Below are 115,343 nucleotides of genomic sequence, written 5' to 3'. Positions count from 1 at the left end.
CATGCGCCCCGATCCGAACAGCGTGCCATTGAGGAACACCATCGGAACGGCCATGACCTGCCGCTCCTCGACTTCCTTCTGGAACAGTCCGCCGTCGATGGTGACGACCTTGACGCGCGGATTGAGCACCGCCATCAGGTTGAGCGCCTGCACGACGTCGGGGCAGTTGTGGCACGTCAGCGACATGAAGACTTCGAAGTCGAAGTCGCCTTCCAGTGCCTTGATCTGCGCCACCGTCTCGTCCGACACCCGCGGTGGATGTCCGCCCGCCCACAGCAGCGCCAGCACCAGGGAAGTGAACTCGTGGCCCAGCGGAATCGCCGCGAAGCGCATCGAGAGCTCGCCGCCCTTCCGGTTGATCGTGAACGAGGGACTGCGCACACCGGCCGAGACGGACTCTCCGACCGTGATCTTGTCGGACAGGCCGGCGATGTCCGACAGGAGCGCACGCAGGTCGCCCGAGGCGGCGCTGCCGTCCAGCGTTGCCGTCAGCTCGATCGGAACCTGCAGCTTTTCGAGATAGGCCTGCAGTTGGGCCTTGAGACTGTCATCCAGCACGATGGGGTTCCACGTTCCAGTGAGTTCAGAAAATGGCTTGCAGCGCCGCCGGCCAAGCTCGCGAGGCCTGGCCGAACCGGGCGCGGCGCCCCTGCCGGATCTTCCCGGCCGGGGTTCGCCGCGCCCCTCGGACAGCGTCAGATCTTGCCGACGAGGTCCAGGGACGGCGTCAGCGTCTTGGCGCCTTCCTTCCACTTGGCCGGGCAGACCTGGCCGGGGTTGTTGGCGACGAACTGGGCGGCCTTCAGCTTGCGCAGCGTCTCGCTCACGTCACGGGCGATCGCGTTGTCGTGAATCTCCGCCGTCTTGATCACGCCTTCCGGATTGATGATGAACGTGCCACGCAGCGCCAGACCTTCTTCGTCGATGTGCACGTCGAATGCGCGTGTGAGCTGGTGAGTCGGGTCTCCGACCAGGGGAAACTTCGCCTTGCCCACGGCAGGGGACGTCTCGTGCCACACCTTGTGCGAGAACTGGGTGTCGGTCGTGACGATGTAGACCTCGGCACCGGCTTTCTGGAATTCGGCGTAGCTCTCTGCCGCGTCTTCGACTTCGGTGGGGCAGTTGAACGTGAAGGCAGCCGGCATGAAGATCAGCACGGACCACTTGCCCTTCAGGTCCTCGTCGCTGACGGTGATGAACTTGCCATTGTGGAAGGCGTTGGCTTTGAACGGCTGAACGGTGGTGTTGATGATCGACATCTATCGGTCCTTTGGCGTTTGAAAAGAAAAAATCATCCTGCACTCAATGCATTGGCGCAATGTTTAGACTTGCTCTAAGTATTGTCGCACTGCATCACGAGGAGGGCAAGCCCCGCGTGCATTTCAGCGGGTCGAACGGTCTGGGTCCGGGGAAGGAGATGCCCGAGTCAGGGCAGAGCCGCCGCCCGCTGCAGGAATTGGGGCTGCATTTCAGGATGACAACCCGGGCGCCGGCCGGAGGCGGCGGACACGGGGTCTGCAGAGGCCGCCAGCCCTCGTTCCGCCGGGAATCCGGCTAGCGGCCGCGATGCAGCATCGATCGGATGAATCCCACGAGCGTCCAGCGCTGCTCGTCGGTCAGGGCGTCCCCCCAGGCCGGCATGATGTTCATGCCGTTGATGCGCCCTTTCGATATCGTCTCGAAGAGCTCGGCAGCGGTCAGATCCTTGCGGCCTTGCAGCGACGGCGCACCGCTTTCGCCGCCTATCCCTTCTTCCCCATGGCAATAGCTGCAGGATTCGCTGAAGAGCGTCCTGCCTTTCTCCACTCGTTCAGGCGCCAGAAGGTCGGGCGGTTCCTCGGCAACGCCCGCAGCCGCCCACCCCGCGAGCCAAAGGGCCAGCAGTCCGTGCCGTCTCGCCTTCATTCCACGGTGAAGGCGATCATCGCCGCGCCGCCGTTCACCTTGCCAAGTTCGGGGAACCACTGCGGACCGGAGATGGCGGCATAACCACCGAAACCGCTGGGAACGAGGATGTACTGCTTGCCGCCGGCCGAGTAACTCACGATACCGCCCCGCGAGCCGGAGCCCGTGCGGAAGTCCCACAGCACGCTGCCGGTCTCGGCATCGTGTGCACGGACGATCCCCTCGCCGTCCTGATTGAAGATCAGGTCTCCGGCCGTGGCCAGCACCCCCGCGTAGGCCGGAACCTTGTACGGGACGCTCCACTTCACCGCGCCGGTGATGGGATCGCGGGCATCCAACCGTGCACTGGGAGCCTCGCCCGGCGGCGGCACCCGCTTGACGTCCTTGATGGACGAGTAATTCTGCGCGAGCGGAAGCTTGCCCGGATCGGCGATCTTCGTGGTCGTCCACGAGATGCACGACTCCATGCCGTTCACGTACCACAGTTGCGTCTTCGGGCTGAAGGCGCCCGCATTCCACTGACGTGCGCCGCTCGTGGCCGGACACTGCACGAAGTTCTCGCCAGGACGGTGCTCGTGGCGCCCGATCAGTTCGCCCGTCTTTGGGATGGATGTCGTCCACCCAGGTGATGTGCCGGGCGAATCGCCACACGTTCTCCAGCGCCCCGTCGTGCTTGTCCATCACGAACACGAACCCGCCCTTGTTCATGTGGACCAGATAGTCGCGGCCGTCGCGCTGAATGAGCACGGCCTCGTAAGCGGCATCGAAATCCCAGGCGTCGTGCGGAATCTCCTGCCGGTGCCACTTGAGCGTCCCGTTCTTCGGATCGAGACTGATGACGCTGGCCGTGTAGAGGTTGTCGCCGGGACGGTCCTCGGGCGCCCAAGGTGCGGCGTTGCCCGTGCCGTAGATCACGCTGTCGGTCGTGGGATCGTAGGTGCCCGGCATCCACGCGCCGCCGCCGCCGAACTTGCCGGTTTCGCCCGGCCAGCTACCCGGATCGTCCTTGATGGTGTCGAAGGTCCAGGCGAGTTCTCCCGTGGCCGCCTTCACGCCGTAGATCTGACCGCGCGTCGCGAGATCCCCGCCGGTGGGGCCGAAGGTGAGAATGTCTCCGGCCACCACGGGTGGCGAAGTGAAGTTGCAGCCGTGGCATCCCTTGAAGGGGGTGAGCTGGACCGACCAGAGTTCCTGCCCGGTCTTCTGATCCAGGGCGATCCCCCGGCCGTCCACCGTGCCCATGTAGACGCGCCCGTGCGCGATGGCGATGCCGCGGTTCCAGGCAGGGAACACCGCCTGAGTGACGGCCGAATCGAGCTTGGGCTTGTACTTCCAGATCTGCCGGCCCGTGGCGCCCTCGACGGCGTGCGCCACGTTGAAGGCGGATGTGTAGTACACGATGCCATCGAGAACGATCGGAGTGGCCTGGATGCCGTGCGTGATGTCGCCAGGCTGGTGGATCCACGCCACCTTGAGCCGGCCGACGTTCTGACGATTGATGCGGTCCAGCGGACTGTAGCGCCACGCGTTGTAGGTGCGGTGGTACTGGGGCCAGTCGTCCGGCTGTTCGTATCCTGGCGACTGGGCCTGGCTAGAGACGGCCCAGGCCGCGATCAGCGCGCCCCCGATTCCTATCGACAGTACGCGTAGGCCGAAACCGCTCATGCTCCCTCCCCAGGTTCTCGTGATCAGGTCCGGGATGTTACGGCAAGGGCAGCGTTCCCGGCTCGCCCTTCCCATTGTTCTCGAGATCCGCACCGAACAAGGGTCCACCAAATCGTTGCCGCCCTGTGCCACCCTCTCGTCGAACCATCGGGCGGATCGACGAGAGGGCGAGGGCGGTTCGGCGACCGTCAGCGCCCGTAGAGTCCGACGCCTCGGTATCCAGCCCTCCATCGGCGGTCATCTCATGGCCACTGACCTCCCCCGCGAAGATTGGAGAACCGCCCGGTACCGCTGCCCTCGATGAAGGACCACACGCCGGTGCAGCGGATCAGGTCGTTGCCACCGCTCCGCCCCGTGGAATAGCAGCGACCCAGCCATTCGACGCGGTAGTCGTCTCCGCCCTTGCTCGCCGCAGTGATTCCGCGCGTCTCGCCCCGACCCTGGGTGAGGTCGGTGAATCCCGTGGCCGCCGAACGCACGTCATTGAACAGGCCAGATCCTACCGATTCCCTGTAGTTGCAGGCAGCCGTGGACAGATAGGCCAGCCGCCCGGTGGTGTCGTTCTTGTACAAGGGCTCGAAGCGTTCGACCTTTCTCACGCACTTGACGGTGAGCGGTTGCGGTTCTGCCAAGACTTCGCCCGCACCGATGACACCGGAAACGGCGATGCACGCCAGGTGGATCCTCGAAGCTTGAAGTTTCATGTTCTGCCTCCCTCGATCGTTTCGGAATGGGACACGGAACATCCGTATCCGCTCGAAACATCGCCCGGCAGGCGCTTCGGATCCGTTACGGATTACGAGGGAGGTGCGGACATCTCATCGGCGTGGGATTTCGGGACCGCGAGGTATCGCACCGCCAGATTCCGCAGCCGGATGCGGGCCTCTTCGGCCCAGGGCATGTCGATGCCGGGCAACCGCTCGCCCCCGTAAAGGCGTCGGACCCGCTCGCCCTGCCCGCGCCCGCCCGCTTCCTGCAAGGCGGCGACGTCGGCCACAGCGCCGGGTTCAGACGGACCATGCCGTCGCGCACTTCCACGGCATCGTCGTCCTGCAACCAGTCCCGCAACCGGCTCATGGCGGTCCGGGCATTGCCGAGCGCCAGATCGCCGTCCGAATCCGGCCACAGCAGATCCGCAATCCTTGTCGTGGCGAGCCCCTTCTCTCCGGCCACGGCCAGCAGGCCCAGCAATGCGACGAGCCGCCGGGACACCTTCCGCTTCTCGGGCGGTGCACTGCCCTGGATCTGCAGCCGGAAACCTCCCCCAGTTCCACGGTCACGGGCCAGGGCCACTCCGTGGTCCGGCGTCCACCGGAGGCCTGATCGCCCATTCCCGGACCAGCTTGCGAACCACCTCCGGTTCGATTCCCTCGGACCGCGCGCGGCGTCGGCAACAGCGCCCGCGCCCAGCTGAGCGCAGCCGCCCTCTTGCGATTGCGGGACATCGTAAGCGCGGCCGTCAGATGCGAGGATGCGCCCGCGATGTCGCCCCGTTGCAGGCAGTGATGGCTGCGAAGAATGAGCAGCATCGGATCCAGGTAGTTGCACAGGGTGCCGGCCAGACCGCGTTCGACGAAGCAGACGAGGTCCATCGCCTCGTCCGTTCGTCCGGCAGCGACGAGGTAGAGCGCCTGGAGGGCCGTCCACGCATACTCCGCGATGAGAAAGCCGTTGTCGCGCCACCTTTGCAGACACTCCGCTCCTGCCTCGATGGCCGCCTCGTATCGTCCGTCGAAATACAGATTGATCCCGGTGACGGCGCGGAAGTACGCGCGCGGATACAGCCCGCCCGCCTCGATCTCCCGGCGGATCGATTCGATCTCCTGCAGTGCTTCCGCCGCGCGTCCGAGGTTGCCCAGCGACTGCAGCCGGTAGCAAGACATGATCTGGCTCACGTTCGAAAGCCCGCTGTTGCGCGCGAGATCGCGCGCCACGGTCGCCCACTCGAGCGACGTCTGGTAGCGCGCATCGAAGAAGTGATACACCGCGATCCAGACGGAACCCCACACTCTCGAGAACACCGCGAGATGTTCGGAGTCGAGCAGCCGGCGCAGTTCCGGAAGCGCGCGGGCGGCAAGCGGCTCGTCGCTCGAGAAATGCGCGTACGCCAGCAATCCCGTTGCGGCCTGGATCGCCTGCGCCGAGGGCAGCGTTCCGGAAAACAGGGCGTGCTCCAGCTTCTGCCGCGCCGATCCCAGCAGTCGATGGTCCGGACGCCGGTAGAGGCACATGTAGAGGAATCCGTACCACGCCCGGACCGCACGCGCCGGATTCTCCGGCGGACGGGACTCGAGCAAGGCTTCCATGGTCTCGATCCAGCGATCCCACTCCTTGAACGTCTCGCTGATGACCAGCATCACCTCCATGACGGAGAACGCCGCGGCGAACTGGCCTTGGCATCCCCCGTTCGCCACGAATGCCTCGTAGGCCTGCTCGCAACAAACCCTCGCCCGGACCGGATCCGTGAGTCCTGCGGCGATGCCCTGGAAAAGCAGCAGCCACGGGTCCTCCCGGATGCGTTCCGGGCTCAGCCAGGACAACCAGCGGTCCAGCGTCTGCAGTCGTCCTGCGTCGACGAGCCCCTGGGCGCGTTCCCGGACCAGCCTGCCGATCGATGCCTCGTCGCCTGCCTGCCGGTAGATCTCGAGTGCGTCGCCGGACTGCCCCGCCGCTTCGAGCGCACGGGCGGCGACGATGCGCAAATCGTGGAGATCCCGCGCCTCGGTCGTCTTTTCCAGATGTTCGAGGAGAAAGGCCCGGAACAGGTCGTGGTAGGCGTAGACGGGAGATTCCCCTTCACGGCGGCTCGTGAACGCATGGCGCCGATGCAGCCTTTCGAGTTCCCTCGCGGCGTCGGGATTTCCGGTGACGGCGCGGGCCAGTTCCGGCGTCATGATCGGCAGCACCGCCGTCCGGAGAAGGAAGTCTCCGGCCCTGGCCCGGCGTGCCGCCAGGATCTCGCCGGCAAAGTAGTCGAACAACGCCTCCCGGGTCGACAGGTCCAGAAGTTCGTCAGCAGTTCCCGGTACGCCCTCGCGATGGAGCAAGAGGACGACACCCGCCACCCAGCCGTCGCACGTGTGCTGCAGTGCGTCGACCGATTGCCTGCTGCCCGCCGCGTCGGCCAGCGCGCGTGTCTCGGACAGATCGAGCCGCAGGTCTTCTGCAGAAACAAGCCCGATGTGCCGATTGAGCCGAAGCTTTGCGAAACCGGCCGGCACATGGTGCCGGCTGGCGAGGATCACCTGCTTGCCTGGGGGTATCTCCTCGCAGGCAACGCGTATCAGGGTGTGAAAGCCGTCACTTTCCGCACGATGGCAGTTATCCAGCACCAGCACCGACCCCGCGGGAAGACGCCGGAAGAACTCACGAAAGAACCGCCTGCCGAATCCCTGGAGATCTGCCAGGTGATCGGGGGTGAGATAGCCGAAACCCGACTGCTCGTCGTGCGGCGACGCCGAGAGCTGCAGCAGGTAGGCGATGAAAGAAGACGGATCACGGTCGGCCTCATCCACGTGATACCAGAACGACGGCGCGCCCCGCCGGCCTATGGCTTCGGCCACCACCGTCGTCTTGCCCGCGCCGGCCGGACCTTCCACCCACACCGCGGCACGATCGGCGAACGCATTCAAGACGTCGCACGGGCGGGGGCGTGGAACCGCATCGAGCACCCTCGGGGCGGAGAGCTTGGACAGCGTACCGCCCGCGAAGGCCCGATGGTCGGTAGCGCTGTTCATGAAGCCACCCGGACGCACGTTTCCTTCACACGCTCGCACCCCGGAAGCACGGTGCATCCCGAACGACCCAAGTCGCTGCGAACACCCTGACGACCCCCTGCCCCGTTGCACGTTTTACCCATGGCTGTAAGGGAAATCCGAATGCGTTGGACGAGACGAAGGGTAGTCGATAGCGCTCGGCTTGAGGAGGTGGAGGATCGTCGGTTGATGCCGCCAGACCGGCGTCGCATCCAATGAAGCCTTTCCAAACTTCCGATATTGCGTCGCAGCGCGCTCTTCCTTGTCTGCGCGCGGCACGATTGCGCTCCTCAGCCACGAGGCTCGGTCAAAGAGGCTTAGTGGCGGGGAAAAGATGCGGCGGGTGCCTTCCTCCCTCCTCTTCGGCTTGCACAGAATTGTGGCCTCCGGTCACGGATCTCCTCACTCCGTCGCTCCACGACACTCGTCCTCGGAATTGGGAACAGCGTTCCCTGTCCCGTTCCGCGGACGAGAAACGGGTAGAAAAGCGCATGCGCTCGTCAGTAACTCAACCCCACGCTGACGGTCCAGCCGTGCACGTTCTGGCCGAAGAGATAGCTGACGCCGATGCGCAGCCGCTTGGAGGCATCGGAGCCGGCCGCGAGCGGCGCCTGCATGCCGATTCCCACCTCGGAAACGGTACTGAAACCGAGGATCGAGCGCCGCGGTCCCATGAAGCCGGAGTACCCCCCGTAAAGGGCCCATTCGATCTGGCGGTCGAACAGGGTCATGGTGGTGGGCAACGCGTGGTCAGCCCGGAGGGAATAGACGGCCGAGTTCTCGCGAAACGACCTTGCGGGATCGGATTCCCCATACGTCTCGATGCGCGACCACGCCGTGTGTGCGTGGACCGTGATCCGGCGGCCCGGGATGTCGGGCACCCAGTCGATGCCCAGATGGGGCGTCACGATCCAGGCGTCCGAATCCCAGTTGAAGACCGTGCCGTCGAACAGCGGTTGGAACGCGACCGCCGCACCGGAGTAGCCGGTACGGTTGCTCAGGCGAGTGACGCCTGCGTCGAAGGCGGGAACCAGCGTGACACCGTGACCGATGTCGAACTTGACCGCAAGTCCGCCCGAGAGACCGTAGGCGGTCCACCGGGTGGACACGTTGCCGGTGCCGGGGACCGACACGGGGAGCGAGGTCGTCATTCGCAGGTACCCGCCGGTGAAACGCCCGAGCAGTTGCGCGTGGTCTCCGACGGTGCCGAGCACGCTCTCGGCCCCCAGCCTCGTCATGTCCAGGTCGATGCGCTGCCCTGCGTCGTTGACGCGGTAGTGCGCCGTGCTGAGGTCGGGCAGAAGCGTGAGCGTCAGCATCTGCGCGTAGGCAGGCGCGAGCCTCGCGTTCAGCTCCGCCAGATCGGCAGACTGCGCCCATGCCGCCAAAGGGAGTGCGAGCGACCCCGCACACAGGGCGATCCGCCGAAGGATCGCGTTGTTCATCGTCCGGCGCGGCAAAAAGGGATTCGGGCGCGGCACTCGTGCATCGTGTTCTCCCCTCACCAGATCCGGACCCGTCTCGCGGGCGGAAGGTAATCGGCATCCCGCGGCGTGATGCCGAAGGCGTCGTACCAGGCGTCGACGTTTCGAAACGGGGCTCGGGCTCGCACGATGCCCGGCGAATGGGTGTCCGTCGTCAACGACTGCCGCAGTGCAGGTTCACGGGTGATGCTGCGCCAGACCTGCGCCCAGCCATAGAACAGACGCTGCTCCGCCGTCACGCCGTCCAGTACCGGCGCGGGCTTTCCGGCGAGCGACAGGCGGTAGGCATCGACCGCAAGCAGCACCCCGCCGAGGTCCGCGATATTCTCTCCGAGCGTCTGGTCCCCGTTCACATGCGCACCCGGCAGCACTTCGATGGCGGAGTACTGGGCGGCGAGCGCCTTCGCCCGGGCATCGAACTCCATGGCGTCCTGCGGCGACCACCAATCCTGCAGGACGCCATCCCCGTCCGCCTTGCGCCCCTGGTCGTCGAAGCCGTGCGTGATCTCGTGTCCGATCACCGCGCCGATGGCACCGAAGTTCACGGCCATGTCGGCGTTCGGATCGAAGAACGGGGGCTGCAGAATGGCCGCGGGAAAGACGATCTCGTTGCGCACCGGGTGGTAGTACGCGTTGACCTGCTGCGGATTCATCTCCCAGGCGTCGCGGTCAACGGGTCCTTCCAGCCGCGAAATGCTCCACGCCCGGTTGAACCGGCTTGCCGCGAGCACGTTGCCGTACAGATCGTCTGCGGAGAGGCGAAGCCCGGAGTAGTCGCGCCAACGGTCGGGGTAGCCGATCTTGACCACGAACTTGCGCATCTTCTCCAGCGCCTTGCGTTTCGTCTCCGGCGTCATCCAGTCCACGTTGGCGATCCGCGCACGCATGGCCGTGCGAAGTTCCGCCACCAGCTCTTGCATCATGGTCTTGGACGACTGGGGAAAGTACCTGGCGACGTACAGCCGGCCGAGTGGATCCCCCAGGTTCTGGTCAACCAGTTGCGCCCCTCTCAGCTTTCTCGGCTTGTTGCTCGCCAGGCCCTGAAAGAGCTTTCCCCGGAAATCGAAATGCCGGTCGACGAAGCGCCGGGAGAGGTAGGGCGAGGCCTGATCCGTCAGCTGCGCGGCCTGCCAGGCCTTCAGCGTCTCGACCGGCGTCTCGGCAAAGATGGCCGCGAGCTTCGGAAAGGCGTCCCTTCTCCATCACGACCACGCGCGGGACCCCGGCCACCCCTGCGCCCTCGGCCCATTCCCGCCAGGGAAACCCAGGGCATACGCTTCCAGTTCCGCGATCGTCATCGGGTTGTACGTGCGCTCCCGCTGGCGGCGTTCGGTGCGGGTCCAGTGAACCCGGGCGATCCGCAGTTCCAGTTCCCATACCTCCGCCGCCGCCTGCCGGGCGGCGGGCCATCTGATGGAAGTCAGCAAGGCCTCGAGATAGCTGCGATACGCCGAGCGCACCGGCTCGAACGGCTCCGCCAGATAGAAGTCCCGGTCGGGCATGCCCAGACCCGCCGCCGCGACATACAGGGCGTTGCGCGACGGTTCCTTCATGTCGCCCATCACCTCGTTCACGAAGAAGCTCCCGCCCATCCCGCCGTGCGCGTCACCCATCAGCCGCGCCTGGAGTTCGCGCGTGGAGGCCGCGCGGATGCGTTCGATGCCGGCGCGAAGCGGCGAATCGTCGAGCGCCTCGATCCGGGACTCGTCCATGAAGCTGCGGTAGAGGGTACCGACCAGGGCATCGTCGCCCTCGGGGCGGGTCAGTGCTGCTTCCTCCTCCACAATCGCCAGGACCTGCTTCTCGGCCTGCTCGATCAGCGTCATGAATCCGCCGATGGCGATCTTGTCGTCGGGGATGGGGGTGTTGCGGTAGTAGGAACCGCTTGCGTGCAGGTTGAAGTCCTGGCCGGGCGACACGCTCAGGTCGCGGCCGGCAAGGTCGAAACCCCACGGCTGTATCCGGGGGAGCGCCGGCGCCCCCTCCGTCGCCCGGACCGGAACCGTCGGCTCTTCGGCCGCAACGCAAAGAGGACACAACAGCGGAAGGACAAGCAGCAATCTGGACGGGTTCAATTGAAAGGTCTCTCCTGCATGGATGTACGTAGGCCGATCGTTCCGGGTTCCCTACCCGCCCGGCGGAAGCGGGTCCAGCGTGAATTCCGCGACCGTTCCCACCCGCGCGCACTGCGCAGGCGGACGTCGCCGCCGTGGTGATCGACAATGCGCCGCACGACGCTCAGTCCCACCCCGGTACCCTCGAATTCCCGGGAAGAGTGCATGCGCTGGAACGGCAGGAACAGACTCTGCGCCTGGCTCATGTCGAAACCCGCTCCGTTGTCGGTGATGCGGTACCAAGTACCGCGCGCATCGGCATGGCTGTCCACCTTGACCATGGGCTGCTGGACCTTCGCGCTGTACTTGGCGGCATTTCCGAGCAGGTTCTGCCAGATCTGCGCGACGAGTTCCGGGTCGGCCAGGGTCCGCGGGAGCGGTTCCAGCCTGAAGGCCACCTGTCGTCCGGGGTTCGCGGCACTCAGCATGTCCCACACATCGGATGCCTGCGCTTCCATATCGAGGACCTGCCGATTGAGCGGCGCACGCGAGATCTGCGCAAGCTGCCTCAGCGCATTGATCATCGCCGTCATGCGCCGTGCGGCCGCGTCGATGCGGTCTGCGAATCCCATGGCTTCGTCCACCCGGCCGGATTGCAGGCGCGTGCGCAGAAGTCCCGAGTATCCCTGGACCGCGTTGAGCGGCGACCTGAGATCGTGGGACACCATCCGGGTGAACTCCTGCAGGGCCCCTTCTGCTTCCGCCTGTGCCGCACGCGCCGCCCGGCTCTCTTCCCGGGCGTGCTCCAGCTCGGACGCGAGCTGGTCGTAACCGGCCCGCAGTACCCGGTCCGCGGAGAGCTGATCCGTGATGTCGCGAACGATGCAGAACACATGCGGCCGTCCGTCGATGTCGAACCGGTCCGCGCTGACGAGGCAATCTCTCGGGTCGCCGTCCGCTCGACGCAACCGGACCGGCGTGCCGTCCAGTGACCCGTCGGCAGCGAGCGTCGAGACCAGTTCCTCGACCACGTCCGCTTCGACGTGCCGGCCCATCTCCCGGATCGGTCTCCCGATGAGGCGATCGGCCGGGAGGTCCAGGAGCCGCAGGAGCGAGGCATTGGCATCGCGGACGATGCCGGAACCGGATTCGACCAGGAGCATCGGATCGGGATGCTGTTCGAAAGACTGATCCAGCAGCGCATTGGCCCGGCTCAGGGCGCTTTCGGCCTCCTGCCGTTGCGAACGCTCGAACGCCACGCGCCGGTTGCGACGCCAAAGCGCGCTCCCCAGCAAGAGGGTCGCTGCGCCCGTGGCTCCCCAGGCAACGAACGTCTTCGATCGCTGCAGAACGAGACCCTGTTCGAGCCGATCGTGCTCGGCGATATCGCGGTGGCTGCTCAGCCAGCGGACCCGCAGTGCTTCCAGCCGGCCATCGCCTTCGAGAACATCCAGTCCGGTCTGCAACCGCGCCGCCAGCTCGGTGCGTTCTGGCGCCACCGCGAATGCGTAGCTCTGGAGGGGAACTCAGGTGCGAGGCCCTGAGACCCTCTGCCTGGTGAAGGAGCGGAGCATCGCCGAAGGCGCGCAGCAGAAGCGCCACGTCCGCGCGGCCGTCGCGAACAGCCTGGAGCACGCCGGCGGAATCTGCCGCCGGCACCCGGGTGATGTCAGGCACACCCTGAAGCCAACTGTGGACCGTATCCCGCATCGGATCGTTGTCGAGCATTGCGATGCGCAGGCCTGCCAGCTCCGGAAGTCCTTGCGGATCGGGCCGGTCCGCCGGATGGTAGATGGCCATCAACGGCGAGGCATGCGCGCGGACGAACCGGGCCCAGGCACGTCGGGGCGCTGTTTCCACCATGGCCACCACGTCGAGTTTTCCCGCCCGGAAGTCCGCTTCGGTCCGGGACCAGGGTCCGAGCTGGACCTCGAACCCGATGCCCAGGACCTTGCTCAGTTCGGCAAGGAGATCGATCTGGAAGCCGGCAGGCCGGTCACGTTCGTCGAGCGATTCGAAAGGTGCAAAAGCGGCATCGCCGCCATAGCGAAGCGAGAGTCGCCCGGACCCGGCTGGCGGCCAGTACCCGGCGAGCACAGAGGCGCAAAGCAGCGTTCTTCTTCTGTTCATCTGAACCTGGGCAAGACCATGGACGGGCGACCCCCCGCCTCGGCTTGTCGACTCGTTGTTCGAATCCCTCGCAGGGCGTGATTCCGGCCCGGCTCCTGGCAACACCGGTCGGTAGTCTAACTGGAGTCACGTCCACGATTCCCGCGGGCCTCTCAGCCGCCGCAGGCCTGCCGCTCGAGGGCCGCGCCCCGTTCTCGAGAATCTTTCCCGGAATCGCCTTGAATCGGCCGGCATAGCCGAGGCCAATCCCATTGCATGGAACCCCCCCGATGGCCCGACTCCGGCATCGAGCCAAGCGCATGGGCCGCCGGGATGCCAGAGTTCCGGTAGGTGGTGTCTCGCAGGCAATGGGGGCCTCGATGCAGTCCTCGGTGTTCCTTGCCGGAGCGGCGGCAGTCACGGCTTCCCGCTCGTCCGTCACCTTCGGCTTGGCCAACCCTCCCGCATATCCCGCAGCCGCAATCGAAGCTGCTTCTCGATCTCGACGATCGCGAACAGTGCCACACCCGTCCCGACGATCAGAAGTCCATCCAGGAAAGGCACCGGCGCGGTACCGAACACGGCCTGGAACAGAGGAACGTAGGTGATCGCGAACTGGGCGCCAGTGACAGTGGCGACGGTGAGCCACACGACCTTCGTGCCGCGCGCGAGCTTCCAGGTGAGCGAAGTGCCGTGGATGTTGCGGATGAAGAAGAGGTGGAAGATCTCCATGACCACGATCGTGTTGACGGCCATGGTCCGCGCCAGCTCGATCGAATAGCCGCGATCGTCCGCGTACGCCAGGATGCCGAACACGCCGGCCACGAACAGCATTGAGACCAGCACGATGTGCCATGCCAGCTCTCCGCCGAGGAGCGGCTCGTCCCGCCGCCGGGGCGGCCGGCGCATCGTGTTGTCTTCGCTGGGCTCGAACGCCAGGGCGATGCCCAGCGTGATGGCCGTGATCAGATTGATCCAGAGGATCTGCACGGCGGTCACCGGCAGCGTCATGCCCAGGAGCAGCGCCACGACGATGGTCATCGATTCACCGGCGTTGGTCGGGAGTGTCCAGCTGATGACTTTCTTGATGTTGTCGTAGACCGTCCGGCCTTCCCGGACGGCGGCGACGATGGACGCGAAATTGTCGTCGGCGAGCACCACTTCGGCGGCCTCCTTCGCCGCCTCGGTGCCTTTCCTGCCCATGGCGATTCCCACCTAGGCCCGCTTCAATGCGGGCGCATCGTTGACGCCGTCGCCCGTCATGGCAATGCTGATTCCGTGCGACTGCAGCGCCGTGACCAGACGCAGCTTGTGCTCCGGGCTCGTGCGCGCGAAGACGTCGGTGTTCATCACGGCACCGGCGAGCCGGGCATCGTCCATCGCGTCCAGCTCGATGCCCGTCAGCACGCTGTCCGGATTCTGCAGGCCAATCTGCCGCGCGATCGCGCTCGCCGTTCCTGCGTGGTCGCCCGTGATCATCTTCACGCGGATGCCTGCGGCGCGGCATTCGGCCACCGCGGCTGCCGCCTCCGGCCGGGGAGGATCCATCAGACCCACCAGGCCCAGCATCGTCAGCGATCCTTCCACGTCCGAGAACGCCAGAACCGTGTGCTCGGGCGGCACGGCCCGGAAGGCGAAGGCCAGCACGCGTTGTCCGCGGTGGGCGATCCGCTCGGCCGCGTCGCGCCAGAATGCCGGATTCAAGGGCTGTTCCGTGCCGCCGGAATCGAGCTGCGCCCGGCACATCGCGCCGATCCGCTCCGGCGCGCCCTTGACGAAGACGAAGGCATTCCCCTCGTGATCGTGGTGCAGAGTGGCCATGAACCGGTGCCCGGAATCGAACGGGATGGCATCGGTGCGCGTACTCCCCGCGCGCGCCTGCCGCCAATCGACGCCCGCCTTGCCCGCGTAGGCCAGCAGTGCGCCCTCCATGGGGTCTCCTTCGACCGTCCAGTCCCCCTGGTTGTCCCGCAGGCTCGCGTCGTTGCACAACGTGCCCGCGCGAGCGATGCCGGCCAGCACCCGGTGCTCGGAGGGCCTCACGGCCGCCCCTGCCAGAGCGATCCCGCCTTCAGGCGCGTACCCCGAGTCCTCCACCTCGTACGTGCCCTCCACGCCTGCGACGGACACCACCGACATCTCGTTTCGCGTAAGTGTCCCGGTCTTGTCGGTGCAGATCACCGATACCGAACCCAGGGTCTCGATGGCCGGAAGCCTTCTCACGATGGCATTGCGGCGAGCCATGGCATGCACGCCGATCGCGAGCGTGATCGTCAGAACCGCGGGCAAGCCTTCTGGAATGGCGGCCACGGAAAGGCCCACCACGACCATGAACATGTCGGTGAAGGCGAAGTGACGAACGAAATAGCCGAATGCCAGCAGCAGAGCCGCAAACACGAGAATGAGGGCCGTCAGCCAGCGGGAGAACGCATCCATCTGGTTGACCAGGGGTGTGGTGAGCGATTCGACGGAGGACAGCATGCCGCTGATGCGGCCGATCTCCGTGTTTGGTCCCGTGCTCACGACCACGCCCCGGCACTGCCCCGCGGTGACCAAGGTGCCGCTGAACGCCATGCAGGTGCGATCCCCCAGGGCGGCCAGCTCGTCGACCGGCTTCACGTCCTTTTCCACCGGCAACGACTCGCCCGTCAGGATCGCCTCCTGGATCCGCGAGCCACGAGTCTCGATCAGTCTGAGGTCCGCCGGGACCTTGTCGCCCGCTTCCAGGAGGACGATGTCGCCCGGGACGAGGTCGGCGCCATCCACGGTATGGCGTTCCCCGCCACGCATTACGGCCGCTCGCGGCGCGAGCATCTGCCGGATGGCCTCCATGGCCTGCTCTGCCCTGCCTTCCTGTGCGAATCCGATCACTGCGTTCACGATCACCACCGCCAGAATCACGGCTGTGTCCGCGACGTGATTCAACGCGAACGTGATGACCGCCGACGCCAGGAGAACGTAGATGAAGATGTTGTGGAATTGCAGAAGAAAGCGCTTCAGCGCACTGCGCTTCGGTGGTTCCGGCAGCCGGTTGGGGCCCGACGTTTCCAGACGCCGCGAGGCCTCTTGCCGGGTCAGGCCCGACGTCGTCGTCCGGAACACCTCGAGCACCGACTCGAACGTTCTGCCATGCCAGCTTCCCGGCTCGAATGCCACGGGCAATCTCTCCCTTCCAGTCTCTTCTGGGGCCCGCCGGGGTTTCTGCGACCGATGGGCGATGACCGTGCAGGGCCTGCGATCTCCGCCGATCGAACCGGCCTACACCATCGCGATCGGCCGAGCCGGTGAGCCCGACGCCCCCTTGAACTTCACCGGTAGCAGGATGAAGCAGAACTCCGCGATGTCCGCGTCGACCAGCGGCTGCAACTGAAGGTTCTCGATCAGGTAGACACCCGACTCCACCAGGCAGTGCTGGTGGACCGGCATCTTGATCTCCGGGTCCTTCTCTCCCGGGAGAACCTCGACCGCCATGTTGTCGCAGCCGATGGCAGTGACCCCTTGCCGCGTGAGCCACCGGGCCGCTGCCAGATTGATTCCCGGCTCCCCCGACAGGTACCGCGCGTTGTCTTTCATGTAGAAGCGGCCCCAGCCGGTGTGGATCAGCAGGATGTCACCCTTCCTGATCTCCAGCTTGCGTTCCGTCAGGTTCTTCTCGATTTCGTCCGGCCCGATCGCGCGCCCGCCTTCGAGGAACGCACCGCCGTCCAGACCGGACAGGTCCACCATCAGCCCGCGGGACACGATCGCCGGCGCGTTCTCGATCCCCAGCTTCAGCAGGCCGAAATCGGTCATTACTTCGTGGGCATCGTTGCCGCCGTACATCTCGGAACCGATGGTGAAGTGTCCCAGCGCATCGATGTGCGTGCCGACATGCGTCGTCATCTCGATGCGCTCGAGGTTCGCGCCGGCATCGTTGGTGGCGCCCGCCTGCCGTCTGCGTCGAATGCCGCCTTGCCAGTTCGGTGCGCCCAACAGCAGGTAGGGTGTCTGTACCGGCTCGAAGCGCGGCGCGCCCATCTCGGTGACGTGACTGAGGTCGTAAAGGTCGCCCCGGCGAACCAGCGCAAGCGCTTCGAGGCGCTTTTCGGGGGTGAGGAAGTTGCCCGCGCCGAGCTGATCGCCGGCGGGCCAATGGCTGTGGTCGTGAATCGTCTGGGGCATGAGCGCTGTTCTTGTTGGCTGTCCGTCGAGATCCGCTGGCGGATCGTTCCGGCGTGGATGGCAATGGCGTGCGGGGTGCACAGGCGATATTACCGCCGGCAGGCTGCCAGGTCGGGAGGCCGGGGATCGGCCGGTATCGTCGCGAATGAAAGGCCCGTCCGCACCCCGCCTTCGGCATCGACGAGGCTCGCCGACACCGGGAAGGCGGGATGCGAAGGGCGGCCCGCCCCCGTGAGCGGGCGCGCCCTGCTCACGGGGTTCCGTTCACTGATACAGATACTTCGGCAGCCACATCCCGATGGCGGGGAAGATCACCAGCAGGACCATCGCGCCGATCTGCAGCAGCATGAAGGGCACCATCCCGCGGAAGATCTCGCCCAGAGTGACATGGGGCGGCGCGACGCCCTTCAGGTAGTACGCCGCCATCGCCATCGGCGGCGACAGGAAGGCCGTCTGCAGATTGAGGGCCGTGAGGAGCCCGAAGAACAGCGGGTCGATACCGAAGTGGGGCAGCATGGGCAGGAAGATCGGCACGAAGATGATGATGATCACCGTCCAGTCGAGCGGCCAGCCGAGCAGGAAGATCAGCAGTTGCGACAGCAGCAGGAACCCTCCCGGGGACATGTCGAGCGACAGGACCCACTGCTCCAGGATGCGCTGCCCGCCCAACACCGCGAACGTGGACGAAAACACCCACGAGCCCACGAGCAGCCAGCACACCATCGCGGTGGTCCGGCTGGTGAGATACACCGAGTCCTTGAACCGTTCCCACGGTAGCCGCCGGTAGGCCAGGGCGAGGATGATCGCACCCAGCGCACCCAGCGCTGCCGCCTCGCTCGCTGTGGCCCAGCCCGCGATGATGCTGCCCAGCACCGCGCCGATCAGCAGGAACAGCGGCAGGAACGACGACGCGAGCATGCGGAGGATCTGCCCCGCCGGTACGTTTCGCTCCTCGGCCGGCAACGGCGGCGCCATCTTGGGATTGAGCTTGGCGCGGATCATCACGTAGCCGATGTACATGAGCGCGAGCAGGATGCCCGGACCGAACGCCCCCGCGTAGAGCTGGACCACCGACACGCCGGCGGTCGCCCCGTACAGGATGAGCATCACCGAAGGCGGAATCAGGATGCCGAGGCAGCCCCCCGCCGCGATGGCGCCAGACGCCATACGAACGTCGTACCCTGCCTTGAGCATCGGTTGCAGCACCAGCAGCCCCATCAGCGTGACGACCGCGCCGACGATGCCCGTGGCCGCCGCGAACACCGCGCAGGTCGCGATCGTCGCGACCGCCAGGGCGCCCGGCACCCGTGCCATCGACAGTTCCAGGCTCTTGAACAGCCGATCGATGATCCCGGACCGCTCGACGATGTACCCCATGAAGATGAACAGGGGCACGGAGATGATGATGTCGTTGGTCATCACTCCGTAGGTACGCAGCACCATCGAATCGAAGACCGGATTCTCGGTGAAGGGCACGCCAGGCCGCCACATCGCCGCGAAGCCGAACAGGATGCCCAGGCCCATCAGCGTGAACGCGATGGGAAAGCCCAGCAGGATCGCAACGATGATGAGGCCCAGCATCACCAGACCGAGATGCGGGTTGTAGAAGCGCGACGGCGGCGGAAGGAACAGGATGTAGAGGACGATGAGCAGAGCCAGAAAGCCGAAGCCGACATTCCTGGTGTTGAGGCGAAGCTTCATTGCGTCACCCCCTTCACCTCGGCCGTGTGCACGATCGACTTGAGCTGCTCGACGTCTGCCTCTTCCACGTCGTGAAGACGCTCGGGCCAGTGGCCCGTGCGGATGCACACGAGAGCGCGGACAATCTCCGCGAAGGCTTGCAGGAGCAGGAGCGCGCCGGCGATCGGGATGAACATCTTCACCGGATACACGGGCAGACCGCTGCCGGTGACGCTCGAGGCCTCACGGATCGACAGTGACTTGCCCGCGAATTCCCAGCCTGCGTAGACGAGTGCCGCGATGCCGGGCAGAAAGAACGCGAAGTAGAGCACGAGGTCCAGTGCTGCCTGGGTCTGGGGGGCAAGCGTGCGGTACAGCAGGTCGGCCCGCACGTGCCCGTTGCGCGAAAGGGTGTAGGCGCCGGCCATCATGAACAGCACGGCGTACACCATGAGCGAGAGGTCGAAGGCCCAGTGCGTGGGGGCCCCGAGCTTGCGCACGACCACGTCGTAAGCGACGATGGCCGTGAGCAGCACGATGAGCCACGCGAAGACCTTCCCCGCGACCGCGCTGATGCGGTCGATCGTGAGCAGGAGACCGTTCATGGGTCAGGCCTTCCCGTAGAAGTGTTCGAACGCGAGCCGGGGATCGTTGTTGAACTTGACCTGATAACCCACGGTGCGCTTGAGGAACGCCTTCTGCGACTTGAGCACCTTGTCGAAGAACGGATTGTCCTTCGCCTTCTGCGTGATGACCTTGTCCCAGGCCTCGAGCTGCGCCTTGAGGAGGTCGTCGGGCGTTTCCACGAACTTCACGCCGCGCTTGTCGCGCATTTCCTCGTAGGCTTGAGAGTAGCGGTCGAGCGTGCGCCAGCTCATCTCCGCGCACGCGGCCTTCGCGGCATAGTGCAGCACGTTGCGATACGCCTCGGGCAAGCCGTTGAACACACGCTTGCTCACGAGCAACTCCAGGATCTCGCCGGGCTGGTGGTAGCTCTTCACCATGCAGACCTTGGCGACGTCCGGGAAGCCCAGCGCGGCATCGCTCTCGGGGTTGTTGTATTCGGCTGCATCGATGACGCCCCGCTCGAGAGCGGGGATGATTTCGCCGCCGGGCATGGCGACCACAGAGGCGCCCATCTCCGTGAACAGGTCGATCGACAGACCCACGGTGCGGTACTTGAGACCGCGGATGTCCTCGCGCGTCTTGAGTTCGCGCTTGAACCAGCCGAACGGCTGGGTGGTCATCGGCCCCCAGAGGAAGCCCACGACATCGAGCTTGAGGACATCCTGATAGAGCTCGTCGTATAGAGCCTTGCCGCCGCCATAGGCCATCCACGCGAGCAGCGTGTTCGCATCCTGGCCCAGCGCCGGCCCGGTACCGAACAGGGACAGCGCATTGTCCTTGCCATACCAGAACGCGGGAACGGCCATGCATCCGTCGAGGATGCCCTTGTGCACAGCATCAGCCATGTCGAATGCACCGACCACGGCACCGGCGGGGAGCAGTTCGATCTTGAACTGACCACCCGTGAGATCCGAGACGGTCTTCATGAACATCTGCGAGAGGTCGAAGAACGGGTCTTTCTGGGAGAACCCCGCCTGGAACTTGAGGTTGACTGCCTGGCCGGCACCGGTTCCTCCGACTCCCATGGCACCGCCCTGCTGTTCGGGCCCGCTCCCGAGGCCGCAACCTGCCGTGGTGGCAATGGCCGCGGCACCGCTTGCCGCGGCTACGCCCAGCAGGCGCCGCCGATCCTTCTGCTTGGAATTCATGCCGAACCCTCCCGTTATGTTCTTGAGCGTGGACAACCAGCGATTGGTCCACGCCGGACCATGAGGGTTCCGGAAAAATTTGGCAAGTCTGGGGGAGTTGCCGGTTTGCGATTTCAACGCCGATGGAGGGTCGGCGATGCGATTGACCGGAGGCACGATCGGGCGCATGTTCCCGGGCGTCGCACCGGGTGTACCGGCGAGGAGGTTTTCCGCACCGTCGACGCTGTGCAATGCAGCACGAACGGGAATGTCACCGAGCGAGGGTCACGCGCTGGTGGCAGGCACCGGACTGCCGTGACCGTGATCATCCATCGTTCAGAAGAATGCAGACATGAATGTTCGAGAACCTGACCTGAGACGCACCTGGCTCTTCGGCCCGGGAGCGGACGTCGCTGCCCACGAACGAATGCTGGCAAGCAGCGCCGATGTGGTGATCGTGGACTTCGAGGATTCCACGCCCCAGGCACGCCGCGACGAGGCTCGCGGCCTCATCGGCGCGTTGCGGGGACGAATCCGAGACGTCGGCGCCCTTGCGGCGGTGCGCATCAATTCGCTGGAAACCGAGGGGCCCACGGACCTCGGCGCGGCGATGCCCGCCCATCCGGAGGTGATCGCCTATCCCATGGCCAGGAGTGCCGAAGAGATGCGCGCGCTCCATCGCTTGCTGGATGAATGGGAAGGCCGCACGGGCACACCGAGCGGGAGCACGGAGATTCTTCCCGTCTGTGAAACGGCACTGGGCGTGGCGGACGTCCGGGCCATTGCCGCAGGCAGTCCGCGGATCCGATGCGCTCTGCTCGGCACGGAGGATCTCGCCGCGGATCTCTGCGCCGAAAGGCGGCCGGACGCCGATGAACTCGACTACGCCCGCCGCCGGTTCGTTCTCGAATGCAGAGCCGCGGGAATCGAACCGATCGATGCGCCCTACACCTTCGGCGACACCGAGGGTGCCGTTCGCGAAGCGCGCTTCGCGCGACGCCTGGGCTACCGCTGCAAGTCGGTGGTGCAGCCCGAACATGTGCAGGCGATCAATGCTGCGCTCACGCCCAGCGAGGAGGAAGTCCGCCATGCGCTGTCCATGATCGAAGCCTTCGAGGCCGCGCGCGCTCGCGGGGAAGATCGCGCCCTGGTGGACGGCCTGTGGGTCGAGGTACCTACTTATCGGGGCGCACGGCGGCTGGTGGAGCGGGCTCGGCGATTGGGCGGGCGATGAGCAGGCGTGGCGGCTCACGCCATTCCCCCGCCCCGCCCGGTTCGAGATCGAGCGCCACACCGGTTGGTTCCATTTCGCGCCGACCGTATCCCAGGACATCATGAAAGAAAGACGACGGGTCGTCGCAGCGCTTTTCTGTCTCGCGTCGATCGCGCACTGCCACGCCCAAGGGACGGCAAAGACACCGGGTCAAGACGCGTCGTGGGCCGACTTTCAGGCCCGCTGGCAGGCGGCCATGAAATCAGGCAATCCGTCCTCGATCGCGTCCTTGACCCGTCTGCCGTTCCTGCTCGAAGGCAGGAAGCTCGACCGTGCTGCCTTCGAGCGCGCCGCGCCAGGCTTGTTCACTCCCCGGGTTCGCACCTGCCTGGCAAGAGCCCGTGCGAGGACCGAGCCGGGCGATCCCGGTGACCGCGTCATGTTCTGTGCGCCCTATAACTTCTACTTCGATGCGGGCGATGGGACATGGAAGCTGCGGGAGTTCGGGGTGGATGAGCCATAGCGTTTCACGCCTCCTTGACCGGCTCTCGAACACGCGCGCCTTTCCGGCAACCGGCGCCCGTCGGAGAACGGGTCACTCGGACGCGGCCGCCACACCCTCGGATCTGGAAGTCAACGCATACCAGTCGACCTTTCTGGTGACCAACATCACCGCCGCAAGCAACGCGAACAGCAGCAGAGATCCGAGAACGAGGGCGTTATCCTCTGACTGGAGCAGTCCGTAGAGCGCCGCGTACATCGCGGCAAGCTGGCTTCCGAACGACAACGCCCGCTTCCAGCCACGAAGCACGTGGGCAACGTAGTACGTCACCAGGGATACGCAGGCCACGGCACCCAGGGTATAGGCCAGGGCGAACGGCAGGTGTTCCGACAGGCTCACCAGTAGAAGGAAGAAGACGGTCAATGCCAACCCTACGAAGCCATACTGGAGCGGATGGATGCGCAACGACTTCAACAACTCGAACAGCAGGAACGCCGCGAACGTGAGCCCGATGAACAACACTCCGTACTTCACGGCCCTTTCCGACTGCAGGTAGGCGTCGACCGGCTGAATGAAGGCAACGCCGAAGGTGTCCGCCGGCCTCGCTGGAGTTCCAGCCGTGGCCGACAGTGCCGACTCGGCGTTGGTCGACAGATGCGAGACGGACCATCTGGCGGGAAAGTACGATTCCAAATCGCTCTTGGCCTGTGGCAGGAAGCGGCCGATCGACGAAGGATGGGGCCATGCGGAATCGAGGCTGACCGTCGTGGTCCGGCCTACAGGGGCGACGGAAAGACTGTTCATTCCCAGCACTTCGAGGCTGACCGTCACTTCGTGCTCGTGAGTCTGTTCCAGCGCCAGCATGCCCACATCCCAGCGCACGCCGGACGGCAGCGACGCGAGCCCCGTGCCCTGCTCCGGCGGCACGTCGGTGCCGTCCCATCGCAACGTCGGTGGACTTACCAGGCCTCGAACGTCCGATAGTCCCGCTGCCAGGTAGGCTCGACGCGGGGTGATGTCACGCGCCGTCAAGTCGATGCCCAGATGCGCCGGCACACGAATACGGACTGCTGCCCGCCCTTTCAGGGTGTAAAGCAGCGCCTGGTAGATGCCACGCCGCCGTGGTGTGACGTCCACCTGCCCCGTCACGTCGAGCGTCTCCGGCACGAAGACCGCCTGACGCTCGACGACGCGCTTCACCGTACGCAGTTTGCCTTGGCCGTCGGGTTCGGCTTCGGTAATCCGCTCCGTATACGGCACGACCAGGACCGGTCCGGTGAGAACCTGTGGCCCGGCCGCCGTCTCGGCGATATTGGCCTCGACCGCCGATTGGCGCGCCTGCCGTTCTTCGATCACTCCTCTGATCATGGCGAGGGCCACGAGCAATACCAGGCCGAGAAGACCGACCGCCAGCAATTTCAGGAAGAAGGCACGCATGGGATGGACCCTTTCGATGACGGCCCTGGATCGTGCGCCGGCATCGAGAAGTCACGATGCGTCCTGTGTGAAATCCCCGTGAAGTGGCCCGCGTCAGGAACGGAGCCCCAGCACCAGATGGGCTTCGCATCCTCCTGCGGGAACGTTGACGAGTTCCAGACGTCCGCCGTGGAGGCGGGCGATCTCCCGCACGAACGGCAGTCCCAGGCCCGTGCCTCGAGAGCCGTCCGGACGGGGCAAGGAATAGAAGCGTTCGAACACCCGCGCCACCGCATAGTCGGGAATACCCGGACCCCGATCCCGTATGGTCACCGTCAGACTTTCGCCGCCGCGCGTTGCCTGAACATCGATCGATGCGCCCGCCGGGCTGAATGCAAGCGCATTCTCCAGAAGATTGGCGAGTGCCCGCCCCACGAGGAATGCGTCCCCGACGATACTTCCCGCTTCGCCGATCGAAACGTCGAAGCGCACGTCCGCGGACCCAGCGCGAGGGTCGAGCGTGGCGATTTCACGGCGGATCACGGACTCCATGTCCATCGGACCGGTTCCCGCCAGATGGGGAGTCGTTTCCACGTGCGCGAGGTCCAGGAGGTGATCGACGATGTCGGACAGCCGCCCGGTCTGCTCCGTGATGTGTCCGAGGAAACGCTGCATTTCGTCGGGTGTCGCGCGAACGTCCGAAAGTATTTCGGCGGCCGCACGCAAACCGGCGATGGGGCTCTTCAGTTCATGAGTCAAGCTCTGGACATAGCCTTCGACATAGGCCCGCCCATCCAGTTTCTCCCGCATCGTGTGGACGGCGGCCTCCAGCTCGCCCAACTCGTTACGGCCAAGACGGGGAGGACGGGGCCGCCCGCCCCGGCCACGTCCCGGGCGAAATCGCGCAGCGTCCGGATGGAGTGAGTCAGCCAGACGGTGAAGAACGCACCGATCATCAACGAGGCACCGAGAAGCAACAGGCCTGCATTCAAGACACGCCTCTCCGCCCGGTCGGCAAAGGGCACCACGGATCGAGTCGGCTTGGCGACGCTCAGCACGCCAAGCAGCGGGCGGCTGCCTCCAGCATCGGGCGTGTCGAGAATCGCGGCGGCCACGTGCAACTCCAGAGAAGTGTCGTCCTGGGGGTCCAGCCTCGTCGCGCGCGCACCATAGCTGCCCTTCAACGTGCGGGAGATGTCGCGCCACGTGGAGAAGTCGCGCCCGACGTCCTCGCCATGCGAGTCGAACAGCACCATGCCCTTCGGATCGGTTACGTGGACCCGCAGATCGGAAGAACGTTTCGAGAGGCTGTAGATGAGCGCGTTGGGATCTCGCCGCCTGTAGGCCATCACCGCATCGGCGAATCGGCCCGAGCCGATCCGTCCCTCCCGCAAGTCCTCCGCCGCCAGTTCCGCCAGCACGTTGGCGGCATCCACCATGGTCTCCTCCATGGCCTGCTTCACCCCGGGCTTCACTTCTGTCACGAAAGTGTTGAAGACGAGGTATCCCGTCAGGCCGACAATCAGGAAGTAACCCAGCGCGATTCGTAGGGAAATACGCAATGCGGAGGCGTCCGTTCAGCCGGTCGGGTCGATCGAGTACCCGAGGCCGCGATGCGTGACGATCGGTTCGTGGTCCAGGGTCACTGCCCGCAGCTTGGCCCGCAGCATCTTCACGTGAGCATCCACGGTGCGGTCACCCGTCTCCAGCGCATCGGCCCAGACCCGCTCCATCAGTTGCGCTCGGGAACAGATGCGCTCCGGATCGGCCAGCAGCGTTCGCAACAGCAGGTATTCGTAGCGAGTGAGGTCCAGCCCATGGCCGCAGTACTCGATACTCATGCTCCCCTCGTCCATTTGAAACAGGGAGGCCCCTGCAGGGCGAGAGGCAGGGCCGCCGCGCTGCGCCCGGGCCTTCGAAAGGCGGCGAAGTATGGCCCGCACTCTCGCCACGACCTCCCGCAGGCTGAACGGCTTGACGATGTAGTCGTCCGCTCCCAGTTCGAGCCCCAGCACACGGTCGATTTCGTCGTTGCGCGCGGTGAGGAACACAATCGGAAGATCAGAGGTGGCGAGCCACTCACGGCACAGATCGAATCCACTTCCGTCCTGAAGTCCCACGTCCAGGACGACCAGGTCCGGCTTTTCTTGCCCCACGAGCCGCCTCGCTTCCGCAGCCAGCCGCGCATGCACGCAGCGAAATCCCTCTCGCGCCAGCGCCACAGCGAGTGCATCGGCAATGGCCGACTCGTCCTCGGCAATGAGGATCGTGGCACGAGGCAGGGCGGGAACATCGGTGGTCATGGCATGGTCGATCCCGGGTCCTGGTCCATTCATCGAGACGCGGCACGCGCAGCTTCGACGATGGGAGATACACGTGTCGCGCCCACCTTTCCGCGTCGATTCGCGGCCCATGGCTGCAACGACTTGGTGCCGTCACACTCGATGAAGCAGTGGCCCACAGTGTACGCGCGAGACAAATTTCCGCGTCGGGGTGCGCGCGCGCGTGGTCGCAGCAACACGATCCGGCATCCAAGACAAGCCAGCCCAGTCACGGACCGAACGGCAAGACGTCGCGAGCCCGCCAGGACCGGCCCTCCCGCCCGACTCCGGAGACCGACCTCCATCATCGTGGGCTTCCGGGCGCCGCGCACCGGCGATCACTCGAACGGCCGGCGGGCAGGTATCTCCCGCATCGTGCAGAACTGCCCGTGCGATTCGATCCGCCGGGCAAACGCCTCCTTCTCCGCATCGTCCAGATCGACCGGATACTTCGAGTCGCTCCGTCGCCAGCGCGCGAGCCATTCCTGGCCGAGCCAGGAGACCGCGGCCTCCCCCATTCCTGAACGCCCCGCCGGCGCTCCGGCACGTGTGAACGCCATGGTCGTCGTCGCCTTCGGTCCCGTCCCCACACCCTCCCCCACCCAGAATCCAGCCCACAGCAGCGCTGCTCTCACCGCGGTCGAAGCAGAGTAGGTATAGAGGCTCATGGGCTTGGTTCCGCCGTGCGCCGCCAATCGCGCGAACACGCTCCGATGCCAGAGCCCCGAGTCCGTCCTGGGCGAGAACGGGTCGTAGAAGACCACGTCCGGTGCGCGTGTCCACTCGAACTGCTCGAGGAAGTCCCCCTCGATGAGCTCCCAGGTCATCAACCCCGAGGCATGCACCCATCTCCCCGTACTCAGCAGGCGGCTCGGTGCGGCGTGCTGCAGGTGCGGAAAGAACGCGGACTTCTTTGTCGCGAGGATGAGCGGATCGAGATCCCGCTCGAAGCTGATCAGCCGCACCGGCCGCAATTCGGCCGACTCGTGCCGCGCGACCGACTGCTCGAAGCAGATGACGGCCGCCATGGCATTGGACGCCGCGCCGAGGCCGACGTCCCAGATCACGAGCTCCGGATCCGAGGAGGTCGTCAGCTGAGCTACACCCTCCCTGCCGGCGCCCTGCATCGCGCCGGATGCCTCCGGATCCCGGGACGGTGAGCGGCGGAGTATTCGCTCCGCGAGCCTCGATTGCACGATGTAGAGCGCGTTCGCTTCCTCGCTCGGCCGATTCACCGAATGCATGACTTCGCCGGAACTGATCTGGCGCACACTGTGGGCACCCGACGGGCCCCTGACAATTTCGTAGTCTCCCCTGCGAGGAGCCGCCTTGACCCGGGGCTGTCGTGGCGGATGCCCAGGATGATCGTCGTCGGAGCGCGCCAATGCGTGGCGCTGCATCTCGTAGAAGTCCGCGAACTCGTCGCGCAGGATGGCCTCGCGCATCTCCCGCATGAGCCGGTGATAGAACGCGAGGTTGTGCGTGGTCAGCAGCTGCGCCCCGAGCGCCTCGCCCGTCCGCACCAGATGACAGAGATAGGCACGGGAGTATTCCCGGCAGGTCTGGCAGTCGCACGCCGCATCGAGCGGAGCTTCGGACAGGCTGTAGACGGTCCGCCGACAATGGATCCTGCCATGGGAGGTGTACGCGGTGCCACGCTGCCCGACCTGCGAGGGAATGATGCAGTCGAACATGTCCACGCCCCGGTGCACCGCTTCGAGGATGTCGATGGGCGTGCCCACGCCCATGAGATAGCGCGGCAGGTGTTCGGGCAGGCAGTCCGTCACCAGGCCGGTGAACTCGTAGCGCTGGGCGTGAGTCTCGCCGACCGCCAGTCCGCCGATGGCCAGGCCGTCGAACGGCAACGCTGAAAGGAAGGCGGCGCTGCGTTCGCGAAGATCCCGATGACACGCACCCTGGACGATGCCGAACAGGGCCTGCGGCGAATCGCCCCGCGCATCCAGAGATCGCAGCGCCCACCGGTGCGTGAGTTCCATCGCCGCTTCGGCTTCCGGATACTCCGCGGTCGCCGGAACGCACTGGTCCAGCACCATCATGATGTCGCTGCCGATGGCTTTCTGCATCCCGATGCTCGTCTCGGGCGAGAGCAGGTGCACCCTGCCATCGACGTAACTGCGAAAGCGCGCGCCGTCCTCGTTCATCACCCGGGCGGCGGGCAGCGAGAAGATCTGGAACCCTCCCGAGTCCGTCAGAACCGGGCCTTGCCAGTTCATGAATCGGTGGATGCCGCCGAATTTCCGGAAGACTTCCGGCCCTGGACGAAGCAGCAGGTGGTAGGTGTTCGCCAGCAGGACGCTCGAACCGGTGGCCTTCAAGGCGTCGACGGGGACGCCTCTGACTGTCGCCTGAGTACCGACTGGCATGAAGACGGGTGTCCGTACCTCGCCATGTAGTGTCTTGAACCTGCCTGCGCGCGCCTTGGAGTTCGTGGCCTGGCGGTCTATCTTGAAGTCGAGTCGGGTCATGGGAAACGGCAACGGAAGTTTGCGGCAGCCTGCGAGCTCGTGGTGTCAGTCCAGACGCAGCAGCGCGTCGTGACGTCCGCTCGCAAGTTCGCCGTCGATCGACGTGGCCAGCCGCCGCAGTGCTGCTTCGCACGAGGCGGGGGCCGTGCTGGTCCGGGTTTCCTCCGGCCAGACCGACACGCGACTGTCGCCCGGATCGAGGCTGTCCTTCCCGAAGGCACGGACCTGCAGCGTGCAATCCGCCAGCGTTGCCGTTGCGCCTGCACCCCACGGTTGATCGGCATCGATGACCTTGGCGCCCAGCTGCACCGAGAGCACCGACTTCAGTACCTGTACGAACTTATCGGCGATGCGCGGTACGTCCATCTGCCAGACGCCCGGACGGGTCTCGCGAAGCCGCGCCCGCCAGGGCCACGGCCGGAAGTCGTTGCGTGCTTGCAGAACCTCCTGGCCCGCCGTGTTGCGGGCCCAGGAGAAATGGTGGTGGACCCAGGCAGAATCGATGTCGTCGGGCTCGGCGAAGCGCATGCGTTTGCGATCCACGCGGATCTCGCTGGCCGTCCCCCGTTCGATGTCGACCACCAGCAGGCCGTACGCCTGACGGCCATCGGCCGAGCTGTAGTCGATACCGGACGCCGCCAGAACGTATTTGCCGCGCCCCGGAGAAAACGCCCGCACGTCGTCTCCCTCACGCGAGAGGTGGGTATCGGGCTGTCCGGGCGCCACCGGCACCCAGGGTTCCACGGGGTAGAACCTGAGCGACGCGACATCCATCACGCTGCGCGAACCGAACCGTAGCCAACGCCCGCCTTGCAGCAACGTGCCCGACTGCAGATCGGTCACGGCCTCGATGCCGAACGACCGCGCGGCTCCCGGTTGTCCATCGCGCTCGTCCAGCCACTGGACCTCCGCCAGCGATGCGCTTTCGCTCCTGACCGGTTGCAACCTGAGCGTTCCGCCCGCCTCCTCCGTGGCAAGGACGAAGCCCTGAGTCACGAGGAGCAACGCGGGCCGCGGTGCGGCCGGCAGCCGAAGAACCCGCCAGAAACTGCGGTTGCCGTTCACCGTGACGGACTGTCCCTTCCAGCGAACCTCGAACTCGCTCACCTTGCGCCGTGCGAAAGGGTTGCCGCCTTGATTGGGAAACGTGCCGGTGGATACGGAACGGATCCCGGCCTGGATCTGGAAAGGCCCGTGATCCACGGTGCCCTTGACCGGCATTGCGGCTGCGGCATGCGGAATCGACAGCATTGCCGACGTGATGAGCGCCAGACACCGCCAGAGAAACGGTAGGGCCAATGCGGCTGCAGTGCCGATACGTCCCCCGCACGCGGATCCGATCTTGCCGGTGAAAACACCAACTGGCGGCTGTGGCGAGGGCACGACGGCTTCAAGCAGGCGCTTCTGCCGGATCGCTCCGATGCATGTAGTCCGCAATCAGTCTGTCTTCCTTCGCCGTGTGGTGCGTGAACCATTCGACCAGATACGAGACGACGTCCTTCTTGCGCTGCTCCGTATGGTCCAGCATCAGCCGCGCCTGCTTGGCATTGAGCTGGTCGAGCAATTCCCGGTGGTGCAGCTTGTGCCCCGCCAGCTCCGGGTATCCGATGCGGAACATCAGGTTCTCTTCGCTGATGAAGTGGAAGCGAGCGTACGCAATGAGTTCCGCCACCAGCATGCGCTGATACTCGATATTGTCCTGACCCCAAAGCTCGACGATGAACTTGTTGATGAGGCCGACGAAGTGATGGTGCTGATCGTCGATCTCGCGGATGCCGAGGTCGAACTCCGGTTTCCAGGGAAAGTGGTCGTTGTGCATGCGGCAGGCTCTTCGCCTCGAGGGGCTGAAGTATAGTGGCAAGAGTCCTCCGTCAGGCGTCGCGCAACGACATGGTTGCCGCGTGGCGTGTCCGGTGGCATTCCAACAAGCTTCAGAACCGGAGACTGCAGGTGTTCTTCGTCATCGTCGTCGTTCGGTGGCGTGCCGCCATTGCCGCCACGTCGTTGTTGCTCGCGTCCCTGCCCGCCGCCGCTCTGGAGCCCGCCTGGCTCCGACGAGATGCCTTCCATCGAGCGCGTGCTGGCCGATACGGTCGGCGAGGATCCTCTCGATACCAAAGCGTTGCAGGCGGCAGCGTTCGCCCACCTTCGCAAGGCCATCGAAGATCTGGGCGACAGACGCAGGGTCACCGGTTATCTCCCCGACGAGAAGCGACTCATGGAGACCTATGGCGGTCAGTACTTCCAGATTCAGGAAGAAGCCAAGGCACTCACGGGCCCTCCGGACGGCACCAGCGATTCGCCCTGGGCCAGGTGGCTGGCGCAGCAGGGGCGCTACGAGCGGGACCACGCCGTCCGGGCGGAGATCCTCACTCGCTATCTGTCGCCCGACACGCGCGCCAGGCTCAACGTGACCATTGCCGAATCGGATGCGCGCGTGCGCCAGTCAAAACGCGAAATGATGCGCGGTCTGGGTCACGAGGTTTCGTTCTGGGACGAGATGGAGCCACAGGAACAACAACAGGCCCTGGGGTTCGCGACCGTGATGCTGGCGCTGTTCGGCCTGCTGATGATCCGCGAGTTGCGCACCTTCGGACTGGTGCCCGCCGACCCGATGACGCTGCGGGCCGGATTCGGCCGCTACGCACTGCACGTCGCGACCGGTATCGTGGAGAACTACAGCAAGTGGGTCGACACGACGAAAACCACCACCGTCACCCGGCACGAATCCGGTCAGACCTCGACTTCCGTGAGTTACCGGAGTGTCACCCACGAAGCCTTCACGTTGCGATGGAACGGCGGAGAACATTCCGTGCACGTGCTCGACGCCGATCTCGACGTGACAGACGGCAGCCTGGTGACCGCGGTGTGGGGAGTGCGCCGGCGCAAGGACTCCGGCGACTACTTCATCTTCTTCGACCGGAGCACGAACCGGCGGCTGCCGATCATCCGTGCGCTGCAGAGCGCTTTGGCCCCCACGCGCTGGCTGATGCTGCCGACGCTGCTCGCGGCGATGGTCGTGTCGGCAGCCACGCCGCTTTGGCTGGGGCTCCTGCCGAGGACGAACCCCACCCTGCGGGCGTTTCTCGGACTGTTCGCCGGCTGGGTGCTGATGTTGCTGGTCCTGGGGCTCGTCGCCCGTTACCGCGCCAAGCGTTTCGCGCGCCGGGATGGCCCGCGGCTGCTGGCCGCCATCGAGGCGCGAGAGACCCGATGATGCAGGTGAACTCGACATTTCCTTCGATGCCATGACCAGGATCACCGTCCACCACATCCCCGTCTGCCCGTTCTGCCAGCGCCTCGAGATCCTGCTCACGCTCAAGGGCTGCCGCGACAGCGTGGAGTTCCGCGTCGTCGACGTCACCCGCCCCCGGCCGGACTGGCTGCTGGCCAAGACCCGCGGCACGACCGCCCTGCCCATCCTCGAGACTGCCGACGGCCGCGTATTGAAGGAAAGCCTCGTGCTCATGCGCTATCTCGACGAGGTGTTTCCCGGCCGCTCCTTGGCACAGGCGGACCCTTACCGGCGTGCGGTGGAAGGCATGATGACCCGCCTGGAAGGTGAGCTCACCGTGCAGGGGTACACCTGGGTCATGAACCAGGATCCGGCGCGACGCGATGCGTTCCACACCGCCATGCTGGGTCAGTACGCCCGCCTGAACGCATTCCTGATCGAGCACTCGCCCGACGGCACTTTCCTGTTCGAGGAATTCGGTTGGGCCGAAGCCGTCTTCACGCCCCTGTTCATGCGTTTCTGGTTCCTGGAGTACTACGAGGGCTTCGCCCTGCCCGACGACGCGGCGTACGCGCGCGTGCGGCACTGGGTGGCGGCGTGCCTTTCCCATCCGGCTGCCCAACAGGTGACCCAGGAAGAAATCGTGAAGCTGTACTACGACTACGCGAAGGGCGCGGGCAACGGCGCGTTGTTGCCGGGGCGGCAGCGGTCGTCCTTCAGCTTCGAACCCCACTGGCGGTCGCGACCCTGGCCGCCGCGCGACAAGTACGGACACAGCGCGACGGACGCGGAGTTGGGACTCTGACGCGTCCCGTGCATCGCCTCGCTTCCCTCACAGGAGCCCCGCATGAATCCTGAAACGCTCGAACGCCGCGTGCGACGGCTGGAAGATCTGGAGGCGATCCGCGACCTGAAGGCACGCTATGCGGCGGCGTGCGACAGCGGCTACGACGCTGACACACTCGCGGCCATGTTCACGGAAGACGCTGTGTGGGATGGCGGCATGCTGGGCCGCCACGAGGGACGCGAGGCGATCCGCGCGTTCTTCCAGGGCTCCAGCAGCCGGATCTCGTTCGCCCGGCACCACATGCTGAACCCGCTGATCGACGTCGACGGGGACACCGCGACCGGCACGTGGTACCTCCTCCAGGCCTGCACGTATATCCGTGACAACCAGGCCGTGTGGGGTACCGGGACGTATCACGACCGCTACGTGCGCACCACCGAAGGCTGGCGCTTCGCTCACGTGCGCCTGGAATCCCATTTCTGGACGCCCTACGAGGCGGGCTGGGCGCAGGTTCCCTTCATTCAGCGGCGCTGAGGCGGCTGCCTTCGATCTCCCGGCCAGAGGCCGCTGCGCCGCGCCCGGATCGTCCGACCCGGCGCTTCGCTGCCGTGTGCAGGCACGGCGCGGCGCACCGTCACGCCCGGCGGCGCCGCCACGCCAGCAGCGTCACAAGACCGCCGAGCATGAGGCCGGTGGTGGCCGGCTCGGGAACCGGTTGATAGACGATCTGCAGCTCCGACCTCCCGCCCGCGTGCTCGAGCTGCAGCGAGAATTTTCCATCCGTGTCGTTCTCGAACGCGCTCGTGTCCAGCCGCAGTTCCTTCGGATCGAAACCATCGATGGCGTCCGCCCGCAACACGGTCCAGGCGAAACTGCGATGCTTGTCGAAGTTCGCCGCGGGACCTGCCGCGAAGGCCGCGTCCATCGAGATGAGCGAGACCACGAACTGGCTGTTGAACGTGGTACCTGCGTTGATGTCGAGTGTGCCGGCAATGTCCCACAGGTCGAAGCCTGTGCCCGGCGCGCCGAGCGCATCCGCGACCTCGACCTCGTATTCGCCGCCCGCGTTGAAGACGACCGGTCCCAGCGTCGACGCAGTCCCGGGTGAGTTGCCGGGCGCGAAGGTTCCGCCGCGGTTCACCGTCACACTGCCGAAGGTGCCCCCGCCCATCGCAAGACTGCCGAAGTCCAGCGTCAGCGGCGCCGAGACGGTGCCATTGTTGACGAGAAGCGCGCCTCTCATCGTGAGCGCAGCCCCCTCGAGTGCGGCCCCCTGTGAAACCAGCACTTGCGACCCTCCGCCCGATACCATCGGGCTCGACAGTTCAAGCCCCGCGCCGGTCCGAAGGTCGAGAACGCCATTGTTCTCGACGTCCGCGAACGTCGCGCCGCTGCCCAGCACGAGGCTTCCGCCGGATGTGATCATCACGTTGTCGAGCGTGAGGCCAGCCCTGGCATCGAGCATGCCCGACAGCGACGCGTTCGACCACGCGACCCCACGGTGGGCAGTGAAGCGGCTGTTCGCGGCGAGCGATGTCCCGTCGAAGGACACAGCCTGGTGGGCCACCTCATGCCCGATGCCGCGCAGCGTTCCGCCGATGAGTTGGAGCCCGTCGTATCGGATCACGCCCGTGGCGTCCGTGCGGAAGCTCCGGCTGGACACATCCCAGAGCGTTCCGGACAGTGGTGCGGTCAGATCCAGCGTGCCGCCATTGAGAGCGATGAATTCGCGCGACGCGATCGGTCCTCGAATCTCGAGCGCGACTCCGGAACCGTCGACGATGGTCCGACCCGTGTAATTCAACTGGCCCGAGAACACGGCCCGAAAGCCGCTGCCGGCGAAGGCGACGCTGCCCGGCCCCGATGGTCCGTCCTCGAAGTGGCCGCGATAGACGAAGTCAGGTGTGTAACCCGGCCGTCCTGGCGCCGTGGTCACCGTCCATGCCGCCGGACGCGTGAGACTGGTCTGACCGACGGTCGCGACCGGATCGGAGATGGAGAAGATCTGCTGCGTATCGACCAGGAAAACCGGGCCGGTCTCGACCGAACCCCGATCCACGGCAAAGGAGACATCGCGTCCGCCCACCCTCATACCTTGAATGGCGACCAGTTTCGCGCCATTTTCCACGCGAACAGAGGCAGAACCTTGAGATTGAACGCGCACGTCCTGCGTGATCAGGCGCGTGTCGGGTCCTGAAAGCAGCAGGAACGCATTGCGGTCCGGTTTGGAAAGCACGTGGGTGCTCCCCATCGAATCATCGAAACGCGCGCCGCCGCTTAGCGTCAGGCGGGCATCACCGACTAGGTTATCAATCCGGATGACTCCGTTTCCCGGCAAGAGCTCATATTCGCCGCCCCGAAACTCCAGAGTGCCGCCCTCCACCGCGACTGACGTGAAGCGGGCACCTCCCGTCAGCACCTGCTTGTTTTCGCCGGTCTTCAACAGCATGGCGCCGAGGTTCAAGGCACCCGCGAATGTCGCATCCCGTAGGAGAGTCGAACCCAGATTCAGCCCCGTTTGAGGCAGCGAGAAACGCCCGCTGCCCGAAGCGCACCCATCAGCACCATGTCACCGAGCGTGCTGGAGTACACCAACCCGTCGTCCCGGTTGATCTCCACCGTCGCTCCCTCCAACGCAGTCCGATCCTCCACACGGAACACGCCTTCGTCGATGATCAGCCGGCCCGATATGTGGGGGTTCGCGATGATTTCATCCGATCCGATCTTGCGTATGGACCCCGGTCCCAGGGCACCGTCCGAAATGGAACCCCGGAAGCGGGTCGAGGTGCCCGGCGCCGCGCCGGGGGTGCCAAGGGTCAGCGCGGGCGTCCCCGACGGCCCGTCGGAGAGCTCGATGACGGAGGGTCTCAGGGGATCGTGCACCACGGAATCGAGTCTATGAATGAACGCGGTTCCACCGGAGACGATGAGGGTGCCCCCGTAACCTTCGAACGAAAGGAGGTCGAGGAAGAGTTGACCCCCGCCCGCCACGGACACTTCGGCGCTGGTGGGACCACGCGATAGGCCCAGACGAAGATCGGAGGCCGTGACGCTTCCTCCGGCAGACATGGCAAGACTTCCCAAGCCGTCCTGGCCGACAGAAAGGGAGGAACGTCCCGTGGCGGAATCAGGTTGAACGTCGAGCCGGCTGCCCGTGCCGGTGACGAAGAACAGACCCCCTCCATGCACACGGACGCCGCTGCCTGCACGTACTTGTGCACCATCGACAATCCCCAGCACCGCATTCGCCCCGGAGACATCCAGCGGCGCAGTCGCGACGGGCGTTGATGCCGTGTCGGTGAAGGAAAAGAATCCACCGCCCAGACGCACCGCCCCGGTACTGACCGACAGAAAGGGTGCCGTGAAGGGGCTCGCCTCCGTTCCCCCTGTGAACCGCTGCACGCCGGGCCCGCTGGTCCGCGCCAGGCCCACCGTACCCGAAGTGAAGCGGCCGCTCCAGCGAGCCTCGTGCAGGCCGGCGCCGAATTCGAGGGTGAGGTTCTGTTGTTCGAGATCGAATTCGCCTTCCAGGGCACCGATGCGAAGGGGATTGGCGGGTGACGCCCCGGAGACCGTCAATCGGGCCCCCGGCAACATGGTCAGCACGGCGTTCGCGAGCGTGCCCGGGTTGACTCGCAACGTGCCGGAATCGACCTGCACGGTGCCCAGATAGTTGGTCACCCCGGAGAGGAAGAACTCCCCCGCGCCGACCTTTCGCACAGTCCCTTCAGCCCCGGTCAGGGTCCCGCCGAAGCTAGAATCGCTGGTGCCGAGCGGCGATGCGAAGGATGTGTCGCCGACGATCAGGGTTCCCCCGGCCATCTCCACCGTGCCCAGGCCGGTACCACCGTCGTCGAGGCGATTGAAGCGGCCGGTTCCCCCCGGATTCAGCAGGAATCTGGAGGACCCTGTGGCGAAGCTGAGCACGGGCGACTCGATCGTGCCGCCAGAACCTGCGACGAGCACACCCGTGCCGGCATCCCGCGCCGCCGTCCTCCCCAGAACGATCCGATCGGCAGAGGAGGCGCGCGACTGGGTTCCGCTGACGCGCACACCGGCCGGTCCGCCTCCCGTGCCGACCGCCAGCGTGGCCGGGAGATCCTGTCGTGTCGCATCCCGGATCACCGACAGGACGGAACCGCCCCAGACCGAGAGGTCAGCGCCGCCCACGCTGGCGGTGGAGGTGACGGTCAGACTGGCGCCGGCAGACAGTTCGAGAGTGCCGCCGGAGTCCAGTTGCAGCGCACCCAGTTCGTCCGGTGTCGTACTGAGCGCAGCCGTGAGGCTCACCGTGGTGCCCACGAGGGAGGTGCTGCCTCGCGAGATCCGGAGGTATCCGAAGCTCGATTCCGGAGCGGCTCCGGATGCGCCGCCGATGACCAGCGCCGCCTCCGCGAGGGTGCCCACGACGACTCCGCTCGAGCGGTTGCCGTTGACGCCGGCCTCGAAGTGCGACGTCGCCCCCAGTGAACCGGACCCGGTGAGCGAAATTGCCGACGAGCCGAGCTCCAGCGGGGTCTGGTGAGTGTCGAGCCCTGCCAGCGCCACCGTCCGCAATGGAGTCGCATCGAACCGTGCATTGGCTCCGGTGACCTTCACGAAGGTCGAGGCGAGCGCGCCCGATGTGCCGGCCTGGAGCGTCCCATTCCGCACATCCACCTCCACGTCGAGGGAAACGGGGGGCGACAGGATCAGGGTTCCGCCCTGTGAAGGTCAACGAGGGATGCCCCGTGAGCGAGACGACTTCGAGGGGCGAAGACAGGCGCGAGGTTGCGCCCTCGGCCACTTCCACCGCGGCAGCGGTGAAGTCCGATACCAGTCGCAGGTTGCCGCCCTGGAGAACGTAGCCGTCCGACAGAAAACGCAGACCTCCCGCCGTCTGCGTGCCGGTCATGTTCACCGTTCCCCCCGTGCCGCCGAACGTCGCCACGGACAAGGCGCCGTCCGGCCACGATGCCCCGTTGTGGATCCCCAACGGGGGAAACAGGAACCCGATGCCGCTTGGCGAAGTGGACCAATTGGCTTGCACGTCGTCCCAGAACCCGCTGCCGCCGATGCCGGGGTTGGCGAGGTTGGGATCCCAATAGACGTCAATGGCGTTCGCGGATGGGGCGATTCCCGCCAGCGCCAAGGCGGCCAGGAGAAGCGCGGGACGGAACGGGTGTGCAAGACGGGCACGACGATGCAGCCGGGCGGGTGCGGACATGGGCGGTCTCCTCTGGCGGGGGCGCCATGCCGGACATCCGGCGTGCTGTTGTCACCTGATTCTGATTCTGCGCTCCCCGGGGCGGACGAAAGAATACTCGTCCAGCCCAAAACTGGCATCTGCCGAACTGCAGATTCTTGCCATCCCCGTTGCTGCGTCCTGACGACTCCTGGGAGCCAGCGCACCAACGCGCGCCCTGCAATCGAGCGTGAGTGACGCGTGCCGGAGTGCGACCGTGGGGCGCGGGATCGCCGGAACGCTACGGCCTGTTCCCGGCCAATTCCATGCACCGGACCGCGACTTCCCGGGCGATGTCCCGGTCGCCCTCCGCCGCGTAGCGTTGGCTCAAGCGCTGGGCGGCCTCACGGTAGCCCGGTTCTTGGAGCACGCGCTTCACCGCCGCCACGCCTTTCTGGCGCGCCTCGGCCTCGGTCAGCACCAGCCCGGCCCCCGTTTCCGCCACCCGCCTGGCGAACAGCAACTGTTCGGCGTGCATGGGCAGCATCACGACCGGGAGGCCGGCGCGAAGAACCGTGCAAACGGTCCCCGATCCGGCGTTGCACAGCACCGCGTCGGCTTCGGCGCAGACGCGCTCCATGTTCACCGGGCCAGAGGACAGCGCGAGTCGATTGGAGGCATGGCGCCGGGCGAGTTCCGGCGACAGGCCGGGAATGAATGCGCAGGTGCGCCATAGCGCCTTCGACAAAGCGGCGACCAAGGGTTCGATCGCGCCGTAGTCGCCCTTGAGATAGGCGAACACCCGGGGGCTTTCTCCCGAGGGCCATGGCGGATCGACGCCGTGAACGGCCGTCGGCAGCGGCCCCCAGTAGCGAACCGACGGGTCCGCCGAGCGGGACGCGAAGTGGTCCACTTCGCGCCACGTGAGCAGAAAGTTCTCGTCGACGGCGAGAAGGTCACCGAGCCGGTCGAGGGCGGGTGCGCCGAGGGCGGCGAGCACTGCGTTCGCAGTGCCGAGTGCGCGCGCCTCGGACTGCGCCACCCGTGCCGGTTCGATCGGATCCCAGACCCGGAACGAGGGGATCGGGGAGACCGCGGGAGGCTGGAAGAACCCCGTGCCGATCGTGGCCCGGCGCACGTCCAGCCCCCGGCTCGCCAGCAGCAGTGTCGGCGCGTGATCGGCCAGGATCAGATCCGGCCGAAGGGCCTCCAGCAGCGAACGCCACCCCGTCGCCACGCCGTGCAATCGCCGGGCGTCGAGAAAGCCGGCGCGGAACAGCAGTTCCGCATACGTCGCGGATTCCGGCAGCCCTCTGAGGACGGACAGCCAGACAGGGGCCTGCCACAGGGTCAGCCGGGGATGCGCCAGCAGGTCGCCGAAAGCGGCCCCGGCCGTGGACAGATCCCGCAGGACCGCGTGGACGGCGTGATCGCCGCCCAGAAGATGGCGGGCGATCTGGGACAACGGCACGGAGTGGCCCAGGCCACCGCCCAGTTCCCAGGCAAGCATGAAGGTGGACATGGCGAAGCAGCAGGTATCTCTTGTGTGCGGGTCGGTAGGCTTACTAAACTTCACGAACCAATACGTTTCACCACAAGCAGGAGACCTCATGAGATTCCCCCGCAGTGCAGTGGCGGCCGCGGTCGCCGCCGCCTGGTTCGGCGCGCCGGCGTACGGCCAGACCGTCGACACCCAGTTTACCGGTGCGATCGTCGACAACAACTCCGTGGTGGCGGAAGCCTCCACGCCTGTCGACGGCAACCCGATCTCGGGCTCCGCCTACACCGGCGGCCTGTTCTTCAGCCAGTCGACCTTCTACGGCGACCTCACCACCGGCACGTCCGCGGTCCGCGTGCTGGCAGGCAAGAACCGGGACGTGCTGACCGAACTCGTCTACGAAGCGGTCGTGACCAACGATACCGACACCGCCATGGCGCTGGACTTCCGGTTCTTCATCGGCCGCGGCCGAGTCGGCATCGACCACATGACCTCCGGCGACTCCTTCAGCGGTGCCGCCGCGCTCGACGCCACCATCACCTGGGGCGACACCCCGCTCTGGCGGGTGTATTTGGGCCTGACCGGATCAGGCGCGCCCGGTGAATTCGGCGACACGGTGTCCTACACGCCGACCATCGAGCTCTCCACTTCGGCTCAGGACTTCAACGTTCACGACTTGGGTTCCAGCCTCTACTACGACCCGTACGCCGGCCAGCTGGGCCTGGGCATTCTGGGCGCGCACGAATCCAAGGTCCTGTCCTACCGGGTCGCCGGCTCCGGCTACTACACCTCGAACACCGAGATGGACATGTACGGCTACGGCGGCCAGGCGGTGGTGGGCAACACCGACCCGTTCGATTTCGAGGGCCGCCCGGTCGATGAACTCGGCAATCCCCTGCCCGGCGGGATCCAGCCCGTGCCGGAGCCCGAAACGTACGCCATGGTCTCCGTGGGACTCGTGGCGCTGGCCCTGGCGGCCAGGCGCCGACGGCGCACGCAAGGGAGCGGGACCGCCTGACCTCCGACGGGCGCTGTTTCACGAAAGGCCCCCATGCGGGGCCTTTTTCGTTTCGGCGGCTCCCTCGGGGTCAGGGAACCACGGCGATCGCCTCGATCTCGATCCTGGCGTCGGGCACCACCAGGGCCGAGACGCCGATCATCGTGCTCGCGGGCGGCCTTGCCGGATCGATGAAACGGTTACGGACCTCCGAAATCGCCGCCCGATCGTCGGGCTCCAGGTCGACCACGTAAATGGTGAACTTGATCACGTCGCGGAATCCCGCGTCCGCCGCCGCCAGCGGCTTGCCCAGGTTCTGGAATACGCGCTCCGACTGAGCGCGCAGATCGCCGGCACCCACGAGGCGGGCCTCCTCGTCCCAGGCGAGCTGACCGCTGATGTGGATCGTCCGCCCGCCGCTTGCCACGGCGACCTGGGAGAACGTGCCCAGGTTCGCCAGGCCGGGGGGATTGAGAAACGTGATGTCGGGCGTGTCTCGGGTCGTCATGCGGGGCCTCCGTCGGTCGCAGGGAAGAACAGTCGTTCGAATGGCCGGAAACCGGGTGGGCGGCCGAAGGGCGGTGTTGCCTCGCCGATGATCGCTGAATCCGCTGCCCGAATTCCCGACCCAATAACCATGACACAGATCAAGTTGATTGTGATCTCGTGTCCCTATCATCGCCCACCGCTGTCCGTATGGAGTGTTGGATGCCACAGGAGGCGCCCGTGCAGGAATCCCCGCACCCGCCGCAGACAGGACGCGCCGCCCCATCGCGCGCTTCGCTGTCCATGTTCGAATCCGCCTGGATCTGGCTTGCCGTGGCCGCGCTCGTTCTTGCCTGGCTCCCGCTGCTGGCCGCGATCCGCGTCTTCGACCGCGATCCGGTGCGCTACCGCACGGGTCGATGGTTCCGCCGCCTGGGCGCGACCATCACCCGCGTCAATCCGGCCTGGGATCTGCAAATCCAGGGGGCCCAGCAGATCACCGACCCGCGCCGCCCGTACGTGATCGTGAGCAATCATCAATCGATGGCCGACATCCCGCTGCTCTCGCATCTGCCGTGGGAAATGAAATGGGTGGCCAAGCTCGAGTTGTTCAAGCTGCCCGTGGTGGGGTGGATGATGCGGATGGCCGGCGACATTCCGGTGAACCGCACCAATGCGCGCAGCGGCGCGCGCGCGATGATCACGGCCGCGCACTATCTGGATCAGCACTGCTCGGTCATGTTCTTCCCCGAAGGCACACGCAGCCGTGACGGCCGGATCGGCGCCTTCAACGACGGCGCCTTTCATCTTGCTGCGCGACAGGGCGTCCTCATCCTGCCGATCGCGGTCGACGGATCGCACGGCTGTCTCCCCAAGAAGAGCTGGCGCTTCGGCGGCCGCTCCGAAATACGCGTCAAAGTGCTCCCCCCCATTCAGCCCGGCGCTCCGGGCAAGACAGAAGCCACGAGGCTTCGTGACGAAGCGCGCGCCTCCATCGTGCAGCAGCTGGCCCAGTGGCGCGGGGTTCCGGCGGCAGACGTGGACGCACTCGCTTCCCCACAGGAGATTCGCCCTTGAACGGCCCATTGCCCATGCCTGTTTTGACCCGACTCGTCATCAAAGGACGCACGCTGTTGCCCATCGTTCAAGGCGGCATGGGAGTCGGCGTATCCGCCCATCGCCTGGCCGGAACGGTGGCCAGCCACGGGGCCGTCGGCACCATCGCCAGCGTGGACCTGCGCCGGCTGCATCCGGACCTCATGGCCGAGACCGGGCGTTCGCGCGACGAGGACAAGATCAATTCGGCCAACCTGGTTGCGCTCGACCGCGAGGTGAAGGCGGCATTGAAGATCGCCGATGGCAGGGGACTCATCGCCGTCAACGTGATGCGCGCGGTGTCCCAGTACGCCGACTACGTGCGCCAGGCCTGCGAGAGCGGCTGCGGCGCCATCGTCATGGGCGCCGGACTTCCGCTGGATCTTCCCGACCTGACCGCCGGTCACCCGGATGTGGCCCTGATTCCCATCTTGTCCGATGTCCGGGGAGTGAACCTGCTGGTGCGCAAGTGGATGCGCAAGCAGCGCCTGCCGGACGCCATCATCATCGAGCACCCCCGCTACGCCGGCGGGCATCTGGGTGCCGCGGACGAGGCCGACGTGATGAGCGCGCGGTTCGACTTCGAAACCGTGATCCCGGGCGTGATCGCCACCTTGCGTGACCTCGGCGTCGAGCCGATTCCGATCATCGCGGCCGGAGGCGTGAACTCCCACGAGAAGGTGCGCCAGATGATCAACCTGGGCGCGTCCGCGGTCCAGCTCGGGACGGCCTTTGCGGTGACGCAGGAAGGCGATGCTCACCCCGTGTTCAAGAAGGTGCTCGCCGAGGCGATGCCCGAGGACATCGTGACGTTCATGAGCGTCGCGGGCCTGCCTGCGCGCGCCGTGCGCACGCCCTGGCTCGAGCGCTACCTGAAGCGCGAGGCCCGGATGAAGGGCAAGGCGAAGGACCGGGGGACGTGCACGCTGGCCTGGAACTGCCTGCTCTCCTGCGGGCTGCGGGACGGGCTGACGCGTGCCGGACAGTTCTGCATCGACAATCAGCTGGCCGCCGCGGTGGCCGGAGATCTCGAACATGGCCTGTTCTTCCGCGGTTCGGAGAGCCTGCCCTTCGGATCGCTGATCGCGAGCGTGGAGGACCTGCTGCGCTACCTGGTGAACGGCGAGTACGTGCACGCGCAGGCATCGGTCTGACGATGGGCCTGCTGCAAGGCAAGCGCATTCTCATCACGGGATTGATCGGCGCCCGTTCGATCGCCTACGGCATCGCACGAGCCTGCCGGGGCCAGGGAGCGGAACTCGCCTTCACCTACCAGAACGAACGCGTCCGCGAGCGCGTGGCCGATCTCGCGAAGGAATTCGACGCCGACATCGTCCTGCCATGCGACGTGGGGGAGGATGCCCAGATCGAGGCGCTGTTCGGAGCCCTGGGCGAACGATGGGACGCTTTCGACGGCCTGGTCCACTCGATCGCCTTCGCCCCGCGGGAGGCGCTCATGGGCGATTTCCTCGACGGGCTCACCCGCGAGGCCTTCCATCAGTCCCAGGACATCTCGGCGTACAGCTTTCCCGCACTGGCGCGGGGCGCACGGCCGTTCATGAGAGGACGCGATTCGGCCATGCTGACGCTTTCCTATCTCGGCGCCGAGCGAGTGGTGCCGAACTACAACGCGATGGGGCTGGCCAAAGCATCGCTGGAAGCGTCCGTGCGGTACATGGCGGCGCACCTCGGGGGTGACGCCATCCGCGTGAACGGAATTTCCGCCGGGCCCATCAAGACACTTGCCGCCGCAGGCATCGGCAACTTCGGGCGGATCTTCAAGTACGTCGAGGAGAACGCGCCGATCCGCCGCAACGTCTCGATCGACGATGTGGGCAAGGCCGCCGCCTTCCTCCTCTCGGACTTCGCCTCGGGGGTCACCGGCGAGATCCTCCACGTCGACGGCGGATTCAGCACGGTGATGGCCGGGATCCGCGGCGACAACGGCGAGAGCGAATGATGCCCGTGGCCGTCTGCAGGAGTCCGGCGATGGCAACTTCCCCGCTCGGGGTGAACAGCCCGGCCCGGTGCGCACCCGAGAAATATCAAGATTGCTCCGGACAGGCGTTGGTGAGGACAGGGCATCCGGCGTAACCTTGGAATGCGATAGCGCGCTCCTCAAGGCGCAGACGGGTGTCGCGCTCGAGAATCACGTGTGTTGCCATGGGCGGTCGCTTCGAGGGACCAGTCAGACCCCTCCGGCGGTACCGTCCAAACAGAGCTCGCGCCGGCGGAATCGCCGGCAGTTCAGCCGAACCAGGGAGATCGTCATGTACATCAAGTCTTTCGCGGCAGCCGTTGTCCTGGCATGTGCTTCGTCCGGGGCGCACGCCAACCTCCTCGTCAATCCGGGATTCGAGTCTGGCCTGACCGGCTGGCAGACGACCGGCAATGTCGAACTCCGCACCGCCGTGAGCGAGCCGGACCCGTACGAAGGCGTGAATTACATCTTCGGCCTCAATACGCCCTCGTTTTCCGTGCGGCAAGACATCGACGTCCTGACCAGCGGATTCTCGGCCGATGCCGTGGACAGCGGGACGCTCGAGGTCCTGTTCGGCGGCTGGCAGGCCGGCTATCAAACGCAGACCGACGAAGGGCAGATCACGGTATCGATGCTCGACGCGCAGTTGGCGGAACTCGGCCACCTTTCCCTGGAAAGCATCTACTCGAACAGTACCTGGGTGGAACAGTCCGGGGTCACACCTTTGCTGGAAGGCACGCGTTACCTGCGTTACTCGTTCGTGGGGACTCGGCATTCCGGTTCCAACACCGATGCCTATCTCGATGCGGCCTACCTCGAAGTTCGTGCAGTGCCCGAACCGGAGACCTATGCGCTGATGCTGGCCGGGCTCGCCTTGACCGTGGTTGCAGGCAGCGCAGAACGAAGAAGGGTTGACCGCTTCTCCGTGCCAACGGGTTGCCACGAACGAGCAGGCGGCGAGAATCGAACCTGCCTGCTCGCTCTCGTCTTCTCACCCACGGCGTCGACGTGCGAGCGTGGTGCCATTCGCCAGGATCTCGGTCGCAGAACGTCTCAAGGCACAGCCAGTGCATTGAGATCGATGAACTGGGGGACTCCTACAACGTTGTGAACCTTCGCCGCGTCACGCCGCCTGGTCGAGTAGACTCCGGTCCTCCTTCAGAAAGGATTACTCCAACGTGACCATTTCCCTGATCCGCCGTCTTGCAGTGTTCGTGTTCTCGGCCTTCGCGCTGACCGCCATGGTGGTGGTCGATGCCGAAGCCCGTCGTCTGGGCGGCGGGCGCTCCATGGGACGCCAGTCGGACAACGTGAGCCAACGTCAGGCCACCCCCACCTCAGAACGCTCCCGGCCAGAATCAGGCGTCTCGCAACGATGCCGGACCGCAGCAGGGCGGTGCCACGCAGCCGCCCCGCAATCGCTGGCTGGGCCCGATCGCCGGCCTGGCCGCCGGGCTGGGCATCGCCGCCCTCTTCTCCCACTTCGGCATGGGAGGCGCACTCGCCGAGATGATGGGCTCCCTCCTGCTCGTCGGATTGCTGGTGATGGCGGGCCTGTTCATCTGGCGGATGTTGCGGAGAAACGCGATGGCCACCGGCGCTCCTGCCCACGCCGGGGCTGCGGGTGGTTACAGGTCTTCGGGGGCGTTCGAACGAGAGCGCGCGGTAGTCGAGCCGATCCGGCCCTATGCGGCCCCCACCCCGAGTCGGGACGCGGCACCGGGGACGACCTACAGCGTGACGGGCGATCCCATACCGTCCCTCGACACATCTGCGAGAGCTCCCGCCCCGACGTGGTCGATTCCCCCAGATTTCGACGTAGCCGGGTTCGTCCGCAGCGCCAAGGTGCATTTCGTCCGGCTGCAGGCCGCATGGGATGCGGGCGACCTGAACGACATTCGCGATTTCACGACCCCCGAGATGTTCGCGGAGATCAAGATGGACTTCACAGAGCGCGGTGAGACGCCCAACCGCACCGAAGTGGAATCGCTGGAGGCGGAACTGCTCGGCATCGAACAGCAGAACGGTCACGTCGTGGCGAGCGTACGGTTCACCGGCGCGCTGAAGGAACACGCCGATCGTCCCGCCGAACCTTTTGTCGAAGTCTGGAACCTCGTGAAGCCTCGATCGGGTCGCGATGGCTGGCTGCTGGCGGGCATTCAGCAGGTCGCAACGAACTGATGTGTCTTCTGACGGCCGGCAGCGTGTGCTGCCGGCCGTTTGCTTTTTTGGGCGCCATGACTGCGGACCCGATAGGGTGATCGGCCGTGGGACCTTCCGGCGGGCGCGCGTTCTGATTCCGTTTGCCTTGAACTAGGAGCGCCAGTCCTCGCCATTGGCGTGCGCCGCGAAAGCCTTCGCGCGACGCAGGATCGCGACGGCGTCGTGGCGCAGGGACGTGAGGCGGATCAGCCAGTGCCCGCCATACGAACGTTTGTCCAGCCACGAAAGTGGCGAGCGCAACCGCCCGAGATGCTCGCGTGCCAGATCCTGGCTTCGCAGCGTGACCACGAGGTTCGTACCGCCGCGCGGGATCGTCTTCACCGTGAAGTGAGCGATGTCCTCCCACGGGACCGTGGCGCCGCCCATTCGTGTGTCGGTAATTCCCTGCTGATCGATGATGAGCGACGCCGGCCGCGATCGCAGCACGAGATAGCAGTACCCCAGCCACAGCAGGATCACCACCGCCGGCGGCCCGAAGAGCCAGAGGTAGGTCGCCCCCCGGAACATCCCGATGAGCAACACCCAGTAGTAGCACACATGCCCCGCCACGACCGCGAAGATGGCGCAGACGAACAGGGCCCAGAGGCGAGACGGATAGACGAACAAGGGCTGCGGCGCAGGCGAGCGTGATGAGACTTGCATGGGTGGAGAGCGACGAACGAGACGGTGAAGGATGCTACGCCGCTACGCCCGTGTCGATGTCCCGGCCGTCGAATCAGCGCTCGTGCGCGCCTCACGGGAGTGGCTCGCCGCTGGATCCCGGTCGAGGAACGGCCGGGCGTGCAGCGTGACGAACGCCCGCGAGCTCAGGCCGCCGTTCGACGGCGTAGTGCCGCTCCGAGAACGCCCAGGCCGGCGAACATCAGCCCGACCGTTTCAGGTTCCGGCACGGCCGTCGTGAACTCGCCCGTGGTCAGCAGCGTGAATCCCTGCGAGGCGCCTGCCGCGTTGTCTGCCGTGAGGTCCACTCGATTGCCGAGATAGAACTGGAACTGATAGGTGCGCCCGGCCTGGAGCGTGTTGGCGGGCATCGTCAGCGTCGTCACGGACGGGGCTGCCAGACCGCCACTCGAGAATCGGGTCTCGCCGGTGAGCACGTCGTCCACGAAGAACGTGATCGTCTGCTCTGTCCCTGGCGCCGGCGTTCCGATGGGGCTGATGTGGAAATCGAAGGCGTTGCCTGCTTCCATCCCCTGCAAGTCGGAAAACGTCGAACCAGTCAGATAGGGGAAGGCATCGGGGTAAGGACCGACCGCCGCGTTCAAGGTGACCGACTCCGATTGCCCGAGGCCGCTCAGTGTGTACACGTGTGCCCCGGCCGGAAAACGCTGATCCATCTGTTCCTGTGTCGCGAACAGTTCGGAGTGGTAGTCAAAGCCGAATCCCACGTCGTTGAGCGGCAGGACAATGGTCTCGCCGCCGGGAATGCTCCAGGACGCCGTCTCGAACCCGTGGCCGGGGACGACCGCCAGATTGGACATGAACCGATAGCCCGTCAGCGTGAGCTGGTTGCCATCCCCGGTCTGGACGGCATGACCGGTCCGGACCTGCTGAACGAATGCGGCTGCCGGGGGCGTCTGCGCGTGAACGGTGGATGAAAAGCCGAGGACGGTCACGACGCAGGCGGTACGGGCGGCGTCGGTGAATCGAGAAATGCGAGGCATGAAGGTCTCCAGGGGGCAGCACCGGGCTGCGGGGTTCGTCGCCCTTCTCCGAGAGCTGACCGGAATGTACCTTGAATATCGTGCGCGGCACCACTGCGTTCATCGTCACGACTGCCGCGGTCTGCACGCTGGGCGTAGCTGCGGGCAACGCAATCGACATCGCATTCGTCTACAACGGACTTTTCATCGACGGAGACTCCTGGACGACACGATCGCGGGCCGTGGTCGATTCCGGCTTCGATGCACCAACCCATCCCCGCAGGCTTCGGCTTGCCCCCTTCCGCCGGGACTTGGCGCGCCAAGGCTCGCGCGGCTCTGACCAGCGGTGCCCTGCGGGTCCATGCATACGACGGACAGCGGGGCGGCGGAAGCGCCTCCCACCGCCTGGCACGGGCGACGCACCCACGCGCAAGCAGTGCCACCGCGGCCCAGGCGTCGAGTCCACGTTCGCGTGAATGGCATGGTCGCCCGCTGTGGATCGGACTGCCGGTCGTGTCCGGTCGAACGGGCGTCGACCAAATTGACAGACTACGCCTCAGGGATTTGGATCGACGGCCGATCTGAGATCGTCTTCTCCGTGGCGCCGAGAGATCCGCATGCATCTTGCTGTGGAACGCCCGCAGTGTCTGCCCGCGGACCACGATCCCATCATCGCGATCATCGACGCCGGTGACACCTCTTGGCGGCCCCGCCCATCGCCGGGCCGCCCGAACGACACATAACTCGAGACCACCCCATGTCGCGAGGATTCCATCGCACCCTCATCGCCGCCCTGCTGTCCGGCCTGTCCTTCACCGCTCACGCAGCGTTCACGATCACGACCTCCCCGAGCAATCAGTGGGGTGCCGACGACTCGGTGCTCGGTGTCGACGGTTACACGATCGAAGACTTCGAGGACACCCCACTGATCGCGGGCCTGCAGATCGGCTGTGTCAGGCGGCACGTCGACGGCGGCACCCTCGGGGACCCTGCCCACGACGTTCGACCCGCGACCCGCCGCCTTCGGCGGGACGATGCATTCGGCAACGCGTTCTGCAGCTATCCCTGCGGCTCGCCCGCATGCTCTTCACTGTGGGACGGCTCGCATGTCCTGGTGAGCAGCTTCGGCAACCAGACGCCTTCCGCCACGGCGACGACCCCAAGTGGAAAGACATCGATCTCGTCTTCACGACCCCCGTGCGTTCCGTGGGGTTCAGTCTCCAGCAGAACGAATACAACGTCGTCTTCAGCATCAACGGTGGCGCGGCCAGCCTCGGCGTGGGTAGCGCTGCAGGCGGGCGGTTCGGCTACGTGAGGATCGACGCGACGGACGGCGACGTGATCACCGGGATCAAGATGGACAACGTCGCGGGTGACGGCTGGGCGATCGATCACCTCGCGGTCGCCGCCGTGCCGGAACCCGAAACCTATGCGTTGATGCTGGCCGGCATGGGACTGGTCGCCTGGGGCGCGCGGCGCGCACGGCGCTGACCACTCACCTCACGAATCCGTAAACGAACGCGGCCGAGTCATCGGCCGCGTTGCATTTCAGACCCGGCGATTGCCGCGGCACCCCGGTCGCCAGGATCGGCCGGCCCTGCGGATTCCAACCTGCCGCCTCATCAGTCTCATCGTCCGAGTCGGCCCGGAACACCACTCGCTGGGTTGCGGGTGGCGAACCTCTGGATGAGCGCTCATTGGCGACACGACACGTCTTACGAAGCCGCTTTCGGAAGACAACGTCACGGCGGTTAGCGTGCCCTACGGGCCTTCGCCGTCGCCTCGACGCAGCTGCCCCATACTCCGTCTGGCCTACCGTCAATTTCCTCCGAATCTCCGGGGCCGACCCCAGTCTGCGCAAAGGCCGCACACTCATTTCAAACCAGGGCGATCGGGCTGCCTCGCACTTGCTTGATGATTCGCCTCACATCAAACACGAGAGCGTCTCATCACCCGCAATCTTTGCGACTCCCGTTGCCCCCTACTCCCACTCAATCATCAACTAGCCTTGTAAGCAGTTGATTTGCAAAGTGCCAGCCTCTTAGTCGCAGATTTTTACCGTCATTTTTACCGTCAACCTGTCAGGCACCAGCATTGGCGCGGGTTTCCGGGCGGTTTCGCGAAAACTCACCTTTCGAGATCTATCGAGGTCTATCGACTCCCACGACGATCGTGGAGAGCATCACCGGCACCATCGACGCGCGTCCTTGGCGGTCAAGGCAGCGCCACAATAGGGCCGGCACCGAACATCCTAAGCTATTGTAGCGATGCACTTTTTGGCCGCTTTTTTTACCGTCAAGATACGGCAGGAGCGATGCCGGTCGCTCAGCGAGCCAGATTGATCGATATCCACGCCACCCTCTGCGGTCGATCACCTACCGCGCGTGTGCGCGGCAGACTCGACGGTGCAAAAGAGACGCAAAGCCACTTGCAACTGTCGCGGACTATGCAGTAACGGCCTCGCACGGTGATGCCTTGCGAGCAATGTCATCCCAGGTAACCAACGTCTACAAGTCGTAGTCGGCTGCAGGGCGAGCCATGACGCGGCATCGCAAGCTGTCGACCATCAATCGAGGCATGGTGGTCGAATCGCAATCGGGCCTAGGGGTATGGGTTGTTTCAAAGCGACCGCGCGCGTTCGCGGCAGTGTCAGGACCGCCTCCAGACCGCCCTCGGATCGATTCTTCAGCGAGATCTCCCCCCCGTGCACGCGGGCGATGTCGCGCGATCGTGAGCCCGAGGCCCGTGCCGCCGGTCGTGCGACTGCGCGAGGGCTCCAGGCGCAGAAAGGGTTCGAAGACGCGCTCGAGATCGTCCTGAGGAATGCCCGGACCCGAATCGAGCACTCGCAGGATCAGCCGCTCGGCGTTGTCGTCGACACGGACGGCCGCCTCGCCGCCGTAGGACACCGCGTTGTCGACGAGGTTGGTCAGGCAGCGCCGAAGCAGCGACTCGACGCCGACGTAGGGCCCGATCGTCCGGCCTTCGATGCGCACGCTGCGCCTGGCGGCCAGCTGATCGGCTTGCAGCGCGGCGAGCATGACGTCGACGTCGACCGGCTGCGCCTGCGCTTGCGCGTGCACGCCGCGCATGAAGTCGAGAGCGTCCTGCACCATCGCCTGCATCTCGCCGAGGTCGGCCTCGAAGCGTTCGCGCAGTTCGTCGTCGTCGAGTAGTTCGGCCCGCAGCCGCATGCGCGTCAGCGGCGTTTTCAAGTCGTGCGACATCGCGGCGAGCATGCGCGTGCGGTCCTCGACGAAGCGGGTCAGCCGCGCCTGCATCGTGTTGAAGGCGCTGGCCGCCTGGCGGATCTCGAGTGGCCCGGTCTCCGCCATGGGCGACACGTTCAGGTTGCGGCCCAGCCGCTCCGCGGCCACCGCCAGCTGGTGCAGCGGGCGCGTGACCCAGCGCACGGCCACGTAGGACAAACCGAGGGCCGCGGCCAGCAGCACCGCCAGCGACAGAACCAGGCGCCAGGGCGGCGTGGCGGCGGTGGCCGATGGTGCGGCGTCGAAGCGCGCCCACCGGCCGTCGCGCAACTGCACGTGGACACGCAGCAGCCGCGTCCCCGCCGGCCAGCCGCCGTCGACCATGTGGCCCGGAGTGCCCATCATCCCCGGTCCGCCCATCATTCCCGGGCCGCCCATCATTCCCGGGCCGCCCATCATGCCGCCGCTCCGACGCACCGCCCGCTCGTCGGCAGGGACCCACGGGCCGCTGGGTGCAGCGTCCGTCTGCAGGAGGATCGAACGATCGCTGCCGAGCGACGCGCGCAGCATGGCCTCGACCATCATCGCGTGAGGGCCGCCGCTGCGGGCCTCGGCATCCGCGGCTCCGGCGTCAGGGGCGTCGTGCAGCGTCACGACCAGCGGCGGCACGCTGAGCACCGAGAGCACCCGGTCGCGCTCCTGCGGTCCGAGCGAATCGAGCAGCGACACCACGTCCGCAATACGCTGCGCCTGCTGGTGCCCGCCGGCGATCTGCAGCAAGTCCTCGCGTTCCGCGAGGCTGAGACCGGCGCTCAGAAGCTGCGCGAGCACGAGGCCCCCCGCCAGCACGAGCAGCAGGCGGCCAAACAGCGTCTGCGGCAGCCAGCGCAGCGCACCCCGCAGCGTCGTGCTCTCTCGCGTCGACATCATCGACCCCGACCGGAGGTCGGCGGCCGCGCCGGCGCGTCGCCGCCCTTGAGCACCGACACCGAGAGCACGTAGCCCTCGCCGCGGACCGTCTTGATGATCGCCGGCTCGCGCGGGTCGTCGCCCAAGCGGTGGCGCAGACGGCTCACCTGCACGTCGATGCTGCGGTCCAGCGCCTCGGCCTCGCGGCCCTGCGTCAGCTCGACGAGCTGGTCGCGGTTGAGGACGCGATTCGGGTGCTCGACGAAGATGCGCAGCAGCCGATATTCGGCGCCGCTGAGCGCTGTCACCTCGCCGTCGGCCGCGATCAGTCGGCGCTGCTGGGTGTCCAGCGTCCAGCCGCCGAACCGGATGCGCGCGTCGTCGTCCGGACGCAGATTCGGCGGCAGGCTGCGCGTGCGTCGCAGCACCGACTTGATCCGGGCCAGCAGTTCGCGGGCGCTGAAGGGCTTGGCCAGGTAATCGTCGGCACCCATCTCCAGGCCGACGACACGATCGGTCTCCTCACCGCGCGCCGTCAGCATGACGACCGGGATGTCCGAGCGGGCGCGCAGGTCGCGGCACAGCGTCAGCCCGTCGTCGCCCGGCAGCATCAGGTCGAGGACGATCAGGTCGAACACCGCCGCAGCCAGTGCCTGCCACATCGCGCGGCCGTCGCCGACCGCGGTCGCCCGCAGCCCGTTCTTCTCCAGGTAGCGCGCGAGCAGGGTGCGGATCTCGGCGTCGTCGTCGACGATCAGGATGTGGTCGGTGCGATCCATGGGGCGGATTAGAGCGCGCGCTTCGTGCGCCAACGTATCACAGCATGTCAAGCGAGCGCCTTGACATCGGCGGTGACAAAAACGGCCCGCGGCGACATCACGCCCTTACATGGAGCGAGTTCAATGGCCTCACTGCAGAAGAGACGGCGCACAGGGCGCTCCCGGAGCTGCAGAACCGACAAAGGAAGCATCATGAAACGCAGCACCAAGATTCTCGCGGCCGCCGCCATTGCGGTCACTTCACTGGGCACGGCAGGTCTGAGCATCGCCCACCCGGGCGGCATGGGCTGGGGACCGGGCTATGGCGCCATGGGCGGTGCTCCCGGCTACGGTGGCATGGGCCACGGCCCCGGCGCAGGCATGTGGGGCGGAATGGGCGGCGGGATGAGCGCCTCGGAAGCGTCGGCCGTCGTGGGCAGCCGGCTCGCCGCCGTCAAGTCTGAGCTCAAGATCACGTCCGACCAGGAGGCGGCGTGGGGCGCCTTCGAGAAGCAGACGCAGCAGCAAGTCGAGTCGATGCAGGCCCTGCGCCAGCAGATGCAGGAGAGGATGCACGGGACGACGCCTGGCACACCGGCGGAGTTTGCCGCCCTGCGTGACGGGATGTTCAAGCTGCGCCAAGCCAACGCCGAGGCGCATGCCAAGGTCGTCAAGGACCTGTACGCCGCGCTGACGCCCGAGCAGCGTGCCGTCGCGGACCGTGCGTTGTATGGGCCCGCGTTCGGGGGCGGCTACGGCCGTGGCCACGGCCCCGGCTACGGTGCGGGCTTCGGACCGGGTTGCGGCTTCTGAGATGGCAAGACGCGTCGGCCTTCTTCCCGGTCGCGGCTCGGGAAGGCCGGCGCCACTGCGGGTGTGCCCGCGAGCGCGCCCGTTTGAAGGACACGTCGTCCGCAGTCCTTAACGCAGGCGTCATCGTCGCGTGGCAAGGATGCACGGCAAAGCTGGCAAGACTGGAGATCGACCATGTGGGGAAACATGATGGGCTGGGGCGGCGGCGCCATGTTCGGGATCGGCCACCTGCTGTGGTGGGGCGTGCTTATCCTGGCCATCGTCGTGTCGGTGCGCTGGCTGGTGCGCAGCGAGGGTGCAGGCGAGGTCGGAGACACGGACCGGGCGCTCTCGATTCTGAAGGAACGCTATGCGCGCGGCGAGATCGACAAGGCCGAGTTCGATGCCTTCCGGCGCGATCTCGGCTGAAACGCGTAGGGCCGTCGCGCGGCCACCGGCCGGGCGCGGCCAGAGGCATGGCAGGCGCATCGTCGCAACGACATCAGGCTTGATCACATCATGACTTTGATAGGCAGAAGCCGCTTCGCATGGCCCGTGCTCCCTATCGGCGCAGCGCTCGTCCTCAGCGCCTGTCGAGGTGGCGGTTCGTCGTCGAGCGACACGCCGACAGCGGCGAGCACGGACAGCGGCGCGGCAGTCAAGGGGCCGGTGAGCGACGCAACCGTCAGCGCCTACGGCGTGAACGCCGATGGCACGATGGGGGCAATGCTGGCGTCGGCAGTCACCGATGCGCAAGGCGGATTCGTGCTGTCGGTCCCCGGCTACACCGGGCCGTTGCTGCTGACGATGAGCGGCGGCAGGTACAGCGACGAAGCGAACGCCGCATAGACGAACATGGACGGCGACGTGATGACGGCGGCGATCCCTGCATAGGCTGCGGGCACGGTGGTCGACAACCTCCAAATCACTCCGTCGACCTCAATGGCCCGGGCCATGGCCGAGCGCGGGCCTGTGCCATCGATGTGACCGGCGTTACCCACAGGCCGGTGACGGTCGCGCCAGCGGTCACCGTCGGCAGCACCGCGCCCATGACATTGCCGCCCCCATCATGGGCGTCCGGATCGTCCCCGTGGCCTCGTCGTCAACGAAGACGTCGCCGCCGACGCGCTGGATGACTGGGCGGGTGTAGCTGCCCAGCGACAGCGTGAAGGTCCCTTGGCCGTCGCTGACCACGCCGGCGATCTGCGCGCCGACGGCACCGTTGATGGCGGCAAACGCCATTCACCGTCGGGCGGCTCACCGCGCCGTCGAAGACCATCTATCGACATCGATCGACTCCCGCGACCATCGCCGACACCCTTGACGCTCGTCCTGGCCGGTCAGGGCAACGCCCACGACGGGCTGGAATCAAACGCGTCAAACTGTTTTCCCAGCTCGCTTCTCCGCCCGCATTTTTTTGTCACGGTGCAGCACGAGCGGCTCAGGTCAGTTCAGTGCGTGCCACGCACGTGACGCTGCGTGGTCGTTTTTGAAGTCCGGCCGGACGAAGTCCCCAGACCGCCGAGGATTCCGCAGTCCTTGCCGTGGCCCGGACTCGCAGCGCGCGCGCAGTACCCGTAGTTCCCTCTCGAGCGCGCGCAGCTCGCGGATCCTCTGCGACACATGGCCAATGTGCTCATCGAGCAAGGCGTTCACGTTCGCGCAGTCCTTTCCAGGTGCGTCCTTGAAACGCAACAACTCCTGACTTCGTCGAGCGCCATGTCGAGGTTGCGGCAATTCCGGATGAATGCCAACCGCTCGACGTGCGCCGAGGTATAGACGCGATAGTTCGCCGTACTGCGTTTAGGGTCGGGAAGCAGACCTTCCCGCTCGTAGAAACGAATGGTCTCGACACGGGTATCGGTCGCGGAAGCAAGCTCGCCAATCTTCACTCGGGACTCCCGGCGGAAAGAGGGGTCGAAGAGCATTTGACTCTACACCGACTACAGGGTTTCAAATGCCGCTAAACGTACTCGCGGCGCAGCCGCATCCGAGACTCAAGAATGTCCAAGCCCGACCACGATCAAGTCCGGGTCAATGCGTGCTGTGAGCCGCCAGAGCAACGGCAAACCGCCCTCCCCGTGACCAGTGCCGCCGGATGGCTGCACGTTCCGGCAATGGATTGTGTCACCGAGGAGTCGGAGATTCGGCGCGCACTCGATCGCCTTGACGGCATCCGTGCGCTGACCTTTCGCCTCAGCGAGCGCAACGTGCACATCGATGCGTCGCCGGCGGTTGTGGAAGAAGCCGCCGGCCTGCTGCGCCGGATCGGGTTCGATGCACGCCCTGTGGACGAGCGGCCTGCGACGCCGGAAGCAGCTACCGATGAACAGAGCCACGAGCCCGCTGCTGCCAGCGTTCGCACGGCGGCCATGAAGCTGGCTTGCGCCCTGGTGTTAGCGATATCGGCTGAGCTGGTGGGCTATTTCGTCACCGAGACGATGGTGACGAAAGCGCTGGGACTAGCGCTGGCGGGGAGCGCCATCGCGCTGGCCGGTTTCGACGTCTACAAGAAGGGTATCGCGGCGCTGCTCGCCGGCCGACTGAACATCAACGCGCTGATGAGCGTTGCGGTGACCGGCGCCGTATTCATCGGGCAGTGGGCCGAAGCGGCGATGGTCATGGCGTTGTACGCGATCGCGGAATTGATCGAGGCCCGGGCGGTCGAACGCGCTCGCCATGCCATCACCGGACTGATGGCGATGGCGCCGGAAACAGCCACGGTTCGACAGGACAAAAGCGAGTGGCGGGTTGAGCGGGTTGGCGACGTGCCGCTGCGTGCCATCGTCCGCATCGGGCCGGGCGAGCGCGTTCCCCTCGACGGCATCGTCGTCGCCGGAAACTCGAGCATCAACCAGGCGCCGGTGACCGGCGAGAGCATCCCCGTCGACAAGGAAGCGGGCGACCCGGTCTTCGCCGGAACGATCAACGAGAACGGGCTGATCGAGGTCGAGGTGACCGCGCTGGCGGCAAATTCCACGCTGGCGCGGATCATTCACGCGGTCGAGCAGGCGGAAGGAACCGGGCGCCGACGCAGCGGCTTCGTCGACCGCTTCGCCGCGGTCTACACGCCTGCCGTGTTCGTCATTGCGATTCTGGTTGCCGTCTCGGGGCCCTGGCTGTTCGGCTGGACGTGGCTGCAGGCCATCTACAAGGCCTTGGTGTTGCTCGTCATCGCATGCCCCTGCGCCCTGGTCATTTCGACGCCGGTGACGGTCGTGAGCGGGCTGGCCGCCGCGGCGCGGCGCGGCATCCTGATCAAGGGCGGAGTCCATCTTGAAGGCGCCCGCCACCTGAAGGCGATCGCGTTCGACAAGACCGGCACCATCACTGAAGGCAAGCCGCGACTGGTCGAATGGAGCACGCTGCATGGGGCCGCCGATCGCGATCGGATCGCAGCCATCGTCGCGAGCCTGGCCGGGCACTCGGATCACCCGGTTTCGAAGGCGATTGCGGAGGGGCTCCCGAAGAACGGGGCGACGGTGGTCAACTACAGGGCGCTGCCCGGGCGGGGCGTGACCGGAACGGTCGATGGTCAGACGTACGTGCTCGGCAACCATCGCCTGATCGAGGAGCGCGGCCAGTGCAGCTCGAGCCTGGAAGCCCGGCTGCGCGTGCACGAAACCGCCGGCCGGACGGTGACGGTCCTGGCTTCCGACGGCGCCGTGCTAGGCATCTTCGCGGTCGCCGACGGGATCAAGGCGCATTCGGCCGATGCGGTGGCAGAACTCTAGGCGCCTGGCGTCCATCCGCTGATGCTGTCGGGCGACAACGCGGCGACGGCGCGCACGATCGCGGAGCAGGCGGAAATCGACGATGCCCGCGGCGACTTGCTGCCAACGGACAAACTGGGTGCGCTGAAGGCCCTGCAGCAGCGCTACGGACCATCCGGCATGATCGGGGACGGCATCAACGATGCCCCGGCGCTGGCCCAGGCGGACGTTGGCTTTGCGATGGGGGCGATCGGCACCGACACGGCCATGGAAGCGGCCGACATCGTGATCATGAACGACGATCTGCGCCGGGTTCCCGAAACCATACGCCTTTCGAGGCGTACCAGTGCGATTCTCTGGCAGAACATCAGCCTGGCGCTGGGGATCAAGGCGGTCTTCCTCGTGCTGGCCCTTTTCGGCAGCGCCACGATGTGGATGGCGGTATTCGCCGATATGGGCGCCAGCCTCCTGGTTGTCGCCAACGGTCTGCGATTGCTCAGCGCGCCCGTTGGCGATCGACAGCCTCGGGTGACGACATGAACGCCAATGAAGAAAAGTCCGACCCGCCACTCAAGACACCGCCGCGTGCGGATCGAGAATTGTCCCGGCGCAACCTCCGCACCGCCTTGCTCCTGCTAATCCTCGTGGTGGCATCGCTCGCGAGCGTCTTCTACGAGTTCGGCGCCTTCGGCAATCGGAACCAAGTACCGCAGGAGAAGAAGTGAGTTCGCGAGATTCGGCGTTCAACGAGGCCTTCGCCACGGCCAGGACTCTTTACCGCGCCGGGGACCTGCAGGCCGCCTTCAGCCTGCTGGAACGCGCCCATCTGCTCGGCCAAAGGCAGCTTGGACGCCACTGGGCAGTGCACGTCTGGATGTTGCGCATTGGGTGGCGCCGCGGCGACCTGGGCGAAGTGGCAGGTCAATTGCTGAGACCTCGTCCTCACGCCACTTGGACACCTAACGGGCCGCCTGCCGGTCGGCAACACGGGCGGATCAAACGTCAGCGCGTTTGCCTCGCTGCCCGTTCCGCCGGACCTGCAGAACGCTGCTGACAGAGGAAGACAAGTGAAGGACTCCGAATGCTTTGCGCCAGCGCGCTCATTTGAAGGCCTACATTGACCGCCCCATCATTCGACACCCGACGTCGCTGGCCGGCCTGGATGCTTTTTGCCGCGCCGCGCTGGCTGCTTTGGACCAGGCGACAAAGGCCATTGTCGCTGCCGCCCCTGCCCTGCATGCACGCGTGGAGGTGACACCCTGGTTCAACCTTGTGCACGTGCTGAACCCCGGAGCTGCTTTTTCGTTCCTTGCCGACGCCTCCGGCTGGCAGCGGTATTTCCTCTCGGCGATCGGACTGACAGTCAGTGCAATCCTGCTGTGGATGCTATGGCGCGGCGTGAAGAATCGCCTCGAGGCGGTGGCATACGCTGGTCTCATCGGCGGCGCGCTCGGCAATGTGATCGACCGCCTCCGCCTCGGAGCGGTCGTCGACTACCTCGACTTCTACTGGCAGGACTGGCACTGGCCCGCGTTCAATCTGGCCGACATCCTGGTCGTCGGCGGCGCCGGCCTTTTGATCGTCGCAGGTGTGTTGCCACATACACGGTCGGCTGCGAACGGCTGCGCACCGACAACGCTGCTGCGCACCGAGCGACGAAAGTCTGCTCGTCCTTGAGACAATCCACGGCTCCTTCGCAGGAAAGCGCTACAGGCATGGTTCGCACCGCACTTCTCTTCGTCGTCTGCATCGCAGTGGCGGCCTGCCAGCCGCAGAAGTTCAATGGCGTCCCCATCACCGGGAGTTCGATCGGCCCCGACTTCTCGCTGGCCGATCACACCGGGACGACGCGCAAGCTGGCGGACTTCCGCGGCAAGGTCGTGGTGCTGTTCTTCGGCTTCATGAACTGCCCTGACGTATGCCCGACAACCCTGTCGGACATGGCGGCAGTGAAGAAGAAGCTCGGGCGAGACGGTGACCGCGTGCAAGTGATCTTCGTAACCCTCGACCCCGAACGGGATAGCGCGGCCTGCTGGCGCAGTATGTGCCGGCCTTTGACCCGACATTTCTCGGGCTGCGCGGCAGCGTGGAGGGGACGGCGGCGGTTGCGAAGGACTTCAAGATCTTCTATCAGAAGGTGCCGGGCGCCGACGCGATGAAATACACACTGGATCACACCGCGGCCAGCTACGTGTTCGATCCCGAGGGTCGCCTCCGATTGTTCGTGCGCTATGGCATGGGTACGGACCTCATCGCGGCGGACATCAAGAGGCTTCTATGACCTGGCGTGCAGCATCCGGCCGCGAGTTATTGCCATACCTCGCCCAGCGCTTCTCATTGCGCGCGAGTTCAGCATGAGCCCGGTCCATCCCGCTCCGAGCAGCGCCCAGTGGGCACTGCTGTTCTCCGCCTGGCTGATCGCGCTTGTTTCGACGCTCGGGGCGCTGTTCTCCAGCGAGATCATGGGGCTGGAACCATGCGTGCTCTGCTGGTACCAGCGGATCGCGATGTTCCCGCTCGCGCTGATGCTCGGCTTCGCCCTGCTCCCGTTCGATGCTCGGGTCGTGCGCTATGCGCTGCCGCTGGCACTTGTCGGCACAGCGATCGCGGCGTATCACACCTTGCTGGTCTGGGGCCTGGTGCCGAAGGATATGGTGCCGTGCGGACAAGGGCCGTCGTGCGCTGAGGTCAAGTTGGAACTGCTGGGCTTTATCACATTGCCGCTTCTTTCGCTGACGGCATTCGCACTGATCGTGATTCTGCTGTGGATCTTGAAATCGAGGAAATCAGGATGAGTAAATCGTTGATCGTCATAGGCACCATCGTGCTCGCCGCGGTGGCTTTCATCGGCGGCAGCAAGCTCTACCAACAGTCGCAGACCAGCGAGCGCGCTGGTTTGGCAAGCAGCAGGTCGGCGAATCTGGTTCGCCCTCATTCGCCGATTTTCGGCAGCGAATCTGCGAAGGTCACGATCGTCGAGTTCCTGGACCCTGCGTGCGAGACCTGCGGCGCGATGGCACCGCTGGTCAAGAGTCTTGTGACGGCGAGTTTTGGCCAACAGGTGCGTCTGGTCGTGCGCTATGCGCCGCTGCATCAGGGGTCCGACCAGATCGTCCGCATCCTCGAGGCGGCGCGACTGCAGGGCAAGTACTGGGAGGCGCTGGAAGCGGTCCTCGCGTCTCAGTCCATGTGGGCCTCGCACGACAATCCGAGGCCCGAGCTCGTCTGGAACATCATCAGCAACGTGGGAGTCGACATCGCACGGGCCAAGGCGGACCTGCAGAACCCCAAGATCACTGAAACGCTCAAACTGGATCGGGAAGATCTTGTCGCGCTGAAAGTGACGAAAACGCCGGAGTTCTTCGTCAACGGAAAGCCTCTGCCGCAGTTCGGGCCGGAACAGCTGAAGGCGCTGGTCAAGAGTGAAACTCGCCTGGCGTACGGCCAGTAGCCCACCGCGACGAGGATCTCGCAGGTTGTCGTGCCAGAACGTAAGCGATCGAACTACGTCGATCGGAAAAACTGTCCGCTTCGGAAAGAGCGTCTCTTGATGGAGGAGGTAGTCATGAAAATGCGGCGAATCTTCGCGAATTCAGTTGCTGCGGCATTGATTGCAGTACTGACACCTCAGGCCAACCTGGCAGTTGCTGCTGCGACCGATGCAAAGCCCGGACAGACCGCTCCCAGCAACGCGCAAATCGAGGAGCTTCAAGGACATATTCGCGCGATTCAGCAACAGTTGGACAAGCTGAGTGCCACCCAGGCGGCGGCGTCGCAGCACAGCCAGATGCGCCAGCACTGGCAGTCCATGCAGGACTACATGCGACACATGCAGGGCATGCCCTGATGCGGATGGGGACCTCCGACTTCGGGACCTCCTCCGATGGGCCCTGGAATGATGGGTCCCGGAATGATGGGGCGCGGCATGATGGGGCCGCGCGCTCAGGGCGACTGGATGATGGGCTGCCCGATGACCGGCATGCCCGGCGCCGCATGGCAGCTGCCTCCTGGCATGACTGCCGAACAGTACCGCTCGCAGATGTTCCAGAACATGCAGCGGATGCACGATCAGATGGCGAAGATCCAGTCCACCACCGACCCGGCCGAACGCCAGCGCCTGCTGCAGGAACACTGGCAGGACATGTACCGCAACATGCAGTCGATGCGCGGCATGGGTTGGATGTGGGGCGGACCGATGGCAAACGGGCAGGCCGCGAAACCATTGCCCGAGCCTGCCTCAGCGGGCGCGAAACTTGTGACCACCTACTGCACCCAATGTCACGCCGCACCGACGCCCGAGCTTCACGCCGCTGCCGAGTGGGCGGCTGTCACTGCGCGCATGTCGACGAACATCAGCAACTTCAACGCCTCGGGGTGGCGCGGAGTGAAAGTGCCCAGCGAGTCAGAGATGAAAACCATCCTCGGGTATCTGCAGAAGTTCGCGCGCTGACGCCTTTGGGCTCCTCGGCGCTTGGGACTTTGTACGCCGCACCGGTTTCCCATCACTGCAGTGCCGCGGACGAGGCACGCGCATCCGTGGGGCGCCCAGCCAACACGGTCATCGCGCTGGCGCAGGCACCGGTTCCAGCAGTAGCACCTGTGCAAGACGCGCCGGAAAGGGCACCTACGCTGTCCCGCCGCGACGCTGCCCGAATCCCGCCGCTGAGTGCCAGCGGTCTTTTTCGCACGCCGAGCGCGCGCCTTTATTCGAACCGAGGATTCCTCGCATGAAATCGACTCGTTACGCCGCGGCCGCATGCGTCGCGCTTTCCGTCACGCTTCCCGCTGCCGCTCAGGTCACCGTCGGCGACCCGTGGATCCGAGGCACCGTTCCGCAGCAGATGTCCACCGGCGCCTTCATGCAACTTAGGTCGGCCACGGACGCGAAGCTCATCGAAGCCCGCTCGCCGGTTGCGGGTGTCGTCGAGATCCACGAAATGAAGATGGAGAACAACGTCATGCGTATGCGCGCCGTGCAGTCGGTGGCGCTGCCTGCGGGTCGTACGGTCGACCTGAAGCCCGGCGGCTACCACGTGATGATGATGGACCTGAAGCAGCAGATGAAGGACGGTGATGTCGTGCCCGTGACGCTGGTCGTTGAAAGCGGCGGCAAGCGCGAGACGATCGAGGTCAAGGCGAAGGTGCGCGCTGCCACGGCGAGCGGCGACATGCTGAAGAAAGACGGAAAATGATCGATGGCCGGCATTCAATTCCGCGGACACCGGTATCGTGTTCAACGCCGCCGCGCTGATCTTCGCTGCTGTCCGTCGTGATTACGCTCCTGCCTGAGCGGCTCCGAGGGTACGCGAACGGGTAACGGTAGCGGCCACGCACCGTCACACACGACGGATCTCACGAATGGGAAGCGGTCACGCGCACCGGACGACCGGCAACGAAAGGGCTCTGTGGTGGGCGTTCGGCCTGACGGGCTCCTTCCTGATTGCCGAGGTGGTCGGTGGCCTGCTCTCCGGCAGCTTGGCGCTGATATCGGATGCGGCGCACATGTTCACGGATACGGCCGGCCTCGCGATCGCACTCGCGGCCATCCGCATCGGCAAGCGCCCGGCCGACGGCCGCAGGACCTTCGGCTACTACCGCTTCGAGATTCTCGCCGCGACTTTCAATGCCGTGCTGCTGTTCTTGGTCGCGATCTACATCCTGATCGAAGCGTACCGGCGGCTTCAGCAACCGCCGGCGATCGACTCGATCACGATGCTCGTCGTAGCGAGTTTCGGGCTCGTGGTGAACCTGATCAGCATGCGCCTGCTCAGTGCTGGCAAGGAATCCAGCCTCAACGTGAAGGGCGCCTACCTCGAAGTGTGGAGCGACATGCTCGGCTCCGTCGGCGTCATTGTCGGCGCGCTGATCATCCGGTTCACCGGATGGTCGGCGGTCGACTCCGTGATCGCCGTGGCGATCGGCCTGTGGGTGGTGCCGCGCACTGGACTCTCCTGCGTGAGAGCCTGAACGTTTTGCTGGAAGGAGTGCCGGAAGGCCTCGGGATGGACGAGGTAGAACGGGCGATTGCTTCGATACCCGGCGTCGCCGGCGTCCACGACCTGCATGTCTGGTCGATCTCGAGTGGAAAGGTCAGCCTCACAGTGCACGTGGTCGGTAATCCGACGACCGCCGAACCCTTCGAGCTGGTGCGGCAACTGCGCGCACTGCTGGCCGAACGGTTCGACATCCACCACTCGACGGTCCAGGTCGAGCGCGAAGCCTGCGAACAGGCTGCGGCACGGCACGGATTCGGCGGCGCGAAATCGACAGGATCCGAAGCGCGTGGAGCATGAGTCATGAGTTTTCTCGAGCGTTTGCTCAGAGGCTTGGGCGGCCACCCGGGGAAAGCTACCGCCGCGGCCATGGCGGCAGTCACCACGGCGGGTATCGCTATCAGCGCGGCGGTTCGCCGACTGACTATTCGCCGCAGCAGGATATGCCACCGGCGAGCGCAGATAACGCCTGCGGCAAGTGCGGGGGGCCGAATGGGGCCGATGCGAAGTTTTGTCAGCGTTGCGGCGCGTCGCTGATCGCAAAGTGCACGGGTTGTGGCGCGAAATTGTCGGCCGATTCGAAGTTCTGCAGTCAGTGCGGGCGGCCGCGTTAGCCGAAGTGGCATCTCGAGACGACTCCGCCCGAGCTTCATGGAAACGGACTAACCGAGCGGCCGCGCTTTTCGGCCATTCGCTGCAACCAAACCTGCGGACGATGATCAGATTACGTGCCAAATCGCCGCAGCGAGCCGGGGTGCCGAGCCATGGAATGCGACTGGAGCCCTTCAGCATGCTGTCTACACGAGTGAGGTCCGTTTTCTGCTCGCTCGCAATCGGCTTCGGGCTGGTTGCGTCTGCGACCGCGCAGATCGAATCGCTTCCTCGCTTCGGTGCGCCCGCGGCGAACATCAAGGGTGAACTACTCGCGGCGACGGATGCGGTGGTGCCGGGCCAGCCGCTGCTGGTCGGCCTGAGGCTGGTGCCATCCGGAGGCTGGTACAGCTACTGGCAGGTCCCAGGCGATGCCGGATTGCCCACTCAGATCGCGTGGCAACTGCCGCCGGGTTTCAGCGCGGGGCCGATCGAATGGCCGCATCCGCAGCGGCTGCCGCTAGGGCCGATGGTGAACTTCGGCTACAAGACCGAAACGATGCTGTTGACCACACTGAGCGTCCCGCAGAACCTGGCGACGGGCGGGTCGGTTACGGTGCGGGCCGAGGCGAAGGCGGATTGGCTCGAATGCAAGGACGTCTGCATTCCAAATGGGGCCACGTTGAGCCTCACGCTGCCGGTCCGCGAGTCTGCCAAACCTTCTGCCGCGGCGAGCCTGTTCGCGGCGGCCCGCGCGCTGGTTCCGCAGCCGCTGGCCGGCGCCGAGGCGCAGGCAACGCTCGACGGCAAGCGGCTCCGGCTGGCGTTGGCCTTGCCGAGCGACCGCCGGATGGACCGCGTCGAGTTCTATCCGCTGGAAGAAGCCCGCATCGAACCGTCTGCAGCGCAGATCCTCAAGCGCGAAGGGACGCAGACTGCCGTGTACCTGACCGCGGCGACGGCGGCCGCGCCCGATTTCAAGACGCTGAAGGGCGTGATCGTCGCCAACGGCGGGCCGGCCGTTCCCAACGGGTGGACCGCAACAGTCGAGGCGCCGGTTTCTGCTGGCGCGGTCGCGGCGAGCGCCTTCGAGACTGCGGGCAAGGATCCAGTTGGCAGCTCAGCCTCGATGACGCTGCTGATTGCGTTCGGCGGCGCGCTTCTGGGCGGCCTGATCCTGAATCTGATGCCCTGCGTGTTCCCGGTGCTGTCGCTGAAGCTGATCGGGCTTTCGAAACACCGCACGCAGTCCGGTCCGCTGGCCGCGCATGGACTCGCGTTCACGGCTGGCGTCGTGCTTTCGTTCGTGCTGCTGGCTGCCTTGCTGCTCGCCCTGCAGCAGACCGGCCAGGCGCTCGGCTGGGGCTTTCAGCTGCAAACGCCGTGGGTGATCGCAGCGCTGACCGTTCTGTTCTTCGTCATCGGCCTGAACCTGCTCAGCGTGTTCGAGTTCACGTTCGGGCAGGGCGTCGTCAACTCGCAGGCGGCCGACGCGCTGGCGCGCAAGTCCGACTGGCGCGGCAGTTTCGGCACCGGCGTGCTGGCGGTGATCGTCGCTTCGCCGTGCACGGCGCCGTTCATGGGTGCGGCGCTCGGGTATGCGATCACGCAACCGCCGGCTATCGCGATGTCGGTCTTCGCGGCGCTCGGCGTCGGTATGGCGCTGCCGTACCTGCTGCTGACACTGTTTCCGCGCTGGCTGGCCCGATTGCCGCGGCCGGGGCGCTGGATGGAGATCTTCAAGCAGTTGATGGCGTTTCCGATGTTCGCGACCTGCGTCTGGCTGCTGTGGGTGCTGATGCAGCAGGTCGATGCCGGCGAGGTCGCGCTGGCACTGGGCGCTATGGTGGCCGTCGGCTTCGCGCTGTGGGCGCTTGGCCTGTCTCAGCGCGGCGCAAGCGTGTTCCGCTGGGTGGCCCTGGCCGGTGCAGTGGTCGCTGCATTGACGTTCACCCCGATCGTGGGCGCGGGAGCGGCGGGTACCAGCGAGGTGGCGCTCGGCGATGGTTGGATCGACTATTCGCGCGAGACGCTGGCTCAGCTGCATGGTGAGGGCAAGCCGGTTTTCGTCGACTTCACGGCAGCCTGGTGCGTGACCTGTCAGATCAACAAGAAGGCCGTGCTGGACACCGAACGGGTTCGCGCCCGGTTCGCTGCCGACGGCGTCGTCCTGATGCGCGCCGACTGGACCAGTCGCGACGAGCGCATCACGCAGGCGCTGGCCGAGTTTGGGCGCAACGGGGTGCCGCTGTACGTGCTGTACGACCGCTCAGGGAAAGCGGCCTTGCTGCCGCAGTTGCTGACCCCGGGCATCGTCTTCGACGCGCTGGACAAGATCCAGTAGCCGTGGCCACGCAGTATTCGTGAGCCCTGAACGGACGGATACTCGCTACCGATGTTTCCGCATCCCTGCGATGTCCTTGCCGTCCTGCTCGCAAGTTGCTTCTGGATGGCCCGCGTCTACTCCGCCCCGGATCGACAGCCGCAAGTCGCCTGATCGAGGCCGAGGAGTGCTGCGACAGGCGCGAAGCGCGGCGCTCAGCTGGCGCTTTCATGCGCGCATTACTGAGCAACCCCCGCTCCGTGGGCGCTTTGCTGTCCGAGTTCGCCGCGGCTCGCGCGTGCGGTCGCCGCCGCGGTCGACGCCTCCGCCGGTCTCGTCGTCGAACTCGGAGGGGGCACGGGTGCCATCACCTCGGCGCTGCTCGCGCGGCCTGCCGCCGGACCGGCTGATCGTCGTCGAGCGCGACCCGATTCTCGCGCGCCACTTGCGGGAGACGTTTCGCGGCGTCAGCGTGATCCGCGGCGACGCGGTCGAACTCGCGCGACTGCTGGCGCACGATGAAGGCGGGGGGCCCGCCGCCACCGTGGTCTCGAGCCTGCCGATGATTTCGCTGTCCCGGGAGGAAGTCCGCGCGATCGGAGCGCAGATCTGCGCAGTGCTCGAGCGCGGCGGGGTTCTCGTGCAGTACACCTACCAGATCGCGCTCGGCCACGCGCGCGTACCCGGCTGCTTCGATCTCGTCGCCAAGAGCCGTGTCTGGGGCAATCTGCCGCCAGCGCGCGTCGAGGTGTATCGCCACCGCGACTGACACGCCGGCGACGCCGCGGCAATCCTTGCAGGTGTAGTGCCCGATCGGAGTGATGCAGCAACGCGGCGGGCTTGCCTCTACGCCACGCGGCCACGTCAGTGCGTCGATGACCAGCGAGCTGGTCGTTGGCGCACTCACCGACCAGCCGACCACCTTGCGGCTGTACGATCGATCACCAACACTTGGTAGGGCCGCCGGAACGGAGCCAGCGCAGGACTTCCCCCTCACTCGAATTTGCGCAACGTCACTTGATGCATCGCAACATGCCGACGTCTTGAGGGGTGTTTCATAGGGCTTCACGAGAGGAGCACCGATGAGACGTCTTGCGCTGATGACGGCCGCGCTGATGCTGGCCGCCTGTGGTGGCGGCGGCAGTGGAACGTCGCCAGCCACTTCTAACACGCCACCGACGACCGCGCCGACCACGGCGACATCGCCGGTCCAGATCAATCTCGGCGACGATCCAGCCGATCGCCTGATGGCCGTCAACGTCACCGTCAACGCCGTCGCCCTTCACAGGGCGGACGGCCAGTCGGTGACCATGCTGTCGTCGCCGCGGCCAATGGAGCTGATGCACCTGATGGGCACCGTCGCGCCGCTGGCCGTCACGAACGTCCCGCACGGCATGTACACGGGTGCGACGATGACATTCGGCGCGGCCACCGTCATGCACATGGACCCCGCGACCGGGCAGCCGCTGCAGCGACAGGTCGCGGGACCGATGACCAGTCACGTCACCTTCAGCTCCCCGCTGGTGGTCGGCGCGACGCCTATGGTCGTCAACTTCGACATGAACATGTGGGCCTCGGTCGGCATCGACTCTGCGGGCAACGTGAGCATGTCGCCCGCGCTGACCGCGCATCACAACGCTGCGGTTGCCAACAGCCAGCACCATGAACAGGGCGGCCTGCACGGTCTTGTCGGGGTCGTGGGCGGAACCGGCACCAACGCATTCACGCTGTCGATGATGCAGGGCCTGAGCGGCATTCCGTTGACAACCCATAGCGGTACGCATTACGAAGGGACGGGCGGCCAGCACGGGATGGGCGCCGGACAGATCGTCTCCGTGGATGCAAGCCTCCAGCCGGACGGTACGTGGGTCGCCTCTCACGTCCAGTCGCACATGGCGTCCGGCGGCGCGATGTCCGGCGGCGTGATTGCGACGGTGACGGGCACTCCACCTACGCAGCTGGTGCTGGTGATGCACGACGGCGCCAGCGGCGGAATGATGGCGTCGGGTCTGGCGGGCACGACAACGGTCAACATCGGCGACAGCACGACCTTCGCCATCGACGCGTTGAATGTCGACCTGGCGAACCTTCCGTTCACACCGCGCTTCGATCGCGCGAATGTGAGCGCGGGGCAACGCGTCGAAGCGCTCAGCACCTCGCAGTGGATGCAGGGCGGGGGGATGCACGGCATGACCGGTGGTGGCACGCTGACGGCGACGTCGGTGCGCCTGGCCCAGCAAGGGCTGCGGGGGACGGTCTCCGGATACACGCCGTCGGGCTCGGAGGCCACCTTCGTCCTGACGGTGCCCGCCGACTCGGCCTTCGCCAAGCTCACGGGCAAGACATCGGTCACGGTCTACCAGCGTGCGACGACTCTGCTGACCGGTGCGGCAAACGTGAGCATCGGTTCGGTCGTTCAGGCGCGCGGACTGCTATTCAACGACGCCGGCGCGCTGCGTCTCGTCGCTACGAGAGTCCGGTCTTAGACGCTCCCACCGATGTGGGCACGCTCGCCGCTTCCCAGCCGCCGGTTGACGATCACGCCTTGCGGGGTCGACTCAAGCCGTAGGCCCGCGCGATCCGTCCGGCAATCTCGGCAACGCTGCTGTTGATCTTGAGCGACTTCGGATCGATCGAGCGATCTGCCTCGATCGCGCGTCGAGAAGCCCGAGCATCGCCTAGCCGAAAGTCAGCACGCCGACGCCTAGCGCTGCAAACACCAGCGCTGCCGCGACATGGACCGCGCGCACCGGAAGTCGCCGGGCCAGCGTCTCGCCGAAGAATGCGACCGGGGCGTTGGCGAGCAGCATGCCTATGGTCGTGCCCATGACCACGGCGATGAGGGAGTCGAAGCGGGCGGCAAGGGCCACGGTGGCGATCTGAGTCTTGTCGCCGATCTCCACGACGAAGAAGAGGAAGGTGGTCGTCACGAATACGCCGCCAACCTTGCGTGACGCACTGGCATCATCGTCCAGCTTGTCGGGGATCAACATCCAGGCCGCCATCGCAATGAACGAGAGCCCGAGGATCCAGCGCATGGCATCGGCGCCGATCACCTTGGTGAGCCAAGCGCCAACCACACCGGCGATAGCATGATTGACAAGGGTCGCCACAAAGATGCCCGCGACGATGGGCCAGGGCTTCTTGTAGCGCGCGGCTAGCACGAGGGTCAGCAACTGTGTCTTGTCCCCGATCTCGGCGAGCGCAACGATGCCGATCGAGACGAGCAAGGCTTCCATGGGACGCTCCAGGCCGGGACGAGTAACCGAATGACCGCGCCCCTCCCCAGCCAGGTAGGGGACCCGCAGCCAATGGTCTCGCCGGACATCCCGCCGCTCGTGCCATGGCCAGGACAGGCCAAGTGTGTTGACGCGAGCCCCGCTCGGCCGAGGCCGACGGTCGACTACTCCCCAAGAGCAGGACAAATTCTACCCTTCGACCCACACCGCGGTCACGCGGGGGCTCGCGTAGAAACTCCGCCGCAGGGAAACGCCCCGTCTATCGTTGAATCCCGGTCCGCGGCCAGAGGGATCCCCCGCTTCGACGGACTGATGGAATCGGCGATCGGACTTCTGCACACCAGCGGACGATGATTGGCGCCGGTCGATCGTCCCGGAATCGTGAGTCAGCTCAGTGCGTCCCGCGCACGTGACGCTGCGCGGGTGCCGGCCAACATAACCTAATCGTGATCACGTCGCGCGCCGTGGATCCAAGCCGTAGGCCCGCGCGATCCGTTCGGCAATCTCGCCGACGCTGCTGTTGATCTTGAGCGACTTCGGATCGATCGAGCGATCTGCCTTGATCGCGTCGAGGAAGCTGTTCAAGTCCTGCGCGATTCTCTCGGCGACGGGTATGCGAGTGTCCGGGGTGAGCAGCTGCGACAGGCGGAGTACGTCGTTCGCGTGCTTGCGGATGTTCTTGGTGTCGATCCGCTCACCCTTGGCCTGACGTTCGCCAAGGTCCAGCCAGGCGCTGGCCTTGAGCGGAATCAGCCTGTCCTCGCCCACCCACGGCAGGCCGTCGAGTTCCCTGCGTCCTGCAAGGATGAACTCGTAGTACGCATCGTCGAGCAGGATCGCGGACAAGCTCGCGACGGCCTCGTCGACGGGAATCGGTGTGAGGTGACTTCCTTCGGCCAGCTTGATCGCCTCAGGGGCCCGGCAGAACAGCTCGAGCATGACGGGAAAGCGATCATCGGCCGGCTTCTGGAATCGATAGAAGACTGGCTTCCCGGTGTCACTGGCCTGTCGGATCTCATAGCCGCCCGCCTCGATGAAGCGCCAGAACACGTCGCCGAATGATGGGCTGAGCGCCTCGATGTGGAGGACGATGTCCAGGTCCTTCGTGGCACGAAACTCGAGCCCCGCCTCTTCCATCGCAAGCGTCGCGGCCGTGCCGCCGATCAGCACGAACTGATCGGCGTGGCCGGCGAAGTGCTCACGAAAGACGTCCAGTCCCCTCACCACGGAAAGCGCCCTTTCAATTCATCGAGCGCGAGTTGAACACGTTCGTCCTGGTTGCCCTGCAGGCTGAGCGTCAAGGAAAGCGGATCGACGGTATCGCTGTCTCGCACGAGTGCTGGGCTGTAGTGCCAGAGTTCCCATTCGCAGGCTCCCGGCAACGGCTCAGGCAGCGTCTCGAAGCCGGCCTGTGTCGCCGCCTTCCACTCCGCCTGCCCGACGGCGTAGGTCGGCCACTGAGGTTCGGTGAGCATCGAAAACCGTGCGAGCGCGCTCAGACCCGCGAGCCTCAACGGACGCGGCCTCGTCTTCTGAGGAGGAAGCACCCAGGCTCGACGCTTGACGGGGCTGCGCAGCATGGGTCTCGCACGCTCCCAGGTCTCCGCGGCCGTGCGCTCCGTATGGAGCCATCGCACCCTCCCCTCGGTGCGCAGGGTCGCGATGCCGGCGGCCGTGAGCTCCTTGACCGCTCGCGACAGCGTCATCGGGGTGTAGCCCAGCTCGCCGACGACCTCGGCGGGCTGCCACTCGTTGCGCCACGGCCTTCGCAACAGGACGGCGATCAGCATCGCCTGCGTCGCTGGGCTGAGCGCGGTCTGTGCAGCGCCCGTCGGCTTGCGAAAATACTCGCGCAGGTCGATCCCGAGTTCCGGCAGATAGAGCTGGTTGCCCGGCACCAGGAACGGCACCTTCTGCTCGATGAGGCGCTTGCGTTCGTAGGACGCGAGGGTGCGGGTGACGTAGACCACCGGCATCCCGGCAAGTTGCCGGAGCTTGTCCATCTGGCCTCGAACGTTGGCCAGCCCCGGTCGGTCGGCCCGCTGATCGATCGCCAGGAGAACCTGGCGATCCAGAAGCTTCAGCTCCCGGACCTCGAACGCTTCCTGCAGGAAATAGGGCAGCTTGCCGGCGCCCGCCCACGCGCGAACCTTGGGAGCGATTCCCAAGGTTTCATGCAGATACGCGTGGACGGCAGCGTCGTCGTCACGCTTGGCACGGGTTTTATCTAACATAGCGAGTGCACGATAACACGAGTCATGTTATCGTGCAAGAGCGCGTTATCTCGATGCCGCGCAGAGCCTCAGGCCCGGTGCAGGACAACGTGACCCGGCGCCCAGACGCGCCTCCCAGTCGTGATGACAGAGCGGGCCGCGCGAGCGAAGAAGCGCCGCCCCACCTTGTGCCCTGCACGCCTCGGGGAGGCGCGGCATCCGATATTTCACCAGATGGCGATATTCGCTGTTCAGTGAAGATCAACCCAACCAGAAGCCAGCAAGCGACGGGAACCTCAACCCGGTCATGCCGCGATCCGACGCTTTTCCGCGGAGGTCCGTATCTACAACCAAGGACCCGACGCGCGTCCCCGTACCCATCGCCAACCAGCCCCGAGGAAACGATCAAGGTGATACCGAACACTTCGTGAGGCGCTTCGCCCGTGCGGCGCTCCTTCCCTATCGCGGCTTGCACGCCGCCCGACGCAACGAGGCTGGAGACAGCCCCGACGGGCCGGTTCGTCCCCCTACTCCCACTCAATCGTCGCCGGCGGCTTCCCGCTGATGTCGTACACCACCCGGTTGATCCCCCTCACCTCGTTGATGATGCGGTTCGAGACCGTGGCGAGCAGTGAGTGCGGAAGTTCGGCCCAGTGGGCGGTCATGAAGTCCTGCGTCTGGACGGCGCGCAGGGCGACGACGTGTTCGTAGGTGCGGCCATCGCCCATCACGCCGACGGAGCGCACGGGCAGGAAGACGGCAAAGGCTTGGGAGGTGCGCTCGTACCAGCCGTGCTTGCGCAGTTCGTCGATGAAGATGGCATCGGCGCGGCGCAATAGATTGGCGAAGTCGCGCTTCACCTCGCCGAGAATTCGCACGCCCAGGCCGGGACCGGGGAACGGATGGCGGTAGACCATCTCGTGCGGCAATCCCAGGGCGATGCCCAGTTCGCGCACCTCGTCCTTGAAAAGCTCCCGCAGAGGTTCCAGCAGTTTCAGGTGCAGCGTCTCCGGCAGGCCGCCCACGTTGTGGTGCGACTTGATGGTGTGGGCCTTCTTCGTCTTCGCACCGGCGGACTCGATGACGTCCGGGTAGATCGTGCCTTGGGCGAGCCACTTCACGCGCGAGAGCTTGGCGGATTCGCGCTGGAAGACATCCACGAACACGCGGCCGATGATCTTGCGTTTGGCTTCCGGGTCGCTGACGCCGGCCAGTTGCCCGAGGAATTCCTCCGACGCATCCACGTGGATGACCTTCACGCCCAGATTGCGGCCGAAGGTCTCCATCACCTGCTCCGCCTCGTTCAGCCGCAACAGGCCGTTGTCCACGAACACGCAGGTGAGCTTGTCGCCGATTGCCTTGTGGATGAGCGCGGCGGCCACGGAGGAATCCACGCCGCCCGACAGGCCCAGCAGCACTTCGTCGTTGCCCACTTCGGAGCGGATGCGGCCGACGGCTTCGTCCACATAGCTGGGCATGGTCCAGTCGTAGCCGATGCCGCAGATCTCGTGGACGAAGCGTTCGATGATGGACTTGCCCTGGAGCGTGTGCGTGACTTCCGGATGGAACTGCAGCGCGTAGAAGCCGCGGGTTTCGTCAGCCATGCCGGCGAGGGGCGTTGCGGCGTTGGAAGCGATGGTCTTGAAACCGGGCGGGAGCGCGGTGACCTTGTCGCCGTGGCTCATCCACACGTCGAGCAGTCCGTGGCCTTCGGTGTTCACGCGGTCCTGAATGTCTTTCAGCAGGCGCGAGTGGCCGCGCGCGCGGATCTCGGCGTAACCGAACTCGCGGACGAGGCCGTTTTCCACGCCGCCGCCGAGCTGCGCCGCCATGGTCTGCATGCCGTAGCAGATGCCCAGCACGGGCACGCCGGCCTCGAAGACGGCCTGGGGCGCGCGGGGGGACTCGCCCTCGATGACGGACGACGGGCCGCCGGACAGGATGATGCCGCTCGGCTTGAACTCGCGAACGAAAGTGTCGGAGACGTCGTCGGGGTGGATCTCGCAATAGACGCTGATCTCGCGCACGCGGCGGGCGATGAGCTGGGTGTACTGGGAACCGAAGTCCAGAATGAGGATGCGGGCGTGGGTCATCGTGGGCTGACGTCGAACAGTGGGCAATGGGGGATCGGGCCGGCCTCGCATGGCCGTTCCGGCAATTCTTCAAAGCGAGACGGGCCGCGCACGCTGGCGGCCCGTCGGTGTTTCATCGTGCGGCGCTCCGGTCAGTCGACCCGGTAGTTCGGGGCTTCCTTGACGATCTGCACGTCGTGCACATGGGACTCCTTCACGCCGGCGGCCGTGATCTCCACGAACTGCGCCTTGCGCTTCACGTCGTCGATGGTCGGGCAGCCGATGTAGCCCATGGCAGCACGCAGGCCGCCCACGAGCTGGTCGATCACGCTGGTCACCGGGCCCTTGTACGGCACGCGCCCTTCCACGCCCTCCGGCACCAGCTTGTTGCTGCCGGCGGAGGAATCCTGGAAGTAGCGGTCGCTGGAGCCCTGCTGCATGGCGCCGATGGACCCCATGCCGCGGTACGACTTGTACGAGCGTCCCTGGTAGAGCTCGATCTCGCCCGGAGCTTCCTCGGTGCCGGCGAACAGACCGCCCAGCATCACGGAATCACCGCCGGCCGCGATGGCCTTGGCGACGTCGCCGGAGTAGCGGATGCCGCCATCGGCGATCATCGGCACGCCGGTGCCGGCCAGGGCATCGGACACGCTCTGGATGGCGGTGATCTGCGGCACGCCCACGCCGGCCACGATCCGCGTGGTGCAGATCGAACCGGGGCCGATGCCGACCTTCACGCCATCGGCGCCCACGTCCAGCAATGCGCGGGCGGCGTCGCCCGTGGCGATGTTGCCGCCGATCACCTGCAGTTGCGGGAAATTGCGCTTGACCCACTTCACCCGGTCGATCACGCCCTGCGAATGCCCGTGGGCGGTGTCGACGATGATCACGTCCACGCCCGCTTCCACCAGGGCGGCGGCGCGTTCGTCGGTATCCGCGCCCACGCCGATGGCCGCGCCCACGCGCAGCCGGCCGAACTGGTCCTTGCAGGCGTTGGGGTGCTCGGAAGACTTGAGGATGTCCTTGACGGTGATGAGACCCTTCAGCTCGAAATCGCCGTTGACCACCAGCACCCGCTCCAGGCGGTACTTGTGGAGCAGCGTCATCGCTTCTTCGAGGCTCGCCCCTTCCTTGACCGTCACGAGCCTTTCCTTGGGCGTCATGATGTTGCGGATGGGCTGGTCGAGGTTGGTCTCGAACCGGAGATCGCGGTTGGTCACGATGCCGACCACCCGGCCGTTTTCCACCACGGGCAGGCCGGAGATCCGGTGCTGCCGGGTGAGCGCGTCCACGTTGCGGACGGTCATGTCCGGCGAGATGGTGATGGGGTCCTTCACGACCCCGCACTCGAACCGCTTGACCTTGGCCACCTCGGCCGCCTGGGCCGCCGGGGTCAAGTTCTTGTGCACGATGCCGATCCCGCCTTCCTGAGCCAGCGCGATGGCCAGCCGGGCTTCGGTGACGGTGTCCATGGCGGCGGACACGATCGGGATATTGAGCTCGATGGTGCGGGTGAGGCGGGTTTTCAGGGAGACATCCCGCGGCAGGACCGTGGAATGTGCAGGGACGAGAAGCACGTCGTCGAAGGTCAGCGCCTTCTGGATCACTTGCATGTTTTATGATCCTGAGCAAAGGCGCGATTATAGTGGGTAAACGACCCCTCCCCCATGCCCGTTTCATTCGACATCGACGTTCGCGAGCCGGTCCGCCGGCTGTTTGCCGGCCTGGTCCTCACCCTGTGCCTCGGCGGCTGGGGGGGTGCGGCTGCCTCGGAAGAAGCCGACACCGCCTTGGCCGCGGCCGAGCGTGCAGTGGAAGAAGCCCGCGCCCGGCAGGCCCTGTGGACCACGGCCGTTAGTGCGTTGAAGCAAGCCCGGACGGCCTGGGCCAAAGGTGATTTCGCCGCCACGGTGCAGTGGAGCAAGCGGGCGCAAGAACTGTCCGAGCTTGGACTGCTCCAACGAGAAAATGCCGCGGCCGTCGAGGGCAAGCCCTGATCGCGCCCCGATGTCCGCTGATGTGCCCCTTGGGAGAACACGATGAACCGAACGTACCGGGCGGCCCTGGCCGCCACCGTCCTCAGCCTGGCCGCGACCGGCGCCTCCGCCGAGATCTGCCGCTGGAAGGACGCGAATGGCCGGACCCAGTACTCCGACACGCCTCCCGCCGGGGTCGTCTGCGAAGGACAGATCAAGAAACCCAGGCCTTCGTCAGGTGCCGCCGCCCCCGCGGCGCAACCCTCGGCCGGGTCCAAGAACTACCAGGAACTCGACATGGAGTTCCGCAAGCGGCGCACCGAGAAGGAAGAAGCCGAGAAGAAAGCCCAGTTGCAGAAGGAGGCCGCCGAGCAGAAGAAGGCGGCCTGCGACGAGGCCCGGGCCCGGGTGGCCGGGTTGCAGTCGGGCGGGCGCGTTGCCAAGTACGACGCCAACGGCCAGCTCCAGTACCTGGGCGACGATGACATCAAGAAGTCTCTGGCCGACGCCCAGCGGGCGGCCAGCGAAGCCTGCAAGTAACACCGGCCGGGCGAACGCCCCCTTCCGGCGAAAGGCAGGTCCGGGGAGTCCCCTCAGCCCTGCCGCCTTGTCCCGGCCCGTTTCTCCGCCAGCTCTTTCGCCAGCTTTTCTGCCTTCTGCGCCCGCATCCGGCGGGCGTCCTTGGGGTCCGCGGTGAGCGGCCGGTAGATCTCGACCCGGTCGCCGTCGCGCAGCCGCTGTTCGAGTTCCGCCTTGCGGCCCCAGATGCCCACGCCTGCGGGCAACTCCGCTGTCTCGGGATGATCCGCGGCCATCCGGGAAGCCGCCAGCGCATCCCGGACGGTCGCCCCGGCCTGGAGGATCACCTCGCGAATGTCCTGGTGCCTGGGCGTGGCGTAGATCACCTCCACGCGCATCGAAGGGGCCTCACCGGGGTCCATAGACCTGACCCGCCCGCTTGACGAAGGCGTCCACGAAGGTGGTGGCGATGTGCTCGAACACCGGTCCCACCACCTTCTCCAGCAGACGGCTGGTGAACTCGTAGCGAAGGATGAGCTGCACCTTGCAGGCCTCTTCGGCCAGCGGGTGGAAGTGCCACGCGCCGTCCAGGCTCTTGAAGGGCCCGTTCACCAGCCGCATGTCGATGCGGCGGGGCCACTGTTTGGCGTTGGCGGTGGTAAACCGCTGCTTGATGCCCTTGAAATCGATGATGATGGCGGCGCGGGTGACGGCTTCGTCGCGCGCTTCCACCACCGTTCCGCCGCACCAGGGCAGGAACTGGGGGTATTCCTCCACCCGTTCGACCAGGGTGTAGATCTGTTCGGCCGAGTACTCCACGAGAACCGATCGGTCGACTTCATGCATAGATGACTGCTGACGCTCCCTGCCGCATGCCGGCTGTTAGAATCTTCGACCACTCACGCTGACGCACATTCGATGAGCATTGCCCAGAACAAGAAGGCGTTCCACGACTATTTCATCGAAGAGCGTTTCGAGGCGGGCATCGCCCTGGAAGGCTGGGAAGTGAAATCCATCCGCGCCGGCCGCATCCAGCTGGCCGAATCGTATGTCGTGATCAAGAGCGCGGAGGTCTATCTGCTGGGCGCGCACATCAGCCCCCTGCCCACCGCATCCACCCACATTCACCCGGACCCCACCCGCACTCGCAAACTGCTGTTGAAGGCCGACGAGATCCGGCATCTCATCGGCAAGGTCGAACGGGCCGGCTACACGCTCGTCCCGCTGAACATGCATTTTACCCGCGGCCGGATCAAGCTGGAGATCGGCCTGGCCAAAGGCAAGAAGCAGCATGACAAGCGCGAGACCATCAAGGAACGCGAGTGGAAGGTGGAGCAGCAGAGGCTGCTGCGGAACCGGAACAAGGCGTGACGGGGGCCCCCCCCCCCCCGGGGGCCGCCCCCCCCCCCCCCCCCCCGCCCCCCCCCCCCCCCCCCCCCCCCCCCCCCCCCCCCCCCCGGGGAAGGGGGGCCCCCCGGCGCCCCCCCCCCCACCCCAACCCGAGCCCCGCGCCCCCCCCCCCCCCCCGACGGGCCCCCCCCCCCCCCCCCGCCCCCCCCCCCCCCCCCCCCCCCCCCCCCCCCAGGCCCCCCGGGGGGCGGGGGCCCCCCAGAGGCCGCTGGCGCGAACCGGAACAAAGCGTGACGGCGAGGTAGCGGAACCGCAATTGCCGGCGGGCGTCTGATCGGCTGGGCAGAACACCGCCGGGACGTGCCGGGAAGCCAGGAAGAAGACTTGCAGCGGGCCGGGACCCGACTCCCGTTTCGGCCACGGGCGACATATGACTGCGCAGGAACCTGCGGGACACATCGCGATTTGCAGAGAATGAGTTCACGGCCGGACAACGGGCGCTCCGTTTCTGCGGCCGTCGCCGCGCTGCTGGCGCTCTTCCTCTTTTCGGGCCCCGGTGTCGCCGCCGATTGGCGCCTGTACCGGGTGGAAATCGACGCTCCGGCCGCGCTTCGCACGCTCCTCGAGGAAAACCTCGACATCGTGCGCTGGAGCACGCGCGAGAACGTGAGCGACGACCAGGTGCGGCAGCTGTTCGAGACCGCGCCCCGCCAGATCCGCACGATCCTCGCGACCGAAGGTTACTTCTCGCCGTCCATCCAGCCGCGGCTGGACCGGACCTCCGAGATCTGGGTCACGCGCTACCGCATCGACCCCGGCGAATCCACCACGGTCAAGGACGTCGGGCTGCGTTTCACCGGCGTTCTGGAACCCGAACGGGAACGCGAAGCGAGGGATGCCTTCGACCTGCGCCCCGGCCGCACCTTCCGGCAGGCCGACTGGTCTGCCGCAAAGGAGAAGCCTCTCCGATCCCTGCAACGCAAGCGCTACGCCGCCGCCCGCATCACGGAATCCGAAGCCTCCATCGATCCGGCAAGCCGGTCCGCCCGTCTGCGCGTGGACTACGACAGCGGGCCGGCGTTCCGCTTCGGGCAGATCCGCGTCACCGGTCTGCAGCGCTATCCCGAGCGGATCGTGCGATCCCTCAATCCCATCGAGCCCGGAGCCCCTTACGACGAGGATGCCCTGCTCCGATTTCAGCGCCGTCTGCAGCTGAGCGGTTATTTCGCCAGCGCCATCGTGTCCTCTCCCGGCGACCCGGCTCTGGCCGATGCCACGCCCGTGGACGTCACGGTCGTGGAAGGCGCGGCCCGCCGCCTCGAGGCGGGCGCCGGCATCAGCACCGACCGGGGCCCGCGCGCCCAGATCCAGTACACGGACAACAACGTGCTGGACCGGCCCATCCGCCTGCGAGCCTCCGCCAAGATCGATCGCGTCAGCCAGGAAGCGATCGGCGCGATCTCCACGCCCCGCGGCGCCTCGGGCCACGTCTACGGGCTGGAGGGCCGCTACAACTTCCAGGACATCCAGGGTGAACAGCGGACGAACTGGAGCTCCACGCTCGCGCGGACCTTTGCGCTGGAAACGCGCGAAAGCCAGCAGGGGCTGCAGTTCCTCACGGAACGGCGTGCGCTGGCCGCCGGCGTGTCGGACAACCGGCAGGCGCTGTATCTCATGCAGACGTGGCGCTGGAACAACCTGGACGACGTGCTGGCACCGCGCAAAGGTTTCGCCCTGAGCCTGCAGGTGGGGGGCGCGAGCCGCAGCGCACTGTCGTCCCGCTCGTTCGGGCGCGTCAACGTGCGGTCGTCCTACCTGCTGCCCATCTCCACGTTCGGGACGTTCGTCGTGCGTGGGGGAATTCGGCAGCGTCATCGCCGGCTCGCGCGAGAGCATTCCTTCCACGTACCTGTACCGCGCGGGCGGCGACGCCAGCATCCGGGGCTACCCGCTGGACAGCCTGGGCGTCCAGGAAGGCGGCGCTATCGTCGGCGGGCGCTATCTGGCCGTGGGCACGCTGGAGTACATCCAGTGGATCAGGCGCGAATGGGGTGCAGCCGTGTTCGTGGATGGCGGCAACGCAACGGACAGCCTGCGCGACTTCCAGCCCGTGTACGGCTACGGCGTGGGCGCCCGCTGGAGCAGCCCCATCGGCTCGCTCAACCTCGACATCGGGTACGGCGAGGCGATCCACGACTGGCGCCTGCACTTCGGCGCGGGGATCGTCCTGCGATGACACTGCGACGCGCCACGCTCATTGCTGCCGGCGCGGTCGTCGTGCTGGCCATCGCGGTTGCCGCCGGACTATGGTGGGCGAGCCGCAGCACCGCGCTGCTGACGTGGGGCATCGCTCAAGTGCAGGACACACTGCCCTGCCGCCTGTCCGTGGAAGGCATGGAAGGCTCTCTCGCCGAACCCATCCGCATCGCCCGCCTCGTGTGCGAGAACGAAGACATGCGGGTGGAGGCCCGGCAGCTCGCGCTCGACTGGTCGCCATGGTCACTGCGCGACCGGCACCTGCAGGTGGAGCGGCTTGCCGTCGCGAGCGTGGACATCGTGAGCCACAGCCGAAAAGACGAGCCCCCCAAAATTCCGGAATCGCTTGCGCTGCCGATCGTGGTGGACGTGCGTGCGCTGAAGGTGGAGTCGATCAGGATCCGCACGGGCACATCCGACACCACGCTTTCGAAGCTGGACGCCGGTTATCACGGAGACGCGAAGGGCCACCGGCTCGCGCTTCGCAGCCTGGTCTCGCCCTGGGGTTCGCTCGGCGCCGAACTGGCGGTGGAAGCGGCCATGCCACAGAAGATCTCCGGCAAGGCCCGCGTCGAGAGCCGCTATGTGGCGCAGTGGCCCGTGAAGGCCGAGATCGAATTCACGGGTGAACTGCGCGATCAGACCGTGTCCGTCCTGGGGACCGCCGGTTCTCTGCCCGTGACGGCGCAGTTGCGCATTCGTCCTCTGGACCCGGACCCGCTCCACGAACTCCGCGTCCACACCCGCGGCGTGGATCTGAAATCTTTCGCCGAGGCCGCGCCCCGGACATCCATCGAGGCCACGTTCACCGGCCGGGCCCTCGGCACCCGCGCCCTCGACGGCTCGATCACCGCGGCGAACGCCACTCCCGGGCCCGTGGACAAGGACGCCTTGCCCGTGCATTCGCTGCGGAGCCGGATCTCCCTGTCTCCGGAGGCCATCCAGCTGGAAGACGCGCACGTCGATCTCGGGCCTGCAGGGGTGCTCGACGGTTCGGCCCGGCTCACGCCGGAAGGCATCGATCTCGAATTCGTCACCTCGAAGCTCGATCTGCGACCCATCCACTCCGCCGTGCGGTCGACGCACCTCGCAGGTTCGGCCAACGTCCGGCTCGAATCCGGACAGCAGATCTTCCATGCGCAACTCGCGCAGGACGATCTCGCCGCTACGGCGGACGCCCGGCTCGCGGACAAGGTGCTCACGTTCGACCGGCTCGTGCTGCGCTCGCGCGAGGCGTCGTTCGATTCGTCCGGAAGGATCACGCTCGCCGATGCGTATCCCTACGCGGTCAAGGGAACGCTCGCCCGTTTCGATCCCTCGCGCTTCGGCAACTTCCCCGCTGCGACGCTCAATGCGCAACTGTCGGCAGAGGGGGCGATCCGTCCGCGCTGGTCCGCGAGCGTGCGCTACCGGATCGCGCAAAGCCGCTTCCGCGGGCAGCCGCTGGAAGGATCGGGAAGACTCGCCGTATCGCCGGATCGCGTGTCCGACACCGATGCGCACCTGCGGCTGGGCGGCAACGCCCTGGACCTGAAGGGTGCCTTCGGGACCCCGAACGACGCGCTTGCGTTCAACCTCGACGCGCCGCGACTTTCGTCGGTGCTCGCGGGACTGTCCGGTCGCGTCACCGCCAAGGGCACGCTGCGCGGCACCCGCGACAAGCCCAGCCTCACCGCCGAACTGTCCGCGGCGGACCTTGCCTATGCCGAGACACAAGTCAGGCAGTGGCAGGCTTCCGCCCGCATCGTCCAGGGGGCCGATCCCGCCATCGAGCTGTCGAGTCGTGCCATCGGCGTGCGCGCGGGCAAGGTGCTGATGGATGCCGTCTCGGCCGATGTCCAGGGCACCTTCGGCGCTCACGCCGTGAAGGTGTCGTTCCGCGGGCCTTACACCGATACGTCCGCGAGCTTCCAGGGACATTTCGAACCCAAGGCGCCCCGCTGGAACGGCGCGCTGCAAACGCTGGAGAACCGCGGCCCCTACGCCTTCCGCCTGCTGCGCCCGGCGACACTGCTCGCCGCGCCGGGACAGGTCGAACTGGGCGCGGCCGAGATCGCGTTCGCCGACGGGCGCATGCAGTTGCAGAGCACCCGCCTGGCGGGAGCCCGCATCTCGTCCAAGGGTTCGTTCACGGGCATGCCGCTGTCCCGCTGGATCGAGCGGCGGCCGCAGATCGATTCGACGCTGGTCCTGGGCGGCCGTTGGGAAATCGACTTCGAGAACCGCGCGAACGGTTTCGCCGAGATCGTGCGCGAACGCGGCGACGTGATCGTCACGACAGAGGAGGAACCCGTCTCGCTGGGTCTCGAGGATGCCCGCGTCCGCGCGGACGTGCGCAACGACGACATCGCGGTCAAGGCGGACATCAAGGGCCGCAACCTGGAGGCCGCGCTCGACGCCCGCACCCGGGCCGTGCGGACGGCGGACCGGTGGACGCTGCCGCCCGATGCGCCGCTCACCCTGAGCGCCGATGCGCGCGTGGCGTCCCTCCGGCCCCTCGCGGCGATGATCGACCGCGCCACGTGGGCGGATGGCTCGCTGCTCGTCTCTGCCCGCGGCCAGGGCACGCTTCGCGAACCCGACATCGCCGGCACCATCGTCGGCAAGAATCTGCGCATCGAGCGCCTCGAGAACGGTGTGCTGCTCGCCGACGGGACGCTGGACGCGGCGTTCGACGAACGCAGCGTGACGGTCCGGGATTTCCGCATCCGCGGCGGCAGCGGCACCTTGTCCGCGACCGGAAGCGCCCGCCGCCAGGCGAGCGGCGTCGAGATGGAGCTGGAGTGGAAAGCGCAGAAACTCGCCGCGATCCAGCACCCGGACTATCACTTCGCCGTCTCGGGACAGGGGCGCATCACGGCGCGCGACGGGCGCGCGGAGATCATCGGCAACGCGATCTGCGACCGCGGCCGCATCGAACTTCGTTCCGAGAGCGCGCCCGCGTTGGGCGACGACGTGGTCATCGCCGGCCGCTCGCGCAAGGTGGCGTTGAACGGACAGACGTTGAAGTCCCACCTCGATTTCAAGCTGGACCTCGGGCAGGACTTCCTCATCCGCGGGCGTGGAGTCGACGCCAGGCTGGTCGGCGCCGTGCAGTTCACGACGGCGGCGGACGGAACACTGACGGCCCGCGGCGACATAAACGTCGCCCGCGGCACGTACGAGGCCTACGGCCAGAAACTGGACATCGACCGCGGCGCCCTGCACTTCGTGGGTCCCTACGACAACCCCGGGCTGGACATCCGCGCGCTGCGCAAGGACACCCAGGTGCAGGCAGGCGTGGAGATCCTCGGCACGGCCCGCCATCCCCGGGTGCGGCTCGTCTCCGTCCCCGAGGTCACCGACGCCGAGAAGCTCTCGTGGCTGGTCCTCGGCCGGCCCGCCGCCGCCTCGGGCACGCCGGACGCGGAACAGATGCAGACGGCCGCCGTCGCCATGGCCGCCGGTCTGGGCACCTCACCCCTGCAGAAGCAGCTCGCGCGTGCCGTCGGTCTGGACGAGGTACGCCTGGCATCGGGCACCACGTCGACCGGTTCGGCCACCGGGGTGGTCGCCGCGGGCAAGCGCATCGGCAAGCGCATCTATCTCACCTACGAGCGCAGCCTGTCGACCGCGGAAGAACTCTTTCGCGTGAGCTACCAGCTCACGCGGAACTGGTCGGTGCGCACGGAGAGCAGCGTGACCGATGCGGTGGACCTGCTCTATTCGATCTCCTTCGACTGACCGCGCCCGCCGTCAGACCGGCATGCGGTCCGCGAGCTGGCGCTCGAACATCCAGCCCGGGTATTCGCGCGGCAGCCGGCTCGCATCGTCCAGAGTCACGAGCTCGTCCGGCGTGAGGGAGATCTCCGCGGCGGCGATGTTGTCCGCCAGCTGCTCCTGGCTCTTGGCCCCGACGATCACGCTGGTCACGCCTGCCTGATGCAGCACCCAGGCAAGCGCGATCCTCGCCACAGAAACTCCGCGAGATTGCGCGATGGGCCGCATCGCCTCGACGCAACGGAATGCACGCGGCCGGTCGATCGGCGGGAAGTCGAAGGTCGTCCGCCTCGCCCCTTCCGGCCCCGCCTCGTTCTCGCTGAACTTGCCGCTCAGCAGGCCGCCTGCGAGCGGACTCCACACCAGCACGGACAGCGATTGATCGCGGGCCACGGGAAGGATCTCGCGCTCCAGTTCGCGCCCTGCGATGGAGTAGTACGCCTGCACGCTCTCGAACCGGTTCCAGCCCTGGCGCTCCGAGATGCCCAGCGCCTTCATGATCTGCCACCCGGCGTGGTTGGACACACCGATGTGGCGCACGCGTCCGGAGCGCACGATGTCCTCGAGGGCGCGCAAGGTCTCGTCCAGCGGAGTGACCTGGTCCATGCCGTGGATCTGGTACAGGTCCACGTGATCCAGGCGCAGCCGCTTCAGGCTCGCATCCAGCTCGTTCATGATGTGCACGCGGGACAACCCCACCCGGTTGGGCTCCCTGCCCATGCGCACGCGCACCTTGGTGGCGATCACGAGATCCTGCCGCGGCAGCCCCAGCTCGGCGAGCGCCTGTCCCAGCAGCGCTTCCGCCTCGCCTTCGGAGTACACGTTGGCCGTGTCGATGAAATTCACCCCGGCGTCGAACGCCATGCGCAACTGCGCCTTGGCGTCGTCGAGACCCAGCTTGCCGATGGGCGCCCAGCGGCCCTTGCCGCCGTAGGTCATGGTGCCGAGGCACACTTCGGATACGAACAGGCCGGTACGGCCCAGCAATCGATAGCGCATGTCGAGACTCCTGCAACGGGTCGGTCGAATAGGACAGCCGGTGAAGGATCCGCCAGCGAACCCTTCTCACGCATCGATCCCCGGCAAACGGGGCTTTCGAGAATGCCCGGCGAGGCCGCGAGTCGACGCGGTTCGCCGGATGTCCTACAGAGCCCTCGAAATGACTTCCTTCATGATCTCGTTGGTGCCGCCGTAGATGCGCTGCACGCGCGCATCGACATACATGCGGGCCACGAGATACTCGTTCATGTAACCGTAGCCGCCGAAGAGCTGCACGCACTCGTCGATCACGCGGCATTGCTGCTCGGAGGCCCACATCTTCACCATCGAGGCCGTCACGGTATCCAGTCGGCCTGCCACGAGGTCCTCGACGCAGCGGTCCACGAACGTCCGCGCCACCTTGACCGTGGTCGCGATCTCGGCCAGCTTGAACTTCGTGTTCTGGAACTCGGCCACCGGCTTGCCGAAGGCCGTCCGGTCGCGCACGTACTGCAGTGTCGCCTCGTAAGCGCCTTCCATGGCGGCCACCGCTCCCACGCCGATGATGGCCCGCTCGTACGGCAGATCGCCCATCAGCTGGAAGAACCCCTGTCCTTCGCTGCCGCCCAGCAGATGGGAGACCGGCACACGGACGTCGTCGAAGAAGAGCTCCGAGGTGTCCTGCGCCTTCAGGCCGATCTTGTCCAGCACGCGTCCGACGCGGAACCCCGCGCAGTCCTTCGTCTCCACGATCAGGATCGACGTGCCCTTCGCCCCCTGCCCCGGATCCGTCTTGACCACCAGCAGGATCACACCGGCGAGGTAGCCGTTGGTGATGAAGGTCTTGGATCCGTTGATCACGTACTCGTCACCGCTGCGCCGCGCGCGGGTGCGGATGCCTTGCAGATCGGACCCCGCGCCCGGTTCGGTCATGGCGATCGCACCGACCATCTCGCCCCGGGCGAGCAACGGCAGGTAGCGCCGCTTCTGCTCGTCCGTGCCGTGGTTGAGGAAGTAGTGCGCCACGATGGAATGCACGCCCGTGCTCATGCCGGTCAGTCCCCGCCTGCCCATCTCCTCGTAGATCACGGCTTCGTGCCGGAAGTCCCCGCCCGCCCCGCCGAACTCGGCCGGGATGTCGGTGCAGAGGAAACCCAGCGCGCCGGCCTTGCGCCAGATCTCGTGGCCGACGTGCCCGCGCTTGCGCGACGCCTCGTCGTCGGGCACCACCTCCTCGTCGAGAAAGCGGGCCACCGTGTCGCGCCACGTTTCGAGGTCTGCATCCATCCAGGACGGGTGGAAGTCGATGGCCACGGCGGTTCCTCCTCAGTCGGCAAAGGCGCCCAGGCGCCGCTGCAGCGCCTCGCGGCAGTCGTTCACCATGCGTTCGATCAGTTCGGCGCAGCTCGGAATGTCGTTCATGAGACCGACCACCTGGCCCGCCCACACCAGCCCGTCGTTCACTTCGCCGCTGTCCAGAGCCGCGCGGCCCCGGGCACCGGCGACCAGATGGTGGATCTCCTTGAACTCCACGCCACCCGGCCGGTTCTCCATGGCGATGACCTCGTCGGAGACCGAGTTCTTGAGCACGCGCCCGGTGTTGCGCAGCGTACGGAAGATGAGATTGGTCTCGCGCTCGCTCGCGTTGACGAGCGCCTGCTTGATGTTCTCGTGGATCGGCGCTTCCTTCGTCGCGCAGAAGCGCGTACCCATGTTCACGCCTTCGGCGCCGAGCACCAGGGCCGCCGCCATGCCCCGCCCGTCGCCGATGCCGCCGGATGCGATCAGGGGGATCTTCACCTTGTCCGCAGCGGCGGCGAACAGCACCAGGCCGCCCACGCCGTCCTCGCCGGGGTGTCCCGCGCACTCGAAACCGTCGATGGAGATGGCGTCCACGCCATTGCGCTCCGCCGACAGCGCGTGCCGCACCGCCGTGCATTTGTGAATGATCCTCACGCCCGCGGCCTTCGCCTTCTGGATGAATTCCTTCGGGTTGTTGCCGGCCGTTTCGAGGATCTTCACGCCGCTGCCGATGACCACGTCGAGATACGCCTCGTACGGCGGCGGGCTGGCTGACGGAAGAATCGTGAGGTTCACGCCGAAGGGCTTGTCGGTCAGGGTGCGGCAGCGCGCGATTTCCTGCGCCAGCGCCTCGGGCGTGGGCTGCGTGAGCGCCGTCAGGATGCCCAGTCCGCCGGCGTTGGAAACGGCCGCCGCCAGTTCCGCCCGTCCGACCCACTGCATGCCTCCCTGCAGGATGGGATAACGGATGCCGAGCATCTCGGTGACGCGGGTCTTCATCTGGCAAACTCCTTCTAGGTTTGAATTCGTGTCTGCGCCATGGGCGGTACTGCCTTCAGCGCGATGAAAACTTCGGTGCGCGCTTTTCCAGGTTGGCGCGCACCGCCTCGATCTGATCCGCGCCGCCCAGCAGCGCGTCCTGTTCCGTCGACTCCGCCTGCAGCATCGCTGCCGCATCCCGCTGCGATGCCCCATTCAGCAACCGCTTCGCCGCGCGGATGGCGCTCGGGCTGCGCCCCGCGATCTCCCGCGCGAACTGCATCGCCTCATCGAGCGGGTCGCTGCAGACCCGCGTCGCCAGACCGATCTGCACCGCTTCCTCGCCGTGCACCATGCGGCCGCTGAAGGTCAGTTCGCGCACGACGTCGGCCCGCACCAGTTCGCTCAGCAGCAGCGTCCCGGCCATGTCCGGGACCAGCCCCCACTTGATCTCCATCACCGACAGCCGCGCATCGGGCGCGACGAAGCGCACGTCCGCGCCGAGCGCCACCTGCAGCCCGCCACCGAACGCCACCCCGTGGATGGCAGCGATGACCGGGACCGGCACGGCGCGCCACACCATCACCGCGTACTGTGCGTCGTTGGCGATCCCGTGCGTGCGATCGGTCAGCGAGGCCGAACCGCCCTCGATCCCCAGGCCGCGGCCTGCCTGCAGCGATTCGAAGCAGGCCATGTCCAGACCGGCGCAGAAGGCGCGGCCTTCCCCGTGGATCACCACCGCCCGGACCGAATCGTCGCTCCGCAACCGGTCGCCTGCCGCGACGAGCTGCCCGAACATCCCGGCATCCAGCGCATTCATCTTGTCAGGGCGGGACAGCCGCACCTGGGCCACACCGTCCTCGTCCACCGTCACGTTCACGCGTTCGGTATTCATCCCGGATTCTCCTCCGCGCCGTGCCGCGGCCGATTGCTTCGTCCCGGACCCGTGCGTAGCATCGGGGACTCCCTCAACGACCGGCACGCAACTCCATGGCACTTTCCTACAAGGGCGTATTCCCCGCGCCGCCCACACCGATCACCACCGACGGCCGCGTCCACGAACGTGCCCTCCGGGCCCTGCTGGAAGACAACATGGCGCACGGCGCCCACGGCTTCTGGATGGCCGGCAGCACCGGCGAGGGGCCCATCATGACGGAGGAGCAGCGCGACACGGTCGCGCGCATCTCGGCCGAAACCTGCCGCGGACGCGCGCTCGTGATTATGCACGTGGGCGCCATCAGCACGGCCTCCGCCGTACGCGCGGCCCGGACGGCCAAGGCCGTCGGCTGCGACGCCGTGTGCTGCGTGCCGCCGTTCTTCTTTCCCAGCACGGAGCGCGCGCGCATCGAGCATTACCAGGCTGTCGCCGACGCCGCGGGCGATCTCCCGTTCTTCGTCTACAACCTGCCGCAGCTCACGCAGGTGGAGACCGTGCCCGCGCTGATGGAGAAATTCGTCAGGGCGATTCCCACGCTGAAGGGCCTCAAGCACTCCGCGCCCAATTTCTCCGACATTCGCGTCTTCGCCGACATGGGGCTCCTGTGTTTCTCGGGCAACGGCGCGTTTCCCCTGCCTGCGCTGACCATGAACGCCGTAAGCAGCATCGACGCGCCGCTCGCACTGGCGCCCTGGCATTACCGCCAGCTCTTCGATGCGTGGGAGTCCGGCGACACGGCCACCGCGCAGAAGCTGCAGGACGGGGTCCGCAGGTTCGTCGATCTCGTGTGGATGTATGGCGCGCCCGCGCACGTGTGCAAGACGGTGCTGTCGGCGCGGCTGGGCATGGACTGCGGGAGCACCCTTCCGCCGGTCAACCGGCTGGACGAATCGGAGAAGCAGGAAGTCCTGAAGGTGGCAGGCGCGCTGGGTCTGCTGGAGCGGCGGACGTAACCGGTCAGTCGTCCACCAGGCGGCTGATCACCGGAAAGTACCGGGCGCCCTCGCCGGCGTCGATGGCGCGGTCGAACCAGGTCTTCACGAGGGAGGCCGCCTGCGCGGTCACGCCGGTGTCCTCGGCCAGCCGAAGCGCGTAGCCCAGGTCCTTGAGCGCGTAGGTGACGGGGAACGCGCGTTCGGGGAACTCGCCCGGGACGATGGCCTTCATGCCGTGGTTGCGCAGCGCGAAGCTGTCGGCCGAGCCCTTGGACAGCGTGTCGAACAGCAGCGCCGGGTCGACCCCGGCGCGACGGCCGATGGCGCGCGCTTCCGACAGCGCCAGCACCGTCTGGAACAGCACCATGTTGTTCAGGATCTTCACCACCTGCCCGCAGCCCACCGGGCCGCACAGCGTGATGTCGGAGGCGAAGGTCGCGATGAGCGGCCGCACCGATTCGAAGACATCCTCTGCGGCGCCCACCATCACCGACAGCTGTCCGGCCTCCGCCGCGGCGCGCGTCCGCGCCACGGGCGCGTCCACCCAGGTGATTCCGCGGCCCGCGAAATCCGCGGCCCAGCGCCGGGTGAGATCCACGGGCGACGTGCCCAGGTCCACGACGATCTGACCGGCACCCGCGCAGGTGGCGAGTCCGCCGGGGCCATTCACCACCTGGTCGACGATCTCGCCGGAAGGAAGCGACAGGAAGATGACCTGGGCGCCGGTCACCGCATCGCGCACGTCTCGCGCGGCGGTCACGCCATGCGGCGCCAGCCGCTCGAGCGGCGCGGCTTCCCGATCCAGGGCGCGGATCGTACGACCGCTCTTCTGCCGGAGGTTGCGGCACATCGGTTCTCCCATGACGCCAAGACCGATGAATGCGATGTGTGCGGTGGAATTCATGTCGGACCCTGATGAGTGGGGTGAAGCCGGGATGCGCGCCGCTCCGGCGAGGCTGTCATCGCTGCGGGCGCCGGCGATCGTCGCGTGGCGTGCAGCTCGCGCGGTGTGTCGAGTTCGAAAACAGGCCCGTCATCCTTCCAGGCCAAGATAGATCGCCTTGGTCTGCTGATACAGCCGCAGGCCGGTGATGCCTTTCTCCCGCCCCAGGCCGCTTTCCTTGAAGCCGCCGAACGGGGTCGCGATGGAAAGCTGCTTGTACGTGTTGACCCAGACGGTTCCGGCGTGCAGACGCCTGGCCACGCGCCAGCACCGCGCAAAATCCGCCGACCACACACCGGCGGCCAGGCCCAGCGCGGAGTCGTTCGCTTGCGCGACGAGATCGTCCTCGTCCTCGACGGGAATCGGTCAGAGTGCGGGGCCGAAAATCTCCTCCTGCGCGATGCGTGCCCGATTGCCGATGCCCCCGAGTACCGTGGGCAGGTAGAACGCGCCCTTCGCGAGCCGTGCGTCTTCCGGCCGGGCGGCACCGCAGAGTACCTGAGCTCCGTCTGCACGTGCTGCGTTCACCATGGCCTCGATGCGGTCCCGGTGCACGAACGAGGCGATGGGTCCCATCTGAGCGCCGGGAACGTCCGGCAGGTCCACCTTCAATGCGCGCGCAATGCCGGTCACCCGGGCCACGGCCTGCTCGTAGACCGGTCGCTGGACGAACATGCGGGAGCCCGCCACGCAGGATTGGCCGCTGCCTTCGAAAATGCCGCCCGCGACCGCCTGCACCGCGGCCTCGAGGTCCGCATCCGCGAAGATCACGTGGGGCGACTTGCCGCCCAGTTCCAGCGCCACGGGCATCAGCTTCTGCGCAGCCAGGGCGGCGATCCGCTTGCCGCTGGCCGTGCCCCCGTGAAGGACACCATGCCGACACGCGGATGCGCCACCAGCGCCGCTCCCGCCACGGCACCGGTTCCGGGCAGGACGTTGAGCACGCCCGGCGGCAAGCCCGCGTCGAGTCCGATCCGCCCGAGCTCCAGCGCGGCCGACGGCGTCCATTCCGACGGCTTCAGGATCACGGAGTTTCCTGCCGCGAGCGCCGGGGCGACCTTCTGCGCCTCCATGGTCATCGGCGAATTCCACGGCGTGATGGCCACGACCACGCCGTAGGGTTCGTGGACCGTCATCGACAGGTAGCGCCCTCGGGACGGTGTCAGCTCCGAGCCCAGGGTTTCGCAGACCGATGCGTAGTAGCGGAACGTTGCTGCAGCGCTCTTCACCTGCGCGACGCACTCGCTCCACACCTTGCCGTTCTCGATCATCTGCAGGCGGGCGAGCAGTTCGCTGCGCTCCACCATGAGCACGCTCATGCGGTGCAGCAGATCGGCGCGCAGATGCGGCAGCATGAACTGCCACGCGGGCTGGGCGGCAGCCCTTGACGCGGCCTCGACCGCATGGTCCACGTCGCCGCCGGACGCCGCACTGACGCGATACGCCAGTTCGCCGTTCGCGGGATTGACGATGTCCAGGGAGGCGGCGCCTTCGACCCACTGCCCGCCGATCAGCATCGGCTTGGGGGACGAATCGGCGGTGATGGATGTGTTCATGAAGTGGCCTGCGGTGAGGTGCCGGCGCGGATCTCGTCCAGCACCGGCAGGATGTAGCGGCGGAACTGGGCCGGGTTCTCGCTCATGGGAAAGTGCCCGACCTCCTTCATCACGGTGACCTGTGAACCGGGGATCGACGCCGCGGTCCGCAGCGTGTCTTCCGGCGTGCAGGAGAAGTCGTACTCGCCGGTCAGCAGATACAGCGGGCAGCGGCGGGTATCGATCCCCGTCAGCTTTCCGCGCAGATCGCCGTCCACCCGGTAGAAGTACAGGTCGCCCTTGAAGATCCCGGGGCCGCCCTGCTTGTACTGCCACAGCGTCTCGTCGCGGAACCGGGCAGGCGACTGCGGGGCCACCAGCCCCGAGACGAGCGCCGCGCACACCTCACCGCCGTGGACGTCGGGACGGTTGAGCCACGCCGTGTCGTACCACGGCTGCTGGAAGTCGGCCGCCTCCAGTCCGATCAGGGCGCGGAATTCGCCGCCGTGCCTCGCGGCGAGCTGCAGCACGATGCGTCCGCCGATGGAGCAGCCCATCACGACGGGCCGCTCCAGCTCCAGTGCCGCACAGAAGGCGCGCACGCTTGCCACGTAGAGATCGGTGGTGAGGCGGTATTCGCGGCCGAAGGCTCCTTCGGGCGGATACGACTTGCCGTGCCAGGGCATGTCGAACGCGAGCACGCGGTAGTGCGAGGTGATCGCCTCGTCCAGCATCATGTGACGGAACTGCCGCCCGTCCGCGCCCGCCGTGTGCAGGCACACGAGCGGAATGCCCTGCCCCGCTTCCTCGAAGTAGACCCGGCACGGTTCTCCTTCGATCTCGAACCGGACATAGCGACCGGCGATGGGTTCGAACCGGGGCGCGCTCATGCCCGGCCCTCCCCGCGCGGCAGGGCGAGCAGATCCTTGAAGAACTGCAGATGGGCCATGAAGGGCCGCAGGTCACCCTCGAAGCTCATGAGTCCGCGCTTGGACAGGGCGAACAGATCGTGGAACCCGGGTTCGGGAACCGGTGCCCAGTACGCGAGCCACGCGGCGGCCTTGCCCCGTATGGCGAAGTCCCAGGGGCACAGCAGCGGAATGCGCTCCCGCATCTCGAGCCGGCCTTCGTGAAACTCGAGGAGCGTCACCGCATCGTCCACCCCGACCGCCACACGCGCCGAAAGATACGGCGCGCGCTGCGCCATCTGCACCGCGGCGGCCGAGGCGAGTGCGCGGCGCAGAAGACCTGCGGCGTCCGCGTCCGGCACGCCCGTGTTCTGGTTCATCTCGAACTCCCGAGTTTCTTCATCGGCGGGCGCGGCGAGCCTCCCTCCTTCGATCGCTCATGATACGAGGACGACTCCCCGCTAGAATTCCCGGCATGCCGAACGTTCCACGCAACCCGCACGAATCCTCCTCCGACGCACGAGCCGCCGCCACCGCAGAAAAGCGCGGTCCGGCCTCCGTGCGCACGGTCCAGTCGCTCGAACGCGCGTTCGCCATTCTCGAAGCCATCGCCGGACAGGACGACGCGGTCGGTCTGGCGGACATCAGCCGCGCGACCGATCTGCACACCAGCACCACCTTCCATCTTCTGAAGACGCTCACGACGCTCGGGTACGTGCGTCAGGACGAAGGCAGGCGCTACCGGGTGGGTCCGCGGCTTTTCATGCAGGCGGCCGGCGCGTTCACCGAAGTGGAACTCGTCAACTTCGCCATGCCGTTCCTGCGCCGCCTGGCGGAGGAAACGGGCGAGACCGCGCATCTGGGCGTGCCGGCGGAATCGGGCGTCGCCGTCATTGCCAAGGCCGAGGCCCGTTCGACCGTGCGCACGAGCGAGCGTCTGGGGATCATCCGGCCCGCACACTGCACGGCGCTGGGCAAGGTGCTGCTGGCCGCCAGACCGGCGGGGGAACTGGAGACGTATCTGCGTTCGGAACGATTCCAGGCGTGGACGCCCAAGACGCTCACCGATCCCGATGCCATCCGGGACGACCTTCGGAAAGTGGCGGCCCACGGCCTCGGCGTGGACGACACCGAGTTCAATCAGGAGCTGCGCTGCGCGGCCGCGCCCGTGCGCAACTTCATGCAGCAGACCGTGGCGGCCGTGGGCATCTCGGGACCGGTATGGCGTGTGACGCGGCGCGAGCTGACCCGGCTGGGCGCGATCGTGAGCGGAGTGGCGGACGAACTGTCCCGCGACCTCGGCTACCGCCGGCGCGCCTTTGCCCACGACGGGAACGGCTGACACTCCTTCCCCTCGCCGCAGGTCAGGCACGCCGGTCTCCCGCGGCGAAGCGGCCAGCCCGCCTGCCGGACACGAACGCCCACGCAAGATGGTGGCCGTGGCCCTTCAACAGCAGCCCGCCCTGCCCCGTGGATCCGGCGGCATACAGCCCGGGAATGGGCCGGTCCTGGGCATCCAGCACCCGGTGCCGGTCGTCCACCGCCAGTCCGCCCTCGTTGTGAACGAAGACCGGACGCACGGGGCCCAGCGCGATGAACGGCGGACGCGCTCCGGGCATTGCAGCGAAGGACGACGCCAGTGCCGCGTCCGGCACCCCCAACTTGCGGGCGAGTGCGTCGACCGTCGCGCCTTCTCGGAACACATCGGGCCGGTTGCGCCGGTAGTCGGGCAGGTACGCATACGCGACGCCGGGGGCGGTGGAGATGAAATGCGGCCAGGCGGAGAAACGCTGCGCCAGGGCCCCATCCACCAGAATGTAGCCGGTCTTGTCCGGCTGATCCGGCAACGCAAGGGCGGGTCTGTCCTTCTCGTCGCAGAAGCGCGCGCCCTTGCCGTTGACGAGCAGAGCCCCCTGTTGAAACAGGTCCGGCGAGGGCGCCAGTGCCGTCGTCAGAAAACTCATGATGAACGGGCGCAGGATGCGTTGGGGCAGGTGATCCATCGACCACTGCATGGCGAGCGCGACGGCGGGCCATGGCGGCAGGCGCCGGAGAAGTGTCGTGCGCGTGGGCGCGATGAATCGCAGTTCGGGGCCCAGCGCGAGATCGCCATTGAGGATCCGCGCTCCGAGTTTCAGGGCCAGCTTCTGCCCGTCGCCGGTGGCCGTGACGTTCACCCCTTCCACCTTTGCCTCCTGCGCGCCGATGTGAAGGGCCTTCAGCTCCGGATCATTGGTGAAGTCTCCCGCGGCCAGCACGACGCCGCTGCCCGCACCGATCTTTCGCCCGTCCTCGGCGGCAACGCCCACGACACGCCCGCCGTCCGTCAACAACTCCGCCGCACGCCAGCCGGTACGGATGTCGACACCGGCCCGCGCGGCGCGGCGCCGCAGGTGATAGATGAACGACAGCGAATTGGGCAGCACCGTGTGCATGCGAGGGAGCCGGTGCGGAGGTTCGGGCATGGGGCCGAAGAAGCGCACGCCGGACTCCATGAGCCACCGCATGGCGTCCGGAACGTCATCGCAGAGGATCCGCCGCAGCGGCGCGTTGTCGCGATGCGCGATGCCGGGCGCAAACAGAGGCATGTCGGCATCGTGATCCTCCGGCCGGTCCACGATGCCACGGCGCTGCTGATGCGGTGTGCGGGTCGAGGTGATGGACCCGACGGACCAGGCCGTCGAGCCGCCCAGCCCCGGATTCTTCTCCAGCAGGACCACGCGCGCGCCGGCCTCCGCAGCCTCGATCGCGGCAGCGAGCCCTGCCCCGCCTCCGCCGACGACGACCACGTCGGCGGTGTCGCCCCCGTCAGTCATCGGGCGGCGGCTGCACGGCCCGCGCTGGTCCCCGCGATGCGCCCGAAGACCGAGCCGGACATGAGCCCCGTCCCGCCGGGATAGTTGAAGTAGAAGAGACCGCCCACGAGTTCACCCGCGGCGTAGAGACCGGGGATGGGCATGCCGTCCGTGTCCACCACCTGCGCATCGGTCGTGATGCGCAGCCCGCCGAACGTGAACGTGATCCCGCAGGACACCGCATAGGCCTCGAACGGCGGCGTGTCGATGGTGTTCGCCCAGTTGGACTTGGGCACGGGCAGCCCTTCCGTGCGCCGCCCGTCCTTCACGTTGGGGTCGAACGCGATGTCGGTGCGCACCGCCGCGTTGTACTGCCGGATCGTCTCGACCGCCCTGGACGCGTTGACATCCTCGAGCTTGCCTGCCAATTCCTCCAGCGTGCCCGCCGTGACCTTGGTGACCTGCCGGATGCGGTACTCGTCGCGCAGCAGGTGCGTGACCTTCCGGTCGAAGATCTGCCAGGCGAACTGCCCCGGCTGCCGCAGGATCACCGCGCCGTACTTGGCGTACGTGTAATTGCGGAAGTCCGCGCCCTCGTCCACGAAACGCTCGCCGTTGGCGTTGAGCATGATGCCCCAGGGATACGAGTGCTTCTGGAAGCCGTCGCCCACCGCGAGGTCGCCGAACTCGGGCGCGTTGCGGTCCCAGCCCACCGCGTGACAGCCCGACCAGTTGCCCTTGGGCGACGCGCCGATCTCCAGCGCCATGCGGATGCCGTCACCCGTGTTGAAGCGCGTGCCGCGCACCTTGGCGAGATCCCAGCCCGGACCGAGATAGCGCGTGCGCCATTCCGGGTTCGACTCGAATCCGCCGGACGCGAGCACCACCGCGCGGCAGCGGATCGTCGAGGTCCTGCCCCTGTGCTTGACCACCACGCCCTGCACACCGGTGTCGTCGTGAATCAGCGAGAGCGCGCGCGCCTCGTAGTGAACGGCAATCCCCTGCTTCTCCGCCGCGCGCTTCTCGGCCTCCACGAGCCCCGGGCCGCCGCCCCAGGCCTCGACGGTGAGCCCGCCCCAGAACTTGAAGCGGCCGTCGACCTTGAATGCCTGCCGACCGTAGATGGGGACGAAGCGCAGCCCGTAGGTCCGCAGCCACATGAGCGTCGACTTGCTGCGGCGCACCAGCAATTCCACGAGATCGGGATCGGTGCGGTTCTCCGTGACGCGCGCCATGTCGTCGAAGAACTTGTCTTCCGGATACGAACCGAAGTCGGTGCGCGCGACTTCCTCATCCGACAGGTCCGGCATCAGCGCACGGAGATCGTCCACGCCGTCGTACGCGAAACGGATGGCACCCGCGGTGAACCGGGTGTTGCCGCCGGACTCGTCCTCGGGCGCGCGTTCCAGGACGATCACGTCCACACCCGATTCGCGCGCAGCGAGCGCGGCGCACATCGCAGCGTTGCCTGCACCCACCACGACGACGTCACAACGCTCCGGCAGCATCGCATCTCCGACATTATTGGATTGGTTGCGACATTGTAGAAACATGTTCTACAGTATCGCAACATGGTGAACCCGGCATACCGGGCCTTGGAGGAGCGCAAGCATGCCACGCATGAAAGGCGGGGACCTCATCTCCGATTTCCTCATCCAGGAGAAGGTGCCGTACGTCTTCGGCATCTGCGGTCACGGCAACGTGGGCCTGCTCGATGCACTGTGGGAACGGCAGGATCGCATCAAGCTCATCTCCCCCAGGCACGAACAGACGGCCGGTCACATGGCCGACGCCTACTACCGGATCGCCCACCGTCCCGTCGCGACGCTCACTTCCTGCGGTCCCGGTTCGTGCAATCTCGTGATGGCCACGGCATGCGCGTCGGCGGATTCGTCCGCGTTCTACGCCATCACGGCCAACGTCCCGACGTCGCAGTTCAATCGCGGCCCCTTCCAGGAAAGCTATCGCAACCAGGCGGCGGAGTTTCCAGTGGCGCTGCGGCCCTACGTGAAGCGCACATTCCAGCCCACGCGGGTGGACATGCTGCCGCTCGCGTTGCGCCAGAGCTACAACCTCATGCTCACCGGCCGTCCCGGTCCGGTGAATCTGGACGTCCCGTTCAATCTCTTCCAGGAAGAGGCGGACGTGACGATGCAGGCGTCCGACCAGGCTGCGGGGTTCCCGAAACCGGGCGCGTCGCCGGACGATCTGCGGAAGGTCGCCGACCTCATCGCCTCCGCCCAGCGCCCCGCCTTCTTCGTGAGCCACGGCGTGACGCTCGCGGAGGCCGGGCCCGAACTCACGGCGATCGCGGAGATGCTGGACATTCCGGTCATCACGTCTCCCAACGGACTGGGCACCGTGCCCATGCCGCATCGCCTGGCCCTGGGCTTCATCGGCCGCAACGGCACGTATCCCGCCAATCAGGTGGGGCGTCATTGCGATCTGCTCATCACCGTGGGCGCGCGCTTCGACGACCGTTCGTCCTCGTCGTGGATTCCCGGCTACTCGTGGAACATTCCGCCGACGAAACTCGTGCACGTCGACGTCGACCCATCCGAGATCGGCCGCAACTACCCGGTCGCGCTGGGCATCGTGGCCGACGCCAAGGTGTTCCTCGGGCAACTCGCCGACGAGGCGCGCCGGCGCAACCTGGACACCCGCAGCCGCTTCGCACCCTGGCTGGAACAGATCCGCGGCTGGCAGGCGGAATGGGACACCTTCACGAAGCCGGGCTTCGACATGAGCGGATCGCCGTTGCGGCCCGAACGCGTGGTGAAGGAGCTGCGCATCGCCCTGCCGGACGACGCGATCATCTCCTGCGACAGCGGCGTGCATCACAACTGGTTCATGCAGTTCTGGGAAGCCCGCCAGCCCCAGGCCATGCTCAACTCCTGGGGGTTCTCGGCGATGGGCTTCGGCGTGAGCGGCATTCTCGGCGCCAAGCTCGCGGCGCCGCATCGACCCTGTGTGGCCATCATCGGCGACGGCGGCTTCACCATGACGCCGCACGTACTCGCCACGGCGGTGGAATACGACATTCCGGCCGTATGGGTCGTGTGGAACAACTTCGCCTGGGGCGCCATCCGCGACATCCAGCACGGCATGTTCGGCGGCCGGGAGATCGGGACCGGCTTCTACGCCGGGCCGAAACGCGAGCCGTACAACCCCGACTTCGCCGCCATGGCGCGCAGCTACGGCGTGGCAGGCATCACCGTCAAGCACTCCGACCAGCTCGCCGACGCCCTGAAGCACGCCGTGGCGCTGGGCAAGCCCTGCCTTCTGGACGTGCACGTGGACGGCGAGGTCAAGCCACCCAGCACGGGCACCTGGCAGCTGCCGCCGACGCCCTACCGCGAACCCGCCTTCGGCAAGCCGGTCGTCCGGTCGTGAGCGCCGGCATGGAGCGCGTCGAGGCGCGCGCGCTCATCGGCGGTCAGTGGCGCGGAGCCGAAGCGGTCGCCGAGATCCGCGATCCCTACCGTGGGGATGGGGTGGGCACGGCTCCGGTGTCGACGCTCGCAGACCTCGACGCCGCGCTCGACTCCGCCGTGAAGGCGCGAAGCGCGGCCGCGGAACTGCCGGGCTACGAACGCGCTGCGCTGCTGCGGCGGATCGCCGCGCTGATCGAGCGCGACCGCGCGGGCCTGGCGCGGCTCATGTCCCGCGAAACCGGCAAGGCCGTGCGCGATGCCGGCGGCGAGATCGCCCGTTCCGTGGACACCTTCGCGCTGGCGGCGGAGGAAGCCATCCGCATCGAGGGCCGTCACGTTCCGCTCGACGGAAGTGCCATGGGGGCCGGCAAGCTCGCCATGCTGCTGCGATTTCCCGTGGGCGTGGTCGCGGCGATCACGCCGTTCAACGCGCCGTTCAACCTCGCCGCGCACAAGATCGCCCCCGCCATCGCCGCCGGCAACAGCCTCGTGCTGAAGCCGCCGCCACAGGCCCCGCTGATCGTTCATCGTCTGGTGGAACTGGTGGTGGAGGCCGGTGCCGCCCCAGGTACCGTGAACACGGTCTTCGGCGGTGCGGACATCGGTGCTGCCCTGGTGGCAGACCCTCGCGTCGACTTCATCACCTTCACCGGCTCCAGCCGCGCCGGTGCCGCCATCAAGGCCGCCAGCGGCCTGCGCCGGGTGGCCCTCGAGCTCGGCGGCAACGGCGCGACGATCATCCATGACGACGCCGACGTCGCGACGGCCGCCGTGACCTGCGCCCGCAACTCGATGCGCCTCGCGGGGCAGAGTTGCATCTCCGTGCAGACCGTCTTCGCGCACAGGCGCGTCCACGATGCCGTGGTCGACGCCATGGCCGCGGAGATCCGCGGCTTCGAGCTGGGCGATCCCCTGGATTCCGGCACCGACGTCGGGACGCTCATCGACGAGGCCGCCGCGCAGCGTGTCGAGCGCTGGGTCGAGGAAGCCCGCCAGAGCGGAGCCCGCGTCGTCACCGGCGGAAAGCGCCACGGCGCGGCCTACGAGCCGACGCTGCTGACGGGCGTGACCCCTGCGATGAAGGTCGTGTGCGAGGAAGTCTTCGGACCGGTCGTCAGCGTCCTCGCCTACGACCACATCGAGGAGGCCTTCGATGCGATCAACGCGGGGGCGTACGGTCTGCAGGTGGGACTCTTCACCCGCTCCAACGAAGTGACCTTCGCAGGCATCCGCGCGCTGCGGGCCGGCGGCGTGATCATCAACGGGTCGTCCACGTGGAGGACGGACCAGCTCGCCTACGGCGGGGTCAAGGCGAGCGGCATCGGACGCGAAGGCCCGCGCTACGCGATCGAAGACATGACCGAACAGCGGCTGGTAGTCTTCAATCTCTGAGACGCGGAGAGACAAATCCCATGCGCGTGCTGGTCACGGGAGGTGCGGGGTTTCTTGGCGGTGCGGCAGTGCGCGCGCTGCTTGCCCGGGGTCACCGGGTCATCGCATTCGACTCCCAGCCCGAAGCGCTTTCGCGTCTGGGCCCGAGCCCGCACCTGGTGGCTTTCCCGGGCGACATCACCGACATGGCGAACATCGCCCACGCGGTGCTGCTGCACAAGCCCGACGTCGTGATCCACTGCGCGGCCATCGTGGGGGTCGTCTCTTCCGTGGGCAGCCCGGTGAACGTCCTGCGCGTGAACGTCGAGGGTTCGCTCAACGTGTTCGAGTCCATGCGCCTCGCCGGCGTGCGCCGTTGCCTGCACGTGAGTTCCGAGGAAACCTACGGGCCGTTCCTGGCCGACCGCATCGACGAGGAACACCCGCAGCGCCCCGTCATGCCCTACGGCATCTGCAAGCTGGCGGTCGAGAACCTCGGCCGCACGTACCGGGAGCTCCACGGGCTCGAGATCGTCAATCTGCGGACCTCCTGGGTCTACGGTCCGGGGCTTCCCCGCCACCGCATCCCCAAGAACCTCGTCGACGCCGCCCTTGCCGGCCAGCCCTTGCACCTGCCGAACGGCGCGGATTTCGCGATCGACCACACGTATGTGGACGATGCCGTGGCCGCCCTGCTCGCGGCGCTGGACCGGGACAAGCTGCCTCACGACGCCTACAACGTCGCCAGCGGAACGGCCACGACCGTGGGCGAGATCGCCGCCTTGATCCGGGAACTGGTTCCGGGCGCGGATGTCTCGGCGGGACCCGGCGCGCTGCGTTTCAACGAACAACTGCCCGTCGTGCGCAAGGGTGCGCTCGACGTCTCGCGCGCGGCCGCCGATCTCGGATGGCGCCCGCGGTTCGACATGCGCGCAGGACTGGCCGCCTATATCGAGGCCTGCCGCGCCGGTCGGTGACCCGGTCCATCCGCGATGAGGCATGCCATTCGAAAGCCGCCGGTCGCGGCGTTCAAGAACACGGAGGTAAACGAACATGGCATTCGACGGCGATCAGTCCGATACCCGCAAGGCGGTGATCCGCCCCGCGGCCTCGGTGATGTGGGATGAACCCCCGGCCCACTACGGCGGCGCGTTCTCCAAGATGCTGGTCCGGCCCGAGCCCTGCGGCGCTCGCCAGCTCGACTACCGCATCTCGGTCTATCAGCCCCGCGCGTACGTCGCCCCGCACCGCCACCGCATCCAGGAGCAGGTCTATCACGTGCTCGAGGGCGAAGGGCTCATGGAGATCGAGGGGGAGCGTCAGGTGGTGCGCAAGGACGACATCGTGTTCATCCCGCCCGGTGTGGAACACGCGATCTACAACACCGGCCTCACCGATCTGCGCTTCATCGTCGTCACCTCGCCGCCGGACGAGTGAGTTCCGTTCCGTTCAGGCGGCATCCGGCAGCCCTTTCGACGAGGATTCGACGATGATTCCGATCAGAGCACTCCTGGCCACCCTGGCCCTCGGTCTTTGCGCCGCCGCCCCGGCTGCCGCGCAGGACGCCCGCGCGCTGCGCATCGGCCTGGTGACCTACCTTTCCGGACCGGGTGCCGGCCCCTATGGCATGCCTACCAGGAACGCCGCGGAGCTGCTGTTCGAGGCGCTGAACGCGGGCGAGGTGCCCGCTCCCCACCAGAAACGGGGCTTCGGCGGGACGCCCGTGGAGATGGTGCTGCTGGACGAGGCCGGCACCACGTCGAATGTCGTGACCCAGTACCGGAATCTCGTCACGCAGCGCAACGTGGACATGGTGATCGGGTACATCTCCAGCGGGAGCTGTCTCGCGGTCGCTCCGGTCGCCGAAGAACTGAAGACGCTCACCGTGTTCTACAACTGCGGCACGTCCCGGCTGTTCGAGGAATCCTCCTTCCGCTACGTGTTCCGCACCGCTTCACACGCCACCATGGACAGCGTCGCGGCCGCGATGTACGTGAAGCAGGCCTTGCCGCACGTGACGCGCTACGCGGGCATGAACCAGAACTACGCCTGGGGTCTGGACTCGTGGCGCGACTTCCAGGGCAGCATGAGCAAGCTGCTGCCCGGTTCCGAGGCAGTGAACTCGCAGATGCCCAAGCTCTTCGCCGGGCAGTACGGCACCGAGATCTCCGCCCTCGGCGCCTCGCGTCCGGAGGTGATCCACTCGAGCCTCTGGGGCGGCGACCTCGAGGCCTTCCTGCTGCAGGCCACCCCGCGCGCCCTGTTCGCCAAGGCCGCGCCCATCCTCGTCGTCGGCGAGAGCGAGATCTATCGCCTGGCCGCGACCATTCCCGACGGCGCCATCATCGGTGCCCGGGGGCCGCACGGTGTCTTCGCGCCCGACAACGCGTTGAACCGCTGGTTCAAGGCGGCCTACGCGAAGAAGCACGGCCAGGTGCCGGTGTTCCCGTCGTATCACATCGTGCAGGCGATCCTCGGCGCGAAGGCCGCGTACGAGAAGGCCCAGGGCGCGGGAAACCGGGTGCCGTCGACGGAGGACATCGCGGCCGCCTTCGAACGCCTGTCGTACGAGACGCCCAGCGGCACGACACGCATGACGCTGGGCAAGGGACATCGGGGCATTCAGGATGCGGTCTACGGCACCGTCAGGAACTCCGGAGGCAAGGCGACCGTGACGAACGTCATCCGCTTTCCGGCAGACACCGTGAACCCGCCCGACGGCGTGAAGAGCGAGGACTGGGTGCGTTCGGGCCTGGGCAGATAACGCAGCGCACGGGCCTGCCCTGCCGCCCTGGAGCGTGCCGGTGCGGTCAGTAGAGCGCGTCGATCTGCGCTTCCGCCTCCAGCCAGTCGTCCATTTCCCGGCCGGCCTCGAAACCGCGCCGCTCGGCGATGAAGTAGGCGGCCATGGCGATCATCTCTTCGCGGCTGGCCTGCGCCTCGGACGTATCGGTGGCAGCATCCTCACGTTGCGTCGCGGTCTTCCTGCGCGCAGGCGTCTTGGCCCGCACAGGGGGGCTGCGCAACGCCCGCGAATCGGCGGCCCTGCTGCCGCCCTTCTCGATGAGGTGATCCGTCATTTGCGTTCTCCCGGAAGTTTCCTGGAAAGGGCCCACCACCACGCCAGTACCGCAGCGAGCATGAGCCAGCACAGCCCGGGCTCGGGTACGTCGTAGTCGTTCAGCAGAAAGATGTTGGCGCCGATCATGAAGCTGCCCGGACTCGCCTGCGGTCCGTCGAGCCACACGTCGGTCAGACTCACCGGACGCCCCAGCCGGTCGGCGTCGAACGCGATGATCGCGTCCACGATGTTGCTCCCCCGCGTGCCGAACACCGTCTGCCAGACGTCGGTACTGGGAATGTTGCGCACCTTGACCGGCGCCGTATCCGCAGCCGGAGACCGAGGGTCGACCACGTAGAAATTGAAGAGGAAGTCGTCGCCTCCGCCCACCGCACCGTCGGCCCCGCGTTGCAGATACGCCACCCCCAGGGCGTCGTCCCAGGCGAGCTGACGCTGCCGCTCCTCCGGTTCGGCGAGCTGCACCATCACGGCTTCGAGGTTCGCGTAACCGATGCTCGCGGCCACTTCCCGCGTGGGCGCCTGGGAATAACCCTGCCAGGGCGCATCGAACGGACCGTCCAGCAGGAACGGGCCGTCCGACCTCACGAAAGGATTGTTGAGGGCGCTCGTGAGGTTGAGCGACAGGTCATCCTTGCGATCGTCGTCGCTCGACCCGGGCAAGGGATCGTTCGGATCCAGGTGATACATCGGCGCCGCTTCGCCAGGCAACTGGCTCGGAAGCGATGCGGTCAGCCGGCCGAATCTTCCGCTGGGATCCACCACGCGGTCGGCCAGGTTCGGGTGACCGAGTCCGATCGCGTGCCCCAGTTCGTGCAGCAGGATCGACTGGACGTCGAAGCGCAGGCCATTCGCGAAAGTGGCCGAGTCGCCCTTCTGCATGGGGGACAGGTTGCCGAGGGGGCGGCCGTTCGCGTCCTCGTTGGGGGACAGCAGGCTCCACGTGTTCACGGCCGACTGCATCGCCGCCCTCTGCCCGGCATTCAAACCGATGCCGACGACCCCCAGGTCGAGAATGAGCCGGTTGTTCGTGTCCCGCACCGGAATGCCGGTGATGGGATCCCGGCGCAGATACTGATCGGACCAGAAGAACGCCCTGGGCGTGCCCCCCGCGTTGCGCTGGTCGCCGATCAGTGCGAAAGCGCCGGCATCCGCCGCTCCTCCAAGCAAACCTGCCAGCGCCACGCATGCGCAGATGCGCTCCGGCCAGCGTTCGTCCACGATCCTCTTCATCCGTCGTCTCCCCTGGGCACGGGTGGAAGACTCGAAACGGCCCACTCGCACCGGGAATTGGACGCTTGCAGCGTGGCGTGGAAAACTCGTGCGAACACGAGTGACATAAAGGACACGGAGAACATGGTGACTGGAAGAAGCGGCCCCGATGCGGCCGGAGGTTCCCGGCCGCATCATGGTCGGACGCCTGGCGAAGAGCCGGCACGCACCCGGGACGGGGGCACCGTCGAGGGATCGCCGCCTCCCCGGGGTCTGACGCCGGTGCTTCTCCCCGCGCCGCGCACACGCACGAAGAATCCGGTATTTTCGGAGTTTTCCCCAGGCAGCCCCCCATGACCCGATCCGCCCGTTTTTTTCCCTACCTGCAGCACACGCCCGTTTGCGCCGAGGCCCCGGTGGCCGACGCCAGCGTCGCGATCATCGGCCGCACGACGCTCGGCAAGGGCGCGCGGTTCGGCTCGCTCGCCACCCTCCGCGCCGACGGCCATCACATCACGGTGGGCGACGACTTCTGGATGGGGGCCCGTTCCACCATCCACATTGCGCACGAGGTGCTCCCGGCCGTGGTAGGCCATGGCGTCACGGTCGGCTACAACACGACGGTGCATGCGTGCACGGTGGGGAACGGCTGCGTCATCGAAGACAACGTGGTGATCCTGGACGGCGCCGTGGTGGGTGACAACTGCGTGGTGGCGGCCGGCTCGGTGGTGTTTCCGCGCGCCCAGCTGCCCGCCGGGCACTACTGCGAGGGCAGCCCGGCCAAGCCGGTGCGCGAACTCACGCCCGAACAGGTGAAGGCGGCGCGGGAACGGCTGCGCGGGCTGTCGCTACCCGCGCGTGTCCTCCCGCCCGCGGGCCTGCCCCCTCGTCTAGGCAGTTCGAACTTCATCGCGCCCACATCGGTGCTGGAGGGCCGCATCTCGCTCGCGCCCGATGCCAGCATCTGGTACGCCTGCGAACTCCGGGCGGGCGAACACGAGATCTCCGTGGGCGAAGGGACCAACGTGCAGGACAACACGGTGATCCTGGCCAACCACGGCCCGGTCCGCATCGGTGCCGGCGTCACGGTCGGGCACAACGTGTTGATCCAGACCGCCGACATCGGCCACAAGGCCCTGATCGGCATCGGCAGCGTGCTGGGTGCGGGGACGGTGGTGGAGGACGACGTGCTGCTCGCGGCGGGAAGCGTCACGCTGCCCGGGCAGCGTCTCACGGCGGGAAGCATGTGGGCCGGCCGGCCCGCGCGGAAGCTGGGACCGCTGGACGACGCCAAGCGCCACATCATCACGTACGGCGCGAAGCATTACGTCGACTACAACCACGACTATCTGGGGACCTCGCAGCATCGCTGATGCAGCGGCTATCGGTGGCAGTCCGCCCGGACGGGCTCCGGCGGTCCGCCGACTGCCGGCCGCCCCGCGGGTACCTGCGTCGCGGCCACGGGCAGCGACCGGCCCCTCGGCGGGCTCAGGCCGCCCCCGGCGGTTGTGCCTCGCCCTTCTGCGGCTGGACGGTCGCCGCCACGTGATCCAGCCAGGACTGCAATCGCTGGACGCAGGCGCTGCCGGCAAGGTCCACTTCGAGCGCGGGTGCGAAGATCCGGAACTTCTCGACAGCCGCGGCGAGCACGGCATGGAGCACGGCCAGCCCGGGCGGCGCTGCCGTGGGCAGTTGGGCCGCCACCGCCAGCAACGAGGCGTGACCCGGGTCGCGCGCGACATCGACGGATACGAGCGCGTCGGCGAGCCTGACGGCGGATAGAACGACTTTCGCGTCGCCGTGCCCCCCGCCCGTGTCGGCCATGCAGGCGACCACGCCCGCCGGCAGACCCCAGACGCCTCCCACGGCAGATCCGAGTTCCGCCAGCGAGACGCCCAGCACGGTCCTCGAGGCTTCCTCCTCGGAGGCGCCACTCTGCACGAGGCGTTCGATCTCCTCGAAATCGTCGTCGAAGTAGTAGAGGGCCAGCATGCGCCCCAGATTGCGCAGCATGCCCGCCAGAAATGCCCCTTCCGGATCCTTGACCTTGAACTGCGCAGCCACGTGGCGTGCGAGGAGGCCCGTGATGAACGCTGCGACCGACTCGTCGCGCAACCGCTGCTTGTCCTTCTTTCCGGCAAAGTGGCCGAAGCAGGCCAGTCCGTTGCAGGTGAGCCTCACCTGTTCCACGCCCATGATGCTGATGGCGTCGCTCACCGATTTCACCCGGCCCGAGCCGCGGGCGAAGTAGGACGAATTGGCGAGCTTGAGCAGCCGGCTCGTCAGGGCGTAGTCCCGCAGCACGACCGCGGCCAGGCGGGAGACCGGCGAGTCCTTCTCCCCGGAGGTGAGCTGGTTCACTTCGGCAAGCGTGCGGGAGATGGCCGGGAAGTCGCCGCGCCGCTCGATGCGTTTCAGCACGAAAGCGAGCGTCCCGTGCAGCACGGCCGTCTTCTCCCCCGCTTCGTCCCGCACTCTTTCCCATGCGGCGCAGAGGGCGACGTGCATCTCCCGCGCGTTGGCGTAACGATCCTGGGGGTTCTTGCGCGTTGCCTTGGCAATCACGGTCCCCAGATGCCCGCCGGGATCGATGCTTCCCAGCGCCGCGAGATCCGGGTCCGTGGACCGGATCGCATCCACCATCTTCTCCCGGGTGGACACGGGGACTGCCCGGTTGCCTGTCAGCAGTTCGTAGAAGATCTGCCCCAGCGCATAGACGTCCGTGCGCGCATCCACGCCCCGGCCGTCGAAGTATTCGGGCGCCATGTACGACAGCGTGCCGGCGACCTTGTCCGTCGCGACGTTCTCGCCCACGGACCGGGACAGATCGAAGTCCATCACCCGCGGTTTGCCCTCGGCATCGCGCATGATGTTGTTGGGGTTGAGATCCAGGTGCAGGATGCCCTTGGCGTGCGCGTAGGCGATCGCGTCGACGATCTGCACCATGGTGCTGCAAGCCTGTCCCACGGCCAGGTGTCCGCCGTCGGTTTCATGCCGCAGGACCGCGCCTTCGAGGTGTTCGAAGACCAGATAGCGCAGGTTGTGGAAGCGCCCCGTCTCGTACAGGGCGACGATGTTGGGGTGCCGCAGCTGCGCGAGATTGCGCGCCTGGGGCGAGACTTCGCCCTGCTCGTCGGTCAGCCCGGGGATCTCGCCGTTCAGCTTGATCGCCACCAGGCGGTCCAGGTCCGGATCGCGCGCCAGGTAGACGGCGCCCTGGCTGCCACGGCCCAGGAGGCGAATCACGACAAAACGGCCCAACTTCATGGCGGGGACGGGGGTCACGGGTCCGATTTCTTGATCGTTCGGGAAGTCCCTGGCAATCGGGACACCCTGTCATTAACGGCGGCCCCGGACCTCTCTTCAACCAAAAAAGCCGCGATCCCGCTCCCCGTCGGCCTGCGCGCGGACGGGACCCCGCCAGCTGTCAGCGGACCGGGAAATCGACCCGCTTGATGAACACGATCCTGCCCTTGTCGTTGCGCACGATGTTGTAGCCGTGCAGCCCGTCGCCGAACTCGTCGAACTCGTAGGTGCCTTCCACGCCCTGATACCCCTTCACCGCGAGAATGGACTTGCGCACCGCCTCGGGCTCGGTGTTTCCCGCCTTGCCGATGGACTGGGCCAGGACATGCATGGCGTCGTAGGCCCACGCCGCGTAGGTGTCGGGATTCATGCCGAACCGGTCCCGGTACTTCTTGGTGAAGGAGCGCGTGATGTCGTTGGCGTCCGTCGTGAAGTCCGTGATGGCGTACGAGCCGTGCAGCGCCTCGCCGGCCAGGTTGAGCGTGGTGACCGCGATGGTCGTGGGGGAACCCACCCAGACCACGTTCACGCCGAGCTGGCGCAATTGCTTGGCGAAGATCCCCTGGTCGGGCGGGTTGGTCATGTAGGTGGCCAGGAGATCCGCCCCGGACTTCTTCACGGCCAGCACGATGGGGGTGAAGTCCTGGGAATTGTTCGTGTATCCCTGGGTCAGCACCGGTTCGATGCCTTGGGACTTCAATGCGGCCATGAGGGCCGTCTTGCCACCGGACCCGAAGGCGTCGGTGGAATGGACGATGGCCCACTTGCGCAGCTTGAGCGTGTTGACGCCGAAGTCGGCGATGACCCGCGACGAGTAACTGTCGTTCGGCCGGGCCCGGAATACCCAGCGGTTGTTCACGTGGGTGAGGCTCACGTCGCTGCCGCCGATCATGACCGGGACCCCGGCCTTGGCGATGGTGGGCGAAGCCGCCTGGATCTGCGTGCTGCGGATCGGGCCGATGACGCCTGCGACACCCCCTTCGGCGAAGAGCTTGGAGAACGCCAGCACGGTGCCCGGATTGGTCGACGCGTTGTCCTCGATGCGCAGTTCGACCGGCTTGCCCAGCACGCCGCCACCCTTGTTGATCTCGTCCAGCGCCAGGCGGATGCCGTTCACGGTGAACTGTCCTGCCTCGGCCTGCGACCCCGTGATCTCGTTGACCACCCCGATGCGGACGACGTCGGCGGCGCCCGCGGCGGAAAGCACGCCGAGACCGGCGAGCAACGCAAGGAACAGACGTTTCATCTTCTTCTCCCCGTGAATGAAGTCATTGCCGTTGCGGCCGTCACCGCGCTTCGAGCGGCGGCCGGTGTTGCACCCAGGGCCTGGCGATCTCGAACGCACGGCACGCCTGCAACAGCCTCAGGTCCTGGAAGCGTCCGGCTGCGATCTGCAGTCCCACCGGCCGGCCGTCGGACGTGAACCCGCAGGGGCACGTGGCCGCCGGAAATCCGGTGAGATTGAACGGATAGCTGAAACCCGCCCACCGCAGCCAGTCCCAGGGGTGCTGCTCCCAGTGCGCGGGAATCAGCCGCGTGGCATCGAAAGCCGCCACCGAAAGCGCGGGCGTCACCAGGAGATCGTAGCGCTCGAAGAACGATCGCATGCGGTCGTAGTAGGCCAGCCTCTGGCCCTGGGCTTGCCCGATCTGCACCGGCGTGTACTGGAGCCCGTGGCGCGTCAGCGCCACCAGGCCGGGGTCCAGCCGCTCGGCCCACTCGTCGAGCAGGTGGCCGATCATGCCGGCGAAACCGGAGGTGAACAGGCAATGCTCCATCTCGATGGGATCGCCCCAGCCCGGGTCCACTTCCTCCACCGCGCAGCCCAGTTCCTCGAAGGCCGCCACCGCCTTGCGCACGGGCCCGGCAACTTCGTCGTCGACACGCAGATAACCCAGGCCGGGGCTGAAGGCCACGCGCAGTCCCGCGATGCCTTCGTCCAGCCGCCCGGCGTAGTCATCGGGCGCGCCTTCCAGGCTCCATCCGTCGCGGTCGTCGGGTCCGGCCATCGCCTGCAGCATCAGGGCCGCGTCGCCGACCGTGCGGGTGATCGGACCGACGTGGGAGATGAGTCCGTTGTTGGGCATGGGCCAGTACGGAATGCGCCCGAAGGACGGTTTCAGGCCGACCACCCCGCAGAACGCGGCCGGCATGCGGACCGATCCCGCGCCGTCGGAGCCCTGGTGCAGGGGTCCTATGCCCGCCGCGGCACAGACCGCTGCCCCGGCGCTCGACCCGCCGGCGTTGGTGCCATGCTTCCAGGGATTGTGGGTGATGCCCGTCACGGGGCTGTCGCCATTGCCCTTCCAGCCCAGTTCGGGAACGGTGGTCTTGCCGAACATGATCGCACCCGCATCGCGCAGGCGCTCGACGTGCAGATGATCCATGTCCGGCACGCGGTCGCGGAAGAGCGCCGAGCCGCTCATGGTCCGCACACCGCGGGTGAGCGCGACGTCCTTGATCGTGACCGGGATCCCGTGCAGCGGTCCGAGCCTCTCGCCCCGCATGACCGCGGCTTCGGCCCGCCGCGCCCCCTCGAGGGCGGCCTCGAACGTCGGCGTGCACAGGGCATTGAGGGACGGTTCGAGCGCTTCCATGCGCGCCACCGTGGCACGCATGAGTTCCACCGGCGACACCTCGCGGTGGCGGATCAGGCGGACCAGATCCGCGGCCGGAACGAAAGAGAATTCCTCGTGGGACACCGCCGTTCTCCTCATCGACTCTGCCACCGTGCCGCCCGGAGCCCCCGGGCATTCCCGGACCTGTCCGCGGCCTCCTCCGGAATCGGCTCCGATCGCCGCAGCCCCGGGACGGTGCGCTGCGACACCCGCCGCCGGCCGCGGATGGATGGGTCCATTCCCTGCCCCGGGCCGGGCCCGCTCAGGGACCCGGGTTCGGGTATCGCGTCTGGATCTGCCTGATCTGCGCCAGGGTGTCCGCGTCCAGTTCGAATTGCGCCGCTGCGATGTCTTCCTGGAGCTGCGCCATCGTGGTCGCACCGATGATCGACGACCCCAGGAACCACCGGCTCGCCACGTAACCGAGCGCGAGCTGCACCAGCGTGATCCCGCGTTCGCGGGCAAGCGCGGCGTAAGCCTCGGCGGCTTCCGCCACCAGCGGCGGACGGAAGCGCACGCCCAGCGAATCGAACAGGGTGAACCGCGCTCCGGCGGGCTTCGCGCCACCCAGATACTTGCCCGAAAGAATGCCTGCAGCAAGGGGACTGTAGGCGAGCAGCGTCATGTCCTCGCGGAACAGCACCTCGGCCAGATCGTTGTCCACGTTGCGCGACACGAGGCTGTAGCTGTTCTGGATCGTGACCGGGCCCGGCACGCCAAGCTCCCGGGCGACACGGCGGAACTCGCACACGCCCCAGGCGGTCTCGTTGGAAAGCCCGTAGTGGCGGATCTTGCCGGCACGGATCAGCGCGGCCATGCCTTCCACCTGCTCCGCGATGCCGGGGCCCTCCTTCTCCTTCGACGGATCGAACTCGATACCGCCGAACATGGGCACGTTCCGCTGGGGCCAGTGGATCTGGTAGAGATCGATGTAGTCCGTGCGCAGGCGCTGCAGGCTCGTGTCGGCCGCCTCGGCGATCACCTCGCGCGTGAGGTCCGTGCGCCCGTTGCGGATCCAGTCGCGCCGGCCGGGTCCGGCCACCTTCGTGGCGACGTAGACGCTGTCCCGGCGCTGGCGTGCGAGCCAGGAACCCAGATAGCGTTCCGTGCGGCCCTGCGTCGTGCCATTGGGCGGCACCGGATACATCTCGGCCGTGTCGATGAAGTTGATGCCCTGGCCGATGGCGTGGTCGAGCTGCGCGTGGGCCTCCGCCTCGGTGTTCTGTTCGCCCCAGGTCATGGTGCCCAGGCACACCTGGGAAACGCGCATCCCGGTACCCGGGAGGGTGCGGTATCTCATCGAAGCTCTCCTCCTGCCATTTCTCGTATGCCGCTCCATCGCGGACGCGCGGCGCGTACTCCGGCCGGGAAGGTACCGGATCCTGCTCCTGTCCGGAAACCGTCCCCGCTGCGGGAGGCCGATGATTGCACATCGCCGGACACGATCCGACAACGGATTCGAGAGCGGTGGACAGCCGTCACCGTCGTACCCGGGACATCAGGATCCGCACGGCGTCCCCCCTCCGCCGGACTTGCATGTCATCGACACGCTTCGGGGCCTTTTCTTGCGCCGTCCTCTGGGGCAGCATGCGGGCCTCGCGGTGACGCGCCGGACGGCACCCGCGCCACTCTTCGGCACCCTTCAGAATTGGGAGACCCCCGTGACGACACGCCCTGCCGCGCGCCTTGCCATGCTCGCCGCCGCCCTGATGACGGCCCTGGCCGTTCCGCCAGCCTTTGCCGATGCCGCGGACAACGCCATCGTGCAGGCGCTCGAGAACAGCCAGCGCGACAAGAAGGGCGTGACGATCTACCTCGACTCCCACACACTTTCGGGCGGCGTGATCCGGCTGGAAGGCCAGGAGTGGGTGGAACTGCGCAATCAGCAGTGGGGACGCATCGTCGTCCGCATCTCGCGCATCAGTGCCGTCGCCGCGCAGTGACGCGCCCGGTGGCGCAGCACCGTTTCGTCTGACGGGCGGCGGCCTGCGGCGCCTGCGACGCTCTCCGTTGCCGTTCGTCCCCTCCCGCTGCCCCGCGCGAAGCGAATGACGCTCGCCCGGCTCATTCTTTCGTTCGTCCGCGGGCACGTGCGGGCGTATGCGTCTGCCGCCGTCATGCTGGCCGGTATCGCGTTGCTCACCGTGTGGCTGCCGCGCCAGATCGGGCACGTGGTCGATGCGCTGGTGGCGCACCGCCTGGACACGCGCCAGCTGTGGATCGAGGTGGGCTGGATCCTCGCGGCCGGCGTCGCGATCTACGGCCTGCGCGTGGCGTGGCGCATCCGCCTGTACTCGGCGTCGTACCGCATGGGCGTGGAGCTGCGCCGGCGGCTCTACGACAAGCTGTCGCGCCAGGGACCCCGCTTCTACCAGACCCGGCGCACCGGCGACCTCATGGCGCTCGCCACGAACGACGTCGATGCCATCGAGATGGCGGCCGGCGAAGCCGTCCTGGCCGGTTTCGACGGCACGCTCACGTTCATCCTCGTGGTGATCGCCATGGTGGCCGGCGTGGACGGCCGGCTCGCCCTGGTGGCCATGCTGCCCTTTCCGTTCATGGCATTCGCGTTCTGGCGGATCTCCACCCAGGTCCACGACCGGTCCCGCGATGCCCTGCAGCGTTTCGCGGATCTCAACGATCACGTGCAGGAAACGGTCACCGGCGTGCGGACGCTGCGCGCCCTCGGGCTCGAGCTTCGCAGCAGCGCACGGTTCTCCGATCTGGCCGGCGCCGCTGCCGAGGCGAGCTTCCAGTCCCAGCGCTGGGAGGCGGCCTACGAACCGGCCGTGGGTACCACGCTGAGCGCCGCGATGGTGCTGTCGCTGGCCTTCGGTGGCTGGCTCGTCTGGCACCAGGAGCTCACCCTGGGCGAGCTCACGAGCTTCGGCCTCTATCTGGGCCAGCTCATCTGGCCCATGTTCGCGGCGGGTTGGGTGCTCTCGCTGTGGGAACGGGGACGTGCGGCGTGGACCCGCGTCAGCGCGGTGCTCGACGAGCCTCTGGCCGTGGACGACCACGGCGATATCGCGGAACCGCCGCGCGGAGACATCGACATCGCCGGCGTGTGCTTCTCGTATCCCGGTGCGGCGGTGCCGGCGCTGGACGACGTGTCGCTGACACTCCCGGCCGGAACCACGGTCGGCGTCGTCGGGCCCACGGGGGCCGGCAAGAGCACGCTGGTGAAGCTGCTTCTGCGCCAATGGACGCCGGATGCCGGCCGCATCCGCTGGGCCGGCACGGACCTGGACCGCTTCACGTTGCAGGCGCTGCGCTCCGCCATCGCATGGGTTCCGCAGGAGCCCATCCTGTTCTCGGCCAGCGTGGCGGAGAACATCGCTCTCGGGAATCCCGCGGCAACGCGGGAGGAAATCGAGCGCGCCGCGAGAATCGCCGCCATTCACGACGACATCGAGCGCTTCCCCGGCGGTTACGAGACGCCGGTCGGTGAACGGGGCCTCACGCTGTCGGGTGGGCAGCGCCAGCGCGTCGCGATCGCCCGCGCCCTGCTCACCGATGCGCCGCTGCTCCTGCTCGACGACGCGCTGTCGGCCGTGGACGCGGAAACCCAGCATCGCATCCTCGCGGAACTGCGGCGGGAGCGTGCCGGCCGGACGGTGCTGATCGTGAGCCATCGCCTGTCCACGCTCGCCGACGCCGACGACATCGTGGTGATGCGCCATGGGCGAGTGACCGAACGGGGCACCCACGCCGGCCTGCTGGGCCGGGGCGTGGAGCACAGCTGGTACGCGCAGCAGTGGCGGATCCAGCAACTGGAGGCCTCGCTCGATGCCGCCTGACACGTCCTCCACCGGGCGCGAATCCACGGGCAGCCGCGCCCGCGCGCTGCTGTGGCGCGCCGCGAAGCCCGAGAGCCGACACTTGTGGCTCGGTCTGCTTTGGCTCGCGGTGGCCGGTGCGCTGGACGCGCTGGGACCGGCGCTCGGCAAGGCCTTCATCGACCGCCACCTGGTGCCACGGGATCCTGCCGTGGGCTCCATCGTGGGTCTTCTGGGCGGCGCGCTCGTGGCCGGAGTCACCGCGAGCTGGATCCGCTATTTCCAGCTGGCGCGCCTGGCGGGCCTCGCCATGCGATCGGTCCGGCGCATCCGGGAATCGGTCTACGGGCACGTGCTGATGCTGCCCATCGCGTACTTCGACCGCGCGATCACCGGGCAGCTCGTGAGCCGCGTCACCAACGACACCGAGGCGGTGAAGCAGCTCTACGTGCAGGTGCTGTTCGTGATGCTCGACTGCGTCATCATGGTCACGATGCTGCTGGCGACCATGGCCTTCCTGGACCTGCGGCTGATGGCCATCGTCGCCACCCTGATCCCCGCCGTGTTCGTGATCGTGGCGCTGTACCGCCGGCTGTCCGCCCCGGCCGTGGCCCGCACGCGGGAGCTGCGCAGCGAGCTCAACGTGCAGACCGCGGAATCCATCGGCGGCATGGCGGTGCTGCAGGTCACGGGCGCCACGGCGCGCTACGGCAAGCGTTACGCGGGCATCAACGAGAACCACTTCGGGTCCTGCGTGCGCGAACTCAAGGCCAACGCCTGGCTGCTGCGCCCCGCTCTCGATCTGCTCAACGTCGCCATGCTGGCGGCCGTCGTGCTGGCCTTCGGTCTGCGCGGAGAGGGCGGCGCCCTGAGCGCGGTGGAAGTGGGCGTGCTGTACGCGTTCGTGAGCTACATCGGCCGCGTCACGGAACCGCTCATTCAGCTCACCACCCAGTTCTCGCTCCTGCAGCAGGCGATCATCGCGGCCGCGCGCGTCAACACGCTGCTCGACGAGGCGGAAGCGGAACGGCCGCAGGCCGCCGGCGAGGTGACACGCGGGGCGGTCGACATCGAGCATCTCGACTTCGAATACGTGGCCGGCCAGCCGGTGCTGCGGGACGTGTCGCTTTCCATCGCCCCCGGCGAATTCATCGGCATCGTGGGGCCGACGGGCTGCGGCAAGAGCACCCTGCTCTCGCTGCTGCTGCGGTTCTATCCCGTCACGCGGGGGCGTCTTGCGATCGACGGACACGCCATCGGCGATCTCGACGAAACCCGCTTCCGCGAGCGCGTGGCCCTGGTCCCGCAGGAGCCGTTCCTGCTCGCGGCCAGCATCCGCGACAACATCGCGATGGGCAGGCCGCTGGATGACTCGCGGATCGAGTCCGCGGCACGCGCGGCCGGTGCGCACGAGTTCATCGCCCGGCTCGCGCAGGGCTACGACACCGTGGTGGGCGAAGGCGGAGCCCGCCTCGCGGTCGGCGAGAAACAGCTCATCGCCATCGCGCGCGCGCTCGCCGGAGAACCGCGCCTGCTGATCCTGGACGAGGCCACGTCCCACATCGACACGGAGACGGAACAGACCGTCCAGCGCGCGTTGGACCACCTCCACGGCCGCCTCACCATCGTCTCGGTGGCCCACCGCCTCTCCACCATCCGCGATGCCGACCGCATCGCCGTGTTCAGCCACGGCCGCCTGGCCGAACTGGGCAGCCACGACGACCTGATGGCCATCGAGGACGGGCTCTATCGCCGCCTCGTGGAGCTGCAGCAGCTCGTCTCCGATACGCGCGAATAGGCGGCAGAACCGCCTGTCCGGGTTGGCACATCGTTCGCGATTGATGCAAGTCAATATCCCCGGGTCCGGCTGGCGGTCTACTGTCGGTGCGCTGCCGTGACAGGCAGTCCGGAACCAGGGCCGGGCATGTGCAGCGCGACTGACCATGA

The 115,343-nt window shown here is 66.8% G+C and carries 89 protein-coding genes and 13 pseudogenes (1 of these 102 running past the window's edge); 45 read left to right on the top strand and 57 right to left on the bottom strand.

The window, feature by feature from the left end:
- The 17 genes and pseudogenes from ahpF to IPK20_17465 all read right to left on the bottom strand — a co-directional run.
- Nucleotides 1–558, bottom strand: the 5' end (the start) of a protein-coding gene (gene ahpF / locus IPK20_17545; GenBank protein MBK8018339.1) for an alkyl hydroperoxide reductase subunit F. It extends 1,014 nt beyond the left edge of the window; 558 of the gene's 1,572 nt are visible here — the first part of the coding sequence; its start codon is at nt 556–558; its stop codon lies beyond the left edge, outside the window.
- 137 nt (nt 559–695) lie between these two features.
- Nucleotides 696–1,259: a peroxiredoxin gene (ahpC, locus tag IPK20_17540; protein ID MBK8018338.1), complete on the bottom strand. Its 564-nt coding sequence runs from the start codon at nt 1,257–1,259 to the stop codon at nt 696–698.
- 295 nt (nt 1,260–1,554) lie between these two features.
- Nucleotides 1,555–1,905 carry a cytochrome c gene (locus IPK20_17535; GenBank protein MBK8018337.1) on the bottom strand — a complete coding sequence of 117 codons (351 nt, stop codon included), beginning with the start codon at nt 1,903–1,905 and terminating at the stop codon, nt 1,555–1,557.
- Nucleotides 1,902–3,570 (bottom strand): annotated as a pseudogene (locus IPK20_17530) (PQQ-binding-like beta-propeller repeat protein). The gene IPK20_17535 and the pseudogene IPK20_17530 overlap by 4 nt, the downstream one beginning before the upstream one ends.
- Nucleotides 3,571–3,812: 242 nt before the next feature.
- Nucleotides 3,813–4,274, bottom strand: a complete 462-nt coding sequence (locus IPK20_17525; protein MBK8018336.1) for a hypothetical protein — start codon at nt 4,272–4,274, stop codon at nt 3,813–3,815.
- A 92-nt stretch (nt 4,275–4,366) separates the two neighbouring features.
- Nucleotides 4,367–4,567, bottom strand: coding sequence for a hypothetical protein (locus tag IPK20_17520; protein ID MBK8018335.1), 201 nt, complete (start codon nt 4,565–4,567; stop codon nt 4,367–4,369).
- 76 nt (nt 4,568–4,643) lie between these two features.
- Nucleotides 4,644–7,307: a hypothetical protein gene (locus IPK20_17515; GenBank protein MBK8018334.1), complete on the bottom strand. Its 2,664-nt coding sequence runs from the start codon at nt 7,305–7,307 to the stop codon at nt 4,644–4,646.
- Nucleotides 7,308–7,825: 518 nt separating this feature from the next.
- Nucleotides 7,826–8,770 (bottom strand): hypothetical protein, encoded by a 945-nt coding sequence (locus IPK20_17510; GenBank protein MBK8018333.1) that lies wholly within the window; start codon nt 8,768–8,770, stop codon nt 7,826–7,828.
- Between the two features lie 56 nt (nt 8,771–8,826).
- Entirely contained in the window at nt 8,827–9,732 is a 906-nt protein-coding gene (locus IPK20_17505) for a M13 family metallopeptidase (GenBank protein MBK8018332.1), read from the bottom strand.
- Between the two features lie 279 nt (nt 9,733–10,011).
- Nucleotides 10,012–10,884 (bottom strand): hypothetical protein, encoded by an 873-nt coding sequence (locus tag IPK20_17500; GenBank protein ID MBK8018331.1) that lies wholly within the window; start codon nt 10,882–10,884, stop codon nt 10,012–10,014.
- Nucleotides 10,881–12,362 (bottom strand): PAS domain S-box protein, encoded by a 1,482-nt coding sequence (locus IPK20_17495; GenBank protein MBK8018330.1) that lies wholly within the window; start codon nt 12,360–12,362, stop codon nt 10,881–10,883. The genes IPK20_17500 and IPK20_17495 overlap by 4 nt, the downstream gene beginning before the upstream one ends.
- A 91-nt stretch (nt 12,363–12,453) precedes the next feature.
- Nucleotides 12,454–12,993 (bottom strand): annotated as a pseudogene (locus IPK20_17490) (transporter substrate-binding domain-containing protein).
- A 417-nt stretch (nt 12,994–13,410) separates the two neighbouring features.
- A pseudogene (locus IPK20_17485) lies at nt 13,411–16,134 on the bottom strand (cation-transporting P-type ATPase).
- Between the two features lie 96 nt (nt 16,135–16,230).
- Nucleotides 16,231–17,133 (bottom strand): cyclase family protein, encoded by a 903-nt coding sequence (locus IPK20_17480; protein MBK8018329.1) that lies wholly within the window; start codon nt 17,131–17,133, stop codon nt 16,231–16,233.
- A gap of 264 nt (nt 17,134–17,397) precedes the next feature.
- The gene (locus IPK20_17475) at nt 17,398–18,834 is read right to left on the bottom strand and encodes a TRAP transporter large permease subunit (GenBank protein MBK8018328.1); all 1,437 of its coding nucleotides are present in this window, start codon (nt 18,832–18,834) and stop codon (nt 17,398–17,400) included.
- Complete coding sequence (locus IPK20_17470) at nt 18,831–19,418, bottom strand: TRAP transporter small permease subunit (GenBank protein MBK8018327.1); 588 nt, start codon at nt 19,416–19,418, stop codon at nt 18,831–18,833. The genes IPK20_17475 and IPK20_17470 overlap by 4 nt, the downstream gene beginning before the upstream one ends.
- Nucleotides 19,419–19,421: 3 nt before the next feature.
- Nucleotides 19,422–20,588, bottom strand: a complete 1,167-nt coding sequence (locus IPK20_17465) for a TRAP transporter substrate-binding protein (protein ID MBK8018326.1) — start codon at nt 20,586–20,588, stop codon at nt 19,422–19,424.
- Nucleotides 20,589–20,919: 331 nt separating this feature from the next.
- On the opposite strand from IPK20_17465, the gene IPK20_17460 reads away from it, so the two are divergent.
- Entirely contained in the window at nt 20,920–21,801 is an 882-nt protein-coding gene (locus IPK20_17460; protein MBK8018325.1) for a CoA ester lyase, read from the top strand.
- Between the two features lie 100 nt (nt 21,802–21,901).
- On the top strand, nt 21,902–22,303 hold the full coding sequence (locus IPK20_17455; protein MBK8018324.1) for a hypothetical protein: 402 nt from the start codon (nt 21,902–21,904) through the stop codon (nt 22,301–22,303).
- A 72-nt stretch (nt 22,304–22,375) separates the two neighbouring features.
- Here the strand turns inward: IPK20_17455 and creD are convergent, their stop codons facing one another.
- The 7 genes from creD to IPK20_17420 all read right to left on the bottom strand — a co-directional run bounded on the left by creD (nt 22,376) and on the right by IPK20_17420 (nt 30,324).
- The gene (gene creD / locus IPK20_17450) at nt 22,376–23,719 is read right to left on the bottom strand and encodes a cell envelope integrity protein CreD (GenBank protein ID MBK8018323.1); all 1,344 of its coding nucleotides are present in this window, start codon (nt 23,717–23,719) and stop codon (nt 22,376–22,378) included.
- 93 nt (nt 23,720–23,812) lie between these two features.
- Nucleotides 23,813–24,457, bottom strand: coding sequence for a hypothetical protein (locus IPK20_17445; protein ID MBK8018322.1), 645 nt, complete (start codon nt 24,455–24,457; stop codon nt 23,813–23,815).
- A complete protein-coding gene (locus tag IPK20_17440; protein MBK8018321.1) occupies nt 24,454–25,260 on the bottom strand; it encodes a hypothetical protein in 807 nt (268 codons plus the stop codon). Before IPK20_17440 ends, IPK20_17445 begins: the two co-directional genes overlap by 4 nt.
- A 15-nt stretch (nt 25,261–25,275) precedes the next feature.
- A complete protein-coding gene (creB, locus tag IPK20_17435) occupies nt 25,276–25,980 on the bottom strand; it encodes a two-component system response regulator CreB (protein ID MBK8018320.1) in 705 nt (234 codons plus the stop codon).
- Between the two features lie 377 nt (nt 25,981–26,357).
- Nucleotides 26,358–28,505: a tRNA guanosine(34) transglycosylase Tgt gene (gene tgt / locus IPK20_17430; GenBank protein ID MBK8018319.1), complete on the bottom strand. Its 2,148-nt coding sequence runs from the start codon at nt 28,503–28,505 to the stop codon at nt 26,358–26,360.
- A gap of 45 nt (nt 28,506–28,550) precedes the next feature.
- A complete protein-coding gene (locus IPK20_17425; protein MBK8018318.1) occupies nt 28,551–29,804 on the bottom strand; it encodes a hypothetical protein in 1,254 nt (417 codons plus the stop codon).
- A gap of 91 nt (nt 29,805–29,895) precedes the next feature.
- Complete coding sequence (locus IPK20_17420) at nt 29,896–30,324, bottom strand: hemerythrin family protein (protein ID MBK8018317.1); 429 nt, start codon at nt 30,322–30,324, stop codon at nt 29,896–29,898.
- Between the two features lie 240 nt (nt 30,325–30,564).
- Here IPK20_17420 and IPK20_17415 point away from each other — a divergent pair, with 240 nt between their 5' ends.
- From IPK20_17415 to IPK20_17405, 3 genes are read left to right on the top strand one after another with little or no spacing between them, the layout of a single operon-like run.
- Nucleotides 30,565–31,722, top strand: coding sequence for a hypothetical protein (locus IPK20_17415; protein ID MBK8018316.1), 1,158 nt, complete (start codon nt 30,565–30,567; stop codon nt 31,720–31,722).
- 31 nt (nt 31,723–31,753) lie between these two features.
- The gene (locus tag IPK20_17410) at nt 31,754–32,545 is read left to right on the top strand and encodes a glutathione S-transferase family protein (protein MBK8018315.1); all 792 of its coding nucleotides are present in this window, start codon (nt 31,754–31,756) and stop codon (nt 32,543–32,545) included.
- A gap of 42 nt (nt 32,546–32,587) precedes the next feature.
- Nucleotides 32,588–33,061: a nuclear transport factor 2 family protein gene (locus IPK20_17405; protein MBK8018314.1), complete on the top strand. Its 474-nt coding sequence runs from the start codon at nt 32,588–32,590 to the stop codon at nt 33,059–33,061.
- Between the two features lie 100 nt (nt 33,062–33,161).
- Here the strand turns inward: IPK20_17405 and IPK20_17400 are convergent, their stop codons facing one another.
- The 3 genes from IPK20_17400 to IPK20_17390 form a co-directional block, all read right to left on the bottom strand.
- Nucleotides 33,162–34,763, bottom strand: a complete 1,602-nt coding sequence (locus IPK20_17400; protein MBK8018313.1) for a PEP-CTERM sorting domain-containing protein — start codon at nt 34,761–34,763, stop codon at nt 33,162–33,164.
- A 272-nt stretch (nt 34,764–35,035) separates the two neighbouring features.
- The gene (locus IPK20_17395; GenBank protein ID MBK8018312.1) at nt 35,036–37,186 is read right to left on the bottom strand and encodes a hypothetical protein; all 2,151 of its coding nucleotides are present in this window, start codon (nt 37,184–37,186) and stop codon (nt 35,036–35,038) included.
- An 806-nt stretch (nt 37,187–37,992) separates the two neighbouring features.
- A complete protein-coding gene (locus IPK20_17390; protein ID MBK8018311.1) occupies nt 37,993–39,213 on the bottom strand; it encodes a hypothetical protein in 1,221 nt (406 codons plus the stop codon).
- Between the two features lie 88 nt (nt 39,214–39,301).
- Between IPK20_17390 and IPK20_17385 the strand changes: the two genes are divergently transcribed.
- Entirely contained in the window at nt 39,302–40,207 is a 906-nt protein-coding gene (locus IPK20_17385; GenBank protein MBK8018310.1) for a PEP-CTERM sorting domain-containing protein, read from the top strand.
- Between the two features lie 70 nt (nt 40,208–40,277).
- Here IPK20_17385 and IPK20_17380 read toward each other — a convergent pair whose 3' ends face one another.
- The gene (locus IPK20_17380; GenBank protein ID MBK8018309.1) at nt 40,278–40,694 is read right to left on the bottom strand and encodes a RidA family protein; all 417 of its coding nucleotides are present in this window, start codon (nt 40,692–40,694) and stop codon (nt 40,278–40,280) included.
- Between the two features lie 281 nt (nt 40,695–40,975).
- Between IPK20_17380 and IPK20_17375 the strand changes: the two genes are divergently transcribed.
- From IPK20_17375 to IPK20_17355, 5 genes are all read left to right on the top strand, one after another.
- The gene (locus IPK20_17375; protein ID MBK8018308.1) at nt 40,976–41,749 is read left to right on the top strand and encodes a 1-acyl-sn-glycerol-3-phosphate acyltransferase; all 774 of its coding nucleotides are present in this window, start codon (nt 40,976–40,978) and stop codon (nt 41,747–41,749) included.
- 14 nt (nt 41,750–41,763) lie between these two features.
- Complete coding sequence (locus IPK20_17370) at nt 41,764–42,921, top strand: nitronate monooxygenase (GenBank protein ID MBK8018307.1); 1,158 nt, start codon at nt 41,764–41,766, stop codon at nt 42,919–42,921.
- A 2-nt stretch (nt 42,922–42,923) separates the two neighbouring features.
- Nucleotides 42,924–43,727 (top strand): SDR family oxidoreductase, encoded by an 804-nt coding sequence (locus tag IPK20_17365; GenBank protein MBK8018306.1) that lies wholly within the window; start codon nt 42,924–42,926, stop codon nt 43,725–43,727.
- Between the two features lie 310 nt (nt 43,728–44,037).
- Nucleotides 44,038–44,859, top strand: coding sequence for a PEP-CTERM sorting domain-containing protein (locus IPK20_17360; GenBank protein MBK8018305.1), 822 nt, complete (start codon nt 44,038–44,040; stop codon nt 44,857–44,859).
- Nucleotides 44,860–45,257: 398 nt separating this feature from the next.
- Nucleotides 45,258–45,929, top strand: a complete 672-nt coding sequence (locus tag IPK20_17355) for a Tim44 domain-containing protein (protein ID MBK8018304.1) — start codon at nt 45,258–45,260, stop codon at nt 45,927–45,929.
- Between the two features lie 132 nt (nt 45,930–46,061).
- Here IPK20_17355 and IPK20_17350 read toward each other — a convergent pair whose 3' ends face one another.
- Together IPK20_17350 and IPK20_17345 are read right to left on the bottom strand one after the other, a co-directional pair.
- Nucleotides 46,062–46,613: a hypothetical protein gene (locus IPK20_17350; protein ID MBK8018303.1), complete on the bottom strand. Its 552-nt coding sequence runs from the start codon at nt 46,611–46,613 to the stop codon at nt 46,062–46,064.
- Nucleotides 46,614–46,777: 164 nt separating this feature from the next.
- Nucleotides 46,778–47,308: a PEP-CTERM sorting domain-containing protein gene (locus IPK20_17345; protein ID MBK8018302.1), complete on the bottom strand. Its 531-nt coding sequence runs from the start codon at nt 47,306–47,308 to the stop codon at nt 46,778–46,780.
- A gap of 1,710 nt (nt 47,309–49,018) precedes the next feature.
- Here IPK20_17345 and IPK20_17340 point away from each other — a divergent pair.
- Nucleotides 49,019–49,105: pseudogene (locus tag IPK20_17340) on the top strand (PEP-CTERM sorting domain-containing protein).
- A gap of 1,075 nt (nt 49,106–50,180) precedes the next feature.
- Here the strand turns inward: IPK20_17340 and IPK20_17335 are convergent.
- Nucleotides 50,181–51,750: pseudogene (locus tag IPK20_17335) on the bottom strand (HAMP domain-containing protein).
- The gene (locus tag IPK20_17330; GenBank protein MBK8018301.1) at nt 51,750–52,511 is read right to left on the bottom strand and encodes a response regulator; all 762 of its coding nucleotides are present in this window, start codon (nt 52,509–52,511) and stop codon (nt 51,750–51,752) included. The pseudogene IPK20_17335 and the gene IPK20_17330 overlap by 1 nt, the downstream one beginning before the upstream one ends.
- 192 nt (nt 52,512–52,703) lie before the next feature.
- Between IPK20_17330 and IPK20_17325 the strand changes: the two genes are divergently transcribed.
- The 3 genes from IPK20_17325 to IPK20_17315 all read left to right on the top strand — a co-directional run bounded on the left by IPK20_17325 (nt 52,704) and on the right by IPK20_17315 (nt 54,131).
- Nucleotides 52,704–53,303 carry a Spy/CpxP family protein refolding chaperone gene (locus IPK20_17325; GenBank protein MBK8018300.1) on the top strand — a complete coding sequence of 200 codons (600 nt, stop codon included), beginning with the start codon at nt 52,704–52,706 and terminating at the stop codon, nt 53,301–53,303.
- Nucleotides 53,304–53,477: 174 nt separating this feature from the next.
- The gene (locus tag IPK20_17320) at nt 53,478–53,711 is read left to right on the top strand and encodes an SHOCT domain-containing protein (protein ID MBK8018299.1); all 234 of its coding nucleotides are present in this window, start codon (nt 53,478–53,480) and stop codon (nt 53,709–53,711) included.
- Nucleotides 53,712–53,801: 90 nt separating this feature from the next.
- Complete coding sequence (locus IPK20_17315; GenBank protein ID MBK8018298.1) at nt 53,802–54,131, top strand: hypothetical protein; 330 nt, start codon at nt 53,802–53,804, stop codon at nt 54,129–54,131.
- A gap of 177 nt (nt 54,132–54,308) precedes the next feature.
- On the opposite strand, the gene IPK20_17310 is transcribed toward IPK20_17315, so the two are convergent.
- A complete protein-coding gene (locus tag IPK20_17310; protein MBK8018297.1) occupies nt 54,309–54,524 on the bottom strand; it encodes a hypothetical protein in 216 nt (71 codons plus the stop codon).
- Nucleotides 54,525–54,733: 209 nt separating this feature from the next.
- A pseudogene (gene cadR, locus IPK20_17305) lies at nt 54,734–55,174 on the bottom strand (Cd(II)/Pb(II)-responsive transcriptional regulator).
- A 225-nt stretch (nt 55,175–55,399) separates the two neighbouring features.
- Between cadR and IPK20_17300 the strand changes: the two are divergent.
- The 15 genes and pseudogenes from IPK20_17300 to IPK20_17230 all read left to right on the top strand — a co-directional run bounded on the left by IPK20_17300 (nt 55,400) and on the right by IPK20_17230 (nt 68,388).
- Nucleotides 55,400–57,535, top strand: a pseudogene (locus IPK20_17300) (heavy metal translocating P-type ATPase).
- Nucleotides 57,532–57,720 carry a hypothetical protein gene (locus IPK20_17295; GenBank protein MBK8018296.1) on the top strand — a complete coding sequence of 63 codons (189 nt, stop codon included), beginning with the start codon at nt 57,532–57,534 and terminating at the stop codon, nt 57,718–57,720. Before IPK20_17300 ends, IPK20_17295 begins: the two are co-directional and overlap by 4 nt.
- Nucleotides 57,717–58,116, top strand: a pseudogene (locus tag IPK20_17290) (DUF3703 domain-containing protein). The gene IPK20_17295 and the pseudogene IPK20_17290 overlap by 4 nt, the downstream one beginning before the upstream one ends.
- A 28-nt stretch (nt 58,117–58,144) precedes the next feature.
- Nucleotides 58,145–58,672 (top strand): lipoprotein signal peptidase, encoded by a 528-nt coding sequence (locus IPK20_17285; protein MBK8018295.1) that lies wholly within the window; start codon nt 58,145–58,147, stop codon nt 58,670–58,672.
- A 38-nt stretch (nt 58,673–58,710) separates the two neighbouring features.
- A pseudogene (locus tag IPK20_17280) lies at nt 58,711–59,276 on the top strand (SCO family protein).
- A 73-nt stretch (nt 59,277–59,349) separates the two neighbouring features.
- Nucleotides 59,350–59,790 carry a disulfide bond formation protein B gene (locus IPK20_17275; protein ID MBK8018294.1) on the top strand — a complete coding sequence of 147 codons (441 nt, stop codon included), beginning with the start codon at nt 59,350–59,352 and terminating at the stop codon, nt 59,788–59,790.
- The gene (locus IPK20_17270; protein ID MBK8018293.1) at nt 59,787–60,446 is read left to right on the top strand and encodes a thioredoxin domain-containing protein; all 660 of its coding nucleotides are present in this window, start codon (nt 59,787–59,789) and stop codon (nt 60,444–60,446) included. The genes IPK20_17275 and IPK20_17270 overlap by 4 nt, the downstream gene beginning before the upstream one ends.
- Before the next feature lie 114 nt (nt 60,447–60,560).
- The gene (locus tag IPK20_17265) at nt 60,561–60,842 is read left to right on the top strand and encodes a hypothetical protein (GenBank protein ID MBK8018292.1); all 282 of its coding nucleotides are present in this window, start codon (nt 60,561–60,563) and stop codon (nt 60,840–60,842) included.
- Nucleotides 60,843–60,905: 63 nt separating this feature from the next.
- Nucleotides 60,906–61,445 carry a hypothetical protein gene (locus IPK20_17260; GenBank protein ID MBK8018291.1) on the top strand — a complete coding sequence of 180 codons (540 nt, stop codon included), beginning with the start codon at nt 60,906–60,908 and terminating at the stop codon, nt 61,443–61,445.
- Nucleotides 61,446–61,722: 277 nt separating this feature from the next.
- Nucleotides 61,723–62,187, top strand: a complete 465-nt coding sequence (locus tag IPK20_17255; GenBank protein MBK8018290.1) for a copper chaperone PCu(A)C — start codon at nt 61,723–61,725, stop codon at nt 62,185–62,187.
- A gap of 166 nt (nt 62,188–62,353) precedes the next feature.
- A pseudogene (locus IPK20_17250) lies at nt 62,354–63,288 on the top strand (cation transporter).
- A gap of 3 nt (nt 63,289–63,291) precedes the next feature.
- Nucleotides 63,292–63,602: pseudogene (locus IPK20_17245) on the top strand (zinc ribbon domain-containing protein).
- A gap of 191 nt (nt 63,603–63,793) precedes the next feature.
- Nucleotides 63,794–65,923: a thioredoxin family protein gene (locus IPK20_17240; protein ID MBK8018289.1), complete on the top strand. Its 2,130-nt coding sequence runs from the start codon at nt 63,794–63,796 to the stop codon at nt 65,921–65,923.
- 209 nt (nt 65,924–66,132) lie between these two features.
- Nucleotides 66,133–66,671, top strand: a pseudogene (locus IPK20_17235) (methyltransferase).
- 313 nt (nt 66,672–66,984) lie between these two features.
- The gene (locus IPK20_17230; protein MBK8018288.1) at nt 66,985–68,388 is read left to right on the top strand and encodes a DUF4382 domain-containing protein; all 1,404 of its coding nucleotides are present in this window, start codon (nt 66,985–66,987) and stop codon (nt 68,386–68,388) included.
- Between the two features lie 192 nt (nt 68,389–68,580).
- Here IPK20_17230 and IPK20_17225 read toward each other — a convergent pair whose 3' ends face one another.
- The 5 genes from IPK20_17225 to guaB form a co-directional block, all read right to left on the bottom strand.
- Nucleotides 68,581–69,141, bottom strand: coding sequence for a TMEM165/GDT1 family protein (locus IPK20_17225; GenBank protein MBK8018287.1), 561 nt, complete (start codon nt 69,139–69,141; stop codon nt 68,581–68,583).
- Nucleotides 69,142–69,591: 450 nt separating this feature from the next.
- A complete protein-coding gene (locus IPK20_17220) occupies nt 69,592–70,368 on the bottom strand; it encodes a hypothetical protein (GenBank protein MBK8018286.1) in 777 nt (258 codons plus the stop codon).
- The gene (locus IPK20_17215; protein MBK8018285.1) at nt 70,362–71,375 is read right to left on the bottom strand and encodes a hypothetical protein; all 1,014 of its coding nucleotides are present in this window, start codon (nt 71,373–71,375) and stop codon (nt 70,362–70,364) included. The genes IPK20_17220 and IPK20_17215 overlap by 7 nt, the downstream gene beginning before the upstream one ends.
- Nucleotides 71,376–71,881: 506 nt before the next feature.
- Entirely contained in the window at nt 71,882–73,447 is a 1,566-nt protein-coding gene (guaA, locus tag IPK20_17210) for a glutamine-hydrolyzing GMP synthase (protein MBK8018284.1), read from the bottom strand.
- Nucleotides 73,448–73,578: 131 nt separating this feature from the next.
- A complete protein-coding gene (gene guaB, locus IPK20_17205; GenBank protein MBK8018283.1) occupies nt 73,579–75,039 on the bottom strand; it encodes an IMP dehydrogenase in 1,461 nt (486 codons plus the stop codon).
- A gap of 54 nt (nt 75,040–75,093) precedes the next feature.
- On the opposite strand from guaB, the gene IPK20_17200 reads away from it, so the two are divergent.
- Together IPK20_17200 and IPK20_17195 are read left to right on the top strand one after the other, a co-directional pair.
- The gene (locus IPK20_17200) at nt 75,094–75,423 is read left to right on the top strand and encodes a hypothetical protein (protein MBK8018282.1); all 330 of its coding nucleotides are present in this window, start codon (nt 75,094–75,096) and stop codon (nt 75,421–75,423) included.
- Between the two features lie 42 nt (nt 75,424–75,465).
- Complete coding sequence (locus tag IPK20_17195) at nt 75,466–75,942, top strand: DUF4124 domain-containing protein (protein MBK8018281.1); 477 nt, start codon at nt 75,466–75,468, stop codon at nt 75,940–75,942.
- Nucleotides 75,943–75,995: 53 nt separating this feature from the next.
- On the opposite strand, the gene IPK20_17190 is transcribed toward IPK20_17195, so the two are convergent.
- The gene (locus IPK20_17190) at nt 75,996–76,319 is read right to left on the bottom strand and encodes an RnfH family protein (protein MBK8018280.1); all 324 of its coding nucleotides are present in this window, start codon (nt 76,317–76,319) and stop codon (nt 75,996–75,998) included.
- Nucleotides 76,320–76,329: 10 nt separating this feature from the next.
- A complete protein-coding gene (locus tag IPK20_17185) occupies nt 76,330–76,767 on the bottom strand; it encodes a type II toxin-antitoxin system RatA family toxin (protein ID MBK8018279.1) in 438 nt (145 codons plus the stop codon).
- Nucleotides 76,768–76,839: 72 nt separating this feature from the next.
- Here IPK20_17185 and smpB point away from each other — a divergent pair, with 72 nt between their 5' ends.
- A complete protein-coding gene (gene smpB, locus IPK20_17180; GenBank protein MBK8018278.1) occupies nt 76,840–77,292 on the top strand; it encodes an SsrA-binding protein SmpB in 453 nt (150 codons plus the stop codon).
- Between the two features lie 453 nt (nt 77,293–77,745).
- On the top strand, nt 77,746–83,250 hold the full coding sequence (locus tag IPK20_17175; GenBank protein ID MBK8018277.1) for a translocation/assembly module TamB domain-containing protein: 5,505 nt from the start codon (nt 77,746–77,748) through the stop codon (nt 83,248–83,250).
- A gap of 12 nt (nt 83,251–83,262) precedes the next feature.
- Here the strand turns inward: IPK20_17175 and IPK20_17170 are convergent, their stop codons facing one another.
- From IPK20_17170 to IPK20_17155, 4 genes are all read right to left on the bottom strand, one after another.
- On the bottom strand, nt 83,263–84,285 hold the full coding sequence (locus IPK20_17170) for an aldo/keto reductase (GenBank protein MBK8018276.1): 1,023 nt from the start codon (nt 84,283–84,285) through the stop codon (nt 83,263–83,265).
- 144 nt (nt 84,286–84,429) lie between these two features.
- Nucleotides 84,430–85,551 carry an acyl-CoA dehydrogenase family protein gene (locus IPK20_17165; GenBank protein ID MBK8018275.1) on the bottom strand — a complete coding sequence of 374 codons (1,122 nt, stop codon included), beginning with the start codon at nt 85,549–85,551 and terminating at the stop codon, nt 84,430–84,432.
- Between the two features lie 39 nt (nt 85,552–85,590).
- On the bottom strand, nt 85,591–86,565 hold the full coding sequence (locus tag IPK20_17160; GenBank protein ID MBK8018274.1) for a nitronate monooxygenase: 975 nt from the start codon (nt 86,563–86,565) through the stop codon (nt 85,591–85,593).
- Between the two features lie 55 nt (nt 86,566–86,620).
- Nucleotides 86,621–87,439, bottom strand: coding sequence for a crotonase/enoyl-CoA hydratase family protein (locus IPK20_17155; GenBank protein MBK8018273.1), 819 nt, complete (start codon nt 87,437–87,439; stop codon nt 86,621–86,623).
- A 95-nt stretch (nt 87,440–87,534) separates the two neighbouring features.
- On the opposite strand from IPK20_17155, the gene IPK20_17150 reads away from it, so the two are divergent.
- Nucleotides 87,535–88,434: a dihydrodipicolinate synthase family protein gene (locus IPK20_17150; protein MBK8018272.1), complete on the top strand. Its 900-nt coding sequence runs from the start codon at nt 87,535–87,537 to the stop codon at nt 88,432–88,434.
- Nucleotides 88,435–88,438: 4 nt separating this feature from the next.
- Here IPK20_17150 and IPK20_17145 read toward each other — a convergent pair whose 3' ends face one another.
- The 4 genes and pseudogenes from IPK20_17145 to IPK20_17130 form a co-directional block, all read right to left on the bottom strand.
- A complete protein-coding gene (locus IPK20_17145) occupies nt 88,439–89,320 on the bottom strand; it encodes an NAD(P)-dependent oxidoreductase (protein MBK8018271.1) in 882 nt (293 codons plus the stop codon).
- A 129-nt stretch (nt 89,321–89,449) separates the two neighbouring features.
- Nucleotides 89,450–90,915, bottom strand: a pseudogene (locus IPK20_17140) (aldehyde dehydrogenase family protein).
- Nucleotides 90,912–91,784, bottom strand: coding sequence for an alpha/beta hydrolase (locus tag IPK20_17135; GenBank protein MBK8018270.1), 873 nt, complete (start codon nt 91,782–91,784; stop codon nt 90,912–90,914). The pseudogene IPK20_17140 and the gene IPK20_17135 overlap by 4 nt, the downstream one beginning before the upstream one ends.
- A complete protein-coding gene (locus tag IPK20_17130) occupies nt 91,781–92,182 on the bottom strand; it encodes a hypothetical protein (protein ID MBK8018269.1) in 402 nt (133 codons plus the stop codon). The genes IPK20_17135 and IPK20_17130 overlap by 4 nt, the downstream gene beginning before the upstream one ends.
- Nucleotides 92,183–92,277: 95 nt before the next feature.
- On the opposite strand from IPK20_17130, the gene IPK20_17125 reads away from it, so the two are divergent.
- Nucleotides 92,278–93,144: an IclR family transcriptional regulator gene (locus tag IPK20_17125; protein ID MBK8018268.1), complete on the top strand. Its 867-nt coding sequence runs from the start codon at nt 92,278–92,280 to the stop codon at nt 93,142–93,144.
- A gap of 22 nt (nt 93,145–93,166) precedes the next feature.
- Here IPK20_17125 and IPK20_17120 read toward each other — a convergent pair whose 3' ends face one another.
- Together IPK20_17120 and tcuA are read right to left on the bottom strand one after the other, a co-directional pair.
- Nucleotides 93,167–94,618 carry an FAD-dependent oxidoreductase gene (locus IPK20_17120; GenBank protein MBK8018267.1) on the bottom strand — a complete coding sequence of 484 codons (1,452 nt, stop codon included), beginning with the start codon at nt 94,616–94,618 and terminating at the stop codon, nt 93,167–93,169.
- Nucleotides 94,615–96,105: an FAD-dependent tricarballylate dehydrogenase TcuA gene (gene tcuA, locus IPK20_17115; GenBank protein ID MBK8018266.1), complete on the bottom strand. Its 1,491-nt coding sequence runs from the start codon at nt 96,103–96,105 to the stop codon at nt 94,615–94,617. The genes IPK20_17120 and tcuA overlap by 4 nt, the downstream gene beginning before the upstream one ends.
- A gap of 103 nt (nt 96,106–96,208) precedes the next feature.
- Here tcuA and IPK20_17110 point away from each other — a divergent pair, with 103 nt between their 5' ends.
- The 5 genes from IPK20_17110 to IPK20_17090 all read left to right on the top strand — a co-directional run bounded on the left by IPK20_17110 (nt 96,209) and on the right by IPK20_17090 (nt 102,166).
- On the top strand, nt 96,209–97,990 hold the full coding sequence (locus IPK20_17110; GenBank protein MBK8018265.1) for a thiamine pyrophosphate-binding protein: 1,782 nt from the start codon (nt 96,209–96,211) through the stop codon (nt 97,988–97,990).
- An 8-nt stretch (nt 97,991–97,998) separates the two neighbouring features.
- The gene (locus IPK20_17105) at nt 97,999–99,423 is read left to right on the top strand and encodes an aldehyde dehydrogenase family protein (GenBank protein MBK8018264.1); all 1,425 of its coding nucleotides are present in this window, start codon (nt 97,999–98,001) and stop codon (nt 99,421–99,423) included.
- Nucleotides 99,424–99,443: 20 nt separating this feature from the next.
- On the top strand, nt 99,444–100,379 hold the full coding sequence (locus IPK20_17100) for an NAD-dependent epimerase/dehydratase family protein (GenBank protein MBK8018263.1): 936 nt from the start codon (nt 99,444–99,446) through the stop codon (nt 100,377–100,379).
- A 76-nt stretch (nt 100,380–100,455) separates the two neighbouring features.
- On the top strand, nt 100,456–100,839 hold the full coding sequence (locus IPK20_17095; GenBank protein ID MBK8018262.1) for a cupin domain-containing protein: 384 nt from the start codon (nt 100,456–100,458) through the stop codon (nt 100,837–100,839).
- A 52-nt stretch (nt 100,840–100,891) separates the two neighbouring features.
- Nucleotides 100,892–102,166, top strand: a complete 1,275-nt coding sequence (locus IPK20_17090) for an ABC transporter substrate-binding protein (protein MBK8018261.1) — start codon at nt 100,892–100,894, stop codon at nt 102,164–102,166.
- Between the two features lie 46 nt (nt 102,167–102,212).
- Here the strand turns inward: IPK20_17090 and IPK20_17085 are convergent, their stop codons facing one another.
- A complete protein-coding gene (locus IPK20_17085) occupies nt 102,213–102,482 on the bottom strand; it encodes a DUF2934 domain-containing protein (protein MBK8018260.1) in 270 nt (89 codons plus the stop codon).
- Nucleotides 102,479–103,714, bottom strand: coding sequence for a hypothetical protein (locus tag IPK20_17080; protein MBK8018259.1), 1,236 nt, complete (start codon nt 103,712–103,714; stop codon nt 102,479–102,481). The genes IPK20_17085 and IPK20_17080 overlap by 4 nt, the downstream gene beginning before the upstream one ends.
- A gap of 332 nt (nt 103,715–104,046) precedes the next feature.
- Between IPK20_17080 and IPK20_17075 the strand changes: the two genes are divergently transcribed.
- On the top strand, nt 104,047–105,066 hold the full coding sequence (locus IPK20_17075; protein MBK8018258.1) for a gamma carbonic anhydrase family protein: 1,020 nt from the start codon (nt 104,047–104,049) through the stop codon (nt 105,064–105,066).
- Nucleotides 105,067–105,181: 115 nt separating this feature from the next.
- On the opposite strand, the gene IPK20_17070 is transcribed toward IPK20_17075, so the two are convergent.
- The 4 genes from IPK20_17070 to IPK20_17055 form a co-directional block, all read right to left on the bottom strand.
- The gene (locus IPK20_17070) at nt 105,182–106,978 is read right to left on the bottom strand and encodes an HDOD domain-containing protein (GenBank protein ID MBK8018257.1); all 1,797 of its coding nucleotides are present in this window, start codon (nt 106,976–106,978) and stop codon (nt 105,182–105,184) included.
- A gap of 142 nt (nt 106,979–107,120) precedes the next feature.
- A complete protein-coding gene (locus tag IPK20_17065) occupies nt 107,121–108,245 on the bottom strand; it encodes an ABC transporter substrate-binding protein (GenBank protein MBK8018256.1) in 1,125 nt (374 codons plus the stop codon).
- Nucleotides 108,246–108,285: 40 nt separating this feature from the next.
- Entirely contained in the window at nt 108,286–109,716 is a 1,431-nt protein-coding gene (locus tag IPK20_17060; GenBank protein ID MBK8018255.1) for an amidase, read from the bottom strand.
- Between the two features lie 163 nt (nt 109,717–109,879).
- Nucleotides 109,880–110,917 (bottom strand): aldo/keto reductase, encoded by a 1,038-nt coding sequence (locus tag IPK20_17055; protein ID MBK8018254.1) that lies wholly within the window; start codon nt 110,915–110,917, stop codon nt 109,880–109,882.
- Between the two features lie 361 nt (nt 110,918–111,278).
- Between IPK20_17055 and IPK20_17050 the strand changes: the two genes are divergently transcribed.
- The 3 genes from IPK20_17050 to IPK20_17040 all read left to right on the top strand — a co-directional run bounded on the left by IPK20_17050 (nt 111,279) and on the right by IPK20_17040 (nt 115,194).
- Nucleotides 111,279–111,560, top strand: a complete 282-nt coding sequence (locus IPK20_17050; protein ID MBK8018253.1) for a hypothetical protein — start codon at nt 111,279–111,281, stop codon at nt 111,558–111,560.
- Between the two features lie 105 nt (nt 111,561–111,665).
- Nucleotides 111,666–113,417: an ATP-binding cassette domain-containing protein gene (locus IPK20_17045; GenBank protein ID MBK8018252.1), complete on the top strand. Its 1,752-nt coding sequence runs from the start codon at nt 111,666–111,668 to the stop codon at nt 113,415–113,417.
- Nucleotides 113,407–115,194, top strand: a complete 1,788-nt coding sequence (locus IPK20_17040) for an ABC transporter ATP-binding protein (protein ID MBK8018251.1) — start codon at nt 113,407–113,409, stop codon at nt 115,192–115,194. Before IPK20_17045 ends, IPK20_17040 begins: the two co-directional genes overlap by 11 nt.
- Nucleotides 115,195–115,343: the final 149 nt, after the last annotated feature.

The organism is Betaproteobacteria bacterium, assembly GCA_016713305.1.
GTDB lineage: Bacteria > Pseudomonadota > Gammaproteobacteria > Burkholderiales.
This window is presented reverse-complemented; position numbering and strand designations above follow the sequence as displayed.

What these genes read in the sequence shown, in the direction of transcription:
- IPK20_17135 (MBK8018270.1), bottom strand. Translation starts at nt 91,784, where the DNA reads ATGAGCGCGCCCCGGTTCGAACCCATCGCCGGTCGCTATGTCCGGTTC.
- IPK20_17480 (MBK8018329.1), bottom strand. Translation starts at nt 17,133, where the DNA reads ATGCCCCAGACGATTCACGACCACAGCCATTGGCCCGCCGGCGATCAG.
- IPK20_17325 (MBK8018300.1), top strand. Translation starts at nt 52,704, where the DNA reads ATGAAACGCAGCACCAAGATTCTCGCGGCCGCCGCCATTGCGGTCACT.
- IPK20_17110 (MBK8018265.1), top strand. Translation starts at nt 96,209, where the DNA reads ATGCCACGCATGAAAGGCGGGGACCTCATCTCCGATTTCCTCATCCAG.
- IPK20_17260 (MBK8018291.1), top strand. Translation starts at nt 60,906, where the DNA reads ATGATGGGGCGCGGCATGATGGGGCCGCGCGCTCAGGGCGACTGGATG.
- IPK20_17225 (MBK8018287.1), bottom strand. Translation starts at nt 69,141, where the DNA reads ATGGAAGCCTTGCTCGTCTCGATCGGCATCGTTGCGCTCGCCGAGATC.
- guaB (MBK8018283.1), bottom strand. Translation starts at nt 75,039, where the DNA reads ATGCAAGTGATCCAGAAGGCGCTGACCTTCGACGACGTGCTTCTCGTC.
- IPK20_17215 (MBK8018285.1), bottom strand. Translation starts at nt 71,375, where the DNA reads ATGTTAGATAAAACCCGTGCCAAGCGTGACGACGACGCTGCCGTCCAC.
- IPK20_17055 (MBK8018254.1), bottom strand. Translation starts at nt 110,917, where the DNA reads ATGAGATACCGCACCCTCCCGGGTACCGGGATGCGCGTTTCCCAGGTG.
- IPK20_17045 (MBK8018252.1), top strand. Translation starts at nt 111,666, where the DNA reads ATGACGCTCGCCCGGCTCATTCTTTCGTTCGTCCGCGGGCACGTGCGG.
- smpB (MBK8018278.1), top strand. Translation starts at nt 76,840, where the DNA reads ATGAGCATTGCCCAGAACAAGAAGGCGTTCCACGACTATTTCATCGAA.
- IPK20_17060 (MBK8018255.1), bottom strand. Translation starts at nt 109,716, where the DNA reads ATGAGGAGAACGGCGGTGTCCCACGAGGAATTCTCTTTCGTTCCGGCC.
- IPK20_17230 (MBK8018288.1), top strand. Translation starts at nt 66,985, where the DNA reads ATGAGACGTCTTGCGCTGATGACGGCCGCGCTGATGCTGGCCGCCTGT.
- IPK20_17095 (MBK8018262.1), top strand. Translation starts at nt 100,456, where the DNA reads ATGGCATTCGACGGCGATCAGTCCGATACCCGCAAGGCGGTGATCCGC.
- tcuA (MBK8018266.1), bottom strand. Translation starts at nt 96,105, where the DNA reads ATGCTGCCGGAGCGTTGTGACGTCGTCGTGGTGGGTGCAGGCAACGCT.
- tgt (MBK8018319.1), bottom strand. Translation starts at nt 28,505, where the DNA reads ATGACCCGACTCGACTTCAAGATAGACCGCCAGGCCACGAACTCCAAG.
- IPK20_17195 (MBK8018281.1), top strand. Translation starts at nt 75,466, where the DNA reads ATGAACCGAACGTACCGGGCGGCCCTGGCCGCCACCGTCCTCAGCCTG.
- IPK20_17515 (MBK8018334.1), bottom strand. Translation starts at nt 7,307, where the DNA reads ATGAACAGCGCTACCGACCATCGGGCCTTCGCGGGCGGTACGCTGTCC.
- IPK20_17360 (MBK8018305.1), top strand. Translation starts at nt 44,038, where the DNA reads ATGTACATCAAGTCTTTCGCGGCAGCCGTTGTCCTGGCATGTGCTTCG.
- IPK20_17385 (MBK8018310.1), top strand. Translation starts at nt 39,302, where the DNA reads ATGAGATTCCCCCGCAGTGCAGTGGCGGCCGCGGTCGCCGCCGCCTGG.
- IPK20_17270 (MBK8018293.1), top strand. Translation starts at nt 59,787, where the DNA reads ATGAGTAAATCGTTGATCGTCATAGGCACCATCGTGCTCGCCGCGGTG.
- IPK20_17165 (MBK8018275.1), bottom strand. Translation starts at nt 85,551, where the DNA reads ATGGATGCAGACCTCGAAACGTGGCGCGACACGGTGGCCCGCTTTCTC.
- IPK20_17040 (MBK8018251.1), top strand. Translation starts at nt 113,407, where the DNA reads ATGCCGCCTGACACGTCCTCCACCGGGCGCGAATCCACGGGCAGCCGC.
- IPK20_17160 (MBK8018274.1), bottom strand. Translation starts at nt 86,565, where the DNA reads ATGAAGACCCGCGTCACCGAGATGCTCGGCATCCGTTATCCCATCCTG.
- IPK20_17420 (MBK8018317.1), bottom strand. Translation starts at nt 30,324, where the DNA reads ATGCACAACGACCACTTTCCCTGGAAACCGGAGTTCGACCTCGGCATC.
- IPK20_17535 (MBK8018337.1), bottom strand. Translation starts at nt 1,905, where the DNA reads ATGAAGGCGAGACGGCACGGACTGCTGGCCCTTTGGCTCGCGGGGTGG.
- IPK20_17130 (MBK8018269.1), bottom strand. Translation starts at nt 92,182, where the DNA reads ATGAACCAGAACACGGGCGTGCCGGACGCGGACGCCGCAGGTCTTCTG.
- ahpC (MBK8018338.1), bottom strand. Translation starts at nt 1,259, where the DNA reads ATGTCGATCATCAACACCACCGTTCAGCCGTTCAAAGCCAACGCCTTC.
- IPK20_17475 (MBK8018328.1), bottom strand. Translation starts at nt 18,834, where the DNA reads ATGAAGCTTCGCCTCAACACCAGGAATGTCGGCTTCGGCTTTCTGGCT.
- IPK20_17415 (MBK8018316.1), top strand. Translation starts at nt 30,565, where the DNA reads ATGCCTTCCATCGAGCGCGTGCTGGCCGATACGGTCGGCGAGGATCCT.
- IPK20_17380 (MBK8018309.1), bottom strand. Translation starts at nt 40,694, where the DNA reads ATGACGACCCGAGACACGCCCGACATCACGTTTCTCAATCCCCCCGGC.
- IPK20_17085 (MBK8018260.1), bottom strand. Translation starts at nt 102,482, where the DNA reads ATGACGGATCACCTCATCGAGAAGGGCGGCAGCAGGGCCGCCGATTCG.
- IPK20_17465 (MBK8018326.1), bottom strand. Translation starts at nt 20,588, where the DNA reads ATGAATTCCAAGCAGAAGGATCGGCGGCGCCTGCTGGGCGTAGCCGCG.
- IPK20_17145 (MBK8018271.1), bottom strand. Translation starts at nt 89,320, where the DNA reads ATGAATTCCACCGCACACATCGCATTCATCGGTCTTGGCGTCATGGGA.
- IPK20_17365 (MBK8018306.1), top strand. Translation starts at nt 42,924, where the DNA reads ATGGGCCTGCTGCAAGGCAAGCGCATTCTCATCACGGGATTGATCGGC.
- IPK20_17080 (MBK8018259.1), bottom strand. Translation starts at nt 103,714, where the DNA reads ATGAAGAGGATCGTGGACGAACGCTGGCCGGAGCGCATCTGCGCATGC.
- IPK20_17510 (MBK8018333.1), bottom strand. Translation starts at nt 8,770, where the DNA reads ATGAACAACGCGATCCTTCGGCGGATCGCCCTGTGTGCGGGGTCGCTC.
- IPK20_17525 (MBK8018336.1), bottom strand. Translation starts at nt 4,274, where the DNA reads ATGAAACTTCAAGCTTCGAGGATCCACCTGGCGTGCATCGCCGTTTCC.
- IPK20_17100 (MBK8018263.1), top strand. Translation starts at nt 99,444, where the DNA reads ATGCGCGTGCTGGTCACGGGAGGTGCGGGGTTTCTTGGCGGTGCGGCA.
- IPK20_17315 (MBK8018298.1), top strand. Translation starts at nt 53,802, where the DNA reads ATGACTTTGATAGGCAGAAGCCGCTTCGCATGGCCCGTGCTCCCTATC.
- IPK20_17255 (MBK8018290.1), top strand. Translation starts at nt 61,723, where the DNA reads ATGAAATCGACTCGTTACGCCGCGGCCGCATGCGTCGCGCTTTCCGTC.
- IPK20_17265 (MBK8018292.1), top strand. Translation starts at nt 60,561, where the DNA reads ATGAAAATGCGGCGAATCTTCGCGAATTCAGTTGCTGCGGCATTGATT.
- IPK20_17410 (MBK8018315.1), top strand. Translation starts at nt 31,754, where the DNA reads ATGACCAGGATCACCGTCCACCACATCCCCGTCTGCCCGTTCTGCCAG.
- IPK20_17275 (MBK8018294.1), top strand. Translation starts at nt 59,350, where the DNA reads ATGAGCCCGGTCCATCCCGCTCCGAGCAGCGCCCAGTGGGCACTGCTG.
- IPK20_17105 (MBK8018264.1), top strand. Translation starts at nt 97,999, where the DNA reads ATGGAGCGCGTCGAGGCGCGCGCGCTCATCGGCGGTCAGTGGCGCGGA.
- IPK20_17190 (MBK8018280.1), bottom strand. Translation starts at nt 76,319, where the DNA reads ATGCGCGTGGAGGTGATCTACGCCACGCCCAGGCACCAGGACATTCGC.
- IPK20_17310 (MBK8018297.1), bottom strand. Translation starts at nt 54,524, where the DNA reads ATGGCGTTTGCCGCCATCAACGGTGCCGTCGGCGCGCAGATCGCCGGC.
- creD (MBK8018323.1), bottom strand. Translation starts at nt 23,719, where the DNA reads ATGCGTGCCTTCTTCCTGAAATTGCTGGCGGTCGGTCTTCTCGGCCTG.
- IPK20_17390 (MBK8018311.1), bottom strand. Translation starts at nt 39,213, where the DNA reads ATGTCCACCTTCATGCTTGCCTGGGAACTGGGCGGTGGCCTGGGCCAC.
- IPK20_17460 (MBK8018325.1), top strand. Translation starts at nt 20,920, where the DNA reads ATGAATGTTCGAGAACCTGACCTGAGACGCACCTGGCTCTTCGGCCCG.
- IPK20_17155 (MBK8018273.1), bottom strand. Translation starts at nt 87,439, where the DNA reads ATGAATACCGAACGCGTGAACGTGACGGTGGACGAGGACGGTGTGGCC.
- IPK20_17330 (MBK8018301.1), bottom strand. Translation starts at nt 52,511, where the DNA reads ATGGATCGCACCGACCACATCCTGATCGTCGACGACGACGCCGAGATC.
- IPK20_17375 (MBK8018308.1), top strand. Translation starts at nt 40,976, where the DNA reads ATGTTCGAATCCGCCTGGATCTGGCTTGCCGTGGCCGCGCTCGTTCTT.
- IPK20_17150 (MBK8018272.1), top strand. Translation starts at nt 87,535, where the DNA reads ATGGCACTTTCCTACAAGGGCGTATTCCCCGCGCCGCCCACACCGATC.
- IPK20_17345 (MBK8018302.1), bottom strand. Translation starts at nt 47,308, where the DNA reads ATGGATCAGCGTTTTCCGGCCGGGGCACACGTGTACACACTGAGCGGC.
- IPK20_17370 (MBK8018307.1), top strand. Translation starts at nt 41,764, where the DNA reads ATGCCTGTTTTGACCCGACTCGTCATCAAAGGACGCACGCTGTTGCCC.
- IPK20_17120 (MBK8018267.1), bottom strand. Translation starts at nt 94,618, where the DNA reads ATGACTGACGGGGGCGACACCGCCGACGTGGTCGTCGTCGGCGGAGGC.
- IPK20_17470 (MBK8018327.1), bottom strand. Translation starts at nt 19,418, where the DNA reads ATGAACGGTCTCCTGCTCACGATCGACCGCATCAGCGCGGTCGCGGGG.
- IPK20_17075 (MBK8018258.1), top strand. Translation starts at nt 104,047, where the DNA reads ATGACCCGATCCGCCCGTTTTTTTCCCTACCTGCAGCACACGCCCGTT.
- IPK20_17090 (MBK8018261.1), top strand. Translation starts at nt 100,892, where the DNA reads ATGATTCCGATCAGAGCACTCCTGGCCACCCTGGCCCTCGGTCTTTGC.
- IPK20_17505 (MBK8018332.1), bottom strand. Translation starts at nt 9,732, where the DNA reads ATGATGCAAGAGCTGGTGGCGGAACTTCGCACGGCCATGCGTGCGCGG.
- IPK20_17355 (MBK8018304.1), top strand. Translation starts at nt 45,258, where the DNA reads ATGATGGGCTCCCTCCTGCTCGTCGGATTGCTGGTGATGGCGGGCCTG.
- IPK20_17065 (MBK8018256.1), bottom strand. Translation starts at nt 108,245, where the DNA reads ATGAAACGTCTGTTCCTTGCGTTGCTCGCCGGTCTCGGCGTGCTTTCC.
- IPK20_17455 (MBK8018324.1), top strand. Translation starts at nt 21,902, where the DNA reads ATGAAAGAAAGACGACGGGTCGTCGCAGCGCTTTTCTGTCTCGCGTCG.
- IPK20_17200 (MBK8018282.1), top strand. Translation starts at nt 75,094, where the DNA reads ATGCCCGTTTCATTCGACATCGACGTTCGCGAGCCGGTCCGCCGGCTG.
- IPK20_17185 (MBK8018279.1), bottom strand. Translation starts at nt 76,767, where the DNA reads ATGCATGAAGTCGACCGATCGGTTCTCGTGGAGTACTCGGCCGAACAG.
- IPK20_17170 (MBK8018276.1), bottom strand. Translation starts at nt 84,285, where the DNA reads ATGCGCTATCGATTGCTGGGCCGTACCGGCCTGTTCGTATCCGAAGTG.
- IPK20_17175 (MBK8018277.1), top strand. Translation starts at nt 77,746, where the DNA reads ATGAGTTCACGGCCGGACAACGGGCGCTCCGTTTCTGCGGCCGTCGCC.
- IPK20_17295 (MBK8018296.1), top strand. Translation starts at nt 57,532, where the DNA reads ATGAACGCCAATGAAGAAAAGTCCGACCCGCCACTCAAGACACCGCCG.
- IPK20_17350 (MBK8018303.1), bottom strand. Translation starts at nt 46,613, where the DNA reads ATGCAAGTCTCATCACGCTCGCCTGCGCCGCAGCCCTTGTTCGTCTAT.
- guaA (MBK8018284.1), bottom strand. Translation starts at nt 73,447, where the DNA reads ATGACCCACGCCCGCATCCTCATTCTGGACTTCGGTTCCCAGTACACC.
- IPK20_17125 (MBK8018268.1), top strand. Translation starts at nt 92,278, where the DNA reads ATGCCGAACGTTCCACGCAACCCGCACGAATCCTCCTCCGACGCACGA.
- IPK20_17405 (MBK8018314.1), top strand. Translation starts at nt 32,588, where the DNA reads ATGAATCCTGAAACGCTCGAACGCCGCGTGCGACGGCTGGAAGATCTG.
- IPK20_17320 (MBK8018299.1), top strand. Translation starts at nt 53,478, where the DNA reads ATGTGGGGAAACATGATGGGCTGGGGCGGCGGCGCCATGTTCGGGATC.